This window comes from Halorubrum sp. Atlit-8R (assembly GCF_003666025.1).
Classification (GTDB): Archaea; Halobacteriota; Halobacteria; order Halobacteriales; family Haloferacaceae; genus Halorubrum; species Halorubrum salinarum.
Genome location: NZ_QPLV01000005.1, coordinates 56,130 through 167,228, shown reverse-complemented (window position 1 = coordinate 167,228; position 111,099 = coordinate 56,130). Strand labels below are relative to the sequence as shown.

The following is a 111,099-nucleotide window of genomic DNA, read 5'->3' as shown; positions in this document are numbered from 1 at the left end:
CACGGCGTCAACGACCCGCGGGTGCCGGTCTCGCAGGCGCGCATCCTCCGGGACGCGCTCGACGACGCCGGCTTCGCGGAGGGCGACGACTACGAGTACGAGGAGCTCGGCGAGGAGGGCCACGGCTCGGGCGACATCGACCAGAAGATCCGCTCGCTGGAGCTGCTCGACGACTTCCTCGACCGCCGGATCGGCGCGGAGCGGACCGCGGTCGCGTCGCTCGACGACTGACGCGGCCGACGCCCGTCCGACGGGGATTATTTAGCCGACGCCGCCGTCGGAGCGAGTGACATGGCTCGATTCCGCGCGGAGGGAGGCGCGTGAGCGTGGTCGGCGTCGGCTTCTGGGTCCTCGTCGCCCTCGCGACGCTGACCAGCCTCGCTACCGCGTGGGCCCTCGGCGCGAACAGCAACTCGCCGCCGTTCGCCCCGGCGATCGGCGCCAACGCCATCTCGACGATGCGGGCGGCCTTCCTCATCGGGATCCTCGCCGCCCTCGGGGCGCTCACGCAGGGCGGAGCCATCTCCGAGACCGTCGGCGCGGGACTAATCGACGGCGTCCAGATCACCTCGCTGGCGGCGACGGCGGGGCTGCTCACCGCGACAGGGTTCATGGCCTTCGGCGTCTACACCGGCTACCCGGTCCCGGCGGCGTTCGCGACGACGGGCGCGATGGTCGGCGTCGGGCTCTCGCTCGGGGGCGACCCCGCCCTCGCCACCTACCGACGCATCGGGCTCTTCTGGGCGCTCGTGCCGCCGGTCTCCGGCGGGCTCGCGTACCTCACCGCAACCCTCCTCCGGCGCGACGACATTCCGGAGACGGTCGGGGTCCCGCTGCTCGCGGCCGCCGTCGGCGGGATCGTGGCCAACGTCCGGCTGGGCGTCATCCCCTCGCCCCCGGACGCGGCACAGAGTTCCATTGCGGGGTTCGTCGCGCGCCAGGTCGGCGCGCCGACGCTCGTCGGCGTCGACCCCGTGGCGGCGCTCGTGACGCTGCTCGCGGCCGCGGCGTGGTTCGCCGCCGTCCGGCGGCGGACGCTGGCGTCGGTCGAGGACGGCATCCGGACGTTCCTCCTCGTCCTCGGGAGCGTCGTCGCCTTCTCCAGCGGCGGGAGTCAGGTCGGGTTGGCGACCGGACCGCTGGAAAACCTCTACGGCGTCGAGCTCGGCCTGCCGGGCATCGTGCTGCTCTCGCTCGGTGCCGCGGGCATCCTCGCCGGCGCGTGGATGGGCGCGCCGAAGCTGCTCCAGGCGACCTCGCGCGAGTACGCGCAGCTCGGCGCCCGGCGGTCGATCGCCGCGCTGGTCCCCGGGTTCATCATCGCGCAGGTGGCCATCGGGCTCGGGATCCCCATCTCGTTCAACAACATCATCATCTCGGGGGTCATTGGCGGCGGGCTCGCCGGCGGCTCCGCGGGCGTCTCGCGCCGGAAGATCGGCGTCACGCTCCTCTTTTGGGGGATCACGCTCGTGGCGTCGATCGCGATCGGCTACGGGCTGTACGCGGCCTTCGCCGCGGTGCTGGGCGGGTGAAGCGGCCCTCAGCGCACGACCGTCACGGTCACGGGGGCGTCGCCGACCACGCTCGTCGCGACGGTGCCGAGCAGCCGCCTCGCGACGCGGCCGCGCTCGCCGCCGTGGCCGCCCATGACGACGCGGTCGACGTCGTGGGCGTCGACGTACTCCAGGATCGCCGCCGCCGGGTCGCCCGTCCGCACCGCCGTCTCGACGCGGCGGTCGCTCTCGGCGGCGCGGTCCGTCGCTCGGTCGACGATGCGGTCGGCCCGGTCGCGCGCGCTCTCGCGGCGGTCCTCGTCGGCGCCGAGGATCCCGCCCTCGCTCATCGGCGCGTCGAGCGGGGTCACCACGTTCAGGACGGTCACTCGACAGTCGAAGAGTTCGAGCGCGTCGTCGAGCGCGTCGGCGGCGAGCGGCGACCCGTCGAGCGGGACGAGGACGTGAGACGGTGCCATGCGACGCCTTACGTCCCCGGACACATATCGCCGGTGATCGGTCGCGCGGGACGGCGCGGGGGACCGACGGCGTCGGTTACTCGCCGGTCTCGATCGGCGCGCCGACGAGGTTGCCCCACTCGGTCCACGAGCCGTCGTAGTTGCGGACGTCGTCGTAGCCGAGCAGCTCGTGGAGGAGGAACCACTCGATCGACGAGCGCTCGCCGACGCGGCAGTAGGTGATCGTCGACTCGTCGCCGTCGACGCCGGCGTCGCTGTACAGCTCGCGGAGCTCGTCCGCGCTCTTGAACGTGCCGTCCTCGTTCAGCGTGGTGCCGATCGGGACGTTGCTCGCGCCGGGGATGTGGCCGCCGCGCTGGGCGGTCTCGTTGAGCCCCTCCGGGGCGATGACCTCGCCGGAGAACTCCTCGGGGGAGCGCACGTCGACCATCGGGATCCCCTCCTCGATCGCCTTGTCGATGTCGTCCTTGTAGGCGCGGACGCTCTCGAAGGGACCGCGGGCCACGTACTCGCGGGGCGTGAAGTCGGGCTCCTCGGTCGAGAGCGGGTAGTCGTTGTCGACCCAGTAGCCCTTCCCGCCGTCGATCACGCGGATGTCGTCGTGACCGTAGTACTTGTAGATCCAGTAGCCGAACAGCGCGAACCAGTTCGGGACGCGGCCGCCGCCGTACACGACGACGGTCGTGTCGGCGTCGATGCCGCCCTCGCCGTTCCGGGCCGCGAAGTCCTCCTTCGAGACGATGTCGCGCTCCGTCTCGTCGGTGAAGACCTCGTCCCACTCGAAGTTGAGCGCGCCGGGGATGTGGCCCTCCTCGTAGGGCGTGTACTCCGACTCGTCGGTGACGGTCGGGTTGTTGATCTCGACGAGCCGCAGGTCCGAATCGTCGCTCTGGAAGTCGTCCAGGTGCTCTTCCACCCAGTCCGCCGTGACGAGTACGTCGTCTGCCATCACGCCTAATAGGGCGGAAGGCCGTTTTGAACGTCCGATAATGGCGGTTCTTTCCGGCGCCTGTGACGACCGGCAGTCGACCGAAACGCCGGAATTCGGACGGTTCGCGGGTGCCTGTTCGTTTCTCTCGCCCGACAGCTACCGGATCACCGTCACGGGCACGTCGGCCTTGTCGACGATGCTCTTCGCGACGCTGCCGACGACCTGCTCGCGCTCCTCCGAGAGCCCGCGGTGGCCGACGTAGATCGCGTCGACCGGCTCATCGGCCGCGTACTCGGTGATCGCGTCCGCCGGCCGGCCCGTGAGGAGCTGCGTCTCCACGGTTATCGGCTCGTCGGCCGCCTCCTCGGCGATGCTCCGGGCGCTCTCTAAGACGCCCTGCCCGGCCTCGACGGCGGCCTCCTCGCCCGGGAGGACGATTGTGCCGTCGACCAGCTCCGAGTCCGGCGTCAGCACGTGGGCGATCTCGAGCGTCTCGTAGAACGCGACCGCCTGCCGCGCCGCGTACCGGACGGCTTCGTCGCTCTCCGTCGACCCGTCGGTCGCAACGAGGTAGCTCATACGTACGGATCGGCCCGAGGGACACATAATTCCTGTCGGGCGTTCCCGGGCCGCGACTCCGCGAGCGACCTACGCCGCGTCGCCGCCCGTCCCCGGGCGGACGCGGTCGCCGTCCGACGCGTGAATCGCGTCGAGCACCTCCTGGACGCGCGTCGCCTCGGCGAACGAGACGAGGTCGCCGCCGTCGCCGTCGACGGCGCTCGCGAACTCCGTCAGGAGCGCGCGCACGGTGTCGCCCCGTTCGTCGACGAGCGTCTCCTCGCCCTCGCGCCCGCGGTCCCGGACGAGGCGGTACCACTCCGTCAGCGACAGCGACGCCTCGTCGCCGACGACCGTGACGCTGTTCTCCTCCTCGCCCTCGTGGTCGCAGAGCAGGTCGATCGTCCCCCGAACGCCGTCGGCCCGGAAGGTCCCGACCACGTCGTCCTCGCAGGCGTCCGGTCCCGAGTAGCCCACGTCGGCAGAGACGGTCTCGATCGGGCCGAACAGCTCCTGGACGCCGAACAGGAAGTGGGTCCCGACCTCGCGCAGCGGGCCGCCCTGCTCGCGCGACTCCAACCAGGCCACGTCCTGCCACTCGCGGGGCCACCGCGGGAACCGGAACCGGAGTTCGACGCGGCGCGGGTCGCCGACCTCGCCCGCGGCGACCGCCTCCCGCAGCCGGACGAACCCCGGCGTGTATCGGAACGGGAGGTTCACGGCCGTGACGCGGTCGGTCTCTGCTGCGAGCGAGACGAGTTCGCGACCGGTCTCCGCGTCGGCCGCGATGGGCTTCTCGCAGATGACGTGCCTGCCGGCCGCGAGCGCGTCGGCGACCACCTCGCGGTGCGCGAGCGGCGGCACGCCGACGTACACCGCGTCGAGGCCGTCGGTCTCGACGAGCGCGGCGTGGTCGGTCGTCGTCGCGGTGCGGTCGGTGCCGTGGTCGGCCGCGAGCGACGCCGCGCGGTCGGCGTCGAGGTCGCAGGCGGCCGCCAGTTCGTACCGGTCGTGGTCGTCTATCGCGGCCGCGAGGCGGTTCCCGATCACGCCGCAGCCGACGATCCCGATCTGTATCACGGGCGTCGAAAACGGGCGAGCGCGCTTGTAGCTTCGGGAGTCGGAAGCGACGAGGTTCGGCTCGAAACCGGCGCGCGCCTCAGGACTCGTCCAGCGGTCTCGCGACCATCTCGCCCCACGGCTCGAAGCCGCGGCGGTCGTAGAACCCCTTCGCGCGCTCGTTCGCGGGGTCGACGTCGAGGACCAGCCGGTCGAGCGGGAGGTCCTGGTCGGCCGCGAGCGCGAGCGCGGCGTCCAGCAGGTCGTCGGCGACGCCGGTCCCGCGGTGCTCGGGGACGACGAACAGCTCGTTCAGCACCGCGGCGTCCCAGACCATCGACAGTCGCTCAGGGAGCACGAAGGCGTAGCCGACGAGGGCGCCGTCGCCCTCCGTACCGCTCGCGGCCTCCCCCTCGACCGCGACGGTCACGCACCGCTCGTCGTCCGCGACGCAGCGGTCGACCCAGTCGAGCCAGCGCTCGCGGTAGGCGTCCGTGAGCTTGCCCTCGTAGGCGGCCGCCTTTCCGTCGCCGCCGGTGTTCTCGCCGAGGCCGCGCTCGAAGGCGGCCTTCAGTTCGTACAGGCCGTCGGCGTCGCGCTCGCGGTCGTAGGGACGGATCACAGGGCTCACGCGTCCTCCCCCTCCAGCACGAACTCCGCCAGCGTCGGGACGAAGGTGCCGATGTCGGTGACCATCCCGATCGCCTGCGCCGAGCCGCGGTCGAGCAGCTGGGTGACGGTAGCCGGGTTGATGTCGACGCAGACGGTCTTCGTCGTCGAGGGGAGGCAGTTCCCGACCGCGACGGAGTGGAGCAGCGTGGCGAGCATGATCACGAGGTCGGCCTCGTGGGCCTGCTCGCGGATCGCGTCCTGCGCCTCGACCGCGTCGGTGATCGTGTCCGGGAGCGGGCCGTCGTCGCGGACCGACCCCGCGAGGACGGTGTCGACGTCGTTCTCGACGCACTCGTACATCACTCCCTCCGTGACGATTCCCTCCGCCACGGCGGCCTCGATGCCGCCCACCCGGATTATCTCGGAGATGGTCCAGATGTGGTGTTTGTGGCCCTTCCGCGGGTGTTCGAGCGTCTCGACGTTCATCCCGAGCGAGGTGCCGTAGATGGACCGCTCCAGGTCGTGGGTGGCGAACCCGTTGCCGGCCGAGAGCGCGTCCACGTAGCCCGCGGCGACGAGGTCGGCGAGCGCGTCGCCAGCGCCCGAGTGGATCACGGCCGGCCCCGCGACGACCATCACGTCGCCGCCCTCATTTTTCACCGCGCGCAGCTCCTCGGCGACCTCGCGGATCGTCGACTCCGAGGGACGCTCCGCGGAGACGCCGCCCTGCATGAACCCGAACGCACCGCCGCCGCTCCGCGGGCGCTCGGGCGGGTTCACGCGGATCCCGGACTGGTCCGTCGCGACGAGGTCCTCCTCCTCGACGGCGTTGAGGGTCTTGGTGTAGGCGCGCGGGCCCTCGCCGGCGTCCGCCCCCGGCTCGGGCTCCACGACCAGCGCGCAGTCCATCTCGATCCGCTCGACGTCGATCCACTCGCCGTCGTACAGCACCTCCGTCGGGTGGTTCGTCGTCGAGTAGAAGTTCGGCGGGACGACCTTGTCCGCGGGCGCCGCGACGAGCTCCACCTCGGAGGGGTCTTCGAGCACCGCGCCGTTCTGGTGGAGCTCGTGGAGGATGTCCCGCAGCGTCTCGGGGTCGTCCGCGGAGACGGTCAGGCGGCAGTACGACTCCTCGGTCTCGTGTTTGCCGACGTCGAACCGCTCGACGTCGAAGGAGCCGCCGAGGTCCATCACCGCGCCGAAGCAGCGCTGCATCGTCCCGCTGTCGATGATGTGACCTTCGAGTTCGACGGTCCGCGAGTGGGTCATACGGAGGCGTCGCGCCCGGCGGGGAAACCGGTTTCCCTCAGATCAGGCCGAGCGCGGTGAGGATCTGGTTGCCGAAGATCATCGCGATCAGGCCGGCGAGCATGACGAGCCCGGACGAGACCGTGATCGTCCGCACCGCGGCGTGCCGGTCGCTGATCGGGACCCGGCTGATCACGGCCTCGGCGACCATCCGGAGGATGCGGCCGCCGTCGAGCGGGAACGCGGGGAGGCAGTTGAAAAGCGCCAGCTGGATGTTGATCCACCCGGACCAGAAGAGGAGGTTCGCGAGCAGGAAGGCGCCGCCGCCGAGCGCCGCCAGCGGCCCCTCGACGACGAAGAAGTTGGTCAGGTCGCCGGTGAACCCCGCGAAGTTGAACGGGAGCCCGAAGAGGCTGCCGAGCGGCAGGATGAGCGCGACGAACACGAGTCCGAGCGGGGACTGGGTAACCCCGCCGAGCGGGACGCCGTCCGCGGCCTCCCCGCCGTCGCCGCCGAGGAGTTCGAGGTACGCGCCGGCGGGATACTCGGTGACGCCCACGTCGTCGAGCGCCAGCCCGCTCGTCCCGGGGAAGACGCTGACGCCGATGAAGCCGCCGTCGCGGTTCGGGTGCGGATCTAGCTCGACGTCGTACGTCGCCTGCTCGCCGTCCGCGTCGTAGACGGTGACGGGGACGGTCTCGCCCGGGTCGCGCTCGCCGAGGACGGCCGAGAGCGCCCCGTTGTCGACGACGCGCTCGCCGTCCACCGAGACGATCGTCAGCGGCTCGCCGAGCGCCGCGCCCGCGTCGTGGATCGGGCCGTCCTCCTGAACGCCGACGACGTACGCGCCGATGGGCACGTCGGGGACGGTGACGGCCCCTTCGCCGTCCGCGGTCTCGACGCCCGAGGCGTTCTCGGCGCCCGGCGCCTCGCGGACCTGGTCGAGGACGGTCGCGTTGCCGGTCACCGTCAGCGTCGCGCGCTCGTCGCCGCCGACCGCGTCGTAGAACGCAGACTCGGTCGCGACCGCCTCGCCGTTCACGGCCGCGATCGTGACGGGGGCGCCCTCGATCGTCACGCCGAGGGGGTTGCCGCCGGCGGAGCCGACCACCTGTAGCTCGCGGTCGACCGTCACCGTCTCGCGGGCGTCGCCGTCGTCGACGGTGAGCGCGACGGAGTCGCCGGCGTCGGCGATCGCGGCCTCGAACTCGGCGCTCGTCTCGACAGGCGCGCCCGCCACCTCGACGATCCGGTCGCCCTGCGAGAGGTCGGCGGCGGCCGCCGGCGAGCCGGGGTTCACCTCGCCGACCGCGTAGCCGGGCGCGGGCGAGATGGCGCCGACGACGGGCCCGAACAGGAGCGCGAAGACGACGATCGTCAGGACCGTGTTCGCGGTGACGCCGGCCGCGAACATCCGGGCGCGGGCGCCGCGGGAGGCCTCCTGCGTCGCCTCCTCGTCCGGCTCGACGAACGCGCCGACCGGGAGCAGCGCGAAGAAGACCAGCCCCATCGACTCGATGTCGATGTCCTCGACCCGGCAGAGGAGCCCGTGGGCGCCCTCGTGGACGACCATCGCGCCGGCGAGCCCGGCGACGATCTCGGACGCGACGGAGAGCGGGAGGAAGTCGTTGACGCCGGGGATGATGAGGAAGTTCTGCGGCTGCTGGATCGCCGAGGGCTGCGCGTTCGTGAACGCCGACCGAGCCGACGAGAGGATGAGCGCGAACGACGCCACCATCGCCACCAGGGCGCCCCCGAGCCCGAGGTTGGCGACCGCGCGCCAGAACCGCTTCGGCGCCGCCAGTCGGCCGAGGAAGGCGCGCCCGCGAAGCGTCCGGAGGGTCAACACCGGACCGGAGACCCTGAACGCGTCCGGGAGGACCCCCTCGTTCCGCAGCCACATCGCGACCGCGGAGTAGGCGAGGACCCCGGTGAGCACCCAGAACAGCGTGTTCATTACGACCCGGTACGGTTCGCCCGTTCGTAAGGGGTTCGGTTCCCGGAACCCCCGGCGGCGAGGACTGATACGCCTCCCGCTCGTGTGTCGCGGTATGACCGACGCAGACCGAACGCGCGCCGAGACCGAAGCGGACGCCCCCGTCGACGCCGAGCGGTCGCTCGCGCCGCTGATGGGCGCGACGTACGTCGTCGCCGGGATCGCGCACTTCCTGATCCCGGAGCGATTCGCCGAGGCGGTCCCGCCGTCGTTCCCGCGGCCGGTCGGGCTGGTCTACCTCTCCGGGGTCGCCGAGATACTCCTCGGGATCGGCGTCGCGATCCCGCGGACGCGACGCGCCTCGGCGTGGGGGATCGTCGCGCTCCTCGTCGCGGTGTTCCCCGCCAACGTCCACCTCGCCCGGAGCGAGACGCTGAACGACCTCGTCCCGGATCCGCTCGTCGAACCGGCCCGGCTCGCGGCGTGGGTTCGGCTGCCGTTTCAGGGCGTGCTGATCGGGTGGGCGCTGCGCTACGCGCGCGCCGACGAGGCCGAGTCGGCGGCGGAGGCGTGAGGCCGGCGCGCGAGGCGCCGCCGCGAACTCAACACCCAAGTACCCCCCGGTCTAAGCGTGGCCCATGATCGCGCTCATCGACTTCGTCTCGCGGCTGGTCGGCGACGTCGGCCGGTTCGTCGACATCTTCCTGAACGACCTGATCCTCGGCGCGGGCGACCCGCTGTCGGCGCTCCTCGTCGTCGTCGGACAGGTGCTGATCGTCGCCTCCGTCGGCGCGCTCGGGTACGCGGCGGCCGGCGCCCTGCTCGGCGAGATCGGCGTTGACCTGCCCTCGCTCGGCGGCCGCGGCCGCTCGGAGTAACAGAAGAACCCGCGGTCGGCCCGACCGGGAATCCGTCAGTCGTCGTCGCCCGGCGCCGACCGGGTCGCGGCGGCGTCCGCCGGCGCGCCGGTCGCGATCCCGCCCTCCTCCGCGCCGTCCGGCACCTCGAACTCGTTCAGCCGCGCGAGCAGCTCGTCGGACTGCTCCGAGAGCGTGTGGACGCGCTCCGTCACCTCCGAGACGGTCGCGGTCTGCTCCTCGGCCGCGGCCGCGACAGTCTCCGCCTCGGTCGCTGTCTGCCTGCTCACGGACGCGACCCCGTCGACCATGTCGACGACCTCCTGGGTCGTGCGCGCCTGGTCGTCGGTCGCGTCGCTGATCTCCTGGACGGTCTCGTCGACGGTCGTCACGTCCTCGACGACCCCCTCGAACTCCCGGAGCGTCGACTCGATGGTCTCGACGCCCTCGGCGACCTGCGCCTCCATCGCCTCGGCGTCGGCCGCGGTCTCGGCGGACGCCTCCTGGACCGCCTCGATGCGTCCGGATATCTCCGCGGCCGACTCGCGGGTCTCCTCGGCGAGCGACTTCACCTCGTCGGCGACGACCGCGAACCCGTCGCCGGAGCCGTCCGCGCGGGCCGCCTCGATCGAGGCGTTCAGCGCGAGCAGGTTGGTCTCCTCCGCGATCTCGTCGATCACGGCCGCGATCTCGTCGATCTCGCCGACCCGCTCCGCGAGGTCGGTGACGGCGGCCGCGGTCTCGCCGATCCGGCTCTCCAGGGTCTCGAGCTCGGCGATCGCCTCGGCCGCCTCCTCGCGCCCGGAGCGACCGCGGTCGGCCGCGTCGCGGGCCGTCTCGGCGGCGTCGTCCGCGGAGGCGGCGATCTCCTCGACGGTCGCCGACAGCGTGTTCATCTCGCCCGCGATCGCCTCCAGCTCGTCGGTCTGCTCGGCCGCGCCGTCGGAGATCTCCCCGACCGAGCCGGCGACGTCGCCGCTCGCGTCCTCGACTTCGTCCATGCTCGCGCGCACGTCGTCCGCGGTGCCGGCCACGTCCGCGGTGAACGCGCCCACGTCGCCGAGCGTCTCGCCGAGCGTCGCGACGAGCCGGTTGTAGTTGTCGACGAGCTCCGCGTACCGGTCCTCGTCGGTCGCCAGCGCGTCCTCGTCGATGGTCGCCGTCAGGTCGCCGTTCTGCGCGCGCTCGGCGGCGTCCCCGAAGGCGTCGACGAGCGCCTCCAGCTCGGTCGTGTAGGCGGCGAGGTTCTCCGCCATCTCGTCGAGCGAGTCGCCGAACGACCCGGGCACGTCCTCGTCGAGCGCCGGGTCGTCGAACTCCTGCGCCGCGAGCGCCTCGGCCTGCGCCGAGACGGTCGTGAGGTAGCCGTGGACCTCGCCGAACGCGGCCACGAGGCTCCCGACCTCGTCGGGCTGGCTCGGGTCGAGGGCGTCCGCGGCGTCCCGGTCGACCTCCTCGACCTCGCCCGCGGCGATCGCCTCGGCCTGACGCTCTAACGCCCGGATCGGGGCGACGAGATCCCGCCGGACGATGAGCAGCGTGTTGTAGATGGCGACGACGGACCCGAGGAACAGCGCCCCGGAGACGACGTACGCGACGGTGCCGGAGAGGACGAACTGCGCGAGAAAGATACCGACGGTGACGAGGAACTGGATGCCGACGGCCGCGACCATCTTGCGCTCTATCGATTCCGAGACGCCGAGCCCGTCCATCGTCCGCCAGAGGAGGGCGTCGTACCGCCCGCGTATCCCGGGGCGGCGCTGCCGTGTCGTGGACATGTCCGGACCTCGACGAGACCGGGTTATCAACCTCCCGCCGGCGTTATCACGTTCGATTCTCGATTGTCACGGGCCGAGAATCCGCGGACCGGGCCGGCGCCGGTCGAACGGCAGACGATCGAACGGCGGACGGTCGAACGGCGAGCGGGCGCGCCGTCGCGGGGCCTTAGAACAGCCCGTCGCGAGGTCTCAAAAGAGGCCGTCGACCGCCTCGGCCGCGAGGTCGACGGCGGCCTCCAGGTCGGGGCCGAGCGGCGACCCGACGACGAGGCCGTCTGCGTGCTCGGCGACCGCTGCGGCGCGCTCGCGGACGGTCTCGGGCGTGCCCGCCATACAGAACGCGTCGATCATCTCGGGCGTCACGCGCTCGAAGGCGGCGGAGAACTCGCCGGCGGAGACGCGGTCGCCGATCTCGCTCGCCGCGCCCGGGTCGATCCCGTGGCGCTTCAGGACGGGCGGCGCCGCGCCCGCGGCTATGAACGCGACCGGCGGGCGGGCGGCCTCGCGGGCGGCCGCCTCCTCGTCGGCGACCGACACCGCGGCGTACGCGATCAGGTCGAACTCGCCACGGTGGTCCGGCCTGTCGTCGAGGCCGTCGTCGACCTGGTCGCGAGCCCACGCGAGGTCCTTCGGGTGCGACCCGTTGTACAGCAGGCCGTCGGCGTGTTTCGCGGCCATCCGGCACATGTGCGGCCCCTCGCCGCCGACGTGGATCGGAATCGACGCGCCCTGCGGCGGCTCGTAGTTGAGGCCCGCGTCCGCGGCGTCGAAGGCGCCCTCGTGGTCGACGCGCTCGCCGGCCCACAGCTTCTGGGCGGTCTTGAACGCCTCCAGGACGGGCCGCAATCCCCGCTCGTCTTCGAGGCCGAGGTTCGAGAGCGTCGAGGGGTCGCCCGGCCCGAGGCCGAAGACGGCGCGCCCCCCGGCGACCTCGTCGAGGGTGGCGACCTTCGAGGCGAGCGTCACGGGGTGGGTCTCGTAGGGGTTGGCGACGCCCGGGCCGAGCCGGACCGACTCGGTGGCGGCCGCGAGCCGCGAGAGGAACGCCCACGGGTCGCGGTTGTTGTAGTGACACGTCGAGTAGACGGCGTCGTAGCCGGCCGCCTCGGCGCGGACGCCGAGGTCGACGAGGCGAGACATCTCGTGTTCGGGGGTGAGTTCGATACCGAGCATGGTTACTCCTGAAACGTCCACTCCCGCAGGGCCTGGCGGACGAAGTCGCCCTCGACCTCGCGGAAGTGACTGTCCGAGCCGTCGTGGTCGCCGAACTCCCAGTCGCGGACGACGACCACGGGGGTCCCGCCCGCGCCCTCGCCGGCGACGAGGTTGGCGGCCGCGGCGAGCTCGTCGACCACGTTCTGGACGGTGACGCCCATCTCGCGGCCGTCGCGGTCGCGCTCGCCGCGCCAGTCGCGGCTCGCGGGCATCCCCGCCCAGCCGATCGCGACCCCGCGCTGCCCGTGGCGGAACGGGCGTCCGCAGGTGTCGCTGACGACGACGCGGTCGGCCGCGAGCCCCCGGCGGATCCGCTCCGCGCTCTCGGAGGGGCGCTCCGGGAGGAGCAGCAGGTCGCCGCCGGGGACGTTCGACCGGTCGATGCCGGCGTTGACGCCGACGTGGCCGAAGCGCGTCGCGGTGAGGAGGAACGGGGCCTCCATCACGAGCTCCGTCGACTCCTCGATGACGGCCTGCGCGAACCGCGGGTCCTTCTCCTCGCCCGTGATCTCGGCGAGCCTGTCGGCCACCTCCCTCGCGCGCGGGCTCGCCGGGAAGTCGTCGAGGTCGAAGACGCGGCCCTCCGCCTTCGAGACGACCGTGCTGGCGACGACGACCACGTCGTCCTCGCGGAGGTCGACGCGCTCGCCGATCATGGCCGCTAGGTCGTCCCCCTCCCGGATCTCCGGGAGGTCCGGAACCGCGAACAGCTCCATGCGAATACCTGCGCGGCGACGTGGAAAAACCCCGCCGGTACCGGGTCGGTTTGACGCTATCCGGGGCGTGGTATATGACGAGGTCCGGTCACCGTTTCGACGTTCGGACAGAGAAGCAGGCGTTAATGACACGATACCGCGCGCAACGCGGTTTCTGTTAAACGCATATTAGGAGATGGCAGCGATAACGAGTCATTCAGCCGAACGGTTTTGTACCGTGACCGGCGACCCTCGGCCGCGATGTGCGAATCAGCGACTGAACCCGATCCGGCGCCGATCGGGACGCGAACGCGCGTCCCGGCCGACAGCGACGACGACGAACCGTTCCTGACGCGGACCCGCGCCCCGTGAGGGGCGGCGGGCCACGATTTCGCTGATTTTTCGCCGCCCTCGTCCGTCCTCGTCCGCACCCGTCCGCCCTCGTCCGCACCCGTCCGCACGGCTTATAGGCGACTCCGCCGAACCCGGGGTGTGGACCTCCACGTCCGGTACGAGGGCGACGACGACCCCGACAAGTGTACGGCCCGGAAGCTCTCGCGGTTCGACCTCGCCGAGCTCCACCGCTCGGACCGGGCCACGCCGTACGGGGTCGTGCTCAACCCCCACGCGGAGCGCGCGCTCTCGCCCGCGGACGCCGAGCGGGCCGCCGAGAGCGCGCTCGTCGCGCTCGACTGCTCGTGGGAGTCGGCCGGCGAGAAGATGTTCAGCCTCCCCGGCGAGCACCGCGCGCTCCCGTACCTCGTCGCCGCGAACCCCGTGAACTTCGGGCGGCCGATGCGGCTCACGACGGTCGAGGCGTTCGCGGCCGCGCTCGCGATCCTCGGCGAGCGCGACCACGCGGAGCGCGTCCTCGCGAAGTTCACCTGGGGCGAGACGTTCCTCGAACTCAACGCCGAGCCGCTCCGGCGGTACGCCGACTGCGAGGACTCGGCCGCGGTCGTCGCGGTCCAGCAGGAGTACCTCGACCGGGAGTAGCGGCCGCTCGCCCCGGAGCCGGCGGTTCCGATAGCGGCACCGAACGGGGTCGCGGCAAGCCTTTTGCGTGATTCGACCGTATCAGACACTGATGGTTTCCACAGGCGACGACGCACCCACGTTCACCGCGACGGTCGGCACGAGCGACCACGAGCCGTTCGACCTCGACGAGCGGATCGGCGACGGGCCGGTCGTGCTCGCGTTCTTCCCCGGCGCGTTCACGCCGCCGTGTACGAACGAGATGATCGCGTTCCAGGAGCGCGCCGACGCCTTCGCCGACGCGGGCGCGACCCTGTTCGGGATCAGCGCCGACTCGCCGTTCTCGCAGGGCGCGTTCCGCGAGGAGCACGGCATCGAGTTCGACCTCGTGAGCGACATGGCCGGCGACGCGATCCGCGCGTACGGGCTGGAGATCGACATCGCCGACCTCGGGCTCCACGGCATCGCCAACCGCGCTGTGTTCGTGATCGACGACGACGGGCAGATCGTCTACGACTGGGTCGCCGACGACCCGACGAACGAGCCCGACTACGAGGCGGTCCTCGACGCCGTCGAGAGCGCTTAAATATCGGATTATCGCGGAGTAGTCGTTTCTGCTGCTGTTCGGATCGCTTTTTTATACGGTACTGAGGTGCGCGTAGCGCCGGCGACCTCGCACCCGCTCTTCGCGGGCGAGGCCCGCTCGGAGGCGCGCGCCGACGCCGAAACGACCACTTTCGACTCCCTCGGAACCGGCAGTCTCGAAGATGCGCGATTATTCCCCGACCACGCCGCCGATGGCGCCCGCGAGCGCCGAGTCGACGGCGAACAGGAACGTGAGGAACAGGCCGACGACTAGCACGCCGGCGCCGCCGAGCAGGCTCCCGACCGGGCCGCCCACGAGGCCGACGAGGCCGCCGAAGAGGGCGAGCAGCAGCGTGACCACGACCCCGCTCACCGACCCCGCCAGCAGCCCATGCCAGAAGCCGGAGAGCAGGCCGCCGCCCGCCAGGTACCCCGCGACGAAGCCGCCGACGAGGCCGGCGGCCGCGTGCCCCACCACGGGGACGAGCGTCGCGAGCAGCCCGGCGATCAGCATCACGACGAACCCGTAGCCCACGGCGCGCCAGTCGGTCATGCGACGCGGTAGCCTATCCGCGGGTAAATACTTCGTCGTCAAATTGCTATTCCTATGCGTTTATTTAATAACTCTTGATAAGAGAGGCCGTTAAAATGGTAGCTGGATTAATAACGCTGTGAGCGGTAGCGGTTAGTAATGAGCGACTCGCGCGAAGCGGACGGTCCCGACGGCGACCCGGCCGACCGCCGCGGCGGCGGGGCGACGGACGAGCCCGACGGGGCGCGGCTCCGGCTCTCGGTGCCGGACATGGACTGCTCGTCGTGCGCGGGAAAGGTCAAGGGCGCGCTCGACCGCGAGGGCGTGCTCTCGGTCAACACCCGCCCGACCACGGGCGTCGTCGTCCTCACGTACGACCCCGACCTGACGGACGTCGAGGCGCTGACGGCCGCGGTCGAGGGCGCCGGCTACGCCGTCGCGGACGCGGAGTCGGACGGCGTCGCCGACGACCTGTTCACGAGCCCCCGGGCGATCGCGACCGCGGTCGGCGGCGTGTTCCTCGCCGCCGGCCTCGTCTTGGAGTGGCTGCTCCCCGGCCTCGACCCGACGTTCGCGACGGTCGGCGGCGTGGGGTTCCTCGGGCCGTGGGCGGTCACCGGCGCGTCCGTCGCGTACCTGCTGGCGGTCGCGGTCGCCGGCCCGCCGATCCTGCGGAACGGGCTCTACTCGCTGCGGGGCCTGAGCCTCGACATCGACCTGTTGATGAGCGTCGGCGTCGTCGCCGCGCTGCTCGTCGACCTCCCGTTCGAGGCGGCGACGCTCGCGGTGCTGTTCTCGGTCGCCGAGCTGCTCGAACGCTACTCCGTCGACCGGGCGCGCACCTCCCTCCGCGAGCTGATGGAGCTGTCGCCGGACGAGGCGGTCGTGATCCGCGATGGCGACGAGGAAACGGTCCCCGCCGAGCGCGTCGCGACGGGCGAGCGGCTCGCGGTGCGGCCGGGCGAGCGCGTCCCGCTCGACGGGGTCGTCCGGGAGGGCTCCGGCGCGGTCGACGAGTCGCCGATCACCGGCGAGTCCGTCCCCGCGGAGAAGGCCCCCGGCGACGAGGTGTACGCCGGCTCGATCAACGAGGCCGGCTACCTCGAGGTCGAGGCGACCGCGCCGGCGAACGAGTCGACCATCGCGCGGGTCGTCGAGCTCGTGGAGGCCGCCAACGGCGAGGAGACGCGCGCCGAGCGGTTCGTCGACCGCTTCGCGAGCGTCTACACCCCGATCGTCGTGGTCGGCGCGGTCGCGACCGCGGCGCTCGGCCCGGTCCTCGTCGGCGGCGGCGCGGAGACATGGTTCGTCCGCGGGCTCACCCTGCTCGTGATCGCGTGCCCGTGCGCGTTCGTCATCTCGACGCCCGTCAGCGTCGTCTCCGGCGTGACCGCGGCCGCGCGCAACGGCGTCCTGATCAAGGGCGGCGAGCACCTGGAGGCCGCCGGCGACGTCGACGCCGTCGCGCTCGACAAGACCGGGACGCTCACGCGCGGGGAGCTGTCGGTGACCGACGTGGTCCCCCTCGGCGACCGCGGGGCCGACGACGTCCTGGCGTGCGCGACCGCCATCGAGCGCCGGAGCGAACACCCGGTCGCGGCGGCGATCGTCGCGCGCGGCGAGGAGGCGGGCGCCGAGCTCGACGGCGAGGACGCGACCGCGGTCACCGGCTTCGAGGCGCTGACCGGCGAGGGCGTCCGAGCGGACCTCGACGGCGAGACCCACTACGCCGGCAAGCCCTCGCTGTTCGAGGAGCTCGGCTTCGACCTGAGCCACGCGCACGTCCGGCCCGACGGCGGGGTCGTCCGCGAGCGCGACGCGGACGCCGACGCCTCCGACGACGCGGACGCGAGCGTCACCGAGCCCGAGTCCTGCGACCACGGCCAGTACCTCGACCTGGCGAGCGAGACGATCCCCCGGCTCCAGGCAGAGGGGAAGACGGTCGTCCTCGTCGGGACCGAGACGGAGTTGGAGGGCGTCATCGCGGTCGCCGACACGGTCCGCCCGGAGGCGGCGTGGGTCGTCGACCGCCTCCACGAGCTCGGGGTCGACCGCGTCGCGATGCTCACCGGCGACAACGACCGGACCGCGCGGGCCATCGGCGAGCGCGTCGGCGTCGACGAAGTGCGCGCGGAGCTGCTCCCGGACGAGAAGGTCGACGCGGTCCGCGAGCTCGCGGCCGAGGCGGAGGGCGGCGCCGCGATGGTCGGCGACGGGATCAACGACGCGCCGGCGCTGGCGGCCGCGGACGTGGGGATCGCGATGGGCGCCGCCGGCACCGACACCGCCATCGAGACCGCCGACGTGGCGCTGATGGCCGACGACCTGACGCGGCTGCCGTACGTCGTCGACCTCTCCTCGCGCGCGAGCTCGACGATCCGGACGAACATCGGCGCCTCCCTCGCCGTGAAGGCGCTCCTGGCGGCCGGCGCCCCGCTCGGCTACGTGAGCGTCGCGATGGCCGTGGTCGTCGGCGACATGGGGATGAGCCTCGGCGTCACCGGCAACGCGCTCCGGCTCGGCGGCGTCGAGCCCGCGGAGCCGCCGGCGGCGGACGCGACCGCCGACGAGTCCGGCGCGTAGCGGAGCGCGCGCCGCCGCCCGGCGGGAGCCGGCGAGATCGGCCTCACGATTTTTATCGGCTCGACGGCAATTCGGGCGCATGCCCTCCGAGAGCGGACCCGCGGCCGCGGCCGACGCGGTCGACGCCGTCGAACCCGCCGACGCGGTCGAAGACGCAGAGCGCGACGACGCGACCGCGACCGACGGGGTCGACGCGGCTCGCGGTCCCGGGCGCGAGGCGATCGAGTGGGGACCGGTCCGGTACGACCGGCTGAGGTCGCTCGCGGCCGGCGCGACGGGCGGGATCGCTGGCGCCGTCCTCGTCGGAATCGGGGCCGTCGTCGCCGCCGTGCTCACCGGGATCGGCGAGTTCGCGCTGCCGAGCGTCGGCCTCGCCGAGGCCGCCGTCGGCGTCGGGTTCCTGTTCGCGCTCGCGGTCGCCACCGTCCCCTCGCTGTACGTCTGGTACCGCGAGACCGCGGTCAGCGAGCTGACCGTCTCCCGGCTGCGCGAGGCCGCGGGCGCGCTGCGGCCCGGCTGGACGCTCGCCGGGCTCGGCGCGGTCGCCGCGGCGGCGCTGGCGCTCCCGTCCGACCTCCTGCCGGCCTTCTGGCCGCTGTTCTGGCTCGTCTGGTTCGTGCCGGCCGTCGCCCAGTCGTCGGGCAAGACCGTCCGGCTCGACCCGGCGGCGGCGACGGTCGAGCGGACGTACCCCAGCTACGACCGGACCCGGAGCGACGACCTCGGGTCCGTCGTGCGGACGCGGCGGATCGACCTCCGGTGGACGACGCTGTTCCTGCTCGCGTACCGCGGGAACGCGTGGTTCCGGTCGACGCCGTGGCTGTTCGTCCCGACCGACCGCGCCGACGAGGTCGAGGCGGCGCTCGACGCGGTGCTGGCGGAGAGCGACGGCCCGGACCGCGCGAGCGTCCCGGAGCGGCTCACCCTCGCGGTCCTGGGATCGTTCTCGCTCGTCGTCGGGCTCCTGATGGCCGTCGCGGCCGGCGAGGGCGCGGGCGGCGTGGCGCTGGCGCTGCTCACGGCGCCGTTCTCCCTCCTGTTTCTCGCGCTGGCCGCGCGCCTGTGAGACGCCCCCGACACCGGACGTGACACCCCCTACCACGCGACTCATATACTCGCGGACCGTAGCACGGACATGGACAGACAGCGTCTGGAACGCGCGCTCGAAGACGAGTTCGGCGGGACCGAGGCGGAGCGGCGCGCCGTCTCGCGGGCGGCCCGCGACCTCGTCGACTCCGGGCGGCCTTCCGAGGACCGCGGTCACGGGCTGACCGTGCCGGGGGTGGTCGGGCACATGGAGGACGCCCCGGACGGCTCCTCGCTCGTCGAGCGCTGGAACTGGTGGATGGGCGCACTCGACGCCGCCTACGGCGGCTACGACTACTTCACGGTGCGGTTCGTCGAGGACGACGAGGCGACCGGCCTCCGTCGATAGGGGGAGGCGGACCCCGGAGCCGCCGTGCCCGAATCGCCGGCCAGCGGTACGGAGCTGTCCACTTTCACTTTCACTCCGGGCATGGCTCGCTTATAGGGGGATTCCGCTCCGATCGGGAGGTATGAGCGCAGTAGTCTCCGACCGACCGCGGTACGCGACGCCGACGCGCGTGGACGTCACCGACTGTCGAACCGACCGCCTCCCGGACCGCGTCCGGGCGAACCGCGTCGACGGCAGCGAGGTCCACCTCGAACGCCGGGGCGGGCGGACGTTCCTCGTCACGCGGCCGACCGAGTAATCGTCGCTTTCGGGCGGCAGTAAAGAAGAACTCAGCGCCCGCTCCCGTCAGTCGTCCGCGGGGAGTTCCGTGCGTGTCAGTTCGCCGTCCCCGAGCCGGCCGTCGAGACCGACGCCGAGCGTCTCGTTCGTCCGCGCGACCGACTCGGCCGCGTCGACGTCGGTCGCGAGCGCGCGGACCGCGTCCACGTTCTCGGGGACCACGTCGGCCTCCTGGTGGACGTTCTGGAACAGGTAGAGGTCCCGGCCGGTGACGCTTATCGACTCCTCCCAGACGCAGTTCTCCCAGAGGTCGCCGCGGGGCCGGCCCGCGTCGGCGGCGTAGTCCTTCAGCGCGCCCGCGCCGTCGATGCCGGCGGCCTCGGGGATGAGGAAGATCCGGCTCTCGTCGGCGAGCAGGTCGCGGACGGCCGCCGGGTCCGGCTCGGTCGCCAGCGTGACGTTGACGCTGTGGGTGTGCATCCCGGTGACGGGCGCCTTCAGCGCCGCGGTGTCGACGGTCACGTCCGGGAGGATCTCGTTCACGTCGGGGCCGTGGTGGGAGGGGACCGTCGCCGGGTCGGGGACGATGTCGTTTATCGGGCCGCGGTCGGTCTCGTTCGGGTCGCCGCCGCGGCGCACGAGCGTGACGCGCGCCTTCTCGACGCCGAAGGTCTCGTCGAGCGGCGCGAGCAGCCGCGAGAGCGCGGTCGTGTTACAGGAGACGACACGGACGGAGTCGGCGCCGCGGGCGGCCTCGAAGCGGCCGCGGGCGTTGAACGAGGCGTCGGCGACGGCCGCGTCCTCGCCGCCCTGAAAGATCGCCGGCGTGTCGTGTGCCTCGTAGACCGGCGCGTTGCGCTCGCCGACGCCGGAGGGGGCGCAGTCGACGATCACGTCGACGGCGTCGAGCAGGTCGCCGAGAGTCCCCGCCAGGTCGACGCCGGCGGCCGCGAACTGCTCGGTGCGGTCCTCGACAGCCGCGTAGAGGTCGTATCCGCGGCGCGCCGCGGTCTCGACGCCGTAGTCCGGCGACGCCTTGGTCACGCCGACGAGCTCCATGTCGGCCTGGGCCGCGACGGCGTCCGCGACCCGCTTGCCGATCGTGCCGTAGCCGTTGACGCCCACGCGTATCATGTGCGTCCCTCGCTCGGGGACCGGCATAATCTTTTCGAGAAACGCAAATTGAAATTAACTACCCCACGAGTAATCGATCGGTTAATTCGACGCCGATCGGTACCGGACGTAAATAATTCAATTACGAAATAGAGTAAAATCGGCGATGACAAGGCCTAACGCCCGGGCGGACGGAGACGCGGGCATGGCTGCCGACCTCTCCGACGCCGCGGCGACCGCGGTCGAACAGTGCCTGAACGTCGCCTCCGACGAGTCCGTCGTCGTCGTCACCGACGACGAGCGCGAGCCGATCGGCGAGGCGCTCTACGCGGCCGCGAGCGCCGTCACCGACGACGCGACGGTCCTCCGGTACCCCCCCGCGGACCAGCACGGGACGGAGCCGCCGGCGCCGGTTGCGGCCGCGATGCGGGAGGCCGACGTCTTCCTCGCGCCGACGACGAAGAGCCTGAGTCACACCCGCGCCCGCGGCGCCGCCTGCGACGCTGGCGCGCGCGGCGCGACGCTCCCGGGAATCACCGAGGACGTGTTCACGACCGGGCTCGACGCCGACTACGCCGCCATCGACGCCGCCTGCGACGACGTGCTCGACCAGGTGGCCGCCGCCGACGAGGTCCGCGTCACCGCGCCCGCCGGCACGGACATCACGTTCGGGATCGGCGGCCGCGAGTGGCTCGCCGATACGGGCATGGTCCGCGAGCCGGGCGACTTCTCGAACCTCCCCGCCGGCGAGGTGTTCGTCGCGCCCGAGACCGCGACCGGCACGTTCGTCGTCGACGGGACGATGATGCCCCACGGCCTGCTCGACGAGGGACAGACGCTCGCGTTCGAGGTCGAGGACGGGTTCGTCACCGACATCGCCGACGACGCGATCCGCGCCGACGTGGAGGCCGCCGCCGAGGAGGTGGGCGACGCCGCCTACAACCTCGCGGAGCTCGGCATCGGGACCAACGGCGGCGTCGAGGAGCTCGTCGGATCGGTCCTGTTAGACGAGAAGGCGGGCGGCACGGTCCACATCGCGATCGGCGACAACGCCGGGATCGGCGGCGAGACGGACGCGCCGCTCCACCTCGACGGGATCATCCGGGAGCCGACGGTGTACGCGGACGGCGAGCCGATCGACCTGCCGAGCGCGTAAGACGGCCTCAGGCGGGAATCTAACTAGTTGCTTATATATGACCGAGGCGGTGGCGCGTGCCGACGAGCGCCCGCAGGGCGCTGGTCGCACGCGCGAGGGAGTCGGTGGTTCGGAGCGAAGCGGAGAACCGCCGACGAGGCTGGGGAGGGGTGAGGTGCGGGGCTGTGTGGGCGGGGCTCGAAGGGGCGGTCGCGAGGCGGGCGCAGGCGACGGAAGCACCGCAGCGAGCGAACGGAGTGAGCAAGCGAGGAGCGCACCGAGCGTGCGCCCGCCTCGCGACCGGGGCTTCGGCGGTCTTCATCGCGCCAGCGGCAGCGGAGGAGCAACCGAACGGTTCCGCATATCGCTCGTCTTATTCCACGACCGCGAGCGCGACCCCTTCCACGTCCCGGACGCCGACCACCTGGTGCCGCCAGCCGTCGCCGGCGTCGACGCAGAGCGTGCCCGCCGCCGTGACCGCGACCGAGAGCCCGGGGCCGTAGCCGAGCGCGACGACCGCCTCGTCCACCGGAAGCTCGGCGGGCTCCCACGCCTCGTCGCCCCACTCGCCGCCCGCGTCGGCGTGAACCAGCAGGTCGCCGTCGACGACCGCCGTCGCGTGGCCGTCGCCGTCGGCCGCGACCGCGTCCGCAGGCCCCTCCCGCGCCGTCATCCAGCCGTTGCCGAGCCAGTACAGTCCCGCCCCGGTCGCGGCGAGCGGCATCCCGGCGCCGGCCACGTCGCGCGCGTCGTCCAGTCCCACGTCGGTGAGCCCGCCGTCGGCGACGCGGAACACCCCCTCCGCGCCCGCGACGAGCGCCCCGTCGACCGCGCGCGACTCCGAGACGGTTCCGAGCCGCGTCGTCGCGGCGACCGCCGTCCCGCCCGCCTCGAACGCGACGCGCTCGACCGCGCCGCTCTCGCGGGCGATGAGGAGCGCGCCGTCACGCGCTCCCGTCGCGTCGCCGCGCCCGCTCGCCGCGCCGACCGCGACCGCCGCGTCGTCGTCGACCGATTCGAACTCCGGGTCGTCGCCGACCGCCGCGACCGAGAGCCCGTCGGGCGTCGCCGCGGCGACGAGGTCGGCGGCGCCGTCGCCGCGCGCGAGGACGGCCACGTCGCGGGCGGGGTCGCGGGCGACCATGTCGAACGCGCCGACCTTGTCGGCCGACAGCGAGACGCGGACGATCCCGGACCCCGTCGCGACGTAGGCGTCGGTGCGGCCGGCGCTGCCCGCGTACACGCGCTTTTCGTCGATCGAGATGTCGTCCTCGGCGGGAGCCATCGGCCCCTCGTTCTCCGCGGCGGGACATAAGCCCCGCGCGCCGCCGCTCTCGCTCCGCGCGCCGACACTCTCGCTCCGCGCGCCGACGCCGGGCCGGCGTTCCGACGCGGTGGGAACGAGCGCGCGTTCCGACGCCCATTTGAGCGCCCCTCGCGTACGCCGGTTCGTGCAGTCAGTCGCCGCCGACCTCTCGGTCCTGCTCGCGGAGGTGGTCCCCCGGCTGGCGCGGATCACGGCGTTCATCGCGGGCGGCGTCTTCGCCGCCAACGTCGCCGTCGCGTTCGGGCTGGTCCGGTACGTCGCCGGGGTCGCGGGGTGGCTCACCCGACCCGCGAACCTCCCGGACGAGGTCGGCACGGCGATCCTCACGACCGCCGCGTCGACGACCGCGGGCTACGCGACGCTGGCGGAGTACCGCGAGGCGGGCCTGCTCGACGACCGGGCGACGCTCGTCGCCGTGGTGATGAACACGTTCTTCGGGTTCGTCCAGCACGTGTTCACCTACTACGTGCCGGTGTTGATCCCGATCCTAGGCGTCACCACCGGCGCCGTCTACGTCGGCGCGCGCGCCGGCATCGCGCTGCTGATCTCGGTCACGGGCGTCGTCGCGGGCGGGCTCCTCCTCTCGGAGTCGAACGTCGACCGGGCCGCGCTCGCCGACGTGGACGCGACCGGTCCCGAGGCCGACGACCGGACCGACCGCGAGCGCGTCCGCGACGCCGCAGAGAAGTCGTGGGGGACGCTCCGCCGGATCGTCCCGCGGCTCGCGGTCGTCTACACGCTCGTCATCTGGCTCGTCACCACCTACGACGTGCGGGCGCTGACGAGCGTCGCCGAGCCGATCACGGGCGTGCTGGGCCTCCCGGGCGCCGCGGTGCCGGTCATCGCGGTGTTCACGCTCGACACGACCGCGGGCGCGGCGACGCTGGCCGGGACCGAGGCCGGGGTCTTCACCACCCGCACCGCGGTCGCGTCGCTGCTCATCGGGAGCATCCTCTCGTTTGCCGTCTCGACGTTCCGGCGCTCGATCCCCTTCCAGTACGGGATCTGGGGCCCCTCGTTCGGCACGAAGGTGATCGTCGTCAACACCGCCCTGAAGCTCGTCTTCATCTCGGCGACGGTCGCGCTGCTGCTGGCGCCGGTGTGGTGAGGGCCGGCTCGGCGGGGCGCGGACCGCGGCGACCGACCGCGCGCGACGGCGGCGGGCGGATCAGTAGGTTCAACACCGGCCCGGATCGATCGGCGCACATGGCGCTCGAAAAGGACGTGGACTGTCCCGCGTGCGGCGAGACTCGCTCGTTCTACCGGACCGCGGCGATGACGCTCCACCTCGGCGAGAAGACGAAGTGGCGGTGTCCCGACTGCGGCTACGGCTACGTCGAGATCGACGGTATCGACACGCTCGCGGCCTGAGGCGACGCTCGTTTTCCGTCGGTCGCGGCGACGCCGCAACACTCAGTACCCCGGCGGCTGTGCCGGATCGCATGAACCGGATACGGCGACGGTCAGCGGAGGCGAGACCGCGTGGTCGGTGAGGCGCGAGAACCTGAGGGCGACACGGGCCCGCTCGACGGGCTCACCGTGTTGGACCTCTCGCGCGTCCTCGTCGGCCCGTTCTGCACGATGCAGCTCGGCGACCTCGGCGCGGAGGTCATCAAGGTCGAGCGGCCGGGCCCGGGCGACCAGACCCGGACGTGGGTCCCCCCGGCGTTCAGCGAGGGCGACGGCGAGAGCGACGAGGGCGCGGAGAGCGCCTACTACGTCAGCGTCAACCGAAACAAGCGGTCGATCCAGCTGGACCTGACGACCGAGGCCGGCCGGGCCGTCGTCCGCGACCTCGCGCGCGAGGCCGACGTGCTCGTCGAGAACTTCCGCGTCGGCAAGACCGCCGAGTGGGGCCTCGACTACGGCGACCTCGTCGAGGAGAACCCGGGGCTCGTCTACTGCGGCATCTCCGGCTACGGCGAGTGGGGGCCCGACCGCGACAAGCCCGCCTACGACATCATGATGCAGGCGCGGGGCGGGTTCATGTCGTTCACGGGCGTCGAGGGCGGCCCGCCGGTCCGGATCGGGGTCGCGCTCGCCGACGTGGGCGCCGGGATGTACGCGACGCAGGCGATCCTCGCGGCGCTGCTCGAACGCGAGCTCGGCGACGGCCGCGGGCAGAAGATCGACGTGAGCCTGCTTGACGGGCAGGCCGCCTGGACCAGCTACATGGCGACGAACTACTTCGCCAGCGGCGAGCCGCCGGGGCGCATGGGGAGCAAGCACCCGAACATCGTCCCCTACCGGGCGTACGAGACGGCGGACGACTACGTCGTCGTCGCCTGCTCGTCGGACCGGTTCTGGCCGCCGCTGTGCGAGGCGATCGACCGCCCCGACCTGCTCGCCGACGAGCGGTACGAAGAGAACGAGGGACGCGTCCGGAACCGCGACGAGCTGGAACGCGAGTTGGAGGAGACGTTCGCGGCGATGACGACCGACGAGGCGGTCGAGCGGCTGGAAGCGCACGACGTGCCCGCGAGCCGCGTCCGCGACGTCGGCGAGGTGTTCGACGACCCCCAGATCGAGGCGCGCGGGATGCTCGCCGAGGCGGAGCACCCGACCGCGGGCACGGTGCGGTTCCCCGGCTCGCCGATGCACTTCTCGCGGACGCCGACGACGGTCCGCCGCCACCCGCCCGCGCTCGGCGAACACACGGAGTCGGTGCTGCGCGAGTACGGCTACGGCGAGGGCGACATCGAGGAGCTCCGGGACCTCGGCGCGATCGCGGACGAGGAGTGAGCGGCGGGCGCGCGCCGGCGCCTCAGAGGATCCCGGCCTGCTCGGCGCGCGCGACGATGCCGCGGGCCATCTTGTCGGTCGCCTCGTCGACCATCTCGCCGTCGACCGAGACGGCGCCTTTCCCCTGTTCCTTCGCCTCGGCGTAGGCCTCGACGATCCGGCGCGCCTTCTCGGCCTCCTCGGGCGAGGGCGCGAACGTCTCGTTGGCGGGCTCGATCTGGCTCGGATGGATCGCCCACTTGCCGTCACAGCCCAGCTGGCTCGCCCAGCGGCAGGAGTCGCGGAACCCCTCCGCGTCCTCGATCTCGGCGTACGGGCCGTCGATCACCTGGAGGCCCTGCGCCTTCGCCGCGTGGGCGATGCGCGCGAGCTGGTAGTGCCAGTAGTGGCCGGGGTAGCCGCCGCCGGAGCCGATCGTGAGGCCGGCGGCGCCGACGTTGGCGGTGTAGTCGCCGGGCCCGAACACGAGCGACTCCAGGCGGTCGCTGGCGCGGGCGATGTCGGCGACCTTCGTCATCGCCTCCGGCGACTCGATCTGCGCCTGGAGGCCGATCTCGCCGACTGGGAGGTTGTTGTTCGCCTCGACCTGCGTCAGGAGATTGTCGACGGTGGCGACCGTCTCCGGGTTGTTCGCCATCGGCACCATGATCGTGTCGAGGTACTCGCCGGCCCGCCCGACGACCTCGATCACGTCGTCGTAGAACCACCGGGTGTCGACGCCGTTCATCCGGTAACAGGGCCGGGTGTCCGACCAGTCGTACTCGATCAGCCCCTCGATGACGTTCTCGCGGGCGTCGACCTTCGCCGCGGGCGCGACGGAGTCCTCTAGATCGAGGAACGCCTCGTCGGCGCCGGAGTCGGGCGCCCGCTCGATCATCTTCGGGTCGGAGCCCGGCGTGGCGAGCTGGCTCCGCCGGAGCGTCACGTCGTCCGGTCCGCCCATCAGTCGTCGCCCTCCGAGGCCGTTATCGGGTCGCTCTCGTCTTCGGTGAAGCCGGCCGACTCCTCCTGGCGCCGCCGGGCCTCGGGGTCGAACTCGGCCTCGACCTCCTGGTACCGCGGGACGAAGGAGAGCTCGTGGTGGCTCTCCGTCTCGTGGCCGATGTACCGCTCTTCGAGGTCGAACTGCGCCTCCTCGTCGTTCTCGGCGATGTTCGCGAAGTCCTCGTAGGCGGCGTGCGCGCCGGAGTGGAGCCCATACAGCGTGATGAAGATGTACTGGTAGCCCAGATCGCCCAGCTCCTCGAAGGTGAGCGGGTCCTCCTCGGCGCCCCACTCGAACGACGAGGAGTAGTTGAAGGCGAGATCGAGGTCCGGGTGGGTCTCGTGGATCGTCTCGGCGTACTCGACCGCGTCCTCGCGGGACGGGTCGGGCATCTCGGGCCAGACGAGGTCGACGCCGGCGTCGGCGTAGATCCGGCCGCGTTCGAGGTGCTCCTCCCAGTCGCCGTTGGCGGAGCCGTACGCGTCGGTGCGGGCGATGATGACGGTGTCCTCGCTCTGCTTGGCGTCGACCGCGGCCTCGAAGCGCGAGCGGGCCTGCTCGCGGGAGACGATCTGCTTGCCCGCGATGTGGCCGCAGCGCTTCGGCGAGGTCTGGTCCTCGATGTGGACGGCGGCGACGCCGGCCTTCTCGTACTCGCGGACAGCGCGGCGGACGTTGTGGACGCCGCCGTAGCCGGTGTCGCAGTCGGCGATGACGGGGAGGTTCGTCGCCTCGACCATGCGCCTTGCGTTCTCGACCATCTCGCTCATCGTGACCATCTCTAGGTCGGGGAAGCCGAACTGGCCGAGGACGGTCGAGTAGCCGCTCATGTAGGCCGCGTCGAGCCCGGCCATCTCCGCGAGGCGGGCGTCGAGGGCGTGGTAGATCCCGGGCGCGAACGTGTACTCCTGCTCGTCGAACAGCTCGCGGAGTCGGCGGCCGGCCGGGTTGTCGATATCTCTGGTGAAGACGTCGTCGTCGAGTTCGTTGGGATTCATCGGGTTACTGCGTGGGGTCGTCGGCTGCGGTGCGGTTCGTCGTCGCCCGTCGCTCGCCGGCGCGGCGGCCGTCGGTCGAGCGTCGGTCGGCGGCGGCGCGTCGGTCGCCGCGGCGCTCGCCGTCGCAGCGAGCGCTCGGCGCGAACGTCGTGGGGTCGGGTCGGGGGACGTCGCCGGTCCCGGCCATCGGGACGGCGCGGCGGAACGAGCCCTCGGCGGGCGATCCGGCCGAGCGGTCGCAGGAGCGGCGCGCGGCGTTCGCCGTCATCGCGACCCCCCGTCCGTCCGCGTCCGCGAGGCGGGACGCAGGTCGGGAACGAGCGGCGCGTCGCGCTCGTCGTCGGTCGGCGGGCGGGTCGGCCGGCGGGCCTCGGTCGCCGGCGACGAGCCGGGCGACCGCGTCCCGGTGGCTCGGCGGGTCGTGATCGTCGGGACCAGCGGCGCGCCGGCCTCCTCGGTGAGCGGGGTGCGGCCGGGGATCGTCCGGGGAGAAGGTGTCGTCGTGCTCGACTCCGTCCGGCGGTCGGTACGGGTCGTCGAGTCCGCGTCGGTCGTACTGTCGGTGCGTCGGGTCGTGTCGTCGGGCGTGTCGTTAGGTGTCTTCATCGGGTCGTGTGGGCGGTTGGGGCGGTCGTCTGGTGATCGACTCGGTGCGTCGGGTCGCTGCGTGTCCGTGTACGGATACTGCCATTGCGACTGGGACGACTCGGGAGGGAGTAATAAACATAATGATTGATAATGATAATATTCGTTATGTTGTTTTACCCGATTAAATGTTCCATGACAACACGGCGCACAGACACGGCGAACGGACCGAGCGAACGGCCCTCGGCGTCGGCTCCGGGTGATGGTCCGCGCTCCGGGCGCCCGGACCGATCGCTTATTGCCCTCGCCGCGCCGAGCGTCGGTAGTGAACGAACGCGACGCCCTCCGGGCCCTCGCGGCCGACCTCCCGCACGCGGGCGACGACGCCGCCGTCGTCGACGGAACGGTCATCACGACGGACATGCTCCACGAGCGGACCGACTTCCCGCCCGGGACGACGCGGTACACCGCCGGCTGGCGTGCGGTCGGCGCGTCGCTGTCGGACGTGGCCGCGACCGGCGCGGCCGCGCGCGCGGCGGTCGCCGTCTACGCCGACGAGGCGTTCGACCGGGACGACCTCGAGGCGTTCGTCGCCGGCGCGGTCGACGTCTGCGAGGCGGTCGACGCCGAGTATGTCGGCGGCGACCTCGACGAGCACGCCGAGTTCACGACGGCGACCACCGCGGTCGGCGACGTGACCGAGGCCGGAGCCGTCACCAGGTCGGGGGCGCGGCCGGGCGACGCGCTCTGCGTCACCGGCGAGTGGGGGCGGTCTGCGGCCGCGCTGCGCCTGTTCGAAGAGGGGGACGACGCGGCGGTCGAGCGCGCGAACGAGCTGTTCCGGTTCACGCCGCGGGTCGCTGACGGGCTCGCGCTCGCGGGCACCGCGACCGCGATGATGGACTCCTCGGACGGGCTGGCGCGGTCGTGCCACCAGCTCGCCGAGGCGAGCGGGGTCGGGATCGAGTTGGACCGGGAGGCGGTCCCGGTTCACCCCGCGGTCGAGGAGGTGGCCGAGGGGTCGGCGGAGCGGTTCGAACTCGCCGCGCACTTCGGCGAGGACTTCGAGCTGCTGTGTGCGGTGCCGGACGAGGAGTTCGAGGCGGTCGCGGCGGCGTGCCCGGCCGGCCTGACGCGGATCGGTTGTGTGGTCGAAGGGCCCGAGGAAGCGCCGCGCGTCACGGCCGACGGCGACCCGCTACCCGACCGCGGCTTCACGCACGGCGACGAGTAAGCGATCGACGACAAGAGCGGATCAGCGATCGACACGGACACCTCCGAAGCCCCGGCCGTGAGGCGTGCGCACGCTCGCTGCGGTCCTCACTCGGTCGCTCACTTCGTTCGCTACCTCGTTGCGGTCCTTGCGTCGCCTGCGCACGCCTCACGGCCGCCCCTTCGAGTCCCGCCCGCACCGCGACCGCACCTCACGCCTCCCCAGCCTCGTCGCTCGCTGCTCGCGGTTGCACCGCTCGCAATCGAGGTGCTCGCTTCGCTCGCACCTCGCACCGCTCGCGACTCCCTCGCGGGCTGGCTCGCGGCCGCCGGGGGGCGGCCGCTCGCAGGCGCGCCGCGGCGGAAAGTTCGTCTCGCGGGTCGCCTACCGGATGAACTCGATCGCGGCGCCCTGTCCGAACCCGACGCAGAGCGTGGCGAGGCCGCGCTCGGCGTCGCGCTTCTGCATCTCGTGGAGCAGCGTGACGGGGAGGCGCGCGCCCGAGGCCCCGAGCGGGTGGCCGATAGCGATGGCGCCGCCGTTGACGTTGTACTTGTCCTCGTCGACGCCGAGCTCGCGCCGCGAGTACTCGCACTGCGAGGCGAACGCCTCGTTGAGTTCAACCAGGTCGTAGTCGTCGATGTCCGTGCCGGCGCGTTCGAGCAGGCCGCGGGTGGCGGGCACCGGGCCGATCCCCATCACCGTGGGGTCGACGCCGGCGACCGCGTTGGTGCCGACCTCGGCGAGCACGTCGAGCCCGTGCTCCTCGGCGAAGGCCCTGCTCGTGACGACCGTGAGCGACGCGCCGTCGGAGATCTGCGAGGAGTTCCCGGCGGTGACGCTGCCGTCGCCGGTGAACGCCGGCGGCAGGTCGGCGAGCTTCTCGGCGGTTGTGTCCGGGCGGATGCCCTCGTCCTCATCGACGAGCCCGTCCTCGGTCTCGACGGGGACGATCTCGTCGTCGAAGCGGCCGGACTCGGTCGCCTCCGCGGCGCGCTGGTGGCTGCGGGCGGCGTACTCGTCTTGCGCCTCGCGGCTCACGTCGTACTCCTCGGCGACCTTCTCGGCGGTCATCCCCATCTGGAGCTGGAAGAGGTTGTACCGCTCCGAGAGCTCGGGGTGGAGGTGCTGGTAGGAGTCGCCGTCCATCGGGACGCGGCTCATGTTCTCGACGCCGCCGGCGATGATACAGTCGCGGTTGCCCGCGGCGATCGCGTCCGACGCCGAGATGACCGCCTGCATCGAGGAGGCGCACCAGCGGTTGATCGTGGTGGCGGGCACCGACTCGCCCAGCTCCGAGAGGAGGGCGATGACGCGCGCGACGTTGTTGTCCTGCTCGGTCCGCTGCTGGGCGACCCCCCACATCAGGTCGTCGACGTGGTCGCTGGTCAGCCCCGTCTCTTCGAGCGCGTGGTCGATGAGCGTCGTCGAGAGGTCCTCGCTGCGGACGTCCTCGTAGACGCCGCCGTCTTTCCCCTGCGGCGTTCGGTACGCGGCCGCGATCACGGGCGTGGTCTCGTCTGTCATGAAAGATAACAGGACAGACGCCGTATTAAAACGCCGTGGAACGGGCGGGAATCGCTCCGAAGTTTATCGTTTATTCGCGAGCAGGCTCTCGCCGGTCATCTCCGCGGGCCGGTCGCGGTCCATCAGGTCGAGGAGCGTCGGCGCGATGTCGCAGAGCGAGCCGTCCTCGCGGACCCTGCGTCCCCCGTCGTCGCCGTCGGGCGTCAGGTAGACGAACGGGACCGGGTTGTACGTGTGCGCGGTGTGCGGGTCGTCGGCCGTACCCATGTCGTCGGCGTTGCCGTGGTCGGCGGTGACGACCGCGTGCGCGCCGGCGTCGGCGACCGCGTCGAGCAGCCGGTCGAGCTGTTCGTCGACGGCCTCGACGGCCTCGACCGCCGCGTCGAAGTCGCCGGTGTGACCGACCATGTCCGGGTTCGCGTAGTTGAGGACGAGCAGGTCAGGGTCCTCCGAGGCGACGGTCTCGACGGCCTCGTCGGTCACCTCGGGGGCGGACATCTCGGGCTGGTGGTCGTAGGTGGGCACGTCCGGACTCTCGACGATGGTGCGGATCTCGCCGGGGAACTCCACCTCGCGGCCGCCGTTGAGGAAGTAGGTGACGTGGGGGTACTTCTCCGACTCGGCGATGCGCAGCTGGGTGCCGCCCGCGTCGGCGACGACCTCGCCGATGGTGTTCTCGGGGATCTGCGGCGGGAACGCGACCGGGAACTCGAACGTCTCGTCGTACTCGGTCATCGTCGTCATGCGCACGTCGGGCTGATCGAGGTCGAACTCCCACGCCGGCCGGGTGCCGGTGAGCATCCGGACCAGCTGCCGCGCGCGGTCCGCGCGGAAGTTGAAGAAGATCACCGCGTCCCCGTCTTCGAGCGCGGGCTCGCCGGCGACAAGCGTCGGCTCAACGAACTCGTCCGTCTCGCCGCGGGCGTGGGCCTCCCTCGCGGCCGCGACGGCGCTCTCGGCCTCGTGGGGCGCCTCGCGCGAGACGATGGCGTCGTACGCCTTCCTCGTGCGCTCCCAGTTCTCGTCGCGGTCCATCGCGTGGTACCGCCCCGTCACGGTCGCGACGTGGCCGGTCCCGCGCTCGTTCGCCTTCGCGGTCACGTCGGCGAGGAACCCGTCGGCGATCTCCGGGGCCGTGTCGCGCCCGTCGGTGAACGCGTGGCTCGTCGCCGGCACGCCCGCGTCGGCCGCGGCGTCGATCAGCGCGAGCAGGTGCTCCACGTCGGAGTGGACGCCGCCGTCGGAGACCAGTCCCATGAAGTGGACCCGGCCGCCGGTCGAGTCGGCGTGGTCGAGCGCGTCCGCGATCGCGTCGTTGTCCGCGAGAGACCCCTCGGCGAGCGCGTCCGTGATCCGCGTGTACGCCTGCTTCACCACCCGCCCGGCGCCGATGTTGAGGTGGCCGACCTCCGAGTTGCCCATCTGTCCCTCGGGGAGTCCCACGCGCCGCCCGTGGACGACGAGGCGGCCGTCCGCCCCGCGCTCCGTCGCCGCGTCGAACGTCGGCGTGTCGGCCGCCTTCACGGCGTCGCGGCGGTCGTGGTCGCCGAGCCCCCAGCCGTCGAGGATGACGAGTGCCGTCTCCATACTCCCGCGTGCCGCCCGCGGGGTAACTACCCTTCGGTGGGCGGCGTCTCGCCGCGCTCCCGGCGGGGCCGCTCCCTCGGTCGATCCGCGCCCCAAACGGCCGTCACCGGAAGCCAACCTTTTATCCGCTCGACGCTAACCACACGTTAATGGACTCCGCGGTACTGCTCGATCTCCTCGGTAACGAGAACCGCCGGCGCATCCTCCGGCTTCTCGCCACCAAGCCCTGCTACGTCACGGAGATCTCGGAGTACCTGGACGTGAGCCCGAAGGCCGTGATCGACCACCTGCGGAAGCTGGAGGAGGCCGGCGTCGTCGAGTCGACCACGGACGACCAGCGGCGGAAGTACTTCCGGATCGCGCGCAGCCTCCGCCTGGAGGTGAGCGTCTCGCCGTACGGCTTCGGCGCGAAGAGCGCGTACCCGGCGAAGAACAGCCTCGACATGTCCGGGCGCTGTCCCCACCTCTCGATCGAGGCGCCGGACGGGTCCGGCTCGACCGGCGACCTCGCGGAGCTCGCGGAGGAGTTCGCGCGCCTCCAGGACCTCGACCGCGAGCTCTCCCTCGCTCAGCGGTGGGTCCAGGGCCGCGTGGAAGACGCCCTCGCCGAGATCGACGAGCGGCTCGGCGGGCAGGCCGACAGCCGCTTCTTCGCGGCCGTCATCGCCGCGGTCGTCGAGACCGACGGCACCCCCGCGGCGGTGGCCGACGAGGTCGGCGCACAGGAGTCGACGGTCGAGAGCGCGCTCCGACGGCTCTCCGACGTGGGCGTCATCGCCCGCGACGCCGACGGGTACCGCGTCCGCTGACGGTCGGCCGTCTCCCGGGCCTCGGGCGCCCTGAGTCGCGCTCACCACCGAGTCACGCTCACTTCCGGGTCGTGCTCGCACCCTAACCGCGCTCGCCCCAGGTCGTCCGAGCCAGCGAACCGGGCCGCTTCCGGAAGCTTTTGGCCCGGTCCGGGAAGAGGGCCGACGTGAGCCGTCTCAGAAACCTCTCGCTGTTCCTCGTCCTCGCCGCCGTCTGGGGCTCGGCGTTCGTCGCGATCAAGGCGGGGCTGACGTACTTCCCGCCGGTGCTGTTCGCGGCGTTCCGGTACGACGTGGCGGGGGTCGTGATGCTCGCGTACGCCGCGTACGCGGTCGAGGACCCGATCCCGCGCGGCCGGGACGCGTGGCTGGAGGTCGCCTCCAGCGCCGTGTTCATCATCGCCGCCTACCACTCCTTCCTGTTCGTCGGCGAGACGGACCCGGCGGTGACGAGCGCCGTCGCGGCCGTCATCGTCAGCCTCTCGCCGCTTTTGACCACCGTCTTCGCCCGCGCCTTCCTGCCCGCGGAGCGGCTGACCGCCGTCGGGGCGCTCGGCCTCGCGATCGGACTGGTCGGCGCGGTCGTCCTCGCGAACCCCGACCCAGCGAACCTGACGGGCGGCGGCACGGTCGCGAAGCTGCTCGTCCTGCTCGCGGCCGCCTCCTTCGCGCTCGGCTCCGTGCTCTCCCGGGCCTCCGAGGCCGACATCGCCATCGAGACGATGGAGGCGTGGTCGATGTTGCTCGGCGCGGGGCTCACCCACCTCGTCTCGGTCGCGATCGGCGAGTCGGTCGCCGACGCGGTCTGGACGACGGAGTCGCTGCTCGCGCTCGCGTACCTCTCGGTCGTCGCCAGCGGCGCCGGCTTCCTCATCTACTTCGACCTGCTCGACCGGCTCGGACCGATCGAGATCAACCTCGTCTCCTACGTCGCGCCGGTGTTCGCCGCCGTCGTCGGGTGGCTCGTCCTCGACGAGGGGATCACCGCCACGACGGTCGCCGGCTTCCTCGTCATCTGCGTCGGCTTCGCGCTGGTGAAACGCGACGCGATCCGCGAAGAGCTGCGGGCCGCCGGCGTGACCGGCTGAGCGGTTCGCCGACGTTCGCGACGCGCGATTGCCGGGCGAATCGTCGTGGGGGCGTCGCCGGACCGATAGGTGTGACACGCCCTCTCGCGCCCCCGACAGGATTTATTCGGACGGCGACGAGTCGTCTGACATGTTCCCCGAGGTAATCGAGACGGACCGACTCCGCTTGGAGGCGCGGCGCCCCGAGGCGGTCGACCTCGACGAGTGCTACCGGATCTGTTCGTCGGACCCCGGCATCGACGAGGTGACCAAGTACGTCACGTGGGACCCCCACGAGACGAAGCGGGAGACGCTGGAGTTCCTCGAACGCGGCCGCGAGCGGTTCGAGGACGGCGAGGCCGCGAGCTACGTGATCCGCCCCCGGGAGGGCGAGGACGGCGCCGGCGAGATAGCCGGCTTCGGCGGCTTCGGCGTCGACTGGGAGACGCGGACGGCGAACCTCGGCACGTGGCTCCGCAAGCGGTTCTGGGGCCGCGGCTACTCCGGCGAGCGCGCCGCCGCGCTCGTCGAGGTGGCGTTCGACGACCTCGACCTGGAGGTCGTCGCCGTGAGCCACCACCCCGACAACGAGCAGTCGCGGCGCGCCATCGAGAAGTACGTCGACCGGCTCGGCGGCCGCCGCGAGGGGCGGCTCCGGAACCGCCTGACGTTCGCCGACGGCAGCGTCCACGACGAGGTCCGGTACACCATCTCGCAGGCCGAGTGGCGAGAGGCGACCGCCTGATCGGCCGGAGAACTCTCCGAGCGCGTCGCTCGGCCGTATCTCCGTCAAATTTCGACTCCGTCTCGACCCAACAAACACTTACGCCGCCCGAAACGATACCGGGCGCATGTCTTCGTCACCGCCCGGTGGGACGACCGGTTCGAGTCCGAGCACGGCCCGAGAGGCGATCGGCGGCGCGGTCGCGGGCGCCGCCGCCTACCTCCTCGGCTACTTGTCCGTCTACCTCACGCAGAGCGGTCGGATCGAGGAGGGGCTGTCGGGGCTCAACTTCCTCGCCGAGCTGTTCGGGAACGACCCCATCTCGGCGTGGCAGGTGTCGGGCTGGATGTTCTACAACGCCCACTTCGTCGAGACCGTGTTCCCCGCGCTGTTCGGCGGCACGCAGTCGCGTAACCTCCTGATGGAGGCCGAGGGCGCCGGGTTCCTGTTCGTCGTCCCGCCGGCCCTGCTGCTCGTCGGCGGGCTCGTCGCGGGCCGGGTCGCCGAGGCGGACAGCCCCCTCGACGGCGCCCGTTCCGGGGCGCTCGTCGCGGCCGGCTACCTCCCGCTCGCGCTGGTCGGGGCCTTCCTGTTCCGATACGCCGTCGGAGACGGGAGCGTGGCGCCGGACGTCGTCACCGCCGTCCTCCTCGCCGGCGCTGTCTACCCCGCCGCCTTCGGCGCGCTCGGCGGCGCGGGGTCGTCGCTCCTGAGTAACTGAGTCGGACCGCAGGCGCGTTCCGTTCGAGTTCGACCACTCCGGAGTCAGTACGCCTCGTCCTCGGGGTCGAAGCGGTCGCCGTACTCGCGGACGGGGTCGACGGGCTGGCCCTCGTCGGTCTCGGGGGCGACGTAATCGATGAACGACTCCACGTCCGGCTCGCGGACGCGCACCTCCACGTCGATCTCGCCCAGTTCGTCCGGCTCGCCGACCGCGAAGTTGACGACGCCTTCGAGCGCCGCCTGCTTCTTCAGCGAGAAGGCGAACCCCTCGTCGGTGCGGTTCTGCCGGAAGACGCGGCGGGCGGTGTCGAGGATCTCCTGCTCGTGGAGCACGTCGGAGAAGGCGTCGAGGCTGTGCGTCTCGGCAATGAGCCGCCCGTCCTCGTGGGCCGGCTCGGCGTCCGGGAAGACGTTCGCGACCGCGTCCGCGACCCGGTCGGTCACCTCGGTGTCGTGGACCGGCGCCTCGATCCGGACGTCGACGCTGTAGATCACGCGCCGTCACCCCCGGCCTCGGCCGCCTCGGCGCCGCCGTCGGAGCGGCCGGACGCCTCGCCGTCGATGCCCAGCACCTCGCGGACGCGCTCGCGGAACGCCGCGAGGCTGTCGGTGTTGTCGATCTCCACGTCGGCGCGGTCGAGCGTCTCGCCGAGCCCGAGGTCGATCTCGCGGGCGTCGCGCTCGCGCAGCGCCGAGAGGTCGGCGTCGGAGTCGTCGCGGCCGCGCTCGCCCAGCCGCTCGGCGCGGAGCTCGAACGGCGCCCGGATCGCGACGAGCGTGAAGTCGTCGCCGAACGCCTCGCGGAAGCGGTCGAGTTCGACTGTCGACCGGAGCCCGTCGACCAGGACCGTCTCGTCGCGGTCGCTCTCGGCCGCCGCCTCCCGGATCCGCGGGAGCGTCCGGGCGGCAATCGCGTCGTCGCCCTCCTCCTCGCGGAGCGCCTGCGCGATCCGCCCGTGGTGCTGCGCCGGGTCGAGGTCGCGGCGCCGGCACTCGGCGCGGATCACGTCGCCCATGACGACGACGGGGATGCCGGCCGCCTCGGCCACGTTCGCCGCCTCCCCCTTCCCGCTGCCGGGGAGGCCGACGGTTCCGATGACGTTCATTACCGGCGAATACTCCGCTCGCGGACTTAGGTCTGCTGTTGGCCCGCCGACGGCGCGAACCGCGGGCGTTTTTTAGACACGGGGGATCAGGAGACGATAGGGGGCACGTAGCTCAGCCAGGATAGAGCGTCGGACTTCTAATCCGATGGTCGTGGGTTCGAATCCCACCGTGCCCGTTCCCGCAGAACACGGTCAGATTGGCAAGATGACTCGGGGTTTGGCCTGCTTTTCACCCCGAACCGCGGGCTGATTTCGTCATCCGTAATGACGCGGCCCTGTCTCCTCATGCGGTTCATTGGATTGCAGGGTCGCCGTGGTATAAGTCTGAGAATTTATTCCAACACCAGATAGGAGGATTCTAATTCGCCTCTGAACGGTAGAATCAGGATTCGTGGGTCTCGTCTCGACGTGGGCATTGCGTCTCCTCATGGTGGACTACGTTTTCCACTGTGGCGGGCGGTGGGACTTCGTCCACTTTGTAGGCGGCGTAGATGGTCATGCCGCAGAGGTTACATTGGTACATGCCTTCGTCGTCTGCTGGCGTGTAGTGGTCGTTGATTGCTTGCTTGACGCGTTCTGCTGTCCATCTATTCTTATCAGACACATTATATTTAGATAATAATTGCGCGGCTTTGGTATTTGGAAGATATTCTTTCGGTTAAATACACAAGAGGCCCGACGAGTAGGTGATGGGTTCTGACAACGACAACAGTGACAGTACGGGAGTGTCGACTCCGAGCCGTTCGAGACCCAACGAGGTGCAGTTACAGGCTGGTCGCATCGAGGTGCAGATTACGGGCTACGCTGAGGAGTCGGAGCTCGTCCGCCTCGCCAGTGAGCAGATGGAGCGGCAGATGCGTCAGTGGGTTGAAGTAGACCGTCAGGTCGTAGCGACCGAGCCCGAGGGCGTGCTGTCGCTTGGGGGTGACCGATGACCCAGCCAGACGCGTTCCTCGAATCAGCGAAGGAGCGGGCGGACGAGAAGGGAATGCGTGTGGACGTGTATCTCGCTCGGCAGATTGAGTTGTCCGCGCTCGCGTTAGGTCGCGTCTGCGGTAGCTCCGATGAAACCAACCCAGAATCTACTGCGGTGGCGTTCGATGTCCGAGAGCTAACCGATGCTGCGGAACGGTTGCAAAACGTCGTTGAGGTGGAATATGAGGCGTAGGGATTTCGTTGAGTCTGCAGCGGCCTCCGTCGCGTTGTCTCCGTTGTCGCAAATCGACGTACGCCCAGACGACGAAGAGGAGGAAGAGGAAGTCGAGATACTGTTGCACATGTCCCAAAGAAAGTACGAAGAGCTCCGCGAGAAGGGTGAAATCTATAAAATAGAGGAGGGAATCTGGCGATTCATTCCCGAGGAGCACAGAGAATGACTACATCAGTAACAGTCTCTTGTCCGTCCGTAGGGTGTGGGAACAGTCACGCTGTGGTCGTTGACGACCGCGGGCATGACCGAGCTGAGACGCTGTGCAAGGACTGCGGTAATCGGGTCGTTGTCAAGACCAGAGACGGCTCGGTCGTTAGTACTGAGGTCGTATGAATCGACGCTCGTTCCTCAGCGCGCTCGGCACAGCCGCGACCGTCAGAGTCCCCTCGCTCAGCTCCGACGACAAGCAGGGCGAGGTTGAGGGCGAACTGGTGAAAGGCGGTCGTCGTCGCGTCTATCACTACCAGAGCGACCATTACGATTACATTCTGCACAAGTGGACGGTCACCGACAGTAACAACGATGTCCTCGATGTTCTCACTGCAAGGAGTGCGATTATGGGTTGCTGGTACGTTAGCGAGCATCAGTTGTTCGTCAGTGAGTTGCCGTTGGATTGTTCGCGCTTGTCGCGTAGCTATCGCTTCGGTTCGGACATCAGCCGCTTGCGAGTGGTCTACGAGGACGGTCGTACCGAGGTAACGGATTGGGACGCGGCGAAGGAAGAGTACGTTCGGGATTTCGATTCTGGTAGGTAGTTACCAGACTCGTACAAGTTGTCCCTCCCGCAGCACCGCAGCTGCGCCCTCTTCTCCTTTTTCGCTGGTCAGCAGCGTTCCAATCCGTCCTTCTCCATACATGGCGAAGAACATACTTTCGTATATTGAGGTCATGAACAGGGCCAGAGAGTCGTCGGGTATTCCGAAGGGAGTATCCTCAGCTCCATCCCATGAAACCCTCATCTTTCGCTCATCACCGTCATGCTTGACGGTCATTGGATAAGTTCTGATAGATTCGGGACTGACTCCAAGCTGTTCTGCGAAGGTGTGGACTGCGAGGGTTCGCATCGCGGTTTGTTTTGCGTTCTCTGCGTCGTTGTCGGATGGATTGTTTGCTTGTGCCATCGCATATGTTACTGTGGCTATCAGACTCTAAAACCCTTTGAAACCGCCTAAGACGGCTTATTTTGGCATTTTAGGTATTTTGAGTGGGGCGAGACTTTCGGAGTATTGGCCGATAATTAACAGATACTTTAGAAGTCTGCGTCGTCCAGTTTGCTGCTGACGACTTCGTCGGAGGGGAGCCAGTAGTGGTCTCTGAACGTACTGTAATCAGAATGTCCTGACCATTCCATCACTTCTGCGGCGGCGAAGCCTTCGCGCACCAGATGCGAGCAGTAGTAGCGGCGAAGGTCATGGGGTTTCAGGTCTCGCCAATCGCTGTTTCCAGTCTCGTCGGCGATTGCTTTGGCAGCGTCGTACGTCCAGTTTCGGACAGTGCGTTTGGTGACATCGATGATGCGGCCGTTGGTGTCTTGGATGCGGCTGATTGTCTGAAGTTGTTCACCGACGCGCTCGGGAACGACAGCTTCCCTGAGCTTGTTGCCTTTGCCGTCGCGGACGCGCAATCGGTGAACGCCTTTGTCGGATTTAATGATGTCTCCTGACCGAATCTCAACGACTTCTGAGATGCGGAGGCCGCCGAGGAGCATGCAGCGGATGGCTGCTTGTTTGATTGGGTCGTCGTAGTAGCGTTCGAGTTGTCCTGCCTCTGAGCGTTCAAGGAAGAGTCTGTTCGGTTCTTTCTTTTGCATGTGAGAATATATATTCTGAACTAGATTTTTAGGTGTTTTCCGAATAACCGAAGGAATTCAGAAGCGGATTTTGGATTCTATGCGCTGAAGGGTAGGGTTAGAGCGGTTGTGAACGGGGGAATTTCTGTTTCTGGGTGAGAATCGGAAACTAACCAAGCACTTCGTCTGCACCAGCCCACACCAGAATGCCAACGATGAGGACAAACAGAAGCGGTGCAGCCTGAGCCAAGCCAGTCCACCAAGGAACGACAGCACCCTCCAGCAGTGATATCGCATCTCCCGTGGTTGCTGAGGGCGAATTGAGCAGCCACATACTCCCGCCGAGCAGCGGGAGAGCTACGAACAGAAAGAACCCACCAAAGGCGATGAGCTGGATGGTTTCTTTCGCGTCCATATCTAAGGTTGTAGATTTCGAGCAAAGAGCTTTGGGTCATTCGGAGGTGAACTCCTTCCAGAGTCACCCTCTCCGAGTCTTGAGTCGCGTTATCTGAATGTGTAACGCCGAGATAACCATTATAAGCGCGGCCTCAGACTGTCTTGACGTGCCAATCTCATGTACGTCGATAGGTTCTGGTGGTAATCATGGCTGACGGTGTCATTGCTGATTACGTCGAGCCCAGTGACGAAATACGCGCTACTGATGGTAGCATCGACCCTGCAGGGTTGCTGGATGAGGTTAGCCTCTACAACCTCTACGATGAACGAGAGTCCCCAGAGCAGGACGCAGAGCGTATTCTCGAAATCACCTATCCGACAGAGACTCTCGATACGATAATCCGCAATACTGCTCGTAAGCTCGACGCTGAGGCTGATTTCTCTGAGGGCGGCCAAATCGTCGGCGGTGAGTACGGCAGCGGGAAAAGTCACATCGAACTCGTCGTCTACCATCTCTTCAATTCCCCTTCGCTCGGTCAAACGTGGCTTGACCAGCAGGGCATCGACGCGACGCTCCCTGAGGAGACACGCGCAACTGCCCTCCAGATGTTCAATCTGGACAAGGAGTACAACCGACTGTCGGAGGCTGTCGGTGACTATCTCGGTATCGATGAATGGACAGAGAGTGCTGACCTCCCTACCGTCCACCAAATTCGAGACACGCTCGAAGGGAAGCCAACGCTCGTCCTTATCGACGAATTCGAGCGGTGGTTCGGCATGGCAGGTCGTTCTGAGTACCGAGATGATAACCTCGCCTTCCTCCAGAACCTTCTCGAAGCCGCAGGTCGGGACGACACCCAGCTGAGCGTCTTTGTCTCACTGCTCTACGAGGACGAGGATGTACAGGCCATCACGCAGCGAACGAATCCCTTCACGTACGACCTCTCTTCACGCCGCGACGAAAAAATAGAGTTCATCCTCCACCGCCTCGTCGGTGACGTAACTGACCCAGACGGTGTCGCTTCTCTGGCACAGGAGTACGCTGACGTATATCGCCAGAACGACCAGATACAACTGGAGGACTATCAGGATATGCAAGACCGCATCGAGCGGTACTATCCGTTCCATCCTATCGTCCTCGACCTGCTGATGGAAAAATACTCCGAGCAACGCATCTCCTCTGACGCACGCGGTCTTCTTCGCTTCCTAACCGAGATTCTCCGCGACAACTACCACGAAGTCGACCTCATCTTATCGGGCGATATCGACGTCCACGGATACACCGACCGCTTCCAGTACATCGACAATGAGCTCGTTGGAAAGTACATCAACGACTACAATCGTCTCCAGAAACCCGACGGCAGCTTTGACGAGTATATCGAGGAGCTGATGAACATCGTTCTCATCCACAGTCTTGCTCGGGCGGGTGAAGAAGGAGCAAACAAGCGACAGATGCTGATGGGGACGATTCGGAAAGGTATCAACGCTCACCGTCTCATCCAGACTTTCAGAGAGGAGGTCTACGGCCACGCGTGGCACATCCACCGTATCAACGGGGAATACGCCTTCGACGTCGAGGAGAACCCTGCTGCTCGTATCGAAAAGAAGGCCGAGGACATCCACAAACACGACGCGATTCACCGCATCGAGTCGCTCGTCCGTGAAGACCTGTTTGGGGGCCACAACAACGTCTACATCCTTGACCCAGTCAACACCGAACAGGACATACCAGACAACAAGACGCTCAAAATCGTTGTCTCTCTCGGTGCGAAACGGAACTACGACGAAGACTTCGATGCCCTGACCACGGGACAGGAACGGGAGTACAACAACACTCTCGTGCTCGTCACACCAGAGAAGCGGTCGAGCGTCGACACTAACACAGGCATCATCGAGCTCGCTCGAAAGGTCGTTGCAGGCGAGCAACTCAAGCGGGAAGAAGAAGTTCTACCCGAAGGCTTCGATGAGATTCACGACCAGAACTACCAGAACCTCCGTGACCGCGTCCGTGACAAGTACGGGACGGTTCATACGTCGACCGAGCGTGGTCTCTTCCCCCAAGACTTGCCGTCTGGTGGGAATATGGACTTCTACGCGGCGACCACGTCGGTGGTTGAGCCCGACTCCAGCCAACTACGCTCAGAAGTCAAAAATATCGTGAAAGACGAAGGGGGCAGCGGGATTCAGTACGAGCATCTCCGCAACGACATCTACCGCAATCCGAAGTACACCACCCTAACCAGCGAAGAAGAACTCGAAGACGCGATTGACTCCCTCTGTCGTGATGGTGTCATTCAGGTTGGGAACTACTTCGAACAGAGCGTCGGCAGTCTCGGCAACGATACGAACCTCGTCCACGAGCAGTATGTCACCGAGGAGGAGGATGAAGAAGACGACGACGATACCATCACTATCGATACAACGGGCGGCGATGGAGGTGACGGCGGTAACGGAGGTGTGACCACCACGGGTGGTACGACAACCACGACAGGCGGTGGTGACGGTGGTGGGAGCACGACGACAGCAACAACAGCATTCAATTGTCCACAGTGTGGTGACGAACTGGTCGACAACTCGTGTGAGTGCGGCTTCGAGTTCACCGCGACGGATTTAAAAGAAGGAAGGGTCTCCGTTGAGGGAGCGACGACTGAAGAACTTCTGGAGGAGTTTGGTATTGACGAGGATGTCGGCCCGAAAATTCGACCTCATCCACCGATGGGGACGATTGACGCTGACAACAAGCCCGACCTCATCGACCAGTTGGAGCGTGACATCGGAATAGAATGGGAAGTCCACGAAGCCGAAATAACCGTTGAGGGGCAGCTAACCTCCGCCGACCTCGAAGACTACGGACTCAGCATTGACGCGTTAGACGAGAGGGTCACGCTGGACGAGACATTCAATATCGACCCAGATGAGCCATTCTCGCGGCAGGGCTTCCTGAGTCTTGTGTGGGACTTGAACGTTCCTGAGAATGCCTCCGTTTCAGTGAGTCTGCAGGTGGACAAAGATGAGTAACGGTCTCTATGGAGCAGCGGAATTCGACGCCCTGCTTAACGAAGAGAACGTCTTCGATGGCGTGTTCGAGTGTTTTCGGCGTATCTGGGGCGACACCAAAGCACTCAACGACCGTAACCTGACTGAATCGGAATACCAGACCCGTCGCCTCGAATATGAGCTGACCAGCCTGTACCCGTCGCTCTACGACGACCTCATTGAGCAAATGGGTGGGCATCCGTTGACCGAGCTGGACAGCGGGTGCGGAGTCATCATGGACGCGCTCAGTCTCCGCGAGGGGTTCCGCTTGGAGCAGGAGTTGGCGGACGACCACGACTGGGACGTGTCGCTCTCGTGGGCTCCAATCGAAGGACTTCCGAGCGAGACGCAGTTCATTTGTCGTGAGTGGTTCGACGCGCAGAGTCCGTCGGCGGTTTCGCAGGAAAACTACCGCTTCATCGGGGACATGGACGTGCCGCAACTCCCCAGCAGCGACCCTGCCTACATCTGGACGCGACATCCAGACCAGCGGCTCGAAGGTGCGCTGAAGGGCAACTACTCTACAGAGGAGGTTGAGGACATTTACGAGGACGTGAGGTCGCTTCTGGAGACGATTGTCCACGAAAGCGTCCATGAAGAGTTCCTCGTAACGAGCGACCACGGCTACGTCAACCACCTCGGGAACTCCCCCTACTCACTGAGCGACGAGCAGGAGGAAGCGGTCTCGAAGAAATTCAGTGGCCGCTTCTGCGAAGTCGCCAACGGTAGCGCGTATCAACTGCTGGAGGAGGCGAACGTTATTAAGAGAGAAGGTGGCCATTACATGATACGTGGTCACCACAGTTGGACGAAACGTGGTGCGACGAAGAAAATCATGCACGGCGGGCTGAGTCTGCCCGAGTGTATGACTCCAGTGCTTCGCATCGATACTGACCCCGCAGGAGGAAGCTAACCATGGAAACTTGGAATAAACTACCGCTCGCAGCGATGGATTGGTTCGCAGAACGAGAAGCGATTAATAGGAATTACTACAGACCAATATATTCCATTCATAAGTGGTGGGCAAGGAGGCCCGGGACGACTTTTCGAGCACTGGGATTAGCGACGCTTACCGACGATAGTGTTCAGGCTGAAGATATTCTCAGAGAAACCAGTTCAGGCTCTTTCGATGGCCTATTTTTTGAAGACCAGCAAGAAAAATTCAGTGATAAAACAGTTCTTGACCCATTCGTTGGTGGAGGTACTACTTTATTCGAATTGAATCGTTTGGGAGCACAAACAATCGGTTACGAGCTGAATCCTGTTGCTTGGTGGACAGCAAAAAAATCGATTGATGAGGTTGATTTGAATAAACTCCGAGATAGATTTGAGCGGGTTCTTGATGATGTCCGTGATGAACTTGATGAGTACTATACTACAAAAGACCCAGATACTGGGAAAGAGTGTGAAATACTCTATTCTCTCCAAACGCAGAAAGTAAAGTGTCTCTCTTGCGAAGATTCCGTTCAACTGTTCCCTCGATATGAACTGGGTAAAAAGAAGAAGACATCGCCAGCTGTAATTTACTGCAAGAATGAAGATTGCGAGAACCGCATTGAGTACTTAGACCATGAGATAGGTGAGACGGAGACATGTAGCAGTTGTGGTGAAGAGTTTGACCCGAGTGAAGGAACATATGGATATGGGAAATTCACTTGCTCTAATGGGCATAAGAGCGACGTAAAGGAATCGCTGCAGAGAAACGACCAAAAGCCAGAGTTCGAGTATTTTGCTTTGTATTATCGAACCCCTGCTGGTGAGAAAAAATTCAAAGAACCTGACGCTGATGACCTAAATAAAGTTAAGCAGGCGGAAAATAAGCTTGAGGAAATAAGAGAAGAATTGCCAATCCCATCGCAGAAGATACCCGATGGAGATAAAACGCGGGCTTTGTAGAATTACAATTATGAGAGATTCTCAGAGTTGTTTACCGACAGGCATCTTCTCACATTCGGTAAACTATTTGACCGAGCCAAGGAGGTAGACGACAAGAATATTCGGGAGTTCCTGATTACGGCGATTTCAGCTGCACTCACTCGAAACGGTAAGCTCTGCAAGTGGAATACTGGTAGAAAGACATCACTCAATGTATTTCAGCGACATGCATATATTCCCGTTGTCCAGCCTGTTGAAGGCAACCCACTAAACCGAGCGCAAAACATCACCGCACTCGAAAACCACTTCGACAAAGTATATGATGCTAAAGAGTACTGTCAGCGTCCATTTGAGAAAGTTAAAAACACCAAAACAGGTGATATCGACAAGCGATATATTCAGAATGAGTCAGTATCGGAAGACCGTCTACACTCACTCCAAAGTAAAACCTCCGAAAGGCTTGATGAGCCTGACCAAAGTGTAGACTATGTCATTACAGACCCGCCGTATTACGATAATGTTCAATATAGCGAGCTATCTGACTACTTCTACGTCTGGCTGCACCAAGCACTCAAAGAGGACTATGACGAATTTGAGCCTGAAGTGGTACCAAAGGCACGAGAGATAGTTGCAAATAAAAAATCGGGTAAAAGTGAAGACTTCTTTATCGATAGTCTATCAAATGTCTTCTCGGAATGTCATAGAGTATTGAAAAATGATGGTGAAATGGTATTCACTTATCATCACAATGAAAACGAAGCGTGGTCTGTGATTCTACAGGCCATTATCGATAGTGGATTTACAGTTACTGCTGCATATCCCGTTCAATCTGAACGGTCAAACAACCCACACATAACTAATCTAGATAATGCAGAATATGACATACTAATATTTGCTAATAAAGAAAAGTCGGAAGATGAGACAACGCTCGAAGAGCTACGACAAGACTTATTCTTCGACCTTCAGGAGATTGCTGAAGCTGAAAGAAAACGTCACAGTTCCCTATCGCAAGCTGACCTTGGTGTCATTCTACGTGGTAAATGTATGTATTACTACTCAAAACACTACCCATATGTGTATTCTGACGGTGAAGAAGTCGGTATTGACGAGGCACTCGATACGGTCGATTCGGTTATTGAACAAGTCTTGGAAAGCACAGTCAGCCTCCCTGCGAGTATCGACTCAATCACGCAGGCCTACGCAGCATTCCAACAGCGTGGATTTGAGGACTACGACCAGCTGAACAAACATCTGCTCGCAAAGAACCTCAACGTCAGCGACCTCGAAGACGAGAAGCTGGTGAAGGGGCCCCGAGACAAGAAGGAGCCTGTCACTGCCGACGAGCGCATCAACTACATCGAGTCCAAGCTGAACAGCGGCTCTGGCTCACAGCAGACCCTCGGAAACGGCGACGACGATGCCGACAATCTGCTGGACATCGATAAGGTGCACTACCTCTATCACCTCTACAAGACCGACCAGAACACCGTTGAGTACCTCAAGGAGTGGAAAAGCTCCGACCTTGAGGACTTGGCCGACTTCATGGCCGACGTGACTGGTGACGAACGGTACGAGCGCGTGATGGAGATGGGGCTCCAGCAGTTCTAAGATAGACTATGCCACTGCACCAAGGCTACAACATCGTGACGGAGCGGGTCGAGGAGACGGAGTCAGAGCTGGCTGCGCTCACGTTCTTCCGCAAGGCCGCACACGACGAAGAGATTGAGACGCCTGTCACAGTGGTCGGTCTTGAGACGCTCCTCTACAACGCGGCTGAGGACTCGCGGAGCGAAGTGCTGGCGACGCTTCGACAGGTACTCCGAGGCACGCGGTCGCTGAGCGCGATGGACGCCGTGCAATTCGACATCGACGGTCGAATCGTCGATGATGTCGAGTTCCGTGTTCGGATTGAGCGGAGCGGTGAAGGCATCTACCTTGACATCGGCCAGCTGTTCGTTGAGGAACCGCAGCCGATGGGTGCGACTCACGCGGTCGCGAGAAAGTAGCAGTTCCCGACTCCGCTTCTATCCGTATTCAATGGGTTGGCGCGTCCGACAGGCGCGGTTCTCCCTTCGGTGCGCTTCCGCCGCCTGACCCTCAGAGATGCTGAGTTAGCTTGACCCTCCGTGTCTTTCGCCCCAGTCTGACCCTCGGGCCTGCAGACGCTCGGCCCGAACCCACCACTCTATCTCGCTGCTCGGGGGAGAGTCATCGCTGGTCTGCCCGAATCCATCTGGCTCGAAGCGGGTATTCCCCTACCCGTTCCGTGGGAACGGTGTCGGCGCACTTGAGCACAAGTGGCGGCGACCTACAATCTGGTCTCAAATGCGTAGACCACTGGCATACCCCTACCTCTCCCCACCGTAGACCCCCGTAGACCAAAGTAACAAGAAAGTTATAATACTAGCCATGGAACTGCGACAGCACGACCGCGACTACCTCGCCGTCTTAGAGGAGCTGGGCGGGGAGGCAACGACAACTGAGATTCGAAAACGAACAGAGATGGACGGACGGCAGGTGAATTACAGACACGAGAAGCTTGCTAAGAATGGTATCGTGAACATTGAACTCGACAACAGCCTGACTGCCGACGGTGCTGCAGGGATGCAGGTAGCCGAGTTAACCGACAAGGGGTGGGAGTTGATTCAGAGAGGTGAAGCCGTCAACGGAGACGTGGAGGAAACTACTGAGGAGCGACTTGATGAGTTAGAGGAAACGATAGATGGAGCAATCCCTTGGATGAACGAAATGGTCGCCCGTGTCCGACGTATCGAGGCGTTCTTAGAAGAGCGCGGAGCAGACCTTGACGGGTATGCCGACGTTGAAGATTTTCACTGAAGAGAAGATTATGGCTTACTCAAGTTCAACCCGCGCGACGGACTCACACCTGAGCGCATCTACGTTTGTTTGTATGTTGATTCAGCATTAGCCTCTCCGTCGATAGCCGTCGAGAGGAGTCGAACCCCCACTCCGCTCATTCGGAGCCTCCAAGCGCGGCCTGAGCTGCTTCAGTGGGTGATACAGTCATGAAACACTCCTTACAAAGACTCACTTCACCGAATTCAGTCACTACGTCCCGAGTCCAAGGAACTGCCTCCTCGCAATGGTCACAATATGCTGTACCTCGAACGTGCTCGCAGTCGTCGTCAGTGAAGCGGTTCATCGTCCATCACCTGCCTCACGGCCGCAGTCTGGACAATACCAGCTACCGTCGGGACGCTGTACCAACGCCGACCCGCACCAACTACACTCGTACCCGCGGACGCTCATAGTGCATCACCCTCGCTCGCGAGGACAGCCTCGTAATCCGCATGCGTCGCTATTTCAATCGGGTCAAGCTCACGCGTCACATCATACACTCCGACAAACATCGCGTCAACCGACTTGTTAGCCGTCTCAACGCTAATAACATCACCATCATCGCCTACCAGTAGTGTCTCGACACCACGTCCAAAGATTGGCTCCATCCGCGTCTCCTCAACCTCGTAGCCCTGCTCGACCCAGCTGGATACTGTCTCGACATGCGCGTCGTACGCTGCGTCGCACAGGTCGTAACGTCGTTTGATTGCCTCTCGTTGATTGTCTGTACTACCGTCGTTTCTGCTATTTGACATCGCAGGTAAATGTATGGTATCCGACTTTTAGTATCTATCGGGTAGAATCTGCGTGGAAGTAATGCTTTAGTATATCAAACAGTAATACTAAACAGATGAGTAATACTAACCGACCCGACAACAGTACAGACGACCAGACGGAGGAAAAAGACGAGTATACCGTCCCCGCCCGCGTCCGCGCCTTCAGCGAAGCCCTGAGGCTCGCGGGCGTTCATGCTAAAGTGAAACGCGGCATCATCGCAGACAAAGCCAACGTCAGCGACGACACCGCAAGCCGCGCCCTCCAAGACGCCCGTGAACTCGGCTGGCTACACCGACATGGCAGCGGCGGACACAACCACTACATCAGCAACCAAGCGGGTAGCATCGGCACAGGCCTCGTCCGCAACGAATGCGACGAGTGCGAGAAACAACTCAACTTCTCCAAACAACTCACAGAACGATGACCAGTAAAAACCTCGACCTCGATGTCATCGACAAAGACGACGGCACAGTCACACTCAAAACAGCCCTCGACACAATCCACGTCAGCAAAACTGACACCGTACCAAGCAGCATCCTCGTCGCCACGACCGACTTCGACATGAACCGACGAGACGAGCACGCCGACGACGACGACCCAGTAACCAACGGTGATACACAATGAGCAAAGAACGCACTTCCGTCGCCATCGACCCCGAAAACAAAGAATGGATAGACAGCGTCGACGCCAATCTTAGCGAGCTGGTCAACGAGATGGTATCTCGGAAACGCATAGCCGCAGCGAAAACCCGACCCGACCAGCTACGAGAAGAGATTGCAGAGAAGCAAGAACAGCTCGAATCCAAGAAAGCAGAAGTCCGCCGCATCAAGCAGGAAATCGAAGAACTCGAAACTGAACTCGAACAATACGAATCGGGTGAACGGGACGCCTTTGACGACCTCATCGATGCCGTCGAGGACAGCATCCGACTCAGCCCAGAGGATAGAAAAACAGGTAGACTTCAATCACTCGCGGAACGCGCTGGCATCACCGTTGAGCAGTTCCAGCAAATCCTTGAAGAAGCGGATATCCACTCTGTCGAACCTGCAGCAACCCCTGACGTGGACAACCTCGGTAACATGCCGATGCTCGAAGAGGAGAACGTCCTCCCCGACGAGCTCGTCGACGAAGACACGCCAGATATTATCGACCCTGACGACGACGAGTACGTAACCCTCACCGACAAGCAAGAGGCGGTCGTCAGGAACGTTGTCGAAGAGGACTTCTGAGGACAGAGCGGGTAACCCCCTCCCAGTATTACGTAATAATCTGCGTAACATTATTACGATTAACACATACCAAGCAGCTACCAGCCTTGCTATGATGCTCTCAGAGGAGAGGAATGGGGTGGAGAGTGTTACGTAATAATCTGCGTAATAATATTACGACTCTGGAATCACCCAACAGTAGCGGTACGTAATAATGTTACGTAAAATAATACGTAATACTTCATACTCCATGTATCCAATCCTCAGCGACTACCATCGCTGGTAGGTCTTGATAGGTGACCAACCAATCCTCCTCAGAACGGGTGTGAAAACCAGTCAGTACGGTGGCCAACGCCCATCAGTGGTCTGTCCTGACGATGTTCGAATCTTATCAACGCGTCTCTTAGTGCCCATGTTAGCCTGTGATAACTCCGTTGCGACGCGGTCTCTATCCGCATCAGCGAGTGTTTCCCGAGCATCTTGTTCGCTGGACTCCATATCGACTATGACCCACCCTTTGTTGAGTGATTTCGGGTGGTGAGGTGTGCCAGCGCAGGCTTGTAGCCACTCGTCGTAGTGGTTTCCCCAGAGTGGGTCGGCAGCGAAGGTTGGTTTGTTATGACAGTAGATGAGCCATAACGTACCGACTCGCCGTATTTGATAGTACACGTCATGTTGGTTTTTGCCGTTCTCGACGCGGTCACCGAGCATCAGCAGCTGACCGTCTTCTATTCTATTTTCATTGTTAGTGTCTATCATGGTTGTGGGGGTGGCACGTTACAGCCTCCGTTGTCGCTCTTCTTCGACTCTATCTAGGTATTCGATTTCCTCAATGCGGTCTTCCAACTCCTGAATCTCATCGTAGAGGTCGTCGCAGCGGCTCTCGTCGGGGTTGTCTTTGTCCTGTTCGTTGGCGAGTTGGTCGCGGAGGTCGTCGCGTCGGTCGCGCAGTTCTTCGATTTCTGGCCTCATGCCTTTTCACCCGCGTACGCGGCCATCGTCTCCTCAAACGCCTGTTTGTAGTCGACATCATAATCCGAGTTGTGGAGGGTCTGGAACTTGTGCAGGGTATCGAGCAGGCCGTCGATATCTACGCCGTTGTTATCAGGTTCATAGCTGCTGTTCGCAATCTGTTCGCGGAGTTCGCGGCGACGCTGCTCGACAGCATGTGCGTAGTGGTTACGAACGAGGTAGACTGTATCCACGTCAATGTCAGCCTCCTCTGCGACGTGTTTAATCACCTCGTCGGTGGTTAGGGTGATGTTCAGGTCGACCGCTCGCTGCTTCTGGGGCGGTAGGTCGCCGAAGTCTTTCTCGATGCTGTACTTCTGCTCATTAGAGCTCTGGTTCGTTGCGGCCATTACATATGGATAGATGGCTGACAGACTTTGGTATCTTCCGAAATCTGGCTACTCAGACCTTCTACTGCCTGTTTAGGGTTAGGCCCCTTCTCCAGTTTTTATAAACAGGTCGGAGGCCCCCTGCCCACTAACGCTGAATGAGTGAGGCCCCCCTACCAGTGCGTTTGAACTACGGGAACGCCCCCGTATGTGCGCATCACAATCCGTCGAGGTACTGACGACGCGTCTCCATCTTGTCCCGCTCTGAGAGCTGCGAGTAGTGTTTCTCAAGAACGTCAACAGAACAATCAACGCGGTCGCTGACGGCTGTCTTGGGGACATCCTCGCGGAGCATGTGGGTCACCGAGCCGCGTCGAACCGAGTGGGCAGCGGTTGACGATGGGCATTCGTAACTGTAGCTGTCGTTGACAGCAGCTTCGCACTCCGATTGGTCGCGGTCATGTGGGCAGTCATCGGCGTACCAGCAGGGGCGTGTGAGTCGGTACATCCAGCCGCGGATTGTGTTTTTGGCTATCCGACCCATCTTTGATGCGAGGAGTGGGCGTCGGCCATGCTCGTCCGTTACGTCGTACCGTTTGTTCTCGATGAACTCATCCAGCACAGTACACGTCTCCTCTCGAAGGGCGACCAGTCGCTCGCCGTTGTCGCCGTTTTTCAGTCGAGTGTCGGTATCGGGCCTGTTGACGAATCGGAGGTACTGTTCGTTGGAATCGTAGTCTCGTAGGTCAAGGGCTCTGAGAGCTCCAGTTCGAGCAGCGGTGCGCCAAGCAATCAAAAAGAGGACGTGTTCCTTGGAGGCGAACCGATATCGGTCGAGTCGTTCGAGAATCTGCTTCGCTTGGTCAGTCTCGACGATGTCTTCGCGGATGTTCTCCTTTCCCTGTAGAGTCGGTGAGACTGCGCTCTCATGGAGGTTTTCTTCAGTGTAATCCAATCGCTCCATGTAGCGCAGGAAGCTCCGCAGCGTGTCCATCTGAGACTTGATTGTCGGCTTCGCTAACCCTTCAGAACGCCACGTTTTGTACTCATGAACGTCTTGCGCGTCTATCTCTTCGACTTCTTCGAGTCCCTGATTTTCGCACCAGTCAACGAAGAAGCGGAGTCGGTATCGGTAGGATTGGACAGTTGCGGGTGAACATTCGGTCTCTCGGTGCTCTAAGTATACGGTCACGGCGTCATCGATGTGCATTGGGGTTTGGGCACCTCTTTGTAGCCGAACCGCAGGTTGGAGATGGTCGTGGCCGAGCGCGGCTGGAAGCCGCGCGAGGGAACGAGCGCGTAAGCGCGAGACGGCGTTCGAATCCCACCGTGCTCGTGAAATTGCTGAACGGAATCAAGCGCGCCGAGTGACGGAACGCGGCGTTCGTTTCGCGCGAATAACGTATTTATTCGGGGCCGCCGTCGCCTATCCACATGGACCCTCCAGCAAGGCTTCTCGCCCGGCAGAAGACGGTCGCCGGCCTCGTCGTCGTCGCGCTGTTGGCGCTCAGGGGAGCTCTGTACGGCGCGCTCCCGGACCAGATGGCGATCCACTGGAACGCCGCCGGCGAGGCGGACAACGTCGTCGGGAAGCCGGTCGCGGTGCTCGCGATGCCGGCGGTCGTCGTGTTCATGAGCGTGCTGTTCGAGGTGACCGACAGCGACGTCGGCGAGCGCATCGTCGGCTCGCTGGCGATGCTCCTGCTGTTCGTCGTACAGCTGCTGGTGTTCGGCGTCAACCTCGGGTACGACGTGCCGATCGTTCCGATCGCGCTGGCGCTGGCGGGCGGGCTGGTCGCCGTGGCGGTGTGGTTCGAGACGCGGTGAGGTCGCCCGCCTTCCGCGAGCCATACGCCCAAGTGCCCGCTCTCCGCAGTCACGCACGTGTACCGACGAGACCTCAGGGACACCGACTACGACGGCCTGCTCGCCGACACCGCCGTCGCGGACCGGGTAATTCAGGCCGCGGTCGGCCCGGACGGCCGGATCGCCTACGCGAAGAACCGAGAGCTGACCACCGACGTGTGGCTGGTGGACGGCGACGAAGACAGGCGACTGACGAGCCGGGGAGCGGCCGCGATGCGCTACGGCCGCACCGACGCGCGGTGGCTCGACTGGAGCCCCGAGGGCGACCGGATCGCCTTCGTCACAGCGGACGCCGAGCTGGCGACCGTCGACGCCGACACGGGCGCGGTCAAGGTGCTGACCGACCTGGAGGGCGGCATCTCGGGGCTCGCGTGGGGCGAGCCGGGGATCGCGATCGTCACCGACGCCTTCTCGCGCGCGAGCCTCGCGGTGGTCTCTCCCGACGGAGACCGGATCGAGGCGGTCGCGAACGACGAGTACCTCTACGCCGACCCGCACTGGCAGGGCGAGCGCGTCGTCGCGACGCGCTCGGCGCACGCCGACCTGTTCGACTACGAGGCGGCGCTCGTCCGCGTGTCCCTCGACGGTGAGAGCGAGGGCGACGCGGGCGGCGACCGCGTCACCGAGCTGTTCGCCGAACCGGGCGTCCGGGCGGCCTGTCCGCGTCCGCGACCCGGTGACGACGCGGCGGTCGCGTTCGTCCACGACGGGAGCGGCTACGACGCGGTGTACGGAGTCGGCGGCGACGCGGGAGACGGCGACGGCGACGACGGCTCACCGACTCCGATCTACGGCGTCCCCGAGACCGAAATCGCGGCGCCCGAGTGGAACGACGCGGGGGACCGGCTCGCCGTGACGGCGACGGGCGACGGCCGGACGCACGTCCACGCGGTCGACGCCGGCGGCGCGCTCGCGGGCGCCGGTCCCGGGCTCGACGTCGAGCCCGGCGAGGCCGACGGCGTCACGGTCCTCGCGGCCGACGACGCGATCCACGGCGCGCCGCGGTGGGACGGCGACCGCGTCCTGTCGGTCCGGGAGTCGCCGACCGAGCCGCCGGCCGTCGTCGACGCGGCGAGCGGGGAGCGTCGCACGCCCACGGCGACCGCGGGGCTGTCGGCGCGGCTCCCGGCGCCGGAGGCGTTCGCGTACGACTCGGACGGGACCGAGATTCACGCGATGGTCCACCCGCCGGACCCGGACGCCGACCCGGAGTCGGTCCCGCTCCTCGTGAAGCCGCACGGCGGGCCGACGGCGTTCGACGGGTTCGGGTTCGACCACCGGGCGGCCTACTTCGCGGCGCTCGGTTACGCGGTCGTCCGGCCCAACTACCGCGGATCGGACGGGTTCGGGCGGGCCTTCCGGATGGCGAACGACGGGGACTGGGGCGGGGGCGACCTCGACGACGTGATCCGCGCCGCGGACGCGACGGCGGCGCGGTACGACGCCGTCGACGGCGACCGCGTCGGGATATTCGGCGGGTCGGGCGGCGGGCTGATGACGGTGAACGCGCTCGGCAACAGCGACCGGTTCCGCGCCGGCGCCGCCTTCTACGGCGTGTACGACTACGAGACGTTCGTCGACGATACCGACGACGTCGGGTGGCAGCTCCTCAAGCGCGAGCTCGGCGACTTCGTGTCCGACCTCGACGCCTACCGCGAGGCGAGTCCGATCCGGACGGTGCCCGACATCGACGACCCGCTCATGGTGCTCCACGGCGAGGCGGACGCCCGCGTTCCGATCAGCCAGTCGGAACAGCTCGTCGCCGAGCTTGAGAAACACGACGTTCGCCACGAACTCCGCCGGTACGAGGGCGAGCCGCACGGCTTCGGGGAGCGAGAGAACGTCGTCGACGCGTACACCCGCGTGGCGGACCTGTTCGCGAAGTACCTGCGGCGGCTCCCGGACGACGGGAGCAGCCGGCCGTACGAGCCGCCGGAGTAATCGCGCCCGCGCCTCGCGCGCCTTGCGGCGACCGGTGGACCCCTCAGTCCGCCGCGCTCGGCGCCCCGAGGTACTTCTCGTTGAGTTCGTACTCGCCGTCGTCGCCCTCCACGAGGTACTCGCCGTAGTAGGGGACGCGGTTCGCCACGACCTCCTCGAACGTCTCCGCGATCTCTGCGCGCGTCATCTCGCCCATCGAGCGGAGGTCGTCGTTGCGGTTGAGACACCCCTTCAGGTACCCCTCGTGGGTGACGCGGACGCGCCCGCAGTTGGCGCAGAAGTCCTCGTTCTCGACGGGGTCGACGATCTCGACCATCCCACCGGTCGCGTCGTCTCCCGCCTCGCCGACGAAGTAGCGCTTCCGGTCGTGCATCTCGCGGTGCTCGACGCGGTCCGCCTTCTCCGCGAGCCAGTCGTGGACGCGCCCGATGTCGACGTTCCACTCGGGCTTGCCGGTCAGCTCCGGCATGTACTGGATGAGCTGGAGCTGGAGCCCCTCGTTGTCGGCGACGTGCTCGACCATCTCCTCGACGTAGCCCGCGGTGTGCGTGAACACGACCATGTTGAGCTTCACGGGGTCGAGCCCGGCGTCGACGGCGGCCTTGACGCCTTCGAGGACCTTCTCGTAGGCGCCCGACTTCGTCACCTCCGCGAAGTCGTCGGGGTCGAGCGCGTCCTGCGAGACGTTGACGCGGTCGAGCCCGGCGGCCTTCAGGTCCGCCGCGCGCCCGGGGAGGAAGGTGCCGTTCGTCGTCATCGAGACCTCCATCGAGTCGGGCGTGCGCTCGATGATCTCTTCGAGGTCCTGGCGGAGCATCGGCTCGCCGCCGGTGAACTTCACGGCGTCGACGCCGTACCCCTCGACGACCTCCAGGAAACGGACCACGTCGTCGGCGCTCATCTCCGACTCGCTCGGCTCCATCGGCCCGCGCGTGTCGCCTAACCCCTCGTTGTGACAGTAGACGCAGTCGAAGTTACACCGGTCGGTGAGCGAGATCCGCACCCCCGTCACCTCCCGTCCGAAGTCGTCCGCGAGTGGGCCGGCCATGAGAGACGGGAGCCACTACGCGCGCTTAAATATCCGGGTCGAACGTGCGGGTACGTAACACTCAGCGGTTACGCCGCGCCCGCGACGCCGCCGACCGCCGGTTACGATTCCGGCCTCAAAGCGACACGCGCAGGCCGTCCGCCGCGACCCGCACCTCGCCGTCGAACCCCGCGTCGCGGACGCCCTCTACCATCTCGCGCTCGCGGCCGCCGGTGTGCGGGTAGAGGTGCGAGAGGAGGAGCGTCCCGACCGCCGCGCCCGCGAGCGACTCCCCGAGGCTCGTCGGCGTCGGGTGGTTCGACACGTCCACGTCGTCCGGGAACGAGCAGTCGTGGACGAGGCAGTCGGCGCCGTCCGCGAACGGCGCCATCCCCGCGAACGCCTCGGTGTCGCCCGAGAGCGCGAGGGGGCCGTCGCCGGGCGCGGCGTCCGAACTCGGCGGCGAGAAGCGGTAGGCGAACCCGTCCATCGAGTGGCGCGTCTCGCGGGCGGTCACGTCGAACCCGCCGGCGGTGAACGACTGCGCGGCGGACACCTCCCGGACGGCGAGGTCGATCCGGCCGTCGAGGTAGTCGTGGACGTCGAGCAGGTCGTCGACGAGCGACTTCGTGCCCGCGGGGCCGACGACCTCGAGGTGCTCCTCGCCGGCGAGCCAGCGCGCCTTCACGAGCGGGAGGAGGTCCGCGACGTGGTCGAGGTGGTGGTGCGTGAGGAGGACCGTCGAGGCGCCCTCGTAGCCGGTGTCAGTGCCGGCGAGGCGCCCGAGGACGCCGCTGCCGCAGTCGACGAGCAGCGAGCGGTCGCCGTCGTCGAGGAGGTATCCGGCCTGCGCGCGGTCGGGGACCGGCATCGCGCTGCCGGACCCGAGCACGGTGAGTTCCATGCCGACGGGTCGCGGCGCCACCCACCCAACTGGCTCGGACGGCCGCCGAGCGGGCGCGGCCGGTCGCGGTCGGCCGAGGGGTCACTTGATCAGGAACACCGGCACCGACGCGTCGTCGGCCACGCGGTCGGAGACGCTGCCGAGGGACTGGATCCGCTCGCGGGGGGACTTCCCCTCCGGGCTCATCACGATCACGTCGATCCCGGCCTCGTCGGCGTAGTCGACGATCTCCGTGTCCGGCGTCCCGTACGCGACGTGAGTCTCGGCGTCGAGGCCGGCCTCCGCGGCCGCCTCGGCGACCGCGTCGACCGCGGCCTCGCCCTGCGACTCGAGGTCCTCGACCACGTCGTCGTGGAGGTCGCCGGAGTTGGCGGCCGCGATCCGCTGGTCGACGACGTACAGCGCGTGGAGGGTCGCGCCGTGGTCGGTGGCGAGTCGGATCGCGTGGTCGAGCGCGCGGTCGACGGCGTCGCTCCCGTCGGTCGGCACGAGAATGTCGTCGTACATGCGTCGCCGTTCGCCCGGCCGGGGCTTAACGGTGGGGCCTCGGTGTCGCCGTCCGGGATCGCGCCGCGGTCGAGGGGCCGCGTCGCGCTACTCGCCGCGCCAGCGGCCGCCGATCTCCTCGCGCCGCATGCTGTTCGCCTTGCCGTCCCGGAACACGCTGACGCGGCCGGTCTCCTCGCTCAGCGTCACGGTCGCGACGACCTCCGGGCGCACGGAGGTCTCGATGGCGCTCATGTGGCGCGACCCCATCCACGGCTCGTAGCTCACGTCGTCGACGAGGTCGGCCTCCTCGTCGCGGGTGCCGAGGTCGCGGAACCGGACCATCTGACTCTCGATGCCGCCGTCGACCGCGACCACCACGCCGCCGTCCTGCGCGACGCTCACCGACTCGGCGGCGGACGCGAGCGCGTCCTCCTCGAAGACGGACGGACAGGTGTCCCGCGGCCAGCGGTTGTCGCCCATCGGGTCCGCGTACGCCCCGTAGTCGCTGTCGCCGATGACGGCGAAGTAGAGCCCCGGCCCCTTCACGTGGGGCTCGTCCCACCCGTCGAAGGCGACGCCGACGTGCTCGGCGCAGTAGGTGAGTCGGTCGACGACCTCGCACACCCGCCCGTGGTCGCCGTAGTCGATGGCGAGGTCGTTCATCGCGTTCGAGCCCCTCGGTTCCGTCGTCCGCCGCTGTTGCCGCCGTCGATCACGTCCGATCAGACGGGACACCGGTATTTAAGCGCAACAGAGTCGGCCGGGGGCGGCTCACGGCCCGGGACGACTCGCGACCCGGGCCCGCGGCGACGCCGACCGCTCACGACCCGCGCCACTGGGTGAACAGCCGCGTGTCGAACCGGTCGGCGCGGAGGAGGCCGACGCCGAACGCGGCCGCGACCGCCGCCGGCAGGAGGTTCCCGAACCAGAGGTTGATCCCGCCCCAGAGGATCACGAAGCTCACCATGTCGTCGAGCATGAACTCGCAGTCGCGGAGCCGCTCGCGGACGCCGACCGCCGCGAAGGCGCGGTCGAGCGTGACGACGGCGACGACCGCCGACAGCACCCAGCCGGCGTAGTTCGAGAGCGGGACGCCGTAGAACGCGCCGCCGCCGAAGTCCCAGAAGCCGAGCGACACCGCGCCGGGATCCAAGACCACGTCCATCGCGACGACGACGGGGATCACCGTCGCCAGCCGGACCCACACGCTGTCGGCGCGCGGGCCGAGCAGGAGCAGGCAGAGCAGGTAAGCGTTCATCACGAGCGGGATGAAGAAGACGGGGAGCGCGACCGGCACGCCGACGAGCATCGGGCCGAGGTCGACCGTGTACGCGAACTCGCCGTACGGCCACCCGGTCGCGACGCCGACCGACTCGATGAGGTACGTGTACGCGGTCAGGACGCCGATCCAGCCGAGCGCGCGGCGGTCGATCGTCGGCAGCACGCCGACGACCAGCGGCGAGCGCATCACGATCACGCCGAACAGCACGAACCACGGGTGGAAGGCGAACGGCTCCGGCACCCACCCCTCGGCGCTGCCGACGAGCGCTATCGCCCCCACGAGCGGGAAGACGACCGCGATGGTGAACCGGTTCTCGCGGACGAGGCGGTCGAGCAGCGCCTCGGCCTCGCGGCGCGTGTCCGGCGCGCGCTCGCGGAGCGCGTCGAGTCCGGCGGCGGTCGAGGTCCCGCCGGGCGAGCCGTCGGTCACGGCAGCGCCTCCCAGAGCGGGTACACCCGCCAGAGGCCGCCCATCGACAGCAGCGTGCCGACGACGGTGTTCAGCGCCGGGAACCACCAGTAGGCGCGGTCGACGGAGACCGACGAGCGCGCGACCCACGCGACGAAGACGGGGTACACGCCGAGCAGGGCGCCGAGCCGGGCGTCGACGGCCCAGAACCCGGCGGCCGCGGCGGTCCACGCCGCGAAGCAGTAGGCGTACGTGCGCCCCTCGCCGAGCAGCGTCGCGGTCGTGTCGATCCCCGCCGCGCGGTCCGGTTCGATGTCGGGAATGGCGGAGAACGTGTGCATCCCCATCGTCCAGAGCCACGCGCCGGCGAGCGCCGCGAGCGGCGGGTGCGCCCCCGCGACCGTCGCGTACGCCGCCGCGCCCGGGAGCGCGTACAGGCCGTTCGACAGCGAGTCTAAGAACGGCGTCGTCTTGAAGCGGACGGGCGGCGCGCTGTAGCCGACGGCCAAGACGAGGAAGCCGAGCAGGTACGGCCACGCGACCCGGGGCGTGACCGCGAGCGTCGCGAGCCCCAGCGCGCCCGAGGCGACGACCGCGGCGACCACCGGCCGGCTCCCCTGCCAGCGCGCCTCGCGTCCCTTCTTCTTGGGGTTCAGCTCGTCGATGTCGGCGTCGAACACGTCGTTGACGCCGTAGAGGAACACGTTCGCGGGAACGAGGAAGTAGAGGGCGAGCGCGACGGTGGCCGGCGTGAACAGCCCGCTCACGGCGTCGATGCCGTAGGTGACGCCGACCGCGACCGGGCCGGCGAGGTACAGCCAGAAGCGCGGCCGGGACAGCACCAGCAGGTAGCGGAGCCCCTCGCCGCCGCCCCCGGCGGCGCGGGACTGCTCGTCCTCGACGGACCGGGGCTGGCCCTCTCCGGCGGATCGGTTCTGGTCGCTCACGGCGGGGATCACACGTCGTCGTCGGCCATCGCTTCCGCGGTCAGCCCCCCGCTGATGAGGCACATGGGGACGCCGATGCCGGGCGTCGTCGTCGAGCCCGTGAAGTAGAGCCCGTCGACCGCGTCCGAGACGTGCGGCGGGCGCAGCAGCGAGGTCTGCGTGAGGGTGTGCGCCAGGCCGAGCGCGCTGCCCGCGTAGCTGTTGTACCGGTCCGCGAAGTCGTCGACGGAGAACGTCTCCTCGACGACGACCCGCCCGCGCAGGTCCGTGCCGGTGTTCTCCGCGATGTCGTCGATGACGAGGTCGCGGTAGCGGTTGCGGATCTCCGGGGTGTCGGCCAGCCCGGGCGCGATCGGCACGAGCGCGAAGAGGTTGCTGTGCCCCTCGGGCGCGACGGTGTCGTCCGTCTTGGAGGGGACACAGAGGTAGTAGGCGGGGTCGTCGGGCCACTCGGGGTCGTCGAAGATCTGCGCGAAGTGCTCGTCCCAGTCGGTCGGGAGGACGAGCGTGTGGTGTTCGAGGTCCGGCACGTCGCCCTCGACGCCGAGGTACAGCAGGAACGCGGAGGGGGCGTACGTGCGCGACTCCCAGTACTCCTCGGTGTACTGCCGCTTGTGCTCCGGGAGCAGCTCCTGTTCGGTGTGGGCGTAGTCGGCGTCGGAGACGACGCGGTCGGCGAGGTAGCGCTCGCCGTCCGCCGTGTCGACCGCGAACGCGCCGTACCGGCCCTCGATGCCCGTCACCTCGGCGTCGGTGACGAACTCGACGCCGAGGTCGTCGGCGAGCTCGACGATGCCGTCGACGACGGCGGCGATCCCGCCGTCGGGGTAGTAGACGCCCATGTTGTAGTCGACGTGGCTCATCAGGTTGTACAGCGCCGGCGTGTTCGTCGGCGAGCCGCCGAGGAACACGAGCGTGTACTGCATCAGCTGCTGGAGCTTCGGGTGGTCGAAGTAGTCCTCGACGTGGCCCTGCATCTTGCCCAAAAGCGAGAGCCCCCACGAGTAGCGCAGCACGTCGGTGTCCACGTAGTCGCGCAGCCGCGGGCGGTCCTCGTACACGAAGTGCTCCATCCCGATCTCGTAGGTCCGCTCGGACTCGGCCAGGTACTCGTCGAACGCCTCGCCGGCGCCCGGCTCGTACGACTCGAATATCTCCTTGTTCTTCTCGCGGTCCGGCAGCACGTCGACCCTGTCCCCGTCCTTCCAGAACACGCGGTAGTGCGGGTCGAGCCGCTCCAGCTCGTAGAAGTCGTCGGGCGACCGGCCGAAGTGGCCGAAGAACCGCTCGAAGACGTCCGGCATCAGGTACCACGACGGCCCCATGTCGAACCGGAAGCCGTCGACTTCGAGCCGGCTGGCCCGGCCGCCGAGCTGCTCGTTCTTCTCCAGCAGCGTGACGTCCGCGCCGGCGTCCGCGAGGTAGCAGGCCGTCGAGAGGCCGCCGAATCCGCCGCCGATCACGACGACGGACTCGCCGGCGACGCCGTCGATGTCCGGGACCACGTCCATACGCGATCCTAGGAGCGGCGGGGGTATAAATCCGGTCAGACGCGTCGGGGTCGGCGGCCGGTCGCGCCCCGAGTGGATACCACTAAGTCGCCGACGCGCGTAGCCGTGTTCACATGGATCTGACGGTCGCGATCACCGGGGCAACGAGCGGGATCGGACGAGCCGTCGCCGAGGCGTTCGTCGACGAGGGGGCGTTCGTCGCCGTCTCCGGGCGCGACGGCGAGGCCGTCGATCGGACCGTCGCGGCGCTGAACGGCGATGGCGACGACGCGGACGAGGGAATAGACGCCGACGGCGGGAGCGAAGCCGACGACGGGAGCGACGCCGCCGCCGAGCGCGGCGCCGCGTGGGGCGAGCGCGTCGACGTGCGCGACGAGTTCGACCTCGAACGCTTCTTCGAGCGGACCGCCCGCGAGGCCGGCCCGATCGACGTGGTGTTCGCGAACGCCGGCGTGTTCCACGGCGCGCCGGGCGAGCGGCCGACGACCGAGGTGACCTACGCCGACTACGACGACACGATGCGGACGAACGCGCGCGGCGTGTTCGCGACGATATCGGAGGCGGTCCCCCACCTGGCCGACGGCGCGCGCGTCGTCGTCCCGTCGGGCGCGGTCGCGGCCGAGTCGAAGCCCGGGATGGGCGCGTACGCGGTGTCGAAGGCGGCCGCCGAGGCGGTCGCGCGCGGCTTCGCCGCCGACCTCGACGCGACCGTCGGCGTCGTCGACCCCGGCCTGGTCGCGACCGACCTCACCGGGAAGGAGCGCGCCCGCGACCCGGAGAGCGTCGCGCCGCTGTTCGTCTGGGCCGCCACCGAGGCGCCCGCCGAGGACCTGAACGGCGGACGGCTGGGGCTGCGGGAGTGGAAGTCCGCGACGCGATAAGATCGAGCCGACCTCGGATCGGCGACGAACGGGAGTGATACTCAGACAGTTCAGCCGTACATCCTCGTCACCACGCTGAACACCTCTAAAGCCCCAGCCGCGAGGGCTCGGTGCGCTCGCTGCGCTCCTCACTCAGTCGCTTCGCTCCCTCGTTGCGGTGCTTACGTCGCGCGCTGTCGCCCTCGCGACTGCCCCTTTGAGTCCCGCCCCGCACAGCACCGCACCTCACGCCTCCCCAGCCTCGTCAGTCGCCGTCGCTTCGCTCCGGCGACTGACTCCCTCGCGCGTGCTGACTCGCGGCCTGTCGGCCGCTCTCAGGCACGCGCCACCGCATCGTTCGCTTATTACCAATTGTCGCCGCCGCGCGTCGATTCCGCGAATCGACCACCGAGAATTATCCCCCGGCCGGTCGAACGGCCGGTATGCCACTCGCGGACCCCGACCTCTCGGGCTCGACGGCGTTCATCACCGGAACGACTCGCGGCATCGGCAAGCAGATCGCGCTCGCGCTCGCCGACCGCGGCTGTAACGTCGTCTCGACGGGCAAGACGACCGACGACGACTCCGAGCTGGAGGGGTCGATCGAGCAGACGGCCCGCGAGGTGCGCGAGCGCGGCCCGGAGGCGCTCGCGCTCGAACTGAACCTCCGCGACGAGGAGCGCGTCGACGAGGTCGTCGAGGCGGCGATCGACCGCTTCGGCGAGGTCGACATCGTGATCAACAACGCCAGCGCGATCCAGCTGGCGAACGTCGCCGACCTGCCCGCCGACCGCTTCGACCTCCTGACCGACGTGAACGTCCGCGGGACCCACCTCGTCGCGCACGCCTTCGCCGACCACCTCGCGGGGCTCGACGAGGCGTGGCTCCTGACGAACGCGCCGCCGGTCACGACCGACCGCTCGCCGGGCAAGGCGCCGTACGCGTGGTCGAAGCTCGGGATGTCGTTCGTCACGCTCTCGCTAGCCGAGGAGCTCGGGAGCGACGACGTGGGCTGTAACACCTTCTGGCCGGTGACGACCATCGACACCCGCGCGACGCGCTACTTCGGGCTCGGGACCGAGGACGACTGGCGGACCCCCAAGGTCGTCTCCGACGCGGTCCTCGAGATCCTCGCCCGCGACCCGACCGAGTGTACGGGGCACAGCTTCTACGACGAGGAACTGCTCCGCGACGCGGGCGTCACCGACTTCTCCGAGTACAACCTCACCGAGGGCGACCCGACGCCGATGTCGGCGCGGCTGTTCGATCCCGAGTTCGAGCGCGACTGGTGACCGCGCCGGTGCGGTCGGTCTCCCGCCGGTTGGGCCGAATCACCCCGTCACCGCCTCGCGCAGCGCCGCGGTCGCCGCCGCCGGGTCCTCGGCGGCGGTGATCGCCGACAGCGCCGCGACGCCGGTCGCGCCCGCCTCGACCACGGGCGCCGCGTTGCCGGCGTCGATCCCGCCGATCCCGAAGACGGGGACGTCGACCGCGTCGGCGACCGCGGCGATCCGCTCGGTGCCGATTCCGTCCCGGTCGCCAGAGACGTCCTTCGAGTCGGTGCCGTAGACGGCCCCCACGCCGAGGTAGTCCGCGCCCGCGGCCTCGGCCGCCTCGGCCTGCTCGACCGTCGAGGCCGAGACGCCGACGACGGCGTCCTCGCCCAGCCGCTCGCGGGCGACCGCGACCGGGAGGTCCGTCTGCCCGAGGTGGACGCCGTCGGCGTCGACGGCGGCGGCGAGGTCGATCCGGTCGTTGACGAGCAGGGGGACCCCGGCCTCGGCGGTCAGCTCGCGGAGCCGGAGCCCCGTCTCGTAGCGCTCGCGGTCGGTCGCCGCCTTGTCGCGGAGCTGGACGACGTCGACGCCGCCGTCGAGCGCGGCCGCGACCACCTCGGGGGTCGCCCGCCCCGCGGAGCGGCTCGCCGCCGTGACGAGATACGTCCGCCACTCGTTGATATTCACGTGTGGTACAAACCGTTGGTCACGTCAAAACGGTTGCGCTCCGACCGCGGCCGCGCGGTCCGGTCGCGGGCCGTGACGGACAGACACAAGCCGGCGCGACCCGTACGGGAGTCCAATGCTATCCCGGCTCCGGAACGGCGCCGCGCACGTCGCCGAGGCGGTCGCGGGCGCGCTCGACCGGGCCGGCGTCATCGACCGGTCGCGGCTGGACGAGACGATGGGGCTGGCGTGGCCCCGGATCGTGACCGGGTTCGCGATCATGTCGAAAAACACCGTGGACCTCGCGGTGATCGGGTACGCGGTCGGGGTGTCCGCGGTCGCGGGCATGGGGTTCGCGTTCGCGTACTGGCAGCTGGCGAAGTTCGTCTCCATCGGGCTCGCGGGCGGCACCGTCTCGCTCGTCTCGCAGAACTACGGCGGCGAGGAGCGCGGGCGCGCCGGCCTCGTGGTCAAGCAGTCGCTGATCGTGGCCGCGCTGCTTGTCGCGCCCATCGTCGCGGGGTACGTCCTCGGCGCGGAGCGACTGATCGCGCTCGTGGGCGGCGACGGCGCCGCGCTGTCGGCCGGGACCACCTACCTCGCGGTCACGGCGCCCGCGCTCGCCTTCGAGTTCTTCAACATGATCGCCAGCCGGACGTACGCCGGCGTCGGCGACACGCGCACCCCGATGGTCGCGCGCGCCGGCGGCGCGCTGCTGAACGTCGTCCTCACCGTCTGGTTCGTCCTCGGCGCCGGGCTGGGCGTGTTCGGCGCCGGGCTCGGCACTGCGGTCTCCATCGCCGCCGTCGGGCTCGTCCTCGCGTGGGGGATGACCGGGCGGTCGTACCTCGGCCGCGGCGCCTCCCCGGTCCCGGTCGGGCGCTCCGGCCCGTGGTTCGACGCCGGGCTGACGCGCCAGCTACTTCGGGTCTCCGCGCCCCTGATCGCGCGCCGCGTCGCCGAGGGGGTCGTCGTCTTCCCGCTCCTGTGGGTCGCGTCGTCGTTCGGCCAGGCGACCGTCGCCGCCTTAGAGGTCGGCCGCCGCGTCAGGGCGCTGCTCGGCAGCTTCAGCTGGGGCTTCTCCATCGCCGCGAGCACGCTCGTCGGCCAGCGGCTCGGCGCCAGCGAGGAGGCGCTCGCCACGGCGTACGGCCGCGACGTGATCTCCCTGTCGGTGGTCGTCTACGTCCTCGCGTCGGCCGCGGTGATCGCCGCCGCGACGCCGATCGCGGGCGTGTTCGTCGACGACCCGGCCGCGGTGAGCGCCACCGCCGCGTTCGTCGTCGCCGCCGCGGTGAGCGCGGTGCCGCTCGGCGTGGACGGCTCGATAACGGGGTCGCTGCGCGGCGCGGGCGACACGCGCTGGCCCTTCCTCGCGTCGATGGTCGGCCTGTACGCGTTCGCGCTCCCGGTCGCGCTGGTCGGCCTCGTCACGCCGCTCGGCGTCGGCGGGCTCTACGCGGCGCTGGTGGCGGAGAAGCTGGTGCCGGCCGGACTGAACGGCTACCGGTTCCGCTCGAACCGCTGGCAGGCGGTGAGCCGGCAGTACCGGCCCGACGCGGGCGACGCGGAGGAAGAGGTCGGGTGAGCTACTCGTCGGCGACCTCCTCGATCACTTCGACGCTGCCGGTGAGCTGCCGGTGGACGTACGGCATGTCGATGCCGGCGTCGTCGAACGCCTCCTTCACCGCGGTGACGTACTCGGAGCGCACGCGGACGAAGTCGCCGCGGTCGGGGTCGGCGATCCACCAGCGCGACTGGAGCCCGACGGCGGAGTCGCCGAGCTCGACGAGCCGGACCGAGACGCCGGGGTCGTCGAGGATCTCCTCGTGGGCCTCGGCCTTCTCGACGATGATGTCTGTCGCCTCGTCGATGTCGTCGTCGTAGCCGATCCCGAAGACGAACTTCTGTCTGAGCGTGTCGTAGGCGACGGGGTTCGTGACCGCGCTGTTCGCGAGGTCGCCGTTCGGCACCGTCACCAGCTCGTTGTCGAACGTCCGGACCCGCGAGACGCGGAGGTCGATCTCCTCGACGCGGCCCGAGTTGCCGTCCCACTCGATCCAGTCGCCGACCTCGAACGGCTTGTCCTTGAGGATGAACACGCCGGCGACGAAGTTCCCGAGGAGCTCCTGCGCGGCGAAGCCGACCGCGAGCGCGATGGCGCCGCCGAACACCGCGAACGCGGAGAGGAAGCTCCCGTAGCCGGCGACGGCGAAGCCGATCGCGATCGCGGCCACCCAGACGACGGCGTTGAGGACGTTCGTGCCGAGGCTCAACACCGCCTCGTCGAACCCGCGCGCCCTGACGACCCGTCGCAGCCCCGGGATGAGAACGAGCTTTCCGAGCAACAACACGGCGACGAAGCCGGCGACGAACCTGGCCACCGTCACGGCGATCGCCGCCACGTCGACCGCGTTCGCGATCGCGTCGAGCTGTAAGGGGAGCATCGTCATCCCGTTCGCGAGACTATATAAAGAAGCTACTGGCAGCGCGGTTGTTTACGTCCGGCCGGCGAGGGCGACCGCCCGGCCGGCGGCCCGTCAGTCGCTCCGCACCGCGAGCGGCCCGTCGCCGCGGGCGACCGCGCGCAGCCGCCGGCCGTGGACGCCGTCGTCGGCCATCCGCTCGCGAACCGCCGGGGGGATCCACGCCGCGCGACCGTCGGGGTCCGGGGCGGGGTCGACGCCCGGCGGCCGGAGGTCGTCGGGAAGGTACCGGGCGTACGTCGGGAGGCGCTCGCGGAGCGGCACGCCGCCGGCGTCCGCCACGGCCTCGAGCCCGCGGAGGTCGGGCCACTCGTACGCCGGGTTGATGTAGTCGTCCGTCACCGGCGAGACGCCGCCGAGGTCGTCGATCCCGCAGTCGACGAGCTCCGCCGCCGGCGAGAGGTTCGGCGGAACCTGAACGGAGACCTCGGGCGGTAGCGCCGCGCGCGCCATCGCCACGACGCGGCGCATCACGTCGCGGTCGGGCTTCGAGAAGTCGGAGCGCTCGTTGGGCACGACGTTCTGGACGATCACCTCCTGGACGTGGCCGAACCGCTCGTGGAGGTCGCGGATCGCGAGCAGGCTCTCGGCGCGGTCGCGCCAGTCCTCGCCGATGCCGACGAGGATGCCGGTCGTGAACGGGACACCCTGCCGGCCGGCGGCGCGGATCGTGTTGAGCCGCTGGCCGGGCGTCTTTCGGCGGCCCCCGGCGTGCGCGTCGACGTCCGCGGTCGTCTCCAGCATGACGCCCATCGACGCGTTCACCTCGCGGAGGTCCGCGAACTGCGCCTCGGTCAGGTCGCCCGGGTTCGAGTGGGGGAGCAGCCCCTCCTCCAAGGCGATCTCGCAGGCCCGGTAGAGGTACTCGTGGATGGAGTCGAACCCCCACTCGGCGAGCGTCTCGTGGATCTCGGTGTACCGGTCGTCCGGGTCGTCGCCGAACGTGAACAGCGCCTCCGTACAGCCCGCGTCGGCGCCGACGCGGCACTGCTCGCGCACCTCCGCGGGCGACAGCAGCGACGCCTCGCCGGGCACGTCGTAGTAGGTACAGTACGTACAGGTGTACCGGCACGCCGTCGTGAGCGGGATGAAGACGTTGCGCGCGAACGTCAACTGGTCGGCGGCCTCGACGTCGTCCGGGCCGACCGAGAGCAGCCGCTCGACCGCCCGGTCGGCGACCGCCACGTCGACCCCGTACTCGTCGGCCCCGGCGAACACGGCCGTCACTCGCGGTCGGCGTTTAAAAAGAATCGCGGTTGCGGAACCCCCGGCGACACCGGAACCGGTTACGCCCGGCGACGGGCGGAGGGGACGACCGCGACAACGGGCGGAGGGAAAGGCTCGGGCGACCCCGGCCGGTCACTCTCGAACGACCGCGACGCGGCCCTCGGACGCGTCGAGCGCGAAGCCGGCCTCGCGGAGCCACGCCGCCGCGCGGCCCTCGCCGTGGATCAGCACCTCGGCGAGGTCGTCCGGCTCGTCGACGTCGGTCCCGAGGCGGTGGGAGTCGACCGCGGCGAACGACGCGCCGACCTCGGCCGCGATGTCGCGGTGGTCGAGGTAGGAGGCGCCGTGGTAGTCCACCCGGAACTCGGGGTGCGAGGCGACGAAGGCGTTCGTCCCGCCGCCGCGGCCCGGCGCGACCGCGACGTCGGCGTCCCGGCCCGCGGCGAACAGGCGTTCGACCGCGTCGGGGGTCGCGAGCGCGAGGTCCGCCATCACGACGGCGACCGGCTCGGGGGGGCCGTCGGCGTCGCGCTCGTCGCCGTCGGCCCCCAGCCGCGCGTCGAGCGCCGCGTTCACGGCCGCGGTCAGCGGGCGGTCGTCGACGGCGACCGGGCGGTCCACGTCGATCGCGTCGGTGGCGAGGACGTACGGCTCGCCGTCGGCGGCGGCGACGGCGTCCAGCACGTCGTCGAGCATCGCGCGGGCGAACGCCGAGCGCTCGTCGGGGGAGAGGGCGTCTGAGAGTCGCGACTTCGGGCGGTCGGTCGAGAAGGGAACGATGACCTCCATCGCGGCGGCGGGAGGTCTTAGAACAGGGATTCCAGCTCGTCGCTGTCGTCGTTGACGAGCTCGTCGAGGTTGTCGTCGCTCTCCTCGCGGATCTCGTCGAGGTTGTCCTGCGCCTCGATGGCGACCTGCTGGAGCTCCTTGATCCGCGGGACGTTCGTGACGCCCGCGAGCAGGATCACGGTCGCGACGAAGCCGGCGCCGCGGTACGGGTAGTCCCCGCCCCGGACCTCCATCGATCCGGTCTGCTCTTCGAGCCACTTGCGGCCGCGCTCGATGCCCTTCCGGTTGAGGTACTCCGGCGGGCCGGCGAGCACGAGCAGCGCGCGCTCCGCGCCCTCGATCTCACAGGGGAGCGTGAGCCGGCCGAGCGCCGCCTTCCGGACGAGGCTGGTGATCCGGTTGGTGGTGTGGGCGCTGTCGAGCTCCTCGTCGTTGCCGTCGTCGCGGAGCCGCGAGAGCAGGCCGCCCGAGGAGCGCTCTTCGACCTCCTCCTCCGCGTAGCCGACCGTGGAGACCCCGCCGCCGGAGAGCGTGTTGATGATCTCCGAGGAGTCGACGACGCTCTCGGCGACCTCCTGGCCCTGCTGTATCTCGCCGGCGCCGAAGAGGATGCCGAACCGCCGGACGATCTCCTCGTTGATCTCCTCGTAGCCGCCCTGGACGGACTCGCCCGTCTTCCGCCAGGCGTCGTTGTCGAACACCATCAGGTTGTCCACCTCGCGGACGAACGTCTGGAACGAGCGGGCCGCGTTGAGGGTGTAGATGCCCCCCTCGTCGCTGCCCGGCAGGATGCCGAGCCCGTAGACGGGCTCGGTGTAGATCCGCTTGAGGTGCTTCGCGAGCACCGGCGCGCCGCCGGAGCCGGTCCCGCCGCCGAGGCCGGCGACGACCAGGAAGGCGTCGACCTCGTGGACCGGGATCGAGTCGATGGCGCCCTGGACCTCGTCGATGTCCTCCTCGGCGATCTCCGCGCCCAGTTCGTTGTCCGCGCCGACGCCGTGGCCCTTCACGCGCGACTGGCCGATGAGGACGCGCTGGTCCTCGGCGATGTGTTCGAGCCCCATGAGGTCCGCCTTCGCCGTGTTGACGGCCGCGGCGGCTCGAACGATCTCGGAGCCCGTCCGCTTATCGTACTCCAAGAACTTGTCAACGACTTTACCCCCCGCCTGTCCGAATCCGATCATTGCGAGTTTCATCGTGTGCTCCCTCCGCGTTTGAACTGAACAGAACGCGATCTCGTATATAAGCCTTCGGTTGCCGTTACCAGCGTTGAGATTAGGAGATTTGACATGTTCGGTCCCCCGGTCATCGGATCCCGAGGTGTTCGCCGAGCGTCGTCAGGTCCGCCTGATCGACGCCGAACGCGCCGACGTCGTTGTCGGCGGTCGTGTTGTCGAACTTCAGCGACCGGTACTGGTCCGGCCCCATCGGGAACCCGGGCACCGCCCCGAGCACCGAGAGGCCGACCTTCGCGAGCGGCATCGGCAGCGGGACGATGGTGACGCCCTTCCGCTCCGCCTCGTAGACGAGGTCCGTCACCTGCCGGAGCGTGAGCACCTCCGGCCCGCCGATCTCGTAGGTCTCGCCCGCGTGCTCGTCGTCCGTCACCGCGGCGGCGATCATCGGCACGAGGTCCTCGACGTGGATCGGCTGGAACCGCGTCTTCCCGCCGCCCGGGAGCGGGTACAGCGGGACCCCCGGCGCGAACATCCCCTTCAGCCGCTTGGTGAAGGAGACGAACTCGCCGCCCTCGCCGAAGACGACCGAGGGGCGGAAGATCGTCCAGTCGAGGTCGCTGTCCCGGACGATCCCTTCCGCCTCGCCCTTCGCGCGGATGTAGGCGGTGTCGCCGTTCGGGTCCGCGCCGAGCGCGCTGAGCTGGACGAACCCGTCGACGCCGCCGTCCTCCGCCGCGCGGACGAGGTTCTCGGTCCCGCCGCGGTGGATCCGGTCGTGCATGCGGTTGCCGCCGTCGGGCTCGAACAGCGGCGAGAGCGCGACCAGGTTCACGACCGCGTCGTGCCCCTCGACGGCCGACGCGATGGAGTCGTAGTCGGTCACGTCGCCGCTGACGCCCGTCACGCCCTCCGGCGCCTCCTCGGGCGATCGGGAGAGCGCGGTCACGGCGTGGCCGTCGTCGGCGAGCGAGCGACAGAGGTACGACCCGATGAATCCGGTCCCCCCGGCTACCAACACTTTCATGCGAGCCACGAGGCGTGGAAGGCCCGTAAACCTACCGCGGCGTCAGACGCTCGCGGACGCCGGCGGGATCCGGGGCGGAGAGCGCCGCGGCGAGGGGGTTGACTCGGTCGACCGCGGTCACTCCTCGTCCCGGACCGGGACCGTCAGCACCGGGACGGGAGCGCTGCGGAGGGTGCGCTCGGCGACGCTGCCCAGCAGGTACCGGCCCACGCCGGTCCGCCCGTGCGTCCCCATCGCCACGAGGTCGACGCCGGGGTCGCCGACGTACGACAGGATCCCCCGGGCGGGCGAGGAGGCGACCTCGACGGCGCCGACCGCCTCCAGCCCGGCCGCCTCGACGCGCTCGACGCCCGCGGCGACCGCGTCGTCGGCGTACTCCGAGAGCACGTCGACCTCGACGTGGTCCCCGACGCCGATGCCGCCGGTGTCGACGACCGAGAGGACGTGGACCGTCGCCCCCGCCCGTTCGGCGACCGGGAGCGCGCGGTCGAGCGCGGCGGTCGCGGCCGGGCTCCCGTCGGTCGGCACCAGCACGTCCTCGTAGGGGTACGGGACGGCCTCGTCGCCCGGGCGGAGGGCCAGCACCGGCACCGGCGACCGACGGACGACGCGCTCGGTGGTGCTGCCGACGAGGCGTTCGACCCCCTGCCGCCCGCGCGTGGACATCGCGACGAGGTCGGCGTCGACCCGGTCCGCGTAGTCGACGACCGTCTCGGGGACGCCCCCCTGCTCGACGGCCGTCTCCGCGTCGACGCCGCGCTCCGCGGCGCGCGCGGCCGCCGCCTCGACGATCGACTCGCCCTCCGTCTCCAGCACGTCAACCACGTCGCCGCCGATGCGCGTCACGCTGTCGCGGGTCGTGTCCGCGACGTGGAGGACGTGGACGGTCGCGCCGTGGTCGGCGGCGATCGCCAGGACGTGGTCGAACGCCGCCGCGGCCGCGTCGCTGCCGTCGGTGGGGACGCAGATCCGGTCGAACATACCCGCCCGGTCGCGCCCGCGGGTGAAAAACGCTCGCGTCGTCGCCGCGTCGGCGTGGGGGAGGCGGGACCGCTCAGGGGGCCCGAGACCGCCGCGCCGTTACGCCGCGTCACCGTCCGGCGAGTCCCCGGCGCCCGACGACTGCCCGTCGTCGCCCTCGTCCGCCGACCCCGCCGGGTCGTCGCGCCGCGTGACGCGCACCGTCGAGATCCGCGCGCCGTCGACGGCGGTCACCTCGAAGGCGTACGCGTCCGTCTCCGCGACGTCGCCCACCTCGGGCGAGCGGCCGATCCGGTCGAGGACGAACCCGCCGAGCGTCTCGTAGCCGTCGCCGCTGAGGTCGGTGCCGAGCGCGTCGTTGACGTCGGCGAGCGCGACGGAGCCGTCGGCCTCGTGCGTCCCGTCGCCGGTCCGGCGGATGGTCCGGCGGCGCTCGGCCACGTCGAACTCGTCGCGGAGGTCGCCGACGAGCGCCTCGGCGACGTCCTCGACGGTGGCGATCCCCTCGAAGGCGCCCCACTCGTCGATCACCGCCGCCATCTGTCGGCGCTCGTCGCGGAACTGGACGAGGAGGTCGCTCGCGCTCGTCGTCTCGGGGACGACGAGTATCTCGCGCGCCAGGTCGCTCGCGGTGGCGCCGTCGTCGCCCGCCGCGGTCGCGCGCAGCACGTCCTTCGCGTCGACGAAGCCGACGACGCGGTCGGCGTCGTCCCGCTCGACGACCGGGTACCTGGTGTGGCCGGCGTCGAGGACCGTCTCGCGGACCGCCGAGAGCGACGCGTCCGCGGGCAGCGAGACCACGTCGGGGCGGGGGACCATCAGCTCGCGGGCCGCGGTGTCGTCGAGGTCGAACACGCCCTCGATCATCGCGACCTCGGACTCGTCGACGTGGCCGGCCTCGCCGGCGCGGGCCAGCACGCGGCGGATCTCCCGCTCTTCGAGCGTCTCGTCGCTCTCCGAGGCGGGCGGCACGCCGATCAGGCTCGTGAAGGCGTTCGCGGTCCCGTTGAACACCGCGATGCCGGGCGAGAAGACCAGGTACGCGAGCTTCATCGGCGGCGCGAGCAGCAGCGAGATCCGCTCCGCCTGCGCGATGGCGATGGTCTTCGGCGCCAGTTCCCCGAAGACGACGTGGAGGAACGTGATGAACGAGAAGCCGATCGCGAACGCGACGAGGTGGACCAGCCCCTCGGGCAGGAGCGGCCCGAGGACGGGCTCTATCAGCGCCGCGACCGCGGGCTCGCCGATCCACCCCAGGCCGAGCGACGCGAGCGTGATCCCGAGCTGGGTCGCCGCGAGGTAGTCGTCGAGGTTGCCCATCACCTCCTGGAGCGTCTCCGCGCCCGCCTTCCCCTCCTCGGCCAGCTGCTCGACCGATGTCGCCCGGATCCTGACGAACGCGAACTCCGAGGCGACGAAGAAGCCGTTCAACGCGACCAGCGCGAGGGCCGCCGCCACGCGCGAGACGGAGACGGCGACCGCTACCATCCGTCCCCTCCGAGCGCGCGGGCGGCCGAGGAGTCGACGACCATGGCGGTCGTTCGGGAAGGGGTCACAAAAAGGGGCGGTCGGCCTGTGGTCGAGACCGGTAAGCGGGTCCGCCCCGGGCGGTCCGGACCCGCGCCGTTTATTCCTCGCCGCGTCGGAACGCCACCATGCTGATCACGCTGGAGGGGCTCGACGGCAGCGGCAAGACGACGGTCTGGGAGGCGCTCCAGGACGTGTACCCCGACGCGACGTTCACCCGCGAGCCCACCGACAGCTGGTACGGCGAGGCGGTCGGGCGCTCGATGGGCGACCCGGACGCCGACCCGCTCGCGGAGCTGTTCCTGTACACCGCCGACCACGCGAACCACCTCTCGGAGACGGTGCGACCGGCGCTCGCGGACGGCGGCCTCGTGATCGCCGACCGGTACTCAGACTCGCGGTTCGCCTATCAGGGGGCGACGCTCGCGCGCTCGGACGCCGGGATCGAGCGGCCGCTGGAGTACGTCCGCGGGATCCACGCCGCCTTCTCGCGCCCGCCGGACGCGACGATATACCTCGACTTGGACCCGAAGACCGCGGCCGAGCGGGCGGGCCGGACCGACAAGTTCGAGCGCGACGGCTACCTCGCCGCCGTGCGCGACAACTACGAGCGGCTGATCGACGCCGACCCCGGGCGATTCCATCGCGTCGACGCGACGCGCGCACCGGAGGACGTGGTCGCTCGGGTCGAGGAGATCGTGGCCGGCTTGGTCGACCGCTGACCGCCGGGAGGGTCGCGGGCGACGGCTATCGCCGTCAGCGCGTGTCCGGCAGCTCGTAGTCGTCGGGCGACGGGACGTAGAGGTAGTCGATGGCGATCCCGAGCGCCAGCGGCAGCGCGATCAGGAGCGCCAGCAGTATCGTCGAACTCCCCACGTCGATCCCGGTTCCCACGCCGAGCGCGCCGGTGAACACGAGCGTGGAGACGAGCAGGAGCAGGGGCGTCAACACGAGCGTGTAGAGGACCGACCCCCACGACGTGGAGAGCTGAATCCGGAAGAACCGGGTCGCGACCCCGGCGAGGAACGTGTGGAACGCCACCAAGGCGAGGAGGCTGCCGAACCCGAACAGCGCGAGCATGGTCGCCGTACGGGCCGGCGACACTTCCCCCTATCGGCCTCAGACGGGACCGCCGCCGCCCTGCTGTCGCGCGGCCGAGAGCAGGTCCGAGACGGGCGCCGTGTACTCGTAGCCCGGGATGACGCCCTGAACGTACGTCCCCTCGACGAAGTCGATCAGCGCGCCCGCGTCGTCGACGCCGCGACGCTCGTTGATGTCGACGAACTCGTATGTGACCGCTATCTCGTCGCCCTCGCGCTCGACGGCGGGGTCGAACTCGCGGTCCTTCCGGGTGACGCCGCCCACGTCGACCGCGCGGCGCTCGAACGTGTCGGCCCAGCCGTCCTCGACCACGTCGGCCACCTCGTCGGCGGTGACGGCCGACAGCGTCGGCACGCGGACGGTGACCGCGAACGCGATCCGGCCCTCAGCCGCCGGCTCGGCGCGGACGCGCCCGTCGAACGCGGTGGTCGTCGAGACCCAGGCGTCGCCCTCGCGCTCGAACGAGCCGTGGTCCGCGAACGCGCGCCGGACCCGGTCTGGGAGTTCATCTGCCGGGGCGTCGGCGTCGTCGTCGACGCGCTCGGCGTCGGCGTCGTCCTCGGTTTCGGTCATAGCGATCCGGAGGCGACGCGCCCTGAAAAGCCGCTCGCGTCGCCGGCGCGAACCGCGGCCGCCGACGCGGACCCGCCCGGCTCCGTCCTCGATACGGGCACTCCGGGCCGGTACGTGGGACCCTTTTGTGCGTCCGCCGACGAGGCGGGGTATGGCAGACACGTTCCGGTCCACGGAGGGACTGATCGACGCGCTCGCGGACGCCGAGTTCGACCGGCCGCCGGCGCTCGTCAGCAACGCGCACATCACCGGGCTCGGGGTCGCTCGCGCGCTCGACACCCACGACGTGCCCGTGATCGCGCTCGACCGGGCGGGCGGCGACGCGGGAGCCGACGCCGGAACCGTCACGCACGACGGCCTCGCGCCGCCCTCGGACGCGGTCGACTTCGCCGGGGCGGTGACGTACCCGCTCGACGACCTCGACGGGTTCCGCGAGGACGTGGAGGCGATCGTCGACGCCGCGGGCACCGAAGCGGTCGCGTTCGGCTGTATGGACGAGTGGGCGCTGTCGTACGCCGAGGCCGACCCCGACGGCGTCCGGCTCCCGTTCGCCGGCAGCGAGACGCTCGACGACGTGTTGAACAAGTCGGAGCTATACGCGACCTGCGAGGCGCTCGGCGTCCCCTACCCGGAGACGTACCGGCTGGAGGAGACCGCGGCGGCGGCGACGCGCGAGCCCGACGCGACGGTCGGGGAGGCGGCCGACGCGCTCGGCTTCCCGCTGGTGGTGAAACCCGAGCTCAAGCGCGACTTCGAGGAGGCGTTCGGCACCAACGTGATCGAGGTCGCGGACCGCGGGGAGTTCGCGGACGTCGTCGCGTCCGCGAGCGAGGAGGGGATCGCCGTGATGGCCCAGAAGCGCGTCGACATCGCGACGGGTCGCGACCACTCGCTGGCCTCCTACGTCCCGCCGTCCGGGAGCGACGACGCGCTCGCCGTCGTCGGCAACGCCGCGGTCCGGTACCCGCGCAACTTCGGCACCTCCTGTCTCGTGGAGACGGCCGACGAGCCCGCCATCGAGGAGCGCGCGCTCGCCGTCCTCGACGACGCGGGGTACCACGGGATCAGCGAGTCGGAGTTCGTCTACGACGCCGACCGCGAGGAGTTCCTGCTGCTCGACGTCAACACCCGTCCGTGGAAGTGGATCTCGATGCCGGTCGCCGCGGGCGCGAACCTCCCGATGGCCGCCTACGCCGCGGTCACCGACGCGAGCTACGAGTCCGACGGCGTCGAGCCGACGCGGTGGGTGTACCTCCGCGACTACCTCTCGCTTCTGGCGGGCGACGACGCCTTCTGGGACCAGCTGTCGGCGGCCGACTGGCGCCGGCTCGTCTCCGGCGCGTTCGAGCGCGAGGGGGACCTGACGACCGGCGTGTACCGGCCTTCCGACCCGGGCCCGGCCGCGAAGCTGTTCGAGACGGAGTTCGTCGACCGCGAGTATTACTGCTCCTGTTAGCGGGCGGCGGCGAGCGAGCGCCTCAGCCGTCCGGGCGTTGGTCACCCGAGTCGTCGGCCGGCCCGCCGCCGATCGGGACCCGCCAGAGGAGGATTGCCGTCGCCCCGACGACGAGGACGCCGCCGCCGACGCCGAGCGCGAACAGCGGCGAGACGGCGTCGGAGATGACGCCGCTGCCGAGTTGGAACGGGACGACCGCGAGCCCGCTCACCATCGCCATCGCGCTGAGGACGGTGGCGCGGCCGAGCGTCTCCGCGCGGTCGTTGACGTACTGCCCGGCGAACGACCGCGTGACGTCCGACACCCCCCGAATCAGGAGGAAGGTCGGGAGCGCGAGCACCGGGACGAAGTACATCCCGAGCAGCGCGCCGCCGACGGCGAACGGGAGCGCGAGGAACCACGCCCGCAGCCCGATTCGGTCCCGTATCGCCCCCGTGTAGTAGGTGAGGACCGCGCCGACGAGGCTGTACGCCGCGTAGAACCACCCGAGGAGGGGTTCGACCCGCGACCGCGCGACCCCGAGGTCGAGGACGACGGTCTCGAACACCGGCTGGAGGAAGACGAACGCGAGGTACGTGACGGCGGCGTACAGGACGTAGTAGTACAGCAGGAACGAGCGCATCCGACGGCGCGAGAGCACCTCCCGCACGATGCCGACGGTCCGGCGGAGGGTCAGGTCGTCCGCGTCCGTCTCCTTGTACGTCTCCGGTTCGTCGAGGGTGAGGAGCACCGCGACGCCGAGGCTCGTCACGCCGGCCGCGACGAACCACGGGTACGAGAGGTCGACGCCGCCGAGGTACCCGCCGAGGACCGCCGCGACGGCGCCGACGGCCAGCGCCGCCGACTCGCCGCGCCCCCGAACGCGCGCGAACTCGTCCTCGGAGAGGTCGTCGGTGAGCGTGTCGTAGAGCCACGCGTCCTCGCTCCCGGAGCGGAAGTTGTACCCCAGCGACCAGCAGACGTACAGCCCCGCCAGCGGGAGGAACGAGTCCGACAGGCCGATGCCGAGGAGCGTCGCCGAGATGAGCGCCGTCCCGATGAGGAGGCTGTTGCGCCGCCCGACGCGGTCGCCGACGTACCCGGTCGGGATCTCGCCGAACACGGTCGTCAGGTTGTACAGCGCCTCTAAGACGGCGATCTGCGTGAACGAGAGCCCCTGCGCCAGGAAGAAGAGGTACATGATCGGCCGGTAGAACTCGACCGACTTCGTCGCCTTGTAGACGTAGTACTTGAGGATGGGTCCGGAGACCGCCGTCCGGAGCCCACCGCCCGTGCGACCGGCCATGCCTGTGGCGACCGACGAGGGGCCGACTGGTGTATCCTGTTATTACGGCGGCCCCGGGTCGGCACATACGCCGGCTCGGCCGGCGGGGACGCTCGCCCGCGGTCCTCGGGGCGCGGCCGCGGAACACAACGGTTAGTGCGCCCGCCGACGCAGGGCGCGTATGGGCTTCTTCGAGACGCTCGCGGACCGGATCGACGCGGTCGACAGCGTCGTGTCGGTCGGGCTCGACCCCGACCCGAGCCGACTCCCCGAGACCGTGACCGACGCCGACCTCCCGCGGTGGGCGTTCAACCGCCGGATCATCGACGCGACCCACGAGCACGCCGCCTGCTACAAGCCGAACGCGGCCTTCTACGAGGACCCGGACGGCTGGCGCGCGCTCCGCGAGACCGCGGCGTACGCCGAGGGGAAGGGCGTCCCGGTCCTGCTCGACGCCAAGCGCGGCGACATCGGGAACACGGCGCGGCAGTACGCCGGAATCCTCGACCACGTCGACGCGATCACGGTGAACCCGTACCTCGGCCGCGACTCGCTCCAGCCGTTCCTCGACCGCGCGGACAAGGGCGTGTTCGCGCTCTGTCGCACGTCGAACCCCGGCGGGGCCGACCTCCAGGACCTCGAACTCGCCTCCGGCGAGCCGGTCTACGAGCGCGTCGCCGCGCTCGCGGACACCTGGAACGCGAACGGCAACGTCGGGCTGGTCGTGGGCGCGACGACGCCCGACGAGCTGGAGACGGTCCGCGAGATCGTGCCCGAGATCCCGTTCCTCGTGCCCGGCGTCGGCGCGCAGGGCGGCGACGCGGAGGCCGCGGTCGAGCACGGGCTCGCGTCCCGGCCCGACCTCCCGGTCGACGTCGGGCTCGTGAACTCCTCGCGCGGCATCATCTTCGCCGGCGAGGAGTCGAGCCGCCCCGACGACGAGGCGACGTACTTCGGCGCCGCGGGCGACGCGGCCAAGCGGCTCAAGAAGCGCCTGAACCGCCACCGATAGGTCGCCGGCGGCGAGGCGTTCCGGCGGGCGTCGGCTCGGCCGGCGCTACCCCCGTCCGGCGGCACAGCCCGAGCAGGCGCGGGCGGTCTCGTCCCAGTGGTCGTCGCAGACGGCTCGCCCGCAGCGGTCGCAGGTCCGGCTCGCGGTCGCCGCCTCGCAGACCTGGCAGAGTCCGGTGAGGCTCACGGCGGCGGTTGGGTCGCACGGCTTATGAGGGTCGGGGGCGAGCCCCGGACATGCGCCAGTTCGTCGTCATCGGCCGCGACGTGCCCACCGACCCCGACGCCGTCTCGCTGTCCGACATCCCCGGGGCCGGGCGGCTCGACCTCCTCTGTCGGTGCGTGAGCGCCGGCCTCTTCCTCTCGCACGGGATCCGCGAGTCGGTCCGGGTCCACCTCGTGATCGCCGACGAGTTCACCGTCACCGTCGACGCCGACACGGTCCGCCACCTCCACCCCGACGAGCGCAACGTCGCCGCGCGGATCCGCGACGCGCTCGACGCGAAGGCGGACGCGATCGGGCACATGCCCGCGGACGTGTCGCCGGGCGTCGAGATCCGCCGGATGGGGCTGGAGGCGACGCTCGACCGGCTCGTCGGCGACGACGGGCGCGGCCCCGACGGGACGCTCGTCCAGCTCCACGAGGACGGCGACCCGCTCGTCGACGCGGAGCCCCCGGAAGAGCCCGTGTTCGTGCTCTCCGATCACCACGACTTCGCGCCCGAGGAGGCGGACGCAGTCGCCGAGCGCGCCGAGCGGCGGCTGCGCGTCGGCCCCGAACTGCTCCACGCCGACCACACCGTCACCGTGGTCCACAACTGGCTCGACACCGATGGCTACGCCGAGTACTGACCGCGAGACGACGACCGCGCCCGAGACGGACCCGCGCTTCGCGGTCCCGCTCCGCGGAATCGACGTCGGCCCCGGGACGCGCTGCGCGCACTGGGACGACCCGGTGGACGTGATCGCGCTCCGGTTCGGCTGCTGTGAGACGTACTACCCCTGTGACGCCTGCCACGACGCGGCCGCCGACCACGAGGCGGTCCCGTGGCCCCGCGACCGCTTCGACGAGCCGGCGGTGCTGTGCGGCGCCTGCCGGACGACCCTCACCGCGCGCGAGTACCTCGATGCCGACGACGACGCGTGCCCGTCGTGCGGCGCCGCGTTCAACCCGGGCTGTCGGAAGCACCGGGACCGGTACTTCGAGGTCTGACGGCTCGGACACCGCCGACGGTCGAGCAGACCGGCGAACGGAGCGGGCGACGGTCGCCCGTCGGGGAGCGTCAGTCTAACGCACCCAGGTCCTTCGCGTGGCGTTCGAGGTGGTCGTTCGCCCGCACGTCGGCCTCGGAGAGCTGGAGGGCTCGGATTTCGTACTCGTTCTCGCGGTTGTCGTACCGGACGTGGCCGAAGTTCACGAACTCGCGGCGCAGTTCGATCGGGTTCGAGAAGTGCTCGCCGATGCGGCGTGTGAATTCGTCTTTCTCGCAGACTTCTCCGACCTCGAATTCGCGGGCGAGCAGTTCCTCTAACACGAGCAGCTTGAGCGCTGCGTTCCCCGGCATCGACTCGTTCCTGCGGTGTTTCTCGAACACCGTCTCGCGGTCCCGGTCGAAGTCGAGTGTCACGGTCCCAAGACGCCCGATCGCGGAATAAGCGTTCGGCACGTGTGCGAGTGAGGCGCATGGCTCGGGATCGATCGAGCGCGTCCGGACCCCCTTTCGGAAGGATTAAAAGAACGAGCGGCCTTCTGTCGAGTGCGGGCCGGTGGGGTAGCTTGGTATCCTTCGGCCTTCGGGTGGCCGTAACCACGATTCAAATTCGTGCCGGCCCACTTCTCCCGCATCCGTTCGCCCCGACGAGCCGCGGCGCTCGGTTTCGGACGCACCGAACCGATTGAGTGTCCCGAGCGGGAACCGATCGGTAATGCCAACCGACACCGTCGCGGGCGTCGACTGGGCGGGCGGCGCGTGGCTCGCGGTCGTGATCGACGGGGACGGCGAACCGGACGCGCGCCTCGAACGCGACCTCGAAGCGCTGTGGGCGGACGGCGTCGATCGGATCCTGGTCGACGTGCCGATCGGGCTCCCGGACGACGCGGAGACGCTGGCGGCCCGGGAGGCCGTCGACGCGGCCGCGCGGTCGGCCAGCGGCCGACCGAGCAGCGTGTTCCCGGTCCCGTCTCGGGGCGCGTGCGAGGCGGCGATGGACGGGGCCGACTACGAGACCGTGAGCGAGCGGAACCGACGGGACCTCGACAAGGGACTGAGCCGGCAGTCGTACCACATCGCGCCGGCGGTCGGCGAGGTCGACGCGTTCCTCCGAGGGGACGAGGCGGCGCGCGAGGCGGTGATGGAGGCGCACCCGGAGGTGTGCTTCCGCGGGCTCGCCGGGCGCTCACTCGACCACTCGAAGACCGGCGCGCCGGGCGTCGGCGAGCGGCTGGACGCGCTCGCCGCCCACCTCGACGAGCCGGGCGCCGCGCTCGGGGATATCTGTCGGGGGCTGGCCGACGACGCCCCCGACCTCGCGGAGGCCGCGGACGCGACCGTCGACGACGCGGTCGACGCGCTCGCGCTCGCCGTCGTCGCGCGCCGCCCGGCCGACGAACTCCGGTTCCTGCCGAGCGACGCCGACTACCGCGACGCCGAGGGGATCCCGATGCGGATGGCGTACTGGAGCGCGGAGCCGCTGGCGTGAGACGCGGCCGGGATCGGGGCCCGGCAGCATACCTCCGGGGAAACGAGCGAGATCCGATTCCGACGTTGGTAAGGTTCAAGTCCCTCTGTCGCCCGCTACGACACGAATGAAACTCTTCTCCTCGCGGGCGGACCGCCGGCGGGGGATCGCGGCCGCGGTCGGCGTCGCGGTCCTCGCGGTCGGGCTCTACGTCCTCGTGAGCCGCTACGCCGGCTTCCTCACCAACGCCGAGGCCCTCCGGACGTGGCTCGACCAGTTCGGCGTCTTCGCCCCCATCGTGTTCATCGGTCTCCAGGCCCTCCAGGTCGTCGTCGCCCCGATCCCGGGACAGGTCGTCGCCCTCGTCGCGGGCTTCCTCTTCGGCTCGCTCTGGGGAACCGTGTACAGCCTCACCGGCGTGCTCATCGGCAGCGCGGTCGCCTTCTCGCTCTCGAAGCGGTACGGGCGCTCCTTCGTCGAGAACGTCATTCACGAGGACGTGATCGAGCGGTTCGACGGGTTCGTCGACACCGTCGGCGTCCCGGGGCTGTTCGCGTTCGTCATCATCCCCGGCCTCCCGGACGACGCCATCTGCTTCCTGAGCGGCCTCACCAAGTGGTCGCTGCCGACGTTCATGGGCGTCATCGCCGTGGGGCGGCTCCCGGCGTACGTGCTGACGGTGTACGCCGGCGGGGAGCTCGCCAGCGGGCGGTTCCTCTCGGCGATGGCGCTTGTCGGGCTGGTCGTCGCCGCGTCCGCGGTCGGCTACTACAAGCAGGAGGCGGTCCGGGACCTCGTCGAACGGGTCGAGCCGCGGCTCCCGTTCTGAGGCGCGCGGCGCGCTCGCCGGCCGAGCGGGCCGCCGGTGGTCGACACGGGGCTACCCCCACGTCCACTGCGCGTCGAGCACGAAGCGGTAGAGGCCGCTGATGATGATCGCGACCACGTTCGCGACGAGGTACATCACGCCGCCCCACTCGACGAGCGCGGCGAGGACGCCGAGCTGGATCGGGATCGCGGTGCCGCGGACCAGGTTCGTCTTCAGCAGTCCGGTGAGGTACTCGGAGACGCCCGTGTTGCGGCTCGCGCGGAACGTCCACGCGTTGTTGAGGACGTACGAGCAGACGATCGTGATCTCGATGGCGATGGTCGCGCCGACGAGGTAGTTCAGTCCCGCGGTGTCGACGAACAGCCAGAGCAGCGCTAACTGGAGCCCGGCGGTGAGCGCGCCGACGACGACGAACCGCCGCATCTGGACCGCGATCGGCCCGCTCGCGAGGTCGCGCAGGACCGCTCGGATCATTTGTACCCGAGCGCTTCGAGGCGGGCTTCGAGGTCCTCGTCGACCTCCCCCTCGTCCTCGCCGCGCTCGGCGGCCGCCGCGGCCGCCGCCGCACCGCGCTCGCGGAGCAGTTCCGCGTGGGCGTCGACGACGGGCGCGAACCGGTCGATGACCGCCTGCGCCTCCGCGTCGGGGTCGACCGCGAGGTTCGTCTGCTGGGTCGGGTCGGAGGGGCGGTGGTACAGCTCTCGCTCGCCGGCGTCGACGTTCTCGATGTACGTCCAGTCGTCGTCGCGCGCGCTGACGAACAGGTCGCCGTCGGACAGCGACCGGGGGATCGGCTGCTGGGTCACGTCCTCGCCGCGGACGGTCACCGAGACGACCGGGTCGGCCGCCGACTCCTCGTCGGTCTCCGAGAGCGCCCCGTCGCCGCGCAGCGCCGGGAGGAGCGACTCGCCGTGCCAGTCGTCGGGCGCGTCGACGCCGAGGAGGTCGGCCACGGTGGGCGGGATGGCGTCCAGCCCGACGCGGCCGTCGACGCGCCCGCCGTCGAGCCCGGGGACGTCGGCCACGAACGGGACGTGGATCAGCTCGTCGTACAGCTTCGGGTAGTGCGCGAGGTGGCCGTGCTCCTGGAACTCCTCGCCGTGGTCGCCGACGAGCAGGACCGCCGTGTCGTCGCGGACGCCGGCCGCGTCCAGGGCGTCGAGCAGCCGGCCGACGCTGGCGTCGACCTGCCGCACCGTCGCCTGGTACAGGGTCCGTAGCTCGTTGAGCGTCCGCTCGCCGACTTCGAGGCCGAGGCTCGTCCGGGCGTGCGCGTGGAGCATCTGGTGGGTGCCGACGATGCCGTCCGACACCTCGCGGATGTACCGCGGCGCGGGCACGTACGGGGTGTGCGTGTCCATGTAGTGGACCCACAGGAAGAACGGCTCGTCGGTGTCGTCGACGAACGCGGTCGCGCCGTCCTCGACGTCGAACATGCGCGAGGCGTCGAGGAACGGGCGGTCGTCGCTGTCGCCGCGGAGCTTCGAGCCGAGCCGGCGGATCGGCGAGGTGGCGAGCTGGATCCACGCCTCGACGGTCGGATGCGCGGCGAGGTACCGGCTGTAGACGCTGGAGCCGACGCTCGTGACGAACGGCTCGAACTCGTCGAACCCGTCGGGGTACCCCCAGTGCTCGGTGAGGAACCCGTTGGCGGCGTTGAAGCCGCCGGTCGCGATCCCGGCGTCGGAGAGCGCCTCCGCGAGCGTCACCGACTCGTCGACGCCGATGTCGCCCGTCCGCGCGAACACCGGCTCGGAGGCGAGGATGGCGGGGAACGAGAACGGCGTCCAGTTGCCGGTCGCGAACGCGCGGTCGAACACCGTCCCCCCGTCGGCGAGGTCGTCGATCACCGGCGAGCGGCGCTCGGCGTCGTACGGGGATACGGCGTCCGCGCGGAGTGAGTCCACGGTGACGAGAACGACGTTGGAGACGGGCGCGTCGTCGGTCGACGCGCCCGCGTCCGCGGCTGAAGGGGTCGACGAGTCAGATGTCATAGGGTACGGTGCGAATCCCCGGAGAACGCGCTCACCGCGGCGGACTTCGGGATCCGCGAATATACCTGGAACGGCGGTAGCCAGCGGCTTGAGGATTTCGATCCCGGGCATCTCCCGTCGAGCGTACCTATTTGCCGGTGCCGACACACCGTGTCGACATGGACGAGACGCCAACCGGCCGGCCGGTCGACGACGCGGCGCTGCCGGAGTCGGTCCCCGACGACGAGATTCCCGAGTCGGTTCCGGGCCGATCCCGCGCGGTCGAGACGAACGGCGTGCCGCTCCACGTCGTCGAGGCGGGCCCGGAAGACGGGAAACTGCTGGTCCTGCTCCACGGCTTCCCCGAGTTCTGGTACGGCTGGCACGACGCGATCGCGTCGCTCGCGAACGCGGGCTACCGCGTCGTCGTCCCCGACCAGCGCGGCTACAACTGCTCCGGGAAGCCCTCGGCCGTGCGCGACTACCGGATCGACGAACTCGCGCGCGACGTGGTCGGGCTGATCGACGCGTACGACCGGGAGACGGCGGCCGTCGCCGGACACGACTGGGGTGCGGCGGTGGCGTGGTGGCTCGCGCTCCACCACGAGGACCGCGTCTCGGAGCTGGTCGCCGTCAACGTCCCGCACCCGACCGTCTTCGAGCGCGCGCTCCGCACCTCGTGGGACCAGCGGCTCAAGAGCTGGTACGTGCTCGCGTTCCAGTTCCCCAAGCTGCCCGAGGCGATCGCCAGCGCCGGGAACTGGCGGCTCGCGACGAACGCGTTACGCGACACGAGCGCGCCGGGCACCTTCACCGACGAGGACCTGCGGCGCTATCGCCGCGCGTGGGACCGCGACGGCGCCTTCGAGGCGATGGTGAACTGGTACCGCGCGATCGTCCGCGACCGCCCCGAGCCGGCGACGACGGAGGTGACGGTGCCGACGCTGGTCGTCTGGGGCGCACGGGACCGGTTCCTCGCGCGCCGACTGGCCCACGAGAGCGTCGAGCACTGCGCCGACGGCCGGCTGCTCGTGATCGACGAGGCGAGCCACTGGGTGGTCCACGAACATCCCCACCGCGTCGCCGAGGCGATCGCGGACCACGCCGACCCGCTGCCGCCAGGGGCGCGAGAGTAGATCCCACGAAGCGGTCCCGACGCTTCATTCTCCGGGGCGGTCTCGGCGTTCCCGAGTCGGGCCCGGCGTTCGGGATGGACGACGCGCCGCGACGAATACTGTCCTCAGTGCGCCGCCACAAAGATTATATCTGCCCTTCACCAAAGGACAGATATGAGCAAGCACTTCGAAGACGCACGGTACTACCTCGGTCGAGCGGCGGAACACGCGAAGGCGGGCGTGAAAGAGGAGTTAGCGCCTGTCGAGGAACGAGTGAAAGAGCTCGTCGGCCGGGAGGACGACGAGGAGCCGGAGCCCTCGCGGCTGGACAAGCTCCAGGCGGACCTGAAGGAGCTCGAAGAGCGCGCCGAGGGCGAGGCCCGCGATGCGGTCGCGTCCGCTCGCAAGCGCGTCGCGGAGTACCGCGGCAAGGACACCGCCGCGGAGTAACGACGCTCCTCTCGGCGCGAGCGTAGACGTCGAGTTACTTCAGCGGCGGGCCAGCCGTCGCGGCCGCGTCGCCGCCGATCCGCTGTTCGGCGGGCAGCACCGCGTACTCGACGTCGGCCGCCTCGAACAGCGACCGCACCCGTCGGATCCCCTCCTCTGCGTCGACGTCCGTCGCTCGGTAGTGGCGGATCGGGTGCCGGATCCACGACGGCTCCCAGTGAGCGTACACGTCGGTCGTCGAGCGGTCGGCGCCGGCGTACAGCGCGAGGTGAAGCTGGTCGTCGCTTTCGAGCGGCCCCTCCGGGTACCGGACCCAGCTGGCCACGGTGGTCTGCGGGGGCGTCTCGTAGTCGCGGTACTTGAGCGAGGAGACGAGGTTGCGCACGAACCCGAGCCGATGGAGCCGCGCCTCGACGACCGGGTACGGTTCGCGGAGCGTGAGCGCGTACTGCTCCCGTGGCGTCTCCCGCTCGGCGTAGAGGCCGACGAGCGACAGCGGCGCGTGGAGGAGACTCGCGACGCCCTGGCGGAGCCGTTCGAGGAAGCGGAGTTCGTGGGTCACGACGGGGGATCCGGGCGGCCGCGAAATGAAGCTTCGGCGTAAAGTAACTCTTAAGTCCGGACGTCGGATACCTCGGAGTGAGCGGGTTGGTGGTCTAGCCAGGTTATGACGGCTCCTTCACACGGAGCAGGCCGGCGGTTCGAATCCGCCCCAACCCATACCAACTTCGTACGGATTGTAACCGTACGATTTCTCCATCTTCAGACCTTCTAACCACATTTTCGGGTTTTTCGGCCGGGGAATTGGAGGCGTTGTGAATTCGTAACCCAATCGATATCCTGCGCGGGTCGTCGCCATCTGGGGATTCCACGTATTCGTACTGCTAGAGGATTTAAAAATGCTGGTATATCGTGCCTATAGTTACCAACTCACTTCAAGAGCGCTGTAGGATTGATAACACGGGTGGACTGGGCAACGATCCCTGAATAGACCAGCTGCCATTGACTGTGACATCAGCCTCGACTGTTACATCCTCCATCACCGTCTCTACGACTTCGTCTCCATCTTCAGTCTCGACAGGGGATCGGACACGTACGTGTACTGTATTCAAATAGACTGGCCTCTGCCGGTGCTAGCATCGTTGAACCCATTACTTTCGGAAGGCCGGTCTCCAAAGGACGCCACGTCGTTACTCTGTCGTAACGCTGGTGGAAGATAGGTCGTAACGTTGCGCGAAGATAATAACGACACGATAGTTTGGAAAATAATGGGCGAGGGGTAGGGCGGTAGGTACACTCAGCACTAACGAAGTGATGTTTACGACCGATAGTGGTCCGAAACTCGTGACAGGCCATCTATGACCCGTCAGTCGTCGTTACGGCCCTTCTGGGGTCCAGTGTTACGACGGTGTAACGCTGGCTCAGTGATCACCCCCAGCGGCCTCTCTGGTCCAGTCGATCCATTCCCCACGGTCGGCGACGAGTTCGAGCCGTCTGTCGCCCTCGCGCATGTGGATCAGGTTTCCATCGTCGTAGGGGTCGCGGTCATCAGGTTCCTCGTCCGAGGAGAGTTTGGCTACCCAGCGCATGACCCGTACGACGGTATTCCGATTCCATGACTTAGAGGACCTGTCGGTCTTCTCAGCGAGGATGCGACGTACTCCATCGGAGTCGAGCCGCATTTTCCCCGACCAAGATCGGGACGTAGGGCCGAATTCGGGAAAGACCAGCGTCGCCCTCTCTTTGTTGGCGGAGAGGTCACTACCACCCTGCTGACGCAGTGCGATTGCCCGCTCGATCGGGAGCGCGTCGTGGTCCATCTCGTTCCGGACGACGACGTCTACTTCCCCCTCTTCGAGCTTCCTGGTGCGAGCTTCGAGCTCCTGAACACGGTCTTTGGTCGCACGCTTCATCACCGCGGTACCGAGGGGGAATTCAGCTCCAGTCGTGGACCTGACGGACAGATCCTCGATCATCCCGGTATCCCACTCGAATTCTACGTCGTTCTGGAGCTGCTTGGAATGAGCTGCCAGCTTCCGCTCTATCGCTCGCCGAGCCTCACGTTCTTTTTCGAGTTCGTCACGGAGGTCCTCAACCGTCTCCCGCAACGATGTGAGTTCCTCGGCGGTTGGGTCTTGGGCGGTGCTCATACGCTACCACCACTCTTCCGGAACCAATTCCGTGGATTCTTCCAGCCGATTTCGTCATCTTCGATTCGACGGTCGGGACTACCAACCGGTCTGATACCGTTGCCAAGGACGTAACTTGGCGGTGTTGCCTGCTCCATCTAACCAGGGTCTCCCTCTCGAGAAACCAAGGCTGAGGTATGGCCGGATATGGGAGGCCGTCGCAACCGCGGAACTTGTTCTCCGAGGCCCATCGTAGAGGTCAGCGCTGTCGTCATATTTGGTGGTCAGTGGAGGTTTAGGTAAAAGGGTTAGCCCCTACCCTATGACCAGTCGGACGGTTTCAGGCTGATCAATGAGGTCAAGGCTCCGATTCACCGGCCGGGTGGCATCGGCCTTTGCTGATTGGACGACACAAGCGTTGTCGAGGTGCCGTACGTCGAAGTTGACCTCGGTGAACGGGAGCCAAACGACGGGGTCTCCAAGGGTACCGAGTGTAGCAGCGGTCTCGACAGTTGGATAGAAGACCTCAAGAAGCGCTTGACCCGCCGGTGAGGCCTCGTACGTCCTGACTTTCTCCGGATCAAGCCGCTCGATTCGGGGTTTCCAAGAATGCACGCGAGGGTCTCTTGCGTCGTCCCTGTCACGTCTTAGAGGTCTGCTCGCTCGCACAGGTGCTCGGCTAATACAGTCATTCAACAGAATTATATTCAGTATATCTTCCAGCTAAGTTGGTCGTTCTACGAATTCTGTGACGGCGTAGAACGGGACCGTATCGATCAGTGCCACTAATAGTTTCACGATGTACTGCCCAGCGACAATCGACACGAGCGCCCAACCCCACGTTGGGTCCCCACCAAGGCCGAGTGCCGGGAAAATAGCGAAACCGAGTGTGATGAATACGACCGTGTCCACACCTTGACTAATTGCGGTCGAACCACAGTTTCGGAGCCAACGATGCCGACCAGCGGTGCGAGTCTTCAGATTGGCGAATAATCGGACGTCGAGATGTTGGGCGGCCGCGAGCGCGACGACTGAGGCGAGGATAATTGATGCGGAGCCACCAAGCGTCGAGACGAATGCTTCTTGTCCGCCGTAGAACGGTGCAGACGGCATCCAGATTGCGAGAAACACGAGCGCATACGCAATGACGAGCGTGACGACAGTTCCGTTGACCACTGTCGCAGCATATTCTTTTCCGTGGTACTCGACGAGCAGGTCTGAAGCGAGATACGCGACGCCGAAGGCGACAAAACCAGCGGGGACGGCGACGCCACCGAGCCCGGGCAGTTCGATCCACGTCAGTTTCGCGGCAAGGACGTTTGCGAGGACGATTGAACCGGCGAACACAGCGGTGAAGATCGCGCGAGTATCCTCAGTCTCCATCAGTTGTCACCGCCATCTGTGATCGTACAGTTGCGTGTGATGCGTTGGTGTCGCTCGGGCCGAGTGGATACCGGCGAGTAACGGGGGACCTGGCAGAGGAAGGATGATCGTGAGTGTGAGTGGGACTGCTGTTCCATCGATGTAGTAACGAAACTCAATATTTATATATTCTCCGAATATTCTTCGAGTATGGCCCGAAGTATATCCAGAGACGAATCCGAAGCAGATGTGCTTCAGGAAGCAGGGCAACGAACGCTGCTGATTGGCGAGGAAAACCCGATTCGGATCAGCTCGGGCCATCGAATCCTCCATCACGACGGGAAGTGCTCGCGGCCACACGGGCACAACTACGAGATCACCGTCGAAGTGACCGGCCAGCTCACCGAGGAGGGGTGGGTCGTCGACAAAGGTGACGTCACGGACGTCATCAATGCGTGGGATCACCGGTTCCTCGTCGAAGAAGGTGACCCGCTCGTCGACGCGTTCGAAGCGTCCGGCGACGGCGACGCGCTCGTCGTGTTGGACCATCCACCGACGGCCGAGGTGATGAGCGTCTTGCTCGAACAGCGAATGCTCGACGCGTTCCCGGACACCGTCTCGGACGTGTCGGTGTCGGTGAGCGAAACCGACGAGCTCTGCGCGACCTACTAATGCCGGTCGCAAGTGATGCCGAGGAGCCCACGACGGACGCTGATGCGGCTGGTGAGGGACTCCCGATCAACGAGGTGTTCTACTCGCTACAGGGCGAGGGAACGCTTGCTGGCGTCCCCTCCGTCTTCGTACGGACCTCTGGATGTAACCTGCGGTGTTGGTTCTGTGATTCGTACCATACGTCGTGGGAGCCGACCGGGGCATGGCGTGACGTCGACTCGATCGTGGACGAAATCCACTCCTACGAGCAGGCTACCCACGTCGTACTCACGGGTGGGGAACCACTCATCCACGAGGAGTCAGTCGAGCTCTTAGAGCGACTGGCCGCCGAAGGGTATCATACAACGGTGGAGACGAACGGGACGATTTACCGGGATGCGCCGATCGATCTGGCAAGTATCAGCCCGAAACTGGCGAGTAGCACGCCGACACCGGATCGTGACCCGAAGGGCGACGGGGAATGGGAAGAGAAACACGAGCAGAACCGAATCGATATGGATGCGCTCTCCCGCATGGTTGACGCGTACGAAACACAACTCAAGTTCGTCGTGACGGACGAGTCTGATCTTCCGGAAATTACGAACCTGGTTGATCGAGTGAGAGCGGCAACGGAGGCGACCGTGGCGGACGATGACGTGTTGTTGATGCCGGAAGGCATGACGCGTGAGCAACTCGATGGGACGCGAAGCGAGGTCGCAGAGTTAGCGATGGAATACGGGTACCGGTACACCCCTCGGCTTCATGTTGATTTGTGGAACGACGCCCCTGGAACATGAGCACTACACGACGAGATTCCGGTCAACGTAGAGCGGTGCCGGAAGTGTGGTATGGGCATCGCTCGCGGGTTGGTGGACAGAACGATGACAAATCCGACGTAACTGAGCAGACATGAGCAACAAAAGCGCGGTGGTTCTGGTGTCCGGCGGGATGGATAGTGCGACAGCTGTGTACGAGGCGATAGAGCAGGGGTACGAGCCGTACTTCCTCCACACGTCGTATGGGCAGCGCACGGAAGACAAGGAGTACGAGTGTGCGAAAGCACTTGCTGAGGAGGTCGGTGCGGCTGACTTCCTGCACATCGAAACAGGGCACCTCTCCCAAATCGGCGCGTCAAGCCTGACAGACGAGGAGATGGACGTGGCTGATGCGGATCTTGAGAGTGACGAGATTCCGACGTCGTACGTGCCGTTCCGGAACGCGAATCTGTTGTCGATGGCGACATCGTACGCGGAGGCAACCGGGTCGTCAGCCCTGTTTATCGGCGCGCATTCAGAGGATTTCTCCGGATACCCTGATTGTCGCCCGGCATTCTTCGACGCTTTTCAGAACGTGATCGACGTCGGGACGAAACCCGAGACAGAGATTGAATTGAAAGCACCGTTCGTTGAGTGGTCGAAAACGGAAATCGCTGAGCGAGGATTGGAACTCGGCGTGCCGTACGACATCACATGGTCGTGTTATCGTGACGAGGAACCGGCGTGTGGTACATGTGATGCGTGCGCTTTCCGGCTTGAGGCGTTCCGAAATGCCGGGTCACGCGATCCAATTACATACGCTGAGCGGCCGGATTTCTCGTGACAAGTCTAGTCAAGCGGCGTTGAACACAGTAGTCCAATCTGTCGATGTTAAGATTCGGCGCCGATGTCTCCTGTAAATTCAGCTTCGCCGTTGAGCCGCCCCGCCACCCCGTTCATGGCATAGATGAGTGTCGCTGCGACGTCGAACGCGTCGGTTCGTGACAGTCCAGATATTGGTTTCGTGACGAATTCCTCACCATCCGTGTTCACGCCGGTGAGTGGAGTTACGGAATACTGCCCGTCGCCCATCGTTCCGTCAAGGCGGACGAAAATTGTTTGATCGTCATCGAGGACCCACTCGATGTAGTATTCGTCGTGAATCTCTTCGCTCCACCCTGGGGGGTAGTAGTCGAGGTCCTCAGTTTCGCTTTCAGGCATGGTGTCTTTGAGTACCGTATATAGCAGCGATTAAAAATCTGTGTTCCACTCTTCGCTTGAGTTCTCTCTGAAGGCCATTCCACAGGCACCGACCGAGTGCGCAGATGTATTGGTGGCTCCCGTAATCCATCTGTTCAGAGATACCACGCTGTTTACAGCAGGGCATGCCGTATCGGTATCAGGCGGCTAGACCGGTGTCCTGTGCGGTACGCTGAAGAGATTCCTCTGCGAATACAACTGTATGCCGAAGGTCAGCGTTGAAATCCCTCAAGAACTGCTTGATGACCTCGACGAACACGTCGGTGACGACGGGAAGTTCGTCAATCGGAGCGACGCAGTTCGAGCGTCAATCCGCAAGACACTGGATACCCTCGATGAGATTGACAAACGGCACGGGCGGGTTGATTCACCTGAAACTGGAGACGGAACACATGACTGACAAGGACACGATACTGAGAACTCAACAGTCGTACCAAGCCACGATAATCTGACTGCTATCATCTCTATCTGGATCACCGGTATCAGATTCTACAGTTGATATACGACCAATAGGGCAAGTTACAACTGCTTATTTTATACTCGTCGGCAGGCGGACACAGACCGCACGACATCGTTAGTCTCTCTGAAATCCCACGTTAGGGCGCGAGCATCGGGAATTCAGGCTAACAGTTACATTAGTTACACCGGTCGTCCAAAATAGAGACGTCTTGCTCAGCTCAAAGTAGTTGATGCCGAGATTGAGATAGTATTGAATTGGGTAATTGGTCGTGTCGGCAGTTTGGACGGTCGTGGTGAGATCGACATCGAACAAACGCTCCTGGTTGACTGCCTGACCGAACCCCACGCGAGCCACCGTTCTATAAGAAATCATACACTCTGTACAGTAGTTCGTCCTTCGAGACCCATATCATCATGAATAGATACGGCGTGTCAGAAAACCGAGATAGAGAATCAAGTCTCTTCGTGCGATTTCAAAATGAGTGTGGGCAGCTTGCCCACATTTCTATAATTGAGCAAACCCATTCACCAGTCACAAATCGAAGGTGGAAGCCGAAAATTCAGGACTCTCACTTTACTGACTGTGCCGTTGTCTCTTATCTGATATGGGGATTCTACTTCTGTAATGTGATTCTCAAATCGATGTATACAGTTTGCCCACATTTCTATAATCGAACCGATATGTGTGGTACAGACTCCCCCGGCTGATTCTGGCCGATTTTTCTTATCACTGGAGTGAAATAGTGCGTGTCAAAAAAAGTGATTTCGACACTCGGCTGTTGTCTTGCGATTTCAAAATTGGTGTGGGCAGTTTGCCCACATTTATATCATCCCGAGAGGGTATATTCAGCCTAGTCTGGTAGATACAGTAGATACTTGGCGAAAGAAATATCTAAACTCTGTTTTGTGTTCTCTGACGCTCTAAGAAAGCGTGAGATGGATATTGTGGAAAACGGCCAAAATCTCTCACGCTTTCTCTTAGGATTAGAGAAGTTCTTAACGAATCTGGTGGTGTTATATGGCGAAATAGTACGGCGTGAGGGCCGATTTGAGTCCGTAAGAACCCATGCCTATGAGCCATTAAGGCGAGCAGACGTTCTGTCGTCACTGAGACGGCAACTTCAGGTGCCAGTTGGACTCGGCTACTCGCAGGTCCATGACAATGATCACTCAGTTCGATTAACTATTGTATCGGAGTCGCACTGAGTGGGCGGAAGAATAACATAGGGGAGATATTGTATGGTGACTGTTCGAAACTTTCGAAGAGCAAGCTCCGTGACCGGCAGCAGTCATGGACAATATTCAAACTCTAAGTGCTCGCTCAGTTGTGGCGCTTTGGTCGAGCTTTCGTCGTCACCTATATATCCAAGAGTTCGATCGACGAGGACCATGTCTTCCCGTGCGGCAAGTTTCAGTACCGGGGAGACGTCCGGTATCTCTTCCTCGGACGCGGCGGACCAATGAATGACTACAATCGGATCGTCGAACAGTTCGTCAAGTGGTCGTTCCAACCCGGAAAGAGAGCTCTTCACCACCTCGAATCGGTCAAATACGCTATCGACCGTGGAGACAAATTCTTTGAAGCCCATATTGGCGCACGCTCACGATCGAAAATCTAGTCTGAAGTCAGTAGAGCGCATTCGGGCTAGTGATGTCGGAGAACACGGAACCACCACTCTCTCGAAGAGCGGTGATCGCATCGTCTGAGAGGTCGTCCGCCGACACGACAACGGAACCGTATAGTATATCATTCGAGGCGTCGAGGACATCACAGCAATCTCTCTGGAAGATCGACGCCGGATAGCGGGCAGGGCCGAGTTCGACCACTGTTTTTGTCCCCCGCTCACGGCGGGTTGGTCCAGCAGACCGTGTCCCGATGAGAACGACCGGATCGTCGATATTGATGCCAAACTCGTCTACATCAAGATGGACATCCGACAACTCGTAGAGTCCGATAGGCGTCGCGAGCATCAGCGACCCCCAAAGTGACTGTCGTAGAGTTCGTCGACCGCCGTAGCCATCTCATGGTACCCCTCGTGGTGCTCTCCCGGTGCGATCTTGTTGTAACCTGCGTCAGTATCGATGACACCGGCGGACTCTAAAACTGGCAGATAAATATCCAACATCAGCCCTCTCAGCACCGATGCACTGATTTCCTGATCGAACTCCTCGTCAAGAAGTGTCGCACGGGTGAGTTCCTTGAGAGATAGCGGTTCATCGGCGTCTGCAAGAACTCGTAGGATGATCCGGTGTTCGGTATCTCCCAAGATGGAGTAAATCCTCACCTTCGGATAGTCGTACTGTCGGTCGTCGGGAGCCGGTGATTGCGTTGCCTGTGTCATTGTCGAATGATTGGAGTGGAGGGCTAACTTCGGCACTCCGCTACTGGATGGTGGAACGAAGTAGCATTAACAGCGGCGTCCACAGTCTCTGCTCGACAGTAGCACGCTTCTATGCCCCGAAATGATACGAAACAGCCAATTCGAAATCTGGTGGCGCCAACAGAACCTACTGGAGTCTAACTATCATAATGAGAGGTTGTTCTGAAAAGCAAGGTCGCATGCTCGCGATGAAAGGGCTTGAAGTCTAACTACAGCGATTACTACCCAGTTCAGTCGTTAGATTCGAGGATCGCTGCGAACTAACAGTCCTATTGCTGTCTCGAACTCCGGGCCGGGACGGATCGTATTGTCTTCGAACCTGACGACGCCGTGTTCTGCGAGGCGCGGAAGATGACGTCGGCGCAACGTTTGGCGAACGTGATCGTAATCGGGGTTCTGATCGGAGTGTTGGTCAATATGATCGCGAAGAGTCAGAGCGAGTTCTCTGAGCGACAGTTCCCTATTCGGAGCGGCCAACACTTGTCGTACGACGTGTTGACGGCGGGCGTTAGTCCATAGCTTGGCCTTATCAGCGATGGCACGGGCACTGTCGTCGAAGTGTTGTGGGTCCTCTCCAAACTGTCTGGACTCGTCTTCATCATCAGGCGTCATCGAATTCCTCCTGCCTGGTAGTCTTTTGATTCCGATGCGTCCACGGTTGAGCACAGGATTCAGGACGTGTGAGTATGTATCGTAGCATGCGGTCGGTCTGGTCTGACCGCATCGAGGTCTGAGCACCCACGGGCCTAGCGTGGGTGTTCGCCTCTTCTGAGGCGGCTCATACTCGACGCGGGCAAGTAGTTTTGAGGGGTGGGAATCCCATAACTAGTGGGATGTTCACTCAGCACACGGTATGTTCACATCGATTCTTGAACGAACTCGGGAGTAACCACTTCTTGGCTTTCCTCGACAGCGGCATCTAACACTCGGCTACAGATAGCAAGAGCTTGACGAATGTTGCCCTGCGAACGCTGTAAAATTACGTCCAACCCTTCATCAGTAAACGGGGCTATCGAAGAACCTTCGTTTGATCCATCACGCTCTCGATCGAGATAGTTCGATACCAATTCCTTCAGATGCTCATTCGTGAGTGGTTTCAAAGCGACTTCTTCACCGATTCTCTCGCTGAAGGCATGATACTCACTCATGACGTCTTGCCAGACTTCGGGAGCACAACCGAACAACATACAGAGCCCAGAACTGTTCTGGTCCATCAGATGCCGGATGCTATTGAGCGTCGCCTGTTCGTTCTTGGGTGAGAGTTGCGCGATGCTCTCGAATTCGTCAACGAAGACGAAAATACCGGTATAGCCGAGTTCGAGCAACATATTTTTGAGCGCGGTGAAAGCTCGAACACCCATCGTGTCGTCGTCGAGCGCGCTGTGAATTTCCATCTCCTTACGCTGCTCGTAGCGAATCCCCTCTGCGGTGAGCCACTGCCACGCGTAGAGATTCGTGTCTTCGTACACCATGTGGATGATGGCACGCGCAAAGTCGGCGAACTTGGTGACATCGCTAAGCTGTCTTATTGCTTCTGGGACGATGTCAGAGAGGAGAACCTCTCCTTCGTCAATAAGCGACTGCATGGTAGTTGCACCCATCGGATTCAACTCGGTGACTTCACGGGTAATCGATGCGAGATACTCATACGCCAATTTCTGTACGCGGTTAAATCCAAGATCGTAGACGAACTCGTGGTAAATATCCAAGAAACCCTCTCCGGGTTGAGCGACGTAACCTACGACGACATCGTCGCGATCGCGGAGTAGCGAGCGCGTGTATTTGAGCGTGTGAGACTTCCCATTCCCATACTTCCCAGTGACCACCAGATGCTTCGACTTCCCAGTAGACAACATCGACGAAACCGTCGAGCTGATCTTGTCCGAAACGTGCTGCTGTCCGCAGTAAATCTCGGGGTCTTCAGCTGGGACTGGACTGTACGGGAAGGGATTCGCGTCCAGGTCGTACTGTGAGTAGTCTTGCTGCTCGTCGGTGATCGTGAATGCGTCGGACATTATGTAGCCTCCTGTCTGTATTCGATGTCGCGGTCGTGCACCGCGAGGTAGTAGTATTTTTTACCGAACTGTTCGACACCGGCCATGACCTGCTGAGTGGACTGCGAGGTACTAACTAAACCGTCCTCTTCGGAAAGCGCAATACGCTTGATACCGAGTGCGGCATCCTTCGCAGCCGTATCCATCGGTGCCCCCGACAGTTCGAGTTTACCGACATTCTGTTGGCAGAGTTCGAGCAGCGCTTCGTTGAAATCATCACGAGTACAGCCGAGTCGTTCACAGGTCTCCTCACGGAGACGTGGAATCGGCAGGTAGCGCTGGCGCAGGTCGACGCCCGCTCTTTCTTCGAGGTCATCGTACACGCCCAAGAGCAGGTAGTGGAAGTTAGCGGGTATCGCCGCCTGATCTGTCAAGTAGTAATCTCCCGTGAACGCATTTCGTTGGACCCGACCCAGCCGTTCAGCCCAATCACCGAGCACCTCCACACTCGTTTGGTTATACGAATACGGGCTGAACTGTTGAGTTTCTTCTAACTGAGTCAGGAGTGTGTCTAAACCAGCGTTTTCGACATCTTCGAGAACCTCGATAAAGGTCCCGTAGTGTGGACTACGTGTCTCCAGGATTTTGCTTACTTGACCCCAGTCCTCGTCGCGAATCGCACTGAGGAACGACAAACCGACATCAGTCGTCGTGTAGACTGGGTCCTCGCCAGAGTCATCTTCCTCAAGCAAAGAGATGCGCTTCGCTTCGAGGATCGTTTCACGCGCACGGCGGTGACTGACGTCCAATTCGTCTTCGAGATCCTCAGTGGGCCTGCTAACTGCTTCACAGGCGTGGGTCAGTTCAGCCATTCGGCTGAGAGTGACTGGCCTTACAGTTGGTCTCTCGTCGCTCATGAGAGTCTTCGCACCTGTTGCTTCGCGGTTTCGTATGCTCGTTTGGTGACTTCGTTCCCACTGAAGCGCAAGTCAAGATACTCCTCGACGTCCCGATCTGATTCAGCGACATACCGAAAGCGACGCAGTTCGGTCGCGAGCGCCCAGAGGTTATGCTGAGTCAGAGCAGTTCGGTCTTCGCGAATCTCGTCCAGTTCTCTTTGTCCACATACTGGGCAGGGACAGGGGAGTCTTTCCAATTCCTCGATATTCCGTAGTTCTTCCCCGCCGAATCCCGGAATCAGGTAGTTACGGTTGCCTGCGCTGCGGATGAAGGCCGATGAATCGAAACTGTCGACCCCCAAGTAGAGCAGAAGTGGTTGATAGACGAGACCCCCGAGGCCGTACACATGCAGGTGCTTGTCTGTCGCGTTTCGTGCGGACAGTATCAGTTTGGTTACCTTTTTATAATCGGTTCGTATCGGAACCATACTTCCGAGGGCATACCCATCGAATTCGCCGTTCTTCTCCAGGTATTGTATGTTATTCCGAATCGTCTCTGGATCGTAACCATGGACACTCGCGAAGAGGAGTCCCTCTCCATCGTGGCGGTCGCTCGCTTTGAGTGCGTACTCGATGCTTTTGTCGATACGTCGTTGATTTTCTGCTGCTCGGTTGTCCCTTGAGAGAGGAATGTCGACTGTACCGAGGATGTCCGCGTCCAATTGACTCTGGGTATCAAGCGTTTTTGCTGGGGTAGTGTCCACTTTTCCGTTGGCGAAATCGAACCCCCCACTGTCCGCGAAAACGATGGTGTCCTCGGGGACATCCATTTCCTCCCGTAACGTTACACCATTCGATATTCTCTGCCACATTGGGTCTCGGTTGCGGATTGATCTCGCGTTGATCATCGCTGCCGAGAACTCTGGGATCGTGCCGACGTACGTCGGTGTATTGTCACTCGACCGCTTCCCGATGTTTCTGACGGGGAAGAGAACAGGGGTGTCTAATTCCCCCCGGGGGAGATCGAGTTTCCGGCGTCGATACAACATGCCTCCCGCTCGGATAGGCTGTCCTCTTATTTAGTGAATGGGGCGATATGATTCATTCACACATCTGAAACTTACCCTCGAACAGGAGAACAATCCTTAGGAGCGAAAGAACAAGCATAATTCCATCTGGTAGTGGAGAATCACTCAGACTCGAATTCCGCCTGTGGTGGTACTTCCTCTACTCGCCGACATAGTTCTTCGATAGTTTCCGGGCGAAGAATATCGACGGTATCGATGTATCGAGCGAAGTTCTTCATATAGTGTCCCTTGAGTCCAACAACGATCGTGCCATGTTCTTTTGCGTCTTCTGTCCGGGCGGGGATGGACTCGATATTGTCAAATTGATCCTCGACAAGTTCGCGGTTGAATACCACACCAATCCGGTCAGAACGCACTTCCTGAACCATTGAGTCGATGTCGATGCTAGTGTAGTAGTCCTTCCCGAGGGTAAAGAAGACGACATCGTAATCGGCCTCTTGAAGAAGGCGTCGTAGGTCTTTTTGAATGTCGAGTTTTGCCGATCGCTCTCGTATATCGCTAACATTCATTGAACTGAACGTTACCTCGTAAGGGGGGAGATGCTCGTCTTCTGCGACAAGGCCAAATCCGGCACTCACGAAGTAGCGATCGACATCGTGACCTTGTCTCATGAGCCATCTGACTGCACTCTTGACGTAGTTTTGCTGGCGTCCAGTGTACAGGTCGCCTGCCGCGATCCCTGGTACATTATCACGAGCGAGGAGGTCTTCACGAGAGAACTGGAGAGTTTCCTCTTCACCGAAGGTTGGTGCACCCTCTGGCACATCCTTCGATCCTGAACATTGATCGATGACAAGGATGTCCAATCCGTTCTCGGTATCGATCTCAGGTGGATGAGGCACGAAATCGTCACTTGCGGCGTAGTTCTGGCCACATACCTCGAGTATTTGCTTTCGCAACTCTCGGGGGGTGCTATTGGTGTGAACCTCGCAACCGTTTTCACGAGCAGCCGCTACGGCTTCTTCGTCAAGCTCACCGTCCAGTGTGTGTACGAAGAGATGTTGGTACCTCGCTGCTTGTTCGCCGATGTTTGCTGCCATACGGTCTGGGGCAAACGAGACGAGTGACGGAGTTTCTTCCCACCACTCGCTCACGCCGTTCGCATCTAGTACGCCAATCTCTGCAACCGGAAGATCGTGCGTCTGTGTCCAGAACGATGGGCGTTTGTCGCGCAGATAGTCTTCAACAGTTTCGTAGCTACCGAGGCCCGCATCACCCTTGGTCGCGACGAGGATCTTCGGAAGGTCCTCTTCGAATTCATCGTAGAAGCGTCGTGTGTTGTGGAATCCTCGTCTCCGATTCCGATCGTTCCCCCGGAAGATACAAACCTCGATACTGTGCTCTCTACAGATCGGACAGTCACATTTCTCCCACGGGCGACTTCGAAGGGTTTCTTGATACTCTTGGAGGAGATCGTCGTCACCGATCCAAGTAGCATAATCCCTGACAATCGCCCAGACGCGATCATAGTCACTGACAACGTGCGGCCCGCCTAAAACGGTCTTCGCGTGTGGGAATGCCTCAAATGCTTCTATCGCCGTGTTCAGTAGTTCCTCGTACTCCTCGAAGGGTACTGGAGTAGTCGAGGTGTCTTCCCGCAGAAGTTTGACCAGCTTACTACGGAGATTGTCGCTGAAGCTCGCCTGAAGCTCGCGTCCGTACTCGAAATCCTCTCGGAACGCTCTTTCTATGTCCTGCAGGAGCGACTCGTCGTACTGATCATCGTGGCGGTGTTCCAGCAGATATTCTCTCGTCGCTGGTAGCACCTCCTCGGCCTGGTCGTACCAACTCTCAAGAGCATCACTAATCGAATCTCCTGTATCGTATGCTCGGAGCGCCACCAGTGTTTCACGACCGCGTAGGGACTTCTCGACAGCTTCGTCGAGATCATCTCGGCTCGATGGGTAGCGAACTCGGATGGCATCGTAGCGTTCGCCGTTATCAAGCCGATAGTTCTGTCCACCCGTCCACGCCGAACGAAGCATACTCGCGCTGTCGAAACTAGTCATTCCCGATCGACCGATCGTCTCGAACGCCTCAGTCTTCGCGAAGCCGAAGACGTGAGAGTCGATACGAGTGTTGTGTTCCCGTTCGAACTGTTTGATCGTCTTTCCGACGCTCTTGACGATTCCACGGACGTCGTGGGTGGGACTACCTGCAACGCCCCCGATTCCAAGATAGTCGTATCCAATATCAAGCACCTTCTCAGCGGCCTTACTGTATGAGGCGGGGTTCCATCCTTGGATGGCAACCATCAGTCGGAACGGGTAGTCACGACGCTGGTAGAGGTCATACATCTCTTGGGCGTTCCGCAGCGTTAGGTTGTAGCGGAACTCGGCGTCGTGTTTACGGTAGACTGCGCGTGGATCCTCTGCGAGACGAGCTAGAACCGTGTCAATATCTCCTTGGAAGTCCTCTCCAACAAACGACTCAACATCTGTGTCGGAACCGGTACGAATCGTCGGCTCATACTCATCGACGTATGAGGGCCACTCTTCCGGCCATTCATCGATCATTACGTCGACGACATCAGTAATAGCATCTGGGACATCGCTTTTGTTGAGTTCTTCGTCGAACGCTCGTTCATCAAGGTAGAGTCGGCCCTTATCCTTGCCCGACCCGAGGACGAGATGGTCAATTGTGACGCCGACAGTAACGTCCAGCGTCTCGTAGAAATCAAGCATATCTTCGTTCCCGTACGGCGGGAAGGGGAGAGACTTGTAGCCCCAGGCCCCGCAGTCACTAATCGTGGGCAGCCAATTCGGGACAGAAAGAACCGGATCGTCGTAGACGCCGTGCTTCGCGAGTCGTTCGGCTTTACGGTCAGTCTCTTCGACCTGCTCACGTGAGATGAGAACCCCATCGACTGGCGTCGTTTCGGGGTCGAAAATGTCCCAGATGTAATCTAAGTCGCGTTCTTGACGATCCAGTGTAGAGAGTTCATCGTGCTCAAAATCGTAGTGGGCGTCGACTGCGTCATCCCACTCGGGTACGTAGAACCGCACGTTAGATAGTCACCACCCGTAGCGATGTGAGGGTATCGTATAAATCCGTTCGAAGTGCCTCACCCTAAAATGGGTGTGTAGGTGATACTCGCTAATCGAAGTCAGATGGTGTAGGGCTGTTGTGGAGTCGCATCGAATCCACTGGTCAGGGCATTCTGCTTCAACTTGTTCAGAGATACATTCGTCAACAGCGATCAATAAGTGACCATTGCTGGGTCTTCGCGAGTTCCAGATAGACCGCTTGTAGCGTACTTTAGCACATGGCACCCACGAGCTATCGTTATCGACATTGCTGGGTCCGATCTTGAACTCGACATCCCCTACGAGCACGCATGGGATGCTATCGGGCAAAGCACCGGCTTACAGCACGTGTGATGCGTGTGTTCTGTCCTAAGGTATTCCAGAATCTCGCTGAGAGAGATCCGATTGAATACGTCGAATATCCTGACAATACCGAGCCGTAGGCGCCACTGAGGCGATTTACCTACGGTTAAGTTGATTCCATCGCTAATTCTTCTCGATGCGTGGGATGGTTCACGAAGAGTGGGCCCGGTGCTGGAGACACCGACCCCGCGCTGCCTGAATAGACAGCATGTATACTAACAACGACAATTCGCAAAAAATCGACGGTTGTATCGCATCTTCGGCGATAGAAGAATCAAAGAAGAGGTGGTCATTTTGAGCGCAGTTAGTGGCAGTTCCTCAAGAGTTGCAGACGTGCTCAACTTCCTCGGCAACCGACGGCGGCTGCTAACGCTACGGTACCTCGCTCTGTTCGAGCCGGGCACCACCATCGAGGTACGTCACTTAGCACGCGTCATCCGAGGAGTTGAAACTGGGAATCCACCTAGAAACGTGGAAACTGCCGATTACGAATCGGCGTACAATGCGCTGATCCAGACCCACCTGCCAAAAATCGATCAGAGAGGTCTCATCCAGTACGACGAACGGCGCAAGGCGGTAACCGTGGAAGAGTCGCTTGAACGGCACATCGTCCTTTCGACAATCGCTCAGTTCGTTCTCTCAACTGGGTCGTCTGTCTGAAGTGTAGAATCTGATTATGCTGTTCTAACGGGCGAATATCTATTACTGTTACCGCCGTTCTTCTAATTGGACGACGAATAGCCGCGTAGTGGGATGCGTGGCACTGGAAGTGTCGTCGTCTACACCTGGGATGCTTGGGAGTTGCCAGTTCCATCGGTGGCACCACTCCCTTCTCTGAAGTCGTGGATATTGATTATCGTAGCCAAGCGCGTGGAACTTATGATCATAATCTCGCAATCGATCCAACTGGGACACGTCCAGCACATAATCGGGAGCCAAAAAGGGCGCTAGACTTCGCGATAGAGGGGGAAGAATAACTACTACCTGTGAGACGGTAATGACGGCGCTGATTGAGGATGTAACTTCTGTCGAAAATATGGACAAAGACCGGTTGTTATGTGTCTGGTAGGAGATCTTTCTTTTTACAAAATCGAATTGCTGAGCGAGAGATAGAACACTAGACCAGTTCGTTGTTGGTCCGAGTAGAGGGTGTAACCTCAACTGTAGTCAGTCGGTACAAGTTGATGGTTTGGAACCTCTTGTAGGCGTTTGGTAGATAGTTCGTCGGATTCAGCGAGTTCCCACACGATGTCGAAGAACTCGAGCGCAGCGTCAACGAATTGCGTCCGTTCAGTGTATACTCCGCATTCGGGGTTCCAGTCGTAGCTGTTCTCCATGAAGTTCGCCGAACCGAGCAATGCTGCGCCTTCCTCAGAACCTCCGATAGTCTGTACCTTCCCGTGGATGCCGAATTCACCGAGCTCGCGGAAATCCATGTCTGGATTTACCCGCTGGTACTCTTTGAACCGCGAATAGGTGCGGATCGTGACCTTCTCTCGGTGGTGCTTGATTTCGCTGAGCAGGTTCTGCTGTAGGCGTCGCCACTCCCAGGGTTCTTTCGTGTGTCGCGTCAGCAATCGTAGTGCGAATCCTTGGTTCAGGAGGCGCCGTATCTGGGAGACGTATTCGTTGAACGTATCGTCGTCAAACGGCGTCATAATCCGCAGGACCTTGTCATCAAGATCACGTTCAAGGCCGAGACTGAACAGACGGTCGGTCATCGCTGTGTACGACCGCATCCCCGCGGGCCGATTTTCATGCCAGCGTCGTAACCTCGCTCGTTCACGGCCGAGACCACGAGATTCACCCACATAGTCGTCCATTTTCTTCTCGCCAAGAGCCTCAGGATCCACGAGGGTATACGAAAAATATGCTGGCGCAACATCACCGTCGGAAAGAGAGGCGTAATCTTGAGCAACGATGGCGTCACTAGCGACCGGTGAGAGTGTCGTCACTGACGCTCGGGACAACGTTTCCATTCGTCGTTGTATTGCCGCACAACGTTCGACAAGATGTGTTGTATACTCCTCCTGAAGGCTGCTACCATCAACCTGCGTCGGGACGGTGGAGAATTCAATAACTTCGTTGTCACCGATTTCGCAATCGACGCCGGGAATTCCGGACAGTAACTGATAGAGTTCGTAGGGCGTCGCACCGAGACGGTCGGTCACGAAGCTCAAATCGAGGGTCGTGAATTTAGAGTGTGTAGAGACGGTGGCGATTACGTTAATGAGGTCTTCTCGCTCCGCTTCGCCGATCTCGGAATCACCATCAATATCAGATACACTGACTCGTTTTCCAACATCGACCTGTGACAGTTCGGTTTCTGCCGGTGGAGCTAGGAGCGAACGTACTGTCTCAAATCGGCGTTCGTACTCGTCGTATTGCTCTTCGATTGCGTCTTCAACCACGCTAGTGTCCGGGAGTGGCACATCGTTTTTAGCAAGCGATGCAGCGACTGATTCTAACGAGAACGTATCGTTCGATAGCTCTCCAACCAATCGTTGTGTGATGGCTTCGAGACAGTCACGTTCTTCGATACCTGAAACCTGTGGAAGAATATATAGATAGCCCTCAGCAGTAGCATCTTCTGTCGGCACTTCTCTTTGGGCTTCAAGCGCTGATTCGATGCGCTCGAAGTGCGGTTCCACACTGTCCGGGTAGATCGTCAGGAAGCCGGCAGACCCGAGAAGTGGACCGAGAACGGTCTCCTCCCAGTCGCCCGCGAGCAGGCTGTCGAACTCTCGGCGGGGTAGAATTTCGTCCTCGATCCCGAGACTGGACCGCAGGACCCTTTCGGCTGTCCGAGAACTGGCAACGATGATGGCTCGAATGAGCTGGCGAGGTTCGTCTACTGAGAGAACCAAACTACCAGCCAGAGTTGGGCGATCTCTTTTAATGAGGCCCAACTCGTCGAGCATCCAGTTGTGTATCTCTGTCACCCGCTTCGATTTTCGTTCATCATTCGTCCGCAGCGTTTCCGCACGAATATGTGGCGAAAGACACTCTTCGAGGCTGTCCTCGGTCACTTTCACCGATAGTGCTGCGTAGATACTCGCCGGTGAGACTCCCCAGAGCCGTTCGGGAGAGCGAGTCCGAAGTGCTCGCGCCGAGTCGGTTACGTCATTTTCAGTCATCGTTTCTCGCTTCCAGGTGTAAGTCGTGAGACAGCAGTTCGAGCAACTCGTCCTTATCGAACGAGTCGGGGTCATTCTGTTCGGAACAGCCGTACTGATAGAGGCAGAACGGGCATCCGTTCTCACAGTTACACTCCGACTCCTTCGGAGAGAACGCATCGTGCATTATCTCGATCGCTCTCTCGAACTTTTCACCGTCATCCTGTGTGAGGAGTACGGTGATTCCACTCCCCCCCTCGTCAGAGTCGTACACTAACGTACCTTCGTCCTCGATCGATTCAGGAACCTGGCGAACACTCACACCGCCGATGTATTGGAGTGCCACCCGGAGTCCGTGAGCGAACCCGTGCTCAAGTTCCTCACTGTCGAACCGGACACGTGCGGCCTTGGTGTCGAACTTGGTAGCGGGACGCACTGCGATACTTTCGTCTGCGGGATGTTCGGGGTTGTTCGTACATGCTGCGGACTCCCCCATGCTAGCGATCATGCCGTTGCAACCTTCAATACCACACACCTCGAATACGTTCGGAAGCGGGTCTGAACCCCCATTCTTGTATGTCGCCCAGTATTTACTCGTCGAAGCGGCGATCGTTACGTCACCGTACTCGAATTGGCCGTGTACGTTTCCGCTTTCGTCGACGATGTCATACGAGATTGTAGAGTCGAACGAATCCCCCGCGTCAGTGTCTACTGGTGCGTACGTGCTCTGTACTTCTTCGTCGGCTTGGTACACACTCGACGGCTCAAGCTCACGGGCGTTGGGCGTTATCCCCAGCGGTAAATCGTGCTGGAACGCAGTCACGCGTTCGGGTACTTTCGTGACCAGCCGCTTCAGCCGGGTGCCGCATGACTCGCAATTCGACGTGTCAGTATCGTATTCCGAAGCGCACGTCGGGCAGATAGCCGCGTCCTCGAATTGTTCGCTGATACGGGCGGTTTCCAGTGGCTCCCATTCCGTCCGCGTCACGACGTACGTCTCGCCGTTGTGAAGGTACGCCGCCCCCGGGTGGAGTTCGGAGAGTGCGATGCGACGGTCTCGAGAACCGTCACTAACGTTATCGAACTCCTCGCCAACGAGTTGATAATCGACTGAATCACCCACTGACCGCAAACCGAACGCTGCCGGACTCTCTCGGTTGAGGTACTGGCCGAAGTCCATGTCCTCAAGCCGCCGCAGGTAGTCGTCTAACTGGTCAGTACGGCGACGTAGTTGCTGCTTCTGTTCACGTAGTGTACGTTTTTCTTCGCGGTCTCGGGTGCGTCGTTCTTTGCTGCGGATGTCTGCGACCTCTTCGTCAAGTTCCTCTAGATCACCATCAATAGCGTCTCGTTGAACGTTATAGAGGTCGATAATCGTCGCTCCGATACCACGGTGGTCGTCAGTCCCCCGTAGTGCCCCTTCGACGACGTCGTCGTATTCGTCTAGAATCGATTCGACAGAGCCGCTACAGCTGTCTCGCTGACAGTCACCATTGTACCCGGGTTCGTGTTTGCGACCACAGCTCGAACAAATACCGAAGGAAACCAAATCCTCGAGCCACTGTTCGATCTCGTCCTGGTTCTCGTTGATGACGGAACGCAGCACTTCCAGTGGGGCGTCGTCGCTCTGGTTCTGTACTTGGAAGTTCGACGACGACAGAATACCGGTGAACGGCAGTAGGTCGTTAGGCTTCGACTCGGACCGTGGAGACGGCTCGTCTTTACAGACGACGAATTCGTCGAGTCCGCTCTGGTCTCGTCGCCATGGAACCCACCGGGTCGTCGCTACGCAGTCGAGGATTCCCCATGTGAGAGACTGGTGGAGTACCTCACGATTCACTTCGTTGAGCGGAACTTGCTGTGGGTCGGACGCGATGAGCTCCTCGGGGTGCTCGTGGTAGTAGTAGTCGATCGGATTTCGCTGGCTGACCGAGTGTACGAGTGAATTTCCAGATTCCCGCCCGGCACGTCCGATACGCTGGAGGTATGAGTTCGCGTTCGGTGGGGTGCCGTAGAGGAGCAGCGTGTTGAGGTCACCGATGTCGACGCCCAGTTCCATCGCTGGCCCCGAAGACAGGAAGTGAGGGAACCTACCCTGCCTGAACTGGTATTCCAATTCCCGCCGTTCGTCTCGGTCTGTCTCCCCGTAGTAGGCCCTTGCGAGGAGCATCATGGGATCAGACGTCGTTATTTGTTGTGCCGTCAGTGAGAAGTGGGAATGCGAGAACGTGGAACGATCTTCCGGAGTCGAGTCGAATTCAACCACATCGTCAGGAATGTCGGTCAGCGTTGATTCGAGGCTCGTGACGAAGTCCTCCTGACTCGGACTGTAGTACGTTGGCGTCGCCTCACTGACGACCGCGCATTCAATTTTGTCTTCCTCCACCATTACGTACCGGCTGCCGTCCTCTTCGATCCGACGGACCAATCCCCGGTCGATCAGTGAGTCGAGATGGCTGTGCCCCTTCTCGACTTCATCGATAAGTTGTGGTTCGTACCGGTGATTCTGTGCGATACACTCTGCGAGTAGTTCCCGTTCGTGTGGTTCGAGATCACCGATGTCGGCGTTCAGGCGAACGTCAACGATTCCGTCGTCAGTGAGTTGTTGACTACGGTAGCGTTCGCTGTACTGTCCAGCGAAGATTCTCGACACCAGTTCTTCAGTCAGATACTCGTCGACTGACTGGTCGTAGTTGGTAAGAAATTCGAACGCATTCGGCGGGTTGTTGGTTTCCCCTTCGAGGTCCTCCTCATACTGTTTTGCCTCGGCGACGCCACGGTCGACAACGCCCGCTAATGACGCCCATCCAGAAGCGTCGGCCTCATTCCTGAGACTGCTGACGAACAGCTGGTCGAAGAAGAACGCCTCTTCGGGTTCACGGAAGTTCCGCTCCAGTTCTTTCATATCGGACTGACTGTCCGCGAACGAGAGCATCTTCGATTCCGTGAAGCTATCAGGGTTGTCGCGGTCAGCTAGCGACCGCAGCAGGTACCGCCCTTGTGTCACCGCTGTGTTTGCCGGGCCACGCAGCATCGCGTCGTATCTACCGCTCTTCGAGTAGGTCTCCCGTTGGTCCTGATGGTAACAGGGAAGGCCACCGGGGAACTGGCTCGATTCCCGAATACGGCCGTCATCGTCGACCATCCGGAAGTTACTGTATCCTTTCGCGCGCCGGACGATTTCCGGATCGTCGCAGTTACAGTCCTGTCGTCCACCCGGAAGGAACTCGCGCTCGCAGGACGTGCACTCATCGACCATCTGAATATCGAACAGCGCGGTACGGACGAACCGCCGGTTTCCGCAGTTGCATGTGTTTGGGGATCGTCCGAAGTACACTTCATCGCAATCTGAATCACCGCAGGTCCATCCGAGTAGCCGCTTCGGTGTGAGGTCTCCATCACAGTCTTCGGCCGTACACTCCTGTACGTCGGAGTTTTCGTATATCTCTCCACACTCAGTACAATACTGGACGCTGTCGTCCGACAGGGGCTCTAACGCCGCAGTATTACACGAATGGCAGGTCGGATCTCTGGCCTCCTCTACTGTGACCTCCTCGTCACATTCCGGGTTCGAACAAATGTGGGCTTCCATCGAGTCGTCGAGTACCATCGAGGAACCACACGTCGGACAATCCTGCTGGTGGTCGACCTTCTGGCGCTCGCCACACTCGGAACACTCGTAGAACGGCCGCCAGTAGACGCGGACCATCTCCGGCGTTTCGCCTTCGGCCGTTTCACACTGACACTCCCGTCTCGAGAAGTAATCGAATCGGCCCTCCTCCGAGGTCACAGTATGTGGTTCGAGCCGTTCGCAGTTCGGACAGAACCACGATTCGAGTGACTCCTCACCACACTGGTTACACAGCGAGAGCTTCGTCACGTAGTGGTGTCCGCATTCGGCACAAGCAGATTGTGGAGTATCGTAGACCGTTCCACAGTTGATACAGGAGTAGTAGCCGTCGAGCGGCCAACTGAATAGATGGGCACGACGCTCCAGAATCCCGGATACGTCGCCTATCGTCATGAAGTTCGCCACCACCGTCTCTGCCTGTTCCTCGGTTAGACCGGCAGATTCAACGAGTCGATCGCGTAGGCCGTCGGGTCGAAGTGGTTTCTCTCGAAGAGCCGAGTAGATGCCGCGAACGAAGTCCAGCATCTCGCTATTGCCTTCCACGAGGTGTTCGTAGAGATCGCCTTCGACGTCTACCTCGTCGCTAGAATCGTCGATACCCGCTGCTTCGAGGACGAGTTTCGCAGCGTCTGTCTCTCCGGAACGCAACTCGTCACCTGACAGTTCGGTCGTAGTGAATTCGTCGGAAACGTCGCTAGGGAAGGGAGCATCGAGTGTGCGTCCTTCCTCCTCGACCACCTCGATGTCGGGGTCGATGAACGGGTTGATACGCTGGAAGACGGAGAGTTTGTTCTCGACGGTGGCGCTCGCACCGACGATAGTGAGATCGTCGTCGGCCTCGCTGTCGTAGTCGTTGAGCTCCTGCCGCTCCCGTATGTACCGCCGCATCAGCGCCGAAGTGAATGAGCCGAACAACTCGGAATACTCGTGAATTTCGTCGAAGACGAAGTATTTCGGCTCGGCGACGAACCGCTGCTGTGCTTCGTTCGCATTGACGTTGAACAACCGGTAGTTGATCGTGTCTGGGTTCGTCAGCAGGATGTCAGCTGGACTTTCGACGATGGCGTCTCTCGTGACTTTGATGAAGTCGAACGTGAGGTCCTCATCGTGTTCTTCCAGCGGTTCGACGACGAACGAGTCGTCCGAGCGACGCCGGACAGTCAACGAAGAGTCACACTCTCCGCACGGGCAGTCGAAATACTGGAACGTTGTCTGGAGGTACGCTAGTTCGTCGGGGTCGCGACGTTTCGTGTCCCCGTCGTAGATACCCACAGTGATCTGGTCGTTCGCCGAGCGGTCGCGATTGAGCGTGAACAGGTAGTCGATGAGGCGCTTCAGCTGGTCTTGTGCCAGGGCTTTCGTCGGGTACGTGAGGACACATTTGACGCTATTCGGGGGATGTTCGTCGTGTTGGCCTGCTTTCGCTTCAGAGATGAACTGGAGTATCGGAATCAGCCATCCTTCCGTCTTCCCCCTCCCCGTCGCCGCGGTCAACAGCGTGTGGTGGTCTTCACCGACTGCCTCGATTGAGTCCTCCTGGAATTCGAAGAGGTTTCTGAATCCCGCCTCACTGAATGTTTCCGTGACGTCCGAATGTAGGTCGTGATTGTCAGCGAAGGTCTTCCACGGCGTGTCACTCATTCGAGGGAGGTCGAGTACCTGAAGGTAGGGACCCTTGGTTCGGATGAACTCAGGAAGGTCGTCTTCCAGGGACTCGCCTGCACCTTCGTGGTAGCGGGAAACGAGGCTCTTGACGGCTGGCG

Annotated in this window: 113 protein-coding genes and 3 tRNA genes (2 of these 116 running past the window's edge); 53 read left to right on the top strand and 63 right to left on the bottom strand. The window is 65.5% G+C overall.

The window, feature by feature from the left end:
* Both DVK05_RS13495 and DVK05_RS13490 read left to right on the top strand, forming a co-directional pair.
* Positions 1-231, top strand: partial view of a prolyl oligopeptidase family serine peptidase gene (locus DVK05_RS13495; RefSeq protein WP_121564105.1) — the 3' portion only. The gene continues 1,668 nt to the left of window position 1, outside the view; 231 of the gene's 1,899 nt are visible here — the last part of the coding sequence; the start codon falls outside the window, past its left edge; the stop codon is at positions 229-231.
* Positions 232-326: 95 nt separating this feature from the next.
* Positions 327-1,532, top strand: coding sequence for an inorganic phosphate transporter (locus tag DVK05_RS13490; protein ID WP_121564103.1), 1,206 nt, complete (start codon positions 327-329; stop codon positions 1,530-1,532).
* An 8-nt stretch (positions 1,533-1,540) separates the two neighbouring features.
* Here DVK05_RS13490 and DVK05_RS13485 read toward each other — a convergent pair whose 3' ends face one another.
* From DVK05_RS13485 to DVK05_RS13455, 7 genes are all read right to left on the bottom strand, one after another.
* On the bottom strand, positions 1,541-1,972 hold the full coding sequence (locus tag DVK05_RS13485; protein ID WP_121564101.1) for a universal stress protein: 432 nt from the start codon (positions 1,970-1,972) through the stop codon (positions 1,541-1,543).
* A gap of 76 nt (positions 1,973-2,048) precedes the next feature.
* Entirely contained in the window at positions 2,049-2,921 is an 873-nt protein-coding gene (locus DVK05_RS13480) for a sulfurtransferase (RefSeq protein ID WP_121564099.1), read from the bottom strand.
* Positions 2,922-3,059: 138 nt separating this feature from the next.
* Positions 3,060-3,482, bottom strand: a complete 423-nt coding sequence (locus DVK05_RS13475) for a universal stress protein (protein WP_121564097.1) — start codon at positions 3,480-3,482, stop codon at positions 3,060-3,062.
* A gap of 69 nt (positions 3,483-3,551) precedes the next feature.
* Positions 3,552-4,541, bottom strand: coding sequence for a Gfo/Idh/MocA family protein (locus tag DVK05_RS13470; RefSeq protein WP_121564095.1), 990 nt, complete (start codon positions 4,539-4,541; stop codon positions 3,552-3,554).
* A 79-nt stretch (positions 4,542-4,620) separates the two neighbouring features.
* On the bottom strand, positions 4,621-5,151 hold the full coding sequence (locus tag DVK05_RS13465) for a GNAT family N-acetyltransferase (RefSeq protein ID WP_121564093.1): 531 nt from the start codon (positions 5,149-5,151) through the stop codon (positions 4,621-4,623).
* On the bottom strand, positions 5,148-6,401 hold the full coding sequence (locus DVK05_RS13460) for a TIGR00300 family protein (protein WP_121564091.1): 1,254 nt from the start codon (positions 6,399-6,401) through the stop codon (positions 5,148-5,150). Before DVK05_RS13460 ends, DVK05_RS13465 begins: the two co-directional genes overlap by 4 nt.
* Positions 6,402-6,438: 37 nt before the next feature.
* Entirely contained in the window at positions 6,439-8,337 is a 1,899-nt protein-coding gene (locus DVK05_RS13455) for a site-2 protease family protein (protein ID WP_121564089.1), read from the bottom strand.
* Positions 8,338-8,431: 94 nt separating this feature from the next.
* On the opposite strand from DVK05_RS13455, the gene DVK05_RS13450 reads away from it, so the two are divergent.
* Both DVK05_RS13450 and DVK05_RS13445 read left to right on the top strand, forming a co-directional pair.
* Positions 8,432-8,890 (top strand): DoxX family membrane protein, encoded by a 459-nt coding sequence (locus DVK05_RS13450; protein WP_121564087.1) that lies wholly within the window; start codon positions 8,432-8,434, stop codon positions 8,888-8,890.
* Between the two features lie 64 nt (positions 8,891-8,954).
* Positions 8,955-9,194, top strand: coding sequence for a hypothetical protein (locus DVK05_RS13445; RefSeq protein WP_121564085.1), 240 nt, complete (start codon positions 8,955-8,957; stop codon positions 9,192-9,194).
* Positions 9,195-9,229: 35 nt separating this feature from the next.
* Here DVK05_RS13445 and DVK05_RS13440 read toward each other — a convergent pair whose 3' ends face one another.
* From DVK05_RS13440 to DVK05_RS13430, 3 genes are all read right to left on the bottom strand, one after another.
* Positions 9,230-10,885 (bottom strand): methyl-accepting chemotaxis protein, encoded by a 1,656-nt coding sequence (locus tag DVK05_RS13440; RefSeq protein WP_121564312.1) that lies wholly within the window; start codon positions 10,883-10,885, stop codon positions 9,230-9,232.
* 255 nt (positions 10,886-11,140) lie between these two features.
* Complete coding sequence (locus tag DVK05_RS13435) at positions 11,141-12,124, bottom strand: 5,10-methylenetetrahydromethanopterin reductase (RefSeq protein ID WP_121564083.1); 984 nt, start codon at positions 12,122-12,124, stop codon at positions 11,141-11,143.
* Positions 12,125-12,126: 2 nt separating this feature from the next.
* Positions 12,127-12,882 carry a coenzyme F420-0:L-glutamate ligase gene (locus DVK05_RS13430; protein ID WP_121564081.1) on the bottom strand — a complete coding sequence of 252 codons (756 nt, stop codon included), beginning with the start codon at positions 12,880-12,882 and terminating at the stop codon, positions 12,127-12,129.
* A 471-nt stretch (positions 12,883-13,353) separates the two neighbouring features.
* Here DVK05_RS13430 and DVK05_RS13425 point away from each other — a divergent pair, with 471 nt between their 5' ends.
* A complete protein-coding gene (locus DVK05_RS13425; RefSeq protein ID WP_121564079.1) occupies positions 13,354-13,857 on the top strand; it encodes a DUF367 family protein in 504 nt (167 codons plus the stop codon).
* Positions 13,858-13,948: 91 nt separating this feature from the next.
* Complete coding sequence (locus tag DVK05_RS13420) at positions 13,949-14,422, top strand: redoxin domain-containing protein (RefSeq protein WP_121564077.1); 474 nt, start codon at positions 13,949-13,951, stop codon at positions 14,420-14,422.
* A gap of 189 nt (positions 14,423-14,611) precedes the next feature.
* Here DVK05_RS13420 and DVK05_RS13415 read toward each other — a convergent pair whose 3' ends face one another.
* The gene (locus DVK05_RS13415; protein ID WP_121564075.1) at positions 14,612-14,974 is read right to left on the bottom strand and encodes a DUF5518 domain-containing protein; all 363 of its coding nucleotides are present in this window, start codon (positions 14,972-14,974) and stop codon (positions 14,612-14,614) included.
* 138 nt (positions 14,975-15,112) lie between these two features.
* On the opposite strand from DVK05_RS13415, the gene DVK05_RS13410 reads away from it, so the two are divergent.
* The 4 genes from DVK05_RS13410 to DVK05_RS17405 all read left to right on the top strand — a co-directional run bounded on the left by DVK05_RS13410 (position 15,113) and on the right by DVK05_RS17405 (position 19,269).
* On the top strand, positions 15,113-17,536 hold the full coding sequence (locus DVK05_RS13410) for a cation-translocating P-type ATPase (protein WP_121564073.1): 2,424 nt from the start codon (positions 15,113-15,115) through the stop codon (positions 17,534-17,536).
* 79 nt (positions 17,537-17,615) lie between these two features.
* A complete protein-coding gene (locus DVK05_RS13405; protein ID WP_121564071.1) occupies positions 17,616-18,602 on the top strand; it encodes a hypothetical protein in 987 nt (328 codons plus the stop codon).
* A gap of 69 nt (positions 18,603-18,671) precedes the next feature.
* A complete protein-coding gene (locus tag DVK05_RS13400; protein ID WP_053772684.1) occupies positions 18,672-18,971 on the top strand; it encodes a hypothetical protein in 300 nt (99 codons plus the stop codon).
* 121 nt (positions 18,972-19,092) lie between these two features.
* Positions 19,093-19,269: a hypothetical protein gene (locus DVK05_RS17405; protein WP_199712333.1), complete on the top strand. Its 177-nt coding sequence runs from the start codon at positions 19,093-19,095 to the stop codon at positions 19,267-19,269.
* Positions 19,270-19,316: 47 nt separating this feature from the next.
* On the opposite strand, the gene DVK05_RS13395 is transcribed toward DVK05_RS17405, so the two are convergent.
* The gene (locus tag DVK05_RS13395) at positions 19,317-20,384 is read right to left on the bottom strand and encodes a type II glyceraldehyde-3-phosphate dehydrogenase (protein ID WP_121564310.1); all 1,068 of its coding nucleotides are present in this window, start codon (positions 20,382-20,384) and stop codon (positions 19,317-19,319) included.
* Positions 20,385-20,568: 184 nt separating this feature from the next.
* Between DVK05_RS13395 and DVK05_RS13390 the strand changes: the two genes are divergently transcribed.
* Positions 20,569-21,519: an aminopeptidase gene (locus DVK05_RS13390; protein WP_121564070.1), complete on the top strand. Its 951-nt coding sequence runs from the start codon at positions 20,569-20,571 to the stop codon at positions 21,517-21,519.
* Between the two features lie 352 nt (positions 21,520-21,871).
* Here DVK05_RS13390 and DVK05_RS13385 read toward each other — a convergent pair whose 3' ends face one another.
* Positions 21,872-22,783 (bottom strand): hypothetical protein, encoded by a 912-nt coding sequence (locus DVK05_RS13385; RefSeq protein WP_121564068.1) that lies wholly within the window; start codon positions 22,781-22,783, stop codon positions 21,872-21,874.
* A gap of 166 nt (positions 22,784-22,949) precedes the next feature.
* Between DVK05_RS13385 and DVK05_RS13380 the strand changes: the two genes are divergently transcribed.
* The 3 genes from DVK05_RS13380 (at position 22,950) to DVK05_RS13375 (ending at position 25,567) form a co-directional block, all read left to right on the top strand.
* A complete protein-coding gene (locus DVK05_RS13380; protein ID WP_121564066.1) occupies positions 22,950-23,933 on the top strand; it encodes a nucleoside recognition protein in 984 nt (327 codons plus the stop codon).
* A gap of 98 nt (positions 23,934-24,031) precedes the next feature.
* Positions 24,032-24,196, top strand: coding sequence for a hypothetical protein (locus DVK05_RS17400; protein WP_167551924.1), 165 nt, complete (start codon positions 24,032-24,034; stop codon positions 24,194-24,196).
* Positions 24,197-24,307: 111 nt separating this feature from the next.
* Positions 24,308-25,567 carry a CaiB/BaiF CoA-transferase family protein gene (locus DVK05_RS13375; protein ID WP_121564064.1) on the top strand — a complete coding sequence of 420 codons (1,260 nt, stop codon included), beginning with the start codon at positions 24,308-24,310 and terminating at the stop codon, positions 25,565-25,567.
* 22 nt (positions 25,568-25,589) lie between these two features.
* Here DVK05_RS13375 and DVK05_RS13370 read toward each other — a convergent pair whose 3' ends face one another.
* The 4 genes from DVK05_RS13370 to DVK05_RS13355 are packed head-to-tail and all read right to left on the bottom strand — an operon-like array spanning position 25,590 to position 28,156.
* Complete coding sequence (locus tag DVK05_RS13370) at positions 25,590-26,510, bottom strand: CoA ester lyase (RefSeq protein ID WP_121564062.1); 921 nt, start codon at positions 26,508-26,510, stop codon at positions 25,590-25,592.
* On the bottom strand, positions 26,510-27,550 hold the full coding sequence (aceA, locus tag DVK05_RS13365) for an isocitrate lyase (protein WP_121564060.1): 1,041 nt from the start codon (positions 27,548-27,550) through the stop codon (positions 26,510-26,512). The genes DVK05_RS13370 and aceA overlap by 1 nt, the downstream gene beginning before the upstream one ends.
* Before the next feature lie 4 nt (positions 27,551-27,554).
* Positions 27,555-27,818 (bottom strand): hypothetical protein, encoded by a 264-nt coding sequence (locus tag DVK05_RS13360; protein WP_121564058.1) that lies wholly within the window; start codon positions 27,816-27,818, stop codon positions 27,555-27,557.
* Entirely contained in the window at positions 27,815-28,156 is a 342-nt protein-coding gene (locus DVK05_RS13355; RefSeq protein WP_121564056.1) for a hypothetical protein, read from the bottom strand. Before DVK05_RS13355 ends, DVK05_RS13360 begins: the two co-directional genes overlap by 4 nt.
* Before the next feature lie 304 nt (positions 28,157-28,460).
* Between DVK05_RS13355 and thiL the strand changes: the two genes are divergently transcribed.
* Positions 28,461-29,369 (top strand): thiamine-phosphate kinase, encoded by a 909-nt coding sequence (gene thiL / locus DVK05_RS13350; RefSeq protein ID WP_121564054.1) that lies wholly within the window; start codon positions 28,461-28,463, stop codon positions 29,367-29,369.
* A gap of 363 nt (positions 29,370-29,732) precedes the next feature.
* Here thiL and DVK05_RS13345 read toward each other — a convergent pair whose 3' ends face one another.
* Together DVK05_RS13345 and gpmI are read right to left on the bottom strand one after the other, a co-directional pair.
* Positions 29,733-30,875, bottom strand: coding sequence for a thiolase family protein (locus DVK05_RS13345; RefSeq protein ID WP_121564052.1), 1,143 nt, complete (start codon positions 30,873-30,875; stop codon positions 29,733-29,735).
* A 63-nt stretch (positions 30,876-30,938) separates the two neighbouring features.
* Positions 30,939-32,462, bottom strand: a complete 1,524-nt coding sequence (gene gpmI / locus DVK05_RS13340; protein WP_121564050.1) for a 2,3-bisphosphoglycerate-independent phosphoglycerate mutase — start codon at positions 32,460-32,462, stop codon at positions 30,939-30,941.
* A gap of 149 nt (positions 32,463-32,611) precedes the next feature.
* Here gpmI and DVK05_RS13335 point away from each other — a divergent pair, with 149 nt between their 5' ends.
* The 4 genes from DVK05_RS13335 to DVK05_RS13320 all read left to right on the top strand — a co-directional run bounded on the left by DVK05_RS13335 (position 32,612) and on the right by DVK05_RS13320 (position 35,783).
* Positions 32,612-33,271, top strand: a complete 660-nt coding sequence (locus tag DVK05_RS13335; protein WP_121564048.1) for an ArsR family transcriptional regulator — start codon at positions 32,612-32,614, stop codon at positions 33,269-33,271.
* Positions 33,272-33,438: 167 nt separating this feature from the next.
* Complete coding sequence (locus DVK05_RS13330; RefSeq protein ID WP_121564046.1) at positions 33,439-34,359, top strand: DMT family transporter; 921 nt, start codon at positions 33,439-33,441, stop codon at positions 34,357-34,359.
* 130 nt (positions 34,360-34,489) lie between these two features.
* Entirely contained in the window at positions 34,490-35,083 is a 594-nt protein-coding gene (locus DVK05_RS13325; RefSeq protein WP_121564044.1) for a GNAT family N-acetyltransferase, read from the top strand.
* 106 nt (positions 35,084-35,189) lie between these two features.
* Positions 35,190-35,783: a transporter gene (locus DVK05_RS13320; RefSeq protein WP_121564042.1), complete on the top strand. Its 594-nt coding sequence runs from the start codon at positions 35,190-35,192 to the stop codon at positions 35,781-35,783.
* A gap of 44 nt (positions 35,784-35,827) precedes the next feature.
* On the opposite strand, the gene DVK05_RS13315 is transcribed toward DVK05_RS13320, so the two are convergent.
* Both DVK05_RS13315 and DVK05_RS13310 read right to left on the bottom strand, forming a co-directional pair.
* Entirely contained in the window at positions 35,828-36,280 is a 453-nt protein-coding gene (locus DVK05_RS13315) for an RNA-binding domain-containing protein (RefSeq protein WP_121564040.1), read from the bottom strand.
* The gene (locus DVK05_RS13310; protein WP_121564038.1) at positions 36,277-36,891 is read right to left on the bottom strand and encodes an AAA family ATPase; all 615 of its coding nucleotides are present in this window, start codon (positions 36,889-36,891) and stop codon (positions 36,277-36,279) included. Before DVK05_RS13310 ends, DVK05_RS13315 begins: the two co-directional genes overlap by 4 nt.
* A gap of 101 nt (positions 36,892-36,992) precedes the next feature.
* Here DVK05_RS13310 and DVK05_RS13305 point away from each other — a divergent pair.
* The 4 genes from DVK05_RS13305 to DVK05_RS13290 all read left to right on the top strand — a co-directional run bounded on the left by DVK05_RS13305 (position 36,993) and on the right by DVK05_RS13290 (position 38,856).
* Positions 36,993-37,067 (top strand) — tRNA-Arg (locus DVK05_RS13305).
* A 755-nt stretch (positions 37,068-37,822) separates the two neighbouring features.
* Positions 37,823-38,059 carry a hypothetical protein gene (locus tag DVK05_RS16965; RefSeq protein WP_147437790.1) on the top strand — a complete coding sequence of 79 codons (237 nt, stop codon included), beginning with the start codon at positions 37,823-37,825 and terminating at the stop codon, positions 38,057-38,059.
* The gene (locus tag DVK05_RS13295) at positions 38,049-38,267 is read left to right on the top strand and encodes a hypothetical protein (RefSeq protein WP_121564034.1); all 219 of its coding nucleotides are present in this window, start codon (positions 38,049-38,051) and stop codon (positions 38,265-38,267) included. Before DVK05_RS16965 ends, DVK05_RS13295 begins: the two co-directional genes overlap by 11 nt.
* A gap of 163 nt (positions 38,268-38,430) precedes the next feature.
* Positions 38,431-38,856, top strand: a complete 426-nt coding sequence (locus DVK05_RS13290) for a hypothetical protein (RefSeq protein WP_121564032.1) — start codon at positions 38,431-38,433, stop codon at positions 38,854-38,856.
* On the opposite strand, the gene DVK05_RS16960 is transcribed toward DVK05_RS13290, so the two are convergent.
* The 3 genes from DVK05_RS16960 to DVK05_RS13280 all read right to left on the bottom strand — a co-directional run bounded on the left by DVK05_RS16960 (position 38,857) and on the right by DVK05_RS13280 (position 40,305).
* Positions 38,857-39,222: a hypothetical protein gene (locus DVK05_RS16960; protein ID WP_147437788.1), complete on the bottom strand. Its 366-nt coding sequence runs from the start codon at positions 39,220-39,222 to the stop codon at positions 38,857-38,859. It lies immediately after the preceding gene.
* 128 nt (positions 39,223-39,350) lie between these two features.
* The gene (locus DVK05_RS13285) at positions 39,351-39,911 is read right to left on the bottom strand and encodes a site-specific integrase (RefSeq protein WP_121564030.1); all 561 of its coding nucleotides are present in this window, start codon (positions 39,909-39,911) and stop codon (positions 39,351-39,353) included.
* A gap of 148 nt (positions 39,912-40,059) precedes the next feature.
* A complete protein-coding gene (locus DVK05_RS13280; protein WP_121564028.1) occupies positions 40,060-40,305 on the bottom strand; it encodes a hypothetical protein in 246 nt (81 codons plus the stop codon).
* Between the two features lie 188 nt (positions 40,306-40,493).
* Between DVK05_RS13280 and DVK05_RS13275 the strand changes: the two genes are divergently transcribed.
* The 6 genes from DVK05_RS13275 to DVK05_RS13250 all read left to right on the top strand — a co-directional run bounded on the left by DVK05_RS13275 (position 40,494) and on the right by DVK05_RS13250 (position 48,035).
* A complete protein-coding gene (locus DVK05_RS13275; RefSeq protein WP_121564026.1) occupies positions 40,494-43,304 on the top strand; it encodes a DUF499 domain-containing protein in 2,811 nt (936 codons plus the stop codon).
* On the top strand, positions 43,297-44,235 hold the full coding sequence (locus DVK05_RS13270) for a hypothetical protein (protein ID WP_121564024.1): 939 nt from the start codon (positions 43,297-43,299) through the stop codon (positions 44,233-44,235). Before DVK05_RS13275 ends, DVK05_RS13270 begins: the two co-directional genes overlap by 8 nt.
* 2 nt (positions 44,236-44,237) lie before the next feature.
* Positions 44,238-45,218, top strand: a complete 981-nt coding sequence (locus DVK05_RS13265; protein WP_121564022.1) for a DUF1156 domain-containing protein — start codon at positions 44,238-44,240, stop codon at positions 45,216-45,218.
* 27 nt (positions 45,219-45,245) lie between these two features.
* Complete coding sequence (locus tag DVK05_RS13260) at positions 45,246-46,805, top strand: DNA methyltransferase (protein ID WP_121564020.1); 1,560 nt, start codon at positions 45,246-45,248, stop codon at positions 46,803-46,805.
* A gap of 8 nt (positions 46,806-46,813) precedes the next feature.
* On the top strand, positions 46,814-47,203 hold the full coding sequence (locus tag DVK05_RS13255; RefSeq protein ID WP_121564018.1) for a hypothetical protein: 390 nt from the start codon (positions 46,814-46,816) through the stop codon (positions 47,201-47,203).
* Positions 47,204-47,606: 403 nt separating this feature from the next.
* Positions 47,607-48,035, top strand: a complete 429-nt coding sequence (locus tag DVK05_RS13250; RefSeq protein WP_121564016.1) for a hypothetical protein — start codon at positions 47,607-47,609, stop codon at positions 48,033-48,035.
* Between the two features lie 428 nt (positions 48,036-48,463).
* Here the strand turns inward: DVK05_RS13250 and DVK05_RS16955 are convergent, their stop codons facing one another.
* Positions 48,464-48,811, bottom strand: a complete 348-nt coding sequence (locus tag DVK05_RS16955; RefSeq protein ID WP_147437786.1) for a hypothetical protein — start codon at positions 48,809-48,811, stop codon at positions 48,464-48,466.
* A 95-nt stretch (positions 48,812-48,906) separates the two neighbouring features.
* Here DVK05_RS16955 and DVK05_RS16950 point away from each other — a divergent pair, with 95 nt between their 5' ends.
* From DVK05_RS16950 to grpE, 3 genes are read left to right on the top strand one after another with little or no spacing between them, the layout of a single operon-like run.
* Positions 48,907-49,257, top strand: coding sequence for a hypothetical protein (locus tag DVK05_RS16950; RefSeq protein ID WP_147437784.1), 351 nt, complete (start codon positions 48,907-48,909; stop codon positions 49,255-49,257).
* On the top strand, positions 49,254-49,457 hold the full coding sequence (locus DVK05_RS13245) for a hypothetical protein (protein ID WP_121564014.1): 204 nt from the start codon (positions 49,254-49,256) through the stop codon (positions 49,455-49,457). Before DVK05_RS16950 ends, DVK05_RS13245 begins: the two co-directional genes overlap by 4 nt.
* Complete coding sequence (gene grpE / locus DVK05_RS13240) at positions 49,454-50,062, top strand: nucleotide exchange factor GrpE (RefSeq protein ID WP_121564012.1); 609 nt, start codon at positions 49,454-49,456, stop codon at positions 50,060-50,062. The genes DVK05_RS13245 and grpE overlap by 4 nt, the downstream gene beginning before the upstream one ends.
* A gap of 756 nt (positions 50,063-50,818) precedes the next feature.
* On the opposite strand, the gene DVK05_RS13235 is transcribed toward grpE, so the two are convergent.
* The 3 genes from DVK05_RS13235 to DVK05_RS13225 all read right to left on the bottom strand — a co-directional run bounded on the left by DVK05_RS13235 (position 50,819) and on the right by DVK05_RS13225 (position 52,591).
* Positions 50,819-51,013, bottom strand: a complete 195-nt coding sequence (locus DVK05_RS13235; RefSeq protein WP_121564010.1) for a hypothetical protein — start codon at positions 51,011-51,013, stop codon at positions 50,819-50,821.
* Positions 51,010-51,402: a hypothetical protein gene (locus DVK05_RS13230; protein WP_121564008.1), complete on the bottom strand. Its 393-nt coding sequence runs from the start codon at positions 51,400-51,402 to the stop codon at positions 51,010-51,012. Before DVK05_RS13230 ends, DVK05_RS13235 begins: the two co-directional genes overlap by 4 nt.
* A gap of 196 nt (positions 51,403-51,598) precedes the next feature.
* Positions 51,599-52,591, bottom strand: coding sequence for a site-specific integrase (locus DVK05_RS13225; RefSeq protein ID WP_121564006.1), 993 nt, complete (start codon positions 52,589-52,591; stop codon positions 51,599-51,601).
* 224 nt (positions 52,592-52,815) lie between these two features.
* Here DVK05_RS13225 and DVK05_RS13220 point away from each other — a divergent pair, with 224 nt between their 5' ends.
* Both DVK05_RS13220 and DVK05_RS13215 read left to right on the top strand, forming a co-directional pair.
* Positions 52,816-53,208 (top strand): DUF1648 domain-containing protein, encoded by a 393-nt coding sequence (locus DVK05_RS13220; protein ID WP_121564004.1) that lies wholly within the window; start codon positions 52,816-52,818, stop codon positions 53,206-53,208.
* 57 nt (positions 53,209-53,265) lie between these two features.
* Positions 53,266-55,188 carry a prolyl oligopeptidase family serine peptidase gene (locus DVK05_RS13215; protein WP_121564002.1) on the top strand — a complete coding sequence of 641 codons (1,923 nt, stop codon included), beginning with the start codon at positions 53,266-53,268 and terminating at the stop codon, positions 55,186-55,188.
* A 43-nt stretch (positions 55,189-55,231) separates the two neighbouring features.
* On the opposite strand, the gene moaA is transcribed toward DVK05_RS13215, so the two are convergent.
* The 7 genes from moaA to DVK05_RS13180 all read right to left on the bottom strand — a co-directional run bounded on the left by moaA (position 55,232) and on the right by DVK05_RS13180 (position 61,756).
* Positions 55,232-56,236 carry a GTP 3',8-cyclase MoaA gene (moaA, locus tag DVK05_RS13210; protein ID WP_121564000.1) on the bottom strand — a complete coding sequence of 335 codons (1,005 nt, stop codon included), beginning with the start codon at positions 56,234-56,236 and terminating at the stop codon, positions 55,232-55,234.
* A 115-nt stretch (positions 56,237-56,351) separates the two neighbouring features.
* On the bottom strand, positions 56,352-57,119 hold the full coding sequence (locus DVK05_RS13205) for an MBL fold metallo-hydrolase (RefSeq protein ID WP_121563998.1): 768 nt from the start codon (positions 57,117-57,119) through the stop codon (positions 56,352-56,354).
* A gap of 81 nt (positions 57,120-57,200) precedes the next feature.
* Positions 57,201-57,626 (bottom strand): universal stress protein, encoded by a 426-nt coding sequence (locus DVK05_RS13200; RefSeq protein WP_121563996.1) that lies wholly within the window; start codon positions 57,624-57,626, stop codon positions 57,201-57,203.
* 87 nt (positions 57,627-57,713) lie between these two features.
* Complete coding sequence (locus DVK05_RS13195) at positions 57,714-58,271, bottom strand: diadenylate cyclase (protein WP_121563994.1); 558 nt, start codon at positions 58,269-58,271, stop codon at positions 57,714-57,716.
* Positions 58,272-58,428: 157 nt separating this feature from the next.
* Positions 58,429-59,319 carry a bisanhydrobacterioruberin hydratase gene (gene cruF / locus DVK05_RS13190; RefSeq protein ID WP_121563992.1) on the bottom strand — a complete coding sequence of 297 codons (891 nt, stop codon included), beginning with the start codon at positions 59,317-59,319 and terminating at the stop codon, positions 58,429-58,431.
* Positions 59,316-60,257, bottom strand: coding sequence for a prenyltransferase (locus DVK05_RS13185; RefSeq protein WP_121563990.1), 942 nt, complete (start codon positions 60,255-60,257; stop codon positions 59,316-59,318). The genes cruF and DVK05_RS13185 overlap by 4 nt, the downstream gene beginning before the upstream one ends.
* Positions 60,254-61,756: an NAD(P)/FAD-dependent oxidoreductase gene (locus DVK05_RS13180; protein WP_121563987.1), complete on the bottom strand. Its 1,503-nt coding sequence runs from the start codon at positions 61,754-61,756 to the stop codon at positions 60,254-60,256. Before DVK05_RS13180 ends, DVK05_RS13185 begins: the two co-directional genes overlap by 4 nt.
* A 113-nt stretch (positions 61,757-61,869) precedes the next feature.
* On the opposite strand from DVK05_RS13180, the gene DVK05_RS13175 reads away from it, so the two are divergent.
* Both DVK05_RS13175 and DVK05_RS13170 read left to right on the top strand, forming a co-directional pair.
* On the top strand, positions 61,870-62,637 hold the full coding sequence (locus DVK05_RS13175; RefSeq protein ID WP_121563985.1) for an SDR family oxidoreductase: 768 nt from the start codon (positions 61,870-61,872) through the stop codon (positions 62,635-62,637).
* A 422-nt stretch (positions 62,638-63,059) separates the two neighbouring features.
* On the top strand, positions 63,060-63,908 hold the full coding sequence (locus tag DVK05_RS13170; protein ID WP_121563983.1) for an NAD(P)-dependent oxidoreductase: 849 nt from the start codon (positions 63,060-63,062) through the stop codon (positions 63,906-63,908).
* A gap of 39 nt (positions 63,909-63,947) precedes the next feature.
* On the opposite strand, the gene thiE is transcribed toward DVK05_RS13170, so the two are convergent.
* Positions 63,948-64,580 carry a thiamine phosphate synthase gene (gene thiE, locus DVK05_RS13165; protein WP_121563981.1) on the bottom strand — a complete coding sequence of 211 codons (633 nt, stop codon included), beginning with the start codon at positions 64,578-64,580 and terminating at the stop codon, positions 63,948-63,950.
* A gap of 115 nt (positions 64,581-64,695) precedes the next feature.
* Between thiE and DVK05_RS13160 the strand changes: the two genes are divergently transcribed.
* Entirely contained in the window at positions 64,696-66,147 is a 1,452-nt protein-coding gene (locus tag DVK05_RS13160; RefSeq protein ID WP_121563979.1) for an MATE family efflux transporter, read from the top strand.
* A gap of 1 nt (position 66,148) precedes the next feature.
* Here DVK05_RS13160 and DVK05_RS13155 read toward each other — a convergent pair whose 3' ends face one another.
* The 7 genes from DVK05_RS13155 to DVK05_RS13125 all read right to left on the bottom strand — a co-directional run bounded on the left by DVK05_RS13155 (position 66,149) and on the right by DVK05_RS13125 (position 73,732).
* Positions 66,149-67,006 carry a mechanosensitive ion channel family protein gene (locus DVK05_RS13155; protein WP_121563977.1) on the bottom strand — a complete coding sequence of 286 codons (858 nt, stop codon included), beginning with the start codon at positions 67,004-67,006 and terminating at the stop codon, positions 66,149-66,151.
* Between the two features lie 93 nt (positions 67,007-67,099).
* A complete protein-coding gene (gene cofG, locus DVK05_RS13150) occupies positions 67,100-68,263 on the bottom strand; it encodes a 7,8-didemethyl-8-hydroxy-5-deazariboflavin synthase subunit CofG (RefSeq protein ID WP_121563975.1) in 1,164 nt (387 codons plus the stop codon).
* 141 nt (positions 68,264-68,404) lie between these two features.
* The gene (gene cofC, locus DVK05_RS13145) at positions 68,405-69,061 is read right to left on the bottom strand and encodes a 2-phospho-L-lactate guanylyltransferase (RefSeq protein ID WP_121563973.1); all 657 of its coding nucleotides are present in this window, start codon (positions 69,059-69,061) and stop codon (positions 68,405-68,407) included.
* 17 nt (positions 69,062-69,078) lie between these two features.
* Positions 69,079-70,257, bottom strand: coding sequence for a tubulin/FtsZ family protein (locus tag DVK05_RS13140; RefSeq protein ID WP_173230323.1), 1,179 nt, complete (start codon positions 70,255-70,257; stop codon positions 69,079-69,081).
* 109 nt (positions 70,258-70,366) lie between these two features.
* The gene (locus DVK05_RS13135) at positions 70,367-71,263 is read right to left on the bottom strand and encodes a complex I NDUFA9 subunit family protein (RefSeq protein WP_121563971.1); all 897 of its coding nucleotides are present in this window, start codon (positions 71,261-71,263) and stop codon (positions 70,367-70,369) included.
* A 117-nt stretch (positions 71,264-71,380) separates the two neighbouring features.
* Positions 71,381-72,244, bottom strand: coding sequence for a universal stress protein (locus DVK05_RS13130; protein WP_121563969.1), 864 nt, complete (start codon positions 72,242-72,244; stop codon positions 71,381-71,383).
* Between the two features lie 99 nt (positions 72,245-72,343).
* On the bottom strand, positions 72,344-73,732 hold the full coding sequence (locus DVK05_RS13125) for a hemolysin family protein (protein ID WP_121563967.1): 1,389 nt from the start codon (positions 73,730-73,732) through the stop codon (positions 72,344-72,346).
* A 167-nt stretch (positions 73,733-73,899) separates the two neighbouring features.
* Between DVK05_RS13125 and tmk the strand changes: the two genes are divergently transcribed.
* Positions 73,900-74,493, top strand: a complete 594-nt coding sequence (gene tmk, locus DVK05_RS13120; protein WP_121563965.1) for a dTMP kinase — start codon at positions 73,900-73,902, stop codon at positions 74,491-74,493.
* Between the two features lie 34 nt (positions 74,494-74,527).
* On the opposite strand, the gene DVK05_RS13115 is transcribed toward tmk, so the two are convergent.
* Together DVK05_RS13115 and DVK05_RS13110 are read right to left on the bottom strand one after the other, a co-directional pair.
* Complete coding sequence (locus tag DVK05_RS13115) at positions 74,528-74,851, bottom strand: hypothetical protein (protein ID WP_121563963.1); 324 nt, start codon at positions 74,849-74,851, stop codon at positions 74,528-74,530.
* Between the two features lie 39 nt (positions 74,852-74,890).
* Entirely contained in the window at positions 74,891-75,445 is a 555-nt protein-coding gene (locus tag DVK05_RS13110) for a DUF5813 family protein (protein ID WP_121563961.1), read from the bottom strand.
* Positions 75,446-75,596: 151 nt separating this feature from the next.
* Here DVK05_RS13110 and DVK05_RS13105 point away from each other — a divergent pair, with 151 nt between their 5' ends.
* Positions 75,597-76,901 (top strand): carboxylate--amine ligase, encoded by a 1,305-nt coding sequence (locus DVK05_RS13105; RefSeq protein WP_121563959.1) that lies wholly within the window; start codon positions 75,597-75,599, stop codon positions 76,899-76,901.
* A gap of 22 nt (positions 76,902-76,923) precedes the next feature.
* Here DVK05_RS13105 and DVK05_RS13100 read toward each other — a convergent pair whose 3' ends face one another.
* Positions 76,924-78,186, bottom strand: a complete 1,263-nt coding sequence (locus DVK05_RS13100) for an MFS transporter (protein WP_121563957.1) — start codon at positions 78,184-78,186, stop codon at positions 76,924-76,926.
* A gap of 160 nt (positions 78,187-78,346) precedes the next feature.
* Here DVK05_RS13100 and pyrF point away from each other — a divergent pair, with 160 nt between their 5' ends.
* Complete coding sequence (gene pyrF, locus DVK05_RS13095; protein ID WP_121563955.1) at positions 78,347-79,177, top strand: orotidine-5'-phosphate decarboxylase; 831 nt, start codon at positions 78,347-78,349, stop codon at positions 79,175-79,177.
* Between the two features lie 45 nt (positions 79,178-79,222).
* On the opposite strand, the gene DVK05_RS17395 is transcribed toward pyrF, so the two are convergent.
* Complete coding sequence (locus tag DVK05_RS17395; protein WP_173230315.1) at positions 79,223-79,363, bottom strand: hypothetical protein; 141 nt, start codon at positions 79,361-79,363, stop codon at positions 79,223-79,225.
* A 50-nt stretch (positions 79,364-79,413) separates the two neighbouring features.
* Here DVK05_RS17395 and trmY point away from each other — a divergent pair, with 50 nt between their 5' ends.
* The gene (gene trmY / locus DVK05_RS13090) at positions 79,414-80,028 is read left to right on the top strand and encodes a tRNA (pseudouridine(54)-N(1))-methyltransferase TrmY (RefSeq protein ID WP_121563953.1); all 615 of its coding nucleotides are present in this window, start codon (positions 79,414-79,416) and stop codon (positions 80,026-80,028) included.
* Positions 80,009-80,389, top strand: a complete 381-nt coding sequence (locus DVK05_RS13085) for a CHY zinc finger protein (protein WP_199712332.1) — start codon at positions 80,009-80,011, stop codon at positions 80,387-80,389. The genes trmY and DVK05_RS13085 overlap by 20 nt, the downstream gene beginning before the upstream one ends.
* 70 nt (positions 80,390-80,459) lie before the next feature.
* Here the strand turns inward: DVK05_RS13085 and DVK05_RS13080 are convergent, their stop codons facing one another.
* Positions 80,460-80,804, bottom strand: coding sequence for a DUF2087 domain-containing protein (locus DVK05_RS13080; RefSeq protein ID WP_121563951.1), 345 nt, complete (start codon positions 80,802-80,804; stop codon positions 80,460-80,462).
* A 133-nt stretch (positions 80,805-80,937) separates the two neighbouring features.
* Here DVK05_RS13080 and DVK05_RS13075 point away from each other — a divergent pair.
* The 3 genes from DVK05_RS13075 (at position 80,938) to DVK05_RS13065 (ending at position 82,684) form a co-directional block, all read left to right on the top strand.
* Positions 80,938-81,010, top strand: a tRNA-Pro gene (locus tag DVK05_RS13075).
* A gap of 92 nt (positions 81,011-81,102) precedes the next feature.
* Positions 81,103-81,876, top strand: coding sequence for a DUF429 domain-containing protein (locus DVK05_RS13070; RefSeq protein WP_121563949.1), 774 nt, complete (start codon positions 81,103-81,105; stop codon positions 81,874-81,876).
* A gap of 106 nt (positions 81,877-81,982) precedes the next feature.
* Positions 81,983-82,684 (top strand): TVP38/TMEM64 family protein, encoded by a 702-nt coding sequence (locus DVK05_RS13065; RefSeq protein ID WP_053772733.1) that lies wholly within the window; start codon positions 81,983-81,985, stop codon positions 82,682-82,684.
* Between the two features lie 51 nt (positions 82,685-82,735).
* On the opposite strand, the gene DVK05_RS13060 is transcribed toward DVK05_RS13065, so the two are convergent.
* Both DVK05_RS13060 and DVK05_RS13055 read right to left on the bottom strand, forming a co-directional pair.
* A complete protein-coding gene (locus tag DVK05_RS13060; RefSeq protein WP_121563947.1) occupies positions 82,736-83,158 on the bottom strand; it encodes a GtrA family protein in 423 nt (140 codons plus the stop codon).
* Positions 83,155-84,678 (bottom strand): sulfatase-like hydrolase/transferase, encoded by a 1,524-nt coding sequence (locus DVK05_RS13055; protein ID WP_121563945.1) that lies wholly within the window; start codon positions 84,676-84,678, stop codon positions 83,155-83,157. The genes DVK05_RS13060 and DVK05_RS13055 overlap by 4 nt, the downstream gene beginning before the upstream one ends.
* Positions 84,679-84,836: 158 nt before the next feature.
* Here DVK05_RS13055 and DVK05_RS13050 point away from each other — a divergent pair, with 158 nt between their 5' ends.
* Positions 84,837-85,793 carry an alpha/beta fold hydrolase gene (locus tag DVK05_RS13050; RefSeq protein WP_121563943.1) on the top strand — a complete coding sequence of 319 codons (957 nt, stop codon included), beginning with the start codon at positions 84,837-84,839 and terminating at the stop codon, positions 85,791-85,793.
* A 153-nt stretch (positions 85,794-85,946) separates the two neighbouring features.
* Entirely contained in the window at positions 85,947-86,222 is a 276-nt protein-coding gene (locus DVK05_RS13045; RefSeq protein WP_121563941.1) for a hypothetical protein, read from the top strand.
* Positions 86,223-86,256: 34 nt separating this feature from the next.
* Here the strand turns inward: DVK05_RS13045 and DVK05_RS13040 are convergent, their stop codons facing one another.
* On the bottom strand, positions 86,257-86,784 hold the full coding sequence (locus DVK05_RS13040; protein ID WP_121563939.1) for a hypothetical protein: 528 nt from the start codon (positions 86,782-86,784) through the stop codon (positions 86,257-86,259).
* An 83-nt stretch (positions 86,785-86,867) separates the two neighbouring features.
* Here DVK05_RS13040 and DVK05_RS13035 point away from each other — a divergent pair.
* A tRNA-Val gene (locus DVK05_RS13035) sits at positions 86,868-86,942 on the top strand.
* Between the two features lie 701 nt (positions 86,943-87,643).
* Here DVK05_RS13035 and DVK05_RS13030 read toward each other — a convergent pair.
* Together DVK05_RS13030 and DVK05_RS13025 are read right to left on the bottom strand one after the other, a co-directional pair.
* Positions 87,644-88,372 (bottom strand): hypothetical protein, encoded by a 729-nt coding sequence (locus DVK05_RS13030; protein WP_121563937.1) that lies wholly within the window; start codon positions 88,370-88,372, stop codon positions 87,644-87,646.
* A gap of 702 nt (positions 88,373-89,074) precedes the next feature.
* Positions 89,075-89,734, bottom strand: a complete 660-nt coding sequence (locus tag DVK05_RS13025) for a queuosine precursor transporter (RefSeq protein WP_121563935.1) — start codon at positions 89,732-89,734, stop codon at positions 89,075-89,077.
* 189 nt (positions 89,735-89,923) lie between these two features.
* Here DVK05_RS13025 and DVK05_RS13020 point away from each other — a divergent pair, with 189 nt between their 5' ends.
* The 3 genes from DVK05_RS13020 to queC all read left to right on the top strand — a co-directional run bounded on the left by DVK05_RS13020 (position 89,924) and on the right by queC (position 91,963).
* Positions 89,924-90,385 (top strand): 6-pyruvoyl tetrahydropterin synthase family protein, encoded by a 462-nt coding sequence (locus tag DVK05_RS13020; protein ID WP_121563933.1) that lies wholly within the window; start codon positions 89,924-89,926, stop codon positions 90,383-90,385.
* Positions 90,385-91,161, top strand: a complete 777-nt coding sequence (locus DVK05_RS13015; protein WP_121563931.1) for a 7-carboxy-7-deazaguanine synthase QueE — start codon at positions 90,385-90,387, stop codon at positions 91,159-91,161. The genes DVK05_RS13020 and DVK05_RS13015 overlap by 1 nt, the downstream gene beginning before the upstream one ends.
* A gap of 112 nt (positions 91,162-91,273) precedes the next feature.
* A complete protein-coding gene (gene queC, locus DVK05_RS13010) occupies positions 91,274-91,963 on the top strand; it encodes a 7-cyano-7-deazaguanine synthase QueC (protein ID WP_121563929.1) in 690 nt (229 codons plus the stop codon).
* Positions 91,964-92,010: 47 nt separating this feature from the next.
* On the opposite strand, the gene DVK05_RS13005 is transcribed toward queC, so the two are convergent.
* The gene (locus tag DVK05_RS13005) at positions 92,011-92,340 is read right to left on the bottom strand and encodes a hypothetical protein (protein ID WP_121563927.1); all 330 of its coding nucleotides are present in this window, start codon (positions 92,338-92,340) and stop codon (positions 92,011-92,013) included.
* 241 nt (positions 92,341-92,581) lie between these two features.
* Here DVK05_RS13005 and DVK05_RS13000 point away from each other — a divergent pair, with 241 nt between their 5' ends.
* On the top strand, positions 92,582-92,779 hold the full coding sequence (locus DVK05_RS13000) for a type II toxin-antitoxin system ParD family antitoxin (RefSeq protein WP_121563925.1): 198 nt from the start codon (positions 92,582-92,584) through the stop codon (positions 92,777-92,779).
* Positions 92,780-94,127: 1,348 nt separating this feature from the next.
* On the opposite strand, the gene DVK05_RS16945 is transcribed toward DVK05_RS13000, so the two are convergent.
* From DVK05_RS16945 to DVK05_RS12970, 7 genes are all read right to left on the bottom strand, one after another.
* Entirely contained in the window at positions 94,128-94,427 is a 300-nt protein-coding gene (locus DVK05_RS16945; RefSeq protein WP_147437782.1) for a hypothetical protein, read from the bottom strand.
* A gap of 37 nt (positions 94,428-94,464) precedes the next feature.
* Positions 94,465-94,809, bottom strand: a complete 345-nt coding sequence (locus tag DVK05_RS16940; RefSeq protein WP_121598748.1) for a hypothetical protein — start codon at positions 94,807-94,809, stop codon at positions 94,465-94,467.
* Positions 94,809-95,180: a hypothetical protein gene (locus DVK05_RS12995; protein WP_121563923.1), complete on the bottom strand. Its 372-nt coding sequence runs from the start codon at positions 95,178-95,180 to the stop codon at positions 94,809-94,811. The genes DVK05_RS16940 and DVK05_RS12995 overlap by 1 nt, the downstream gene beginning before the upstream one ends.
* An 896-nt stretch (positions 95,181-96,076) precedes the next feature.
* Complete coding sequence (locus DVK05_RS12985; RefSeq protein WP_121563919.1) at positions 96,077-97,234, bottom strand: BREX system ATP-binding domain-containing protein; 1,158 nt, start codon at positions 97,232-97,234, stop codon at positions 96,077-96,079.
* Positions 97,234-98,130, bottom strand: a complete 897-nt coding sequence (locus DVK05_RS12980) for a hypothetical protein (protein WP_121563917.1) — start codon at positions 98,128-98,130, stop codon at positions 97,234-97,236. The genes DVK05_RS12985 and DVK05_RS12980 overlap by 1 nt, the downstream gene beginning before the upstream one ends.
* Positions 98,127-99,161 (bottom strand): tRNA-guanine transglycosylase, encoded by a 1,035-nt coding sequence (locus DVK05_RS12975; protein ID WP_158598863.1) that lies wholly within the window; start codon positions 99,159-99,161, stop codon positions 98,127-98,129. The genes DVK05_RS12980 and DVK05_RS12975 overlap by 4 nt, the downstream gene beginning before the upstream one ends.
* A gap of 140 nt (positions 99,162-99,301) precedes the next feature.
* On the bottom strand, positions 99,302-102,205 hold the full coding sequence (locus DVK05_RS12970) for a queuine tRNA-ribosyltransferase tRNA-guanine transglycosylase (RefSeq protein WP_121563913.1): 2,904 nt from the start codon (positions 102,203-102,205) through the stop codon (positions 99,302-99,304).
* A gap of 717 nt (positions 102,206-102,922) precedes the next feature.
* Here DVK05_RS12970 and DVK05_RS16935 point away from each other — a divergent pair.
* Positions 102,923-103,249 carry a hypothetical protein gene (locus DVK05_RS16935; RefSeq protein ID WP_147437780.1) on the top strand — a complete coding sequence of 109 codons (327 nt, stop codon included), beginning with the start codon at positions 102,923-102,925 and terminating at the stop codon, positions 103,247-103,249.
* Positions 103,250-103,746: 497 nt separating this feature from the next.
* On the opposite strand, the gene DVK05_RS12965 is transcribed toward DVK05_RS16935, so the two are convergent.
* Both DVK05_RS12965 and DVK05_RS12960 read right to left on the bottom strand, forming a co-directional pair.
* Positions 103,747-105,618, bottom strand: a complete 1,872-nt coding sequence (locus tag DVK05_RS12965; RefSeq protein WP_199712331.1) for a phospholipase D-like domain-containing protein — start codon at positions 105,616-105,618, stop codon at positions 103,747-103,749.
* Between the two features lie 100 nt (positions 105,619-105,718).
* Positions 105,719-111,099: the 3' portion of a DEAD/DEAH box helicase gene (locus DVK05_RS12960; RefSeq protein WP_121563910.1), read on the bottom strand. 76 nt of this gene lie beyond the right edge of the window; the window shows 5,381 of its 5,457 coding nt (coding positions 77-5,457); its start codon lies off the right edge, out of view; its stop codon occupies positions 105,719-105,721.

Excerpts from the sequence above, each read along its gene's own strand:
- DVK05_RS13485 (WP_121564101.1), bottom strand. The coding sequence starts at position 1,972 with ATGGCACCGTCTCACGTCCTCGTCCCGCTCGACGGGTCGCCGCTCGCC.
- DVK05_RS13480 (WP_121564099.1), bottom strand. The coding sequence starts at position 2,921 with ATGGCAGACGACGTACTCGTCACGGCGGACTGGGTGGAAGAGCACCTG.
- DVK05_RS13475 (WP_121564097.1), bottom strand. The coding sequence starts at position 3,482 with ATGAGCTACCTCGTTGCGACCGACGGGTCGACGGAGAGCGACGAAGCC.
- DVK05_RS13460 (WP_121564091.1), bottom strand. The coding sequence starts at position 6,401 with ATGACCCACTCGCGGACCGTCGAACTCGAAGGTCACATCATCGACAGC.
- DVK05_RS13455 (WP_121564089.1), bottom strand. The coding sequence starts at position 8,337 with ATGAACACGCTGTTCTGGGTGCTCACCGGGGTCCTCGCCTACTCCGCG.
- DVK05_RS13450 (WP_121564087.1), top strand. The coding sequence starts at position 8,432 with ATGACCGACGCAGACCGAACGCGCGCCGAGACCGAAGCGGACGCCCCC.
- DVK05_RS13445 (WP_121564085.1), top strand. The coding sequence starts at position 8,955 with ATGATCGCGCTCATCGACTTCGTCTCGCGGCTGGTCGGCGACGTCGGC.
- DVK05_RS13440 (WP_121564312.1), bottom strand. The coding sequence starts at position 10,885 with ATGGACGGGCTCGGCGTCTCGGAATCGATAGAGCGCAAGATGGTCGCG.
- DVK05_RS13435 (WP_121564083.1), bottom strand. The coding sequence starts at position 12,124 with ATGCTCGGTATCGAACTCACCCCCGAACACGAGATGTCTCGCCTCGTC.
- DVK05_RS13430 (WP_121564081.1), bottom strand. The coding sequence starts at position 12,882 with ATGGAGCTGTTCGCGGTTCCGGACCTCCCGGAGATCCGGGAGGGGGAC.
- DVK05_RS13420 (WP_121564077.1), top strand. The coding sequence starts at position 13,949 with ATGGTTTCCACAGGCGACGACGCACCCACGTTCACCGCGACGGTCGGC.
- DVK05_RS13415 (WP_121564075.1), bottom strand. The coding sequence starts at position 14,974 with ATGACCGACTGGCGCGCCGTGGGCTACGGGTTCGTCGTGATGCTGATC.
- DVK05_RS13410 (WP_121564073.1), top strand. The coding sequence starts at position 15,113 with ATGAGCGACTCGCGCGAAGCGGACGGTCCCGACGGCGACCCGGCCGAC.
- DVK05_RS13405 (WP_121564071.1), top strand. The coding sequence starts at position 17,616 with ATGCCCTCCGAGAGCGGACCCGCGGCCGCGGCCGACGCGGTCGACGCC.
- DVK05_RS13400 (WP_053772684.1), top strand. The coding sequence starts at position 18,672 with ATGGACAGACAGCGTCTGGAACGCGCGCTCGAAGACGAGTTCGGCGGG.
- DVK05_RS17405 (WP_199712333.1), top strand. The coding sequence starts at position 19,093 with ATGAGCGCAGTAGTCTCCGACCGACCGCGGTACGCGACGCCGACGCGC.
- DVK05_RS13395 (WP_121564310.1), bottom strand. The coding sequence starts at position 20,384 with ATGATACGCGTGGGCGTCAACGGCTACGGCACGATCGGCAAGCGGGTC.
- DVK05_RS13390 (WP_121564070.1), top strand. The coding sequence starts at position 20,569 with ATGGCTGCCGACCTCTCCGACGCCGCGGCGACCGCGGTCGAACAGTGC.
- DVK05_RS13385 (WP_121564068.1), bottom strand. The coding sequence starts at position 22,783 with ATGGCTCCCGCCGAGGACGACATCTCGATCGACGAAAAGCGCGTGTAC.
- DVK05_RS17400 (WP_167551924.1), top strand. The coding sequence starts at position 24,032 with ATGGCGCTCGAAAAGGACGTGGACTGTCCCGCGTGCGGCGAGACTCGC.
- DVK05_RS13370 (WP_121564062.1), bottom strand. The coding sequence starts at position 26,510 with ATGGGCGGACCGGACGACGTGACGCTCCGGCGGAGCCAGCTCGCCACG.
- aceA (WP_121564060.1), bottom strand. The coding sequence starts at position 27,550 with ATGAATCCCAACGAACTCGACGACGACGTCTTCACCAGAGATATCGAC.
- DVK05_RS13360 (WP_121564058.1), bottom strand. The coding sequence starts at position 27,818 with ATGACGGCGAACGCCGCGCGCCGCTCCTGCGACCGCTCGGCCGGATCG.
- DVK05_RS13355 (WP_121564056.1), bottom strand. The coding sequence starts at position 28,156 with ATGAAGACACCTAACGACACGCCCGACGACACGACCCGACGCACCGAC.
- DVK05_RS13345 (WP_121564052.1), bottom strand. The coding sequence starts at position 30,875 with ATGACAGACGAGACCACGCCCGTGATCGCGGCCGCGTACCGAACGCCG.
- gpmI (WP_121564050.1), bottom strand. The coding sequence starts at position 32,462 with ATGGAGACGGCACTCGTCATCCTCGACGGCTGGGGGCTCGGCGACCAC.
- DVK05_RS13335 (WP_121564048.1), top strand. The coding sequence starts at position 32,612 with ATGGACTCCGCGGTACTGCTCGATCTCCTCGGTAACGAGAACCGCCGG.
- DVK05_RS13325 (WP_121564044.1), top strand. The coding sequence starts at position 34,490 with ATGTTCCCCGAGGTAATCGAGACGGACCGACTCCGCTTGGAGGCGCGG.
- DVK05_RS13320 (WP_121564042.1), top strand. The coding sequence starts at position 35,190 with ATGTCTTCGTCACCGCCCGGTGGGACGACCGGTTCGAGTCCGAGCACG.
- DVK05_RS13310 (WP_121564038.1), bottom strand. The coding sequence starts at position 36,891 with ATGAACGTCATCGGAACCGTCGGCCTCCCCGGCAGCGGGAAGGGGGAG.
- DVK05_RS16965 (WP_147437790.1), top strand. The coding sequence starts at position 37,823 with ATGACCCAGCCAGACGCGTTCCTCGAATCAGCGAAGGAGCGGGCGGAC.
- DVK05_RS13295 (WP_121564034.1), top strand. The coding sequence starts at position 38,049 with ATGAGGCGTAGGGATTTCGTTGAGTCTGCAGCGGCCTCCGTCGCGTTG.
- DVK05_RS13290 (WP_121564032.1), top strand. The coding sequence starts at position 38,431 with ATGAATCGACGCTCGTTCCTCAGCGCGCTCGGCACAGCCGCGACCGTC.
- DVK05_RS16960 (WP_147437788.1), bottom strand. The coding sequence starts at position 39,222 with ATGGCACAAGCAAACAATCCATCCGACAACGACGCAGAGAACGCAAAA.
- DVK05_RS13285 (WP_121564030.1), bottom strand. The coding sequence starts at position 39,911 with ATGCAAAAGAAAGAACCGAACAGACTCTTCCTTGAACGCTCAGAGGCA.
- DVK05_RS13280 (WP_121564028.1), bottom strand. The coding sequence starts at position 40,305 with ATGGACGCGAAAGAAACCATCCAGCTCATCGCCTTTGGTGGGTTCTTT.
- DVK05_RS13275 (WP_121564026.1), top strand. The coding sequence starts at position 40,494 with ATGGCTGACGGTGTCATTGCTGATTACGTCGAGCCCAGTGACGAAATA.
- DVK05_RS13270 (WP_121564024.1), top strand. The coding sequence starts at position 43,297 with ATGAGTAACGGTCTCTATGGAGCAGCGGAATTCGACGCCCTGCTTAAC.
- DVK05_RS13265 (WP_121564022.1), top strand. The coding sequence starts at position 44,238 with ATGGAAACTTGGAATAAACTACCGCTCGCAGCGATGGATTGGTTCGCA.
- DVK05_RS13255 (WP_121564018.1), top strand. The coding sequence starts at position 46,814 with ATGCCACTGCACCAAGGCTACAACATCGTGACGGAGCGGGTCGAGGAG.
- DVK05_RS13250 (WP_121564016.1), top strand. The coding sequence starts at position 47,607 with ATGGAACTGCGACAGCACGACCGCGACTACCTCGCCGTCTTAGAGGAG.
- DVK05_RS16955 (WP_147437786.1), bottom strand. The coding sequence starts at position 48,811 with ATGTCAAATAGCAGAAACGACGGTAGTACAGACAATCAACGAGAGGCA.
- DVK05_RS16950 (WP_147437784.1), top strand. The coding sequence starts at position 48,907 with ATGAGTAATACTAACCGACCCGACAACAGTACAGACGACCAGACGGAG.
- DVK05_RS13245 (WP_121564014.1), top strand. The coding sequence starts at position 49,254 with ATGACCAGTAAAAACCTCGACCTCGATGTCATCGACAAAGACGACGGC.
- grpE (WP_121564012.1), top strand. The coding sequence starts at position 49,454 with ATGAGCAAAGAACGCACTTCCGTCGCCATCGACCCCGAAAACAAAGAA.
- DVK05_RS13235 (WP_121564010.1), bottom strand. The coding sequence starts at position 51,013 with ATGAGGCCAGAAATCGAAGAACTGCGCGACCGACGCGACGACCTCCGC.
- DVK05_RS13230 (WP_121564008.1), bottom strand. The coding sequence starts at position 51,402 with ATGGCCGCAACGAACCAGAGCTCTAATGAGCAGAAGTACAGCATCGAG.
- DVK05_RS13225 (WP_121564006.1), bottom strand. The coding sequence starts at position 52,591 with ATGCACATCGATGACGCCGTGACCGTATACTTAGAGCACCGAGAGACC.
- DVK05_RS13220 (WP_121564004.1), top strand. The coding sequence starts at position 52,816 with ATGGACCCTCCAGCAAGGCTTCTCGCCCGGCAGAAGACGGTCGCCGGC.
- moaA (WP_121564000.1), bottom strand. The coding sequence starts at position 56,236 with ATGGCCGGCCCACTCGCGGACGACTTCGGACGGGAGGTGACGGGGGTG.
- DVK05_RS13205 (WP_121563998.1), bottom strand. The coding sequence starts at position 57,119 with ATGGAACTCACCGTGCTCGGGTCCGGCAGCGCGATGCCGGTCCCCGAC.
- DVK05_RS13200 (WP_121563996.1), bottom strand. The coding sequence starts at position 57,626 with ATGTACGACGACATTCTCGTGCCGACCGACGGGAGCGACGCCGTCGAC.
- DVK05_RS13195 (WP_121563994.1), bottom strand. The coding sequence starts at position 58,271 with ATGAACGACCTCGCCATCGACTACGGCGACCACGGGCGGGTGTGCGAG.
- DVK05_RS13180 (WP_121563987.1), bottom strand. The coding sequence starts at position 61,756 with ATGGACGTGGTCCCGGACATCGACGGCGTCGCCGGCGAGTCCGTCGTC.
- DVK05_RS13175 (WP_121563985.1), top strand. The coding sequence starts at position 61,870 with ATGGATCTGACGGTCGCGATCACCGGGGCAACGAGCGGGATCGGACGA.
- DVK05_RS13170 (WP_121563983.1), top strand. The coding sequence starts at position 63,060 with ATGCCACTCGCGGACCCCGACCTCTCGGGCTCGACGGCGTTCATCACC.
- DVK05_RS13160 (WP_121563979.1), top strand. The coding sequence starts at position 64,696 with ATGCTATCCCGGCTCCGGAACGGCGCCGCGCACGTCGCCGAGGCGGTC.
- DVK05_RS13155 (WP_121563977.1), bottom strand. The coding sequence starts at position 67,006 with ATGCTCCCCTTACAGCTCGACGCGATCGCGAACGCGGTCGACGTGGCG.
- cofC (WP_121563973.1), bottom strand. The coding sequence starts at position 69,061 with ATGGAGGTCATCGTTCCCTTCTCGACCGACCGCCCGAAGTCGCGACTC.
- DVK05_RS13140 (WP_173230323.1), bottom strand. The coding sequence starts at position 70,257 with ATGAAACTCGCAATGATCGGATTCGGACAGGCGGGGGGTAAAGTCGTT.
- DVK05_RS13135 (WP_121563971.1), bottom strand. The coding sequence starts at position 71,263 with ATGAAAGTGTTGGTAGCCGGGGGGACCGGATTCATCGGGTCGTACCTC.
- DVK05_RS13130 (WP_121563969.1), bottom strand. The coding sequence starts at position 72,244 with ATGTTCGACCGGATCTGCGTCCCCACCGACGGCAGCGACGCGGCCGCG.
- DVK05_RS13125 (WP_121563967.1), bottom strand. The coding sequence starts at position 73,732 with ATGGTAGCGGTCGCCGTCTCCGTCTCGCGCGTGGCGGCGGCCCTCGCG.
- tmk (WP_121563965.1), top strand. The coding sequence starts at position 73,900 with ATGCTGATCACGCTGGAGGGGCTCGACGGCAGCGGCAAGACGACGGTC.
- DVK05_RS13115 (WP_121563963.1), bottom strand. The coding sequence starts at position 74,851 with ATGCTCGCGCTGTTCGGGTTCGGCAGCCTCCTCGCCTTGGTGGCGTTC.
- DVK05_RS13110 (WP_121563961.1), bottom strand. The coding sequence starts at position 75,445 with ATGACCGAAACCGAGGACGACGCCGACGCCGAGCGCGTCGACGACGAC.
- DVK05_RS13105 (WP_121563959.1), top strand. The coding sequence starts at position 75,597 with ATGGCAGACACGTTCCGGTCCACGGAGGGACTGATCGACGCGCTCGCG.
- DVK05_RS13100 (WP_121563957.1), bottom strand. The coding sequence starts at position 78,186 with ATGGCCGGTCGCACGGGCGGTGGGCTCCGGACGGCGGTCTCCGGACCC.
- pyrF (WP_121563955.1), top strand. The coding sequence starts at position 78,347 with ATGGGCTTCTTCGAGACGCTCGCGGACCGGATCGACGCGGTCGACAGC.
- trmY (WP_121563953.1), top strand. The coding sequence starts at position 79,414 with ATGCGCCAGTTCGTCGTCATCGGCCGCGACGTGCCCACCGACCCCGAC.
- DVK05_RS13085 (WP_199712332.1), top strand. The coding sequence starts at position 80,009 with ATGGCTACGCCGAGTACTGACCGCGAGACGACGACCGCGCCCGAGACG.
- DVK05_RS13070 (WP_121563949.1), top strand. The coding sequence starts at position 81,103 with ATGCCAACCGACACCGTCGCGGGCGTCGACTGGGCGGGCGGCGCGTGG.
- DVK05_RS13065 (WP_053772733.1), top strand. The coding sequence starts at position 81,983 with ATGAAACTCTTCTCCTCGCGGGCGGACCGCCGGCGGGGGATCGCGGCC.
- DVK05_RS13060 (WP_121563947.1), bottom strand. The coding sequence starts at position 83,158 with ATGATCCGAGCGGTCCTGCGCGACCTCGCGAGCGGGCCGATCGCGGTC.
- DVK05_RS13055 (WP_121563945.1), bottom strand. The coding sequence starts at position 84,678 with ATGACATCTGACTCGTCGACCCCTTCAGCCGCGGACGCGGGCGCGTCG.
- DVK05_RS13050 (WP_121563943.1), top strand. The coding sequence starts at position 84,837 with ATGGACGAGACGCCAACCGGCCGGCCGGTCGACGACGCGGCGCTGCCG.
- DVK05_RS13045 (WP_121563941.1), top strand. The coding sequence starts at position 85,947 with ATGAGCAAGCACTTCGAAGACGCACGGTACTACCTCGGTCGAGCGGCG.
- DVK05_RS13030 (WP_121563937.1), bottom strand. The coding sequence starts at position 88,372 with ATGAGCACCGCCCAAGACCCAACCGCCGAGGAACTCACATCGTTGCGG.
- DVK05_RS13025 (WP_121563935.1), bottom strand. The coding sequence starts at position 89,734 with ATGGAGACTGAGGATACTCGCGCGATCTTCACCGCTGTGTTCGCCGGT.
- DVK05_RS13020 (WP_121563933.1), top strand. The coding sequence starts at position 89,924 with ATGGCCCGAAGTATATCCAGAGACGAATCCGAAGCAGATGTGCTTCAG.
- DVK05_RS13015 (WP_121563931.1), top strand. The coding sequence starts at position 90,385 with ATGCCGGTCGCAAGTGATGCCGAGGAGCCCACGACGGACGCTGATGCG.
- queC (WP_121563929.1), top strand. The coding sequence starts at position 91,274 with ATGAGCAACAAAAGCGCGGTGGTTCTGGTGTCCGGCGGGATGGATAGT.
- DVK05_RS13005 (WP_121563927.1), bottom strand. The coding sequence starts at position 92,340 with ATGCCTGAAAGCGAAACTGAGGACCTCGACTACTACCCCCCAGGGTGG.
- DVK05_RS13000 (WP_121563925.1), top strand. The coding sequence starts at position 92,582 with ATGCCGAAGGTCAGCGTTGAAATCCCTCAAGAACTGCTTGATGACCTC.
- DVK05_RS16945 (WP_147437782.1), bottom strand. The coding sequence starts at position 94,427 with ATGGGCTTCAAAGAATTTGTCTCCACGGTCGATAGCGTATTTGACCGA.
- DVK05_RS16940 (WP_121598748.1), bottom strand. The coding sequence starts at position 94,809 with ATGCTCGCGACGCCTATCGGACTCTACGAGTTGTCGGATGTCCATCTT.
- DVK05_RS12995 (WP_121563923.1), bottom strand. The coding sequence starts at position 95,180 with ATGACACAGGCAACGCAATCACCGGCTCCCGACGACCGACAGTACGAC.
- DVK05_RS12985 (WP_121563919.1), bottom strand. The coding sequence starts at position 97,234 with ATGTCCGACGCATTCACGATCACCGACGAGCAGCAAGACTACTCACAG.
- DVK05_RS12980 (WP_121563917.1), bottom strand. The coding sequence starts at position 98,130 with ATGAGCGACGAGAGACCAACTGTAAGGCCAGTCACTCTCAGCCGAATG.
- DVK05_RS12975 (WP_158598863.1), bottom strand. The coding sequence starts at position 99,161 with ATGTTGTATCGACGCCGGAAACTCGATCTCCCCCGGGGGGAATTAGAC.